Annotated in this window: 82 protein-coding genes, 1 pseudogene and 1 riboswitch (1 of these 84 only partly in view); of the genes and pseudogenes, 14 read left to right on the top strand and 69 right to left on the bottom strand. The window is 42.0% G+C overall.

The features are described from left to right. Positions 1-92: 92 nt before the first annotated feature. The 9 genes from acpP to EHS13_RS15580 form a co-directional block, all read right to left on the bottom strand. Positions 93-326 carry an acyl carrier protein gene (gene acpP / locus EHS13_RS15620; RefSeq protein WP_155701229.1) on the bottom strand — a complete coding sequence of 78 codons (234 nt, stop codon included), beginning with the start codon at positions 324-326 and terminating at the stop codon, positions 93-95. Positions 327-410: 84 nt separating this feature from the next. Beyond that, positions 411-1,151, bottom strand: a complete 741-nt coding sequence (gene fabG, locus EHS13_RS15615; protein WP_155701228.1) for a 3-oxoacyl-[acyl-carrier-protein] reductase — start codon at positions 1,149-1,151, stop codon at positions 411-413. Between the two features lie 52 nt (positions 1,152-1,203). Continuing rightward, a complete protein-coding gene (gene fabD, locus EHS13_RS15610; RefSeq protein WP_155701227.1) occupies positions 1,204-2,130 on the bottom strand; it encodes an ACP S-malonyltransferase in 927 nt (308 codons plus the stop codon). Between the two features lie 30 nt (positions 2,131-2,160). After that, positions 2,161-3,150, bottom strand: a complete 990-nt coding sequence (locus EHS13_RS15605) for a beta-ketoacyl-ACP synthase III (RefSeq protein ID WP_155701226.1) — start codon at positions 3,148-3,150, stop codon at positions 2,161-2,163. A 10-nt stretch (positions 3,151-3,160) separates the two neighbouring features. After that, a complete protein-coding gene (gene plsX, locus EHS13_RS15600) occupies positions 3,161-4,156 on the bottom strand; it encodes a phosphate acyltransferase PlsX (protein ID WP_155701225.1) in 996 nt (331 codons plus the stop codon). Next, the gene (gene fapR / locus EHS13_RS15595) at positions 4,140-4,751 is read right to left on the bottom strand and encodes a transcription factor FapR (RefSeq protein WP_155701224.1); all 612 of its coding nucleotides are present in this window, start codon (positions 4,749-4,751) and stop codon (positions 4,140-4,142) included. The genes plsX and fapR overlap by 17 nt, the downstream gene beginning before the upstream one ends. A gap of 126 nt (positions 4,752-4,877) precedes the next feature. Further along, positions 4,878-5,051, bottom strand: a complete 174-nt coding sequence (rpmF, locus tag EHS13_RS15590) for a 50S ribosomal protein L32 (protein ID WP_155701223.1) — start codon at positions 5,049-5,051, stop codon at positions 4,878-4,880. A 50-nt stretch (positions 5,052-5,101) separates the two neighbouring features. Continuing rightward, positions 5,102-5,611, bottom strand: coding sequence for a YceD family protein (locus tag EHS13_RS15585; RefSeq protein WP_227013952.1), 510 nt, complete (start codon positions 5,609-5,611; stop codon positions 5,102-5,104). Positions 5,612-5,687: 76 nt separating this feature from the next. Continuing rightward, positions 5,688-6,812 (bottom strand): YlbL family protein, encoded by a 1,125-nt coding sequence (locus EHS13_RS15580; protein WP_155701222.1) that lies wholly within the window; start codon positions 6,810-6,812, stop codon positions 5,688-5,690. Positions 6,813-6,955: 143 nt separating this feature from the next. On the opposite strand from EHS13_RS15580, the gene EHS13_RS15575 reads away from it, so the two are divergent. Then, positions 6,956-8,194, top strand: coding sequence for a nucleoside recognition domain-containing protein (locus EHS13_RS15575; RefSeq protein ID WP_155701221.1), 1,239 nt, complete (start codon positions 6,956-6,958; stop codon positions 8,192-8,194). Positions 8,195-8,198: 4 nt separating this feature from the next. Here the strand turns inward: EHS13_RS15575 and coaD are convergent, their stop codons facing one another. Next, on the bottom strand, positions 8,199-8,702 hold the full coding sequence (gene coaD / locus EHS13_RS15570) for a pantetheine-phosphate adenylyltransferase (protein WP_155701220.1): 504 nt from the start codon (positions 8,700-8,702) through the stop codon (positions 8,199-8,201). After that, entirely contained in the window at positions 8,683-9,279 is a 597-nt protein-coding gene (rsmD, locus tag EHS13_RS15565; protein WP_155701219.1) for a 16S rRNA (guanine(966)-N(2))-methyltransferase RsmD, read from the bottom strand. Before rsmD ends, coaD begins: the two co-directional genes overlap by 20 nt. A 1,200-nt stretch (positions 9,280-10,479) precedes the next feature. Here rsmD and EHS13_RS37540 point away from each other — a divergent pair. Continuing rightward, a complete protein-coding gene (locus tag EHS13_RS37540; protein ID WP_405083583.1) occupies positions 10,480-10,677 on the top strand; it encodes an SOS response-associated peptidase family protein in 198 nt (65 codons plus the stop codon). A gap of 108 nt (positions 10,678-10,785) precedes the next feature. Here the strand turns inward: EHS13_RS37540 and EHS13_RS37215 are convergent, their stop codons facing one another. The 6 genes from EHS13_RS37215 to EHS13_RS15530 all read right to left on the bottom strand — a co-directional run bounded on the left by EHS13_RS37215 (position 10,786) and on the right by EHS13_RS15530 (position 16,233). After that, positions 10,786-12,489, bottom strand: coding sequence for an ATP-binding protein (locus tag EHS13_RS37215; protein ID WP_162463132.1), 1,704 nt, complete (start codon positions 12,487-12,489; stop codon positions 10,786-10,788). Next, positions 12,449-12,775, bottom strand: coding sequence for an N-acetylmuramoyl-L-alanine amidase (locus EHS13_RS37210; RefSeq protein WP_155701216.1), 327 nt, complete (start codon positions 12,773-12,775; stop codon positions 12,449-12,451). The genes EHS13_RS37215 and EHS13_RS37210 overlap by 41 nt, the downstream gene beginning before the upstream one ends. A 300-nt stretch (positions 12,776-13,075) precedes the next feature. Continuing rightward, positions 13,076-14,659, bottom strand: coding sequence for an IS66 family transposase (gene tnpC, locus EHS13_RS15545; protein WP_155701215.1), 1,584 nt, complete (start codon positions 14,657-14,659; stop codon positions 13,076-13,078). Positions 14,660-14,736: 77 nt separating this feature from the next. Next, complete coding sequence (gene tnpB, locus EHS13_RS15540) at positions 14,737-15,090, bottom strand: IS66 family insertion sequence element accessory protein TnpB (protein WP_155698875.1); 354 nt, start codon at positions 15,088-15,090, stop codon at positions 14,737-14,739. Then, the gene (tnpA, locus tag EHS13_RS15535) at positions 15,084-15,410 is read right to left on the bottom strand and encodes an IS66 family insertion sequence element accessory protein TnpA (protein WP_155698876.1); all 327 of its coding nucleotides are present in this window, start codon (positions 15,408-15,410) and stop codon (positions 15,084-15,086) included. Before tnpA ends, tnpB begins: the two co-directional genes overlap by 7 nt. A 229-nt stretch (positions 15,411-15,639) precedes the next feature. Beyond that, complete coding sequence (locus tag EHS13_RS15530) at positions 15,640-16,233, bottom strand: TetR/AcrR family transcriptional regulator (RefSeq protein WP_155701214.1); 594 nt, start codon at positions 16,231-16,233, stop codon at positions 15,640-15,642. A 208-nt stretch (positions 16,234-16,441) separates the two neighbouring features. On the opposite strand from EHS13_RS15530, the gene EHS13_RS15525 reads away from it, so the two are divergent. Together EHS13_RS15525 and EHS13_RS37205 are read left to right on the top strand one after the other, a co-directional pair. Then, entirely contained in the window at positions 16,442-17,332 is an 891-nt protein-coding gene (locus EHS13_RS15525; RefSeq protein WP_319633426.1) for an SDR family oxidoreductase, read from the top strand. Between the two features lie 137 nt (positions 17,333-17,469). Beyond that, complete coding sequence (locus EHS13_RS37205) at positions 17,470-17,595, top strand: hypothetical protein (protein WP_264373588.1); 126 nt, start codon at positions 17,470-17,472, stop codon at positions 17,593-17,595. A gap of 534 nt (positions 17,596-18,129) precedes the next feature. Here EHS13_RS37205 and EHS13_RS15520 read toward each other — a convergent pair. From EHS13_RS15520 to EHS13_RS15500, 5 genes are all read right to left on the bottom strand, one after another. After that, the gene (locus EHS13_RS15520) at positions 18,130-18,405 is read right to left on the bottom strand and encodes a hypothetical protein (RefSeq protein WP_155701212.1); all 276 of its coding nucleotides are present in this window, start codon (positions 18,403-18,405) and stop codon (positions 18,130-18,132) included. Between the two features lie 163 nt (positions 18,406-18,568). Next, positions 18,569-19,828 (bottom strand): ATP-binding protein, encoded by a 1,260-nt coding sequence (locus EHS13_RS15515; RefSeq protein WP_155701211.1) that lies wholly within the window; start codon positions 19,826-19,828, stop codon positions 18,569-18,571. Positions 19,829-19,949: 121 nt separating this feature from the next. After that, positions 19,950-20,327: a YolD-like family protein gene (locus tag EHS13_RS15510; protein ID WP_155701210.1), complete on the bottom strand. Its 378-nt coding sequence runs from the start codon at positions 20,325-20,327 to the stop codon at positions 19,950-19,952. After that, positions 20,324-21,571, bottom strand: coding sequence for a DNA polymerase IV (locus tag EHS13_RS15505; protein WP_155701209.1), 1,248 nt, complete (start codon positions 21,569-21,571; stop codon positions 20,324-20,326). Before EHS13_RS15505 ends, EHS13_RS15510 begins: the two co-directional genes overlap by 4 nt. After that, on the bottom strand, positions 21,568-21,960 hold the full coding sequence (locus EHS13_RS15500) for a YhjD family protein (RefSeq protein ID WP_155701208.1): 393 nt from the start codon (positions 21,958-21,960) through the stop codon (positions 21,568-21,570). The genes EHS13_RS15505 and EHS13_RS15500 overlap by 4 nt, the downstream gene beginning before the upstream one ends. A gap of 245 nt (positions 21,961-22,205) precedes the next feature. Between EHS13_RS15500 and EHS13_RS37535 the strand changes: the two are divergent. Together EHS13_RS37535 and EHS13_RS36770 are read left to right on the top strand one after the other, a co-directional pair. Then, positions 22,206-22,784, top strand: a pseudogene (locus EHS13_RS37535) (stalk domain-containing protein); the annotation flags it as partial. Continuing rightward, positions 22,776-22,973 carry an excalibur calcium-binding domain-containing protein gene (locus tag EHS13_RS36770; protein WP_227014031.1) on the top strand — a complete coding sequence of 66 codons (198 nt, stop codon included), beginning with the start codon at positions 22,776-22,778 and terminating at the stop codon, positions 22,971-22,973. The pseudogene EHS13_RS37535 and the gene EHS13_RS36770, both read left to right, overlap by 9 nt. Before the next feature lie 90 nt (positions 22,974-23,063). On the opposite strand, the gene EHS13_RS15490 is transcribed toward EHS13_RS36770, so the two are convergent. Continuing rightward, entirely contained in the window at positions 23,064-23,156 is a 93-nt protein-coding gene (locus EHS13_RS15490; RefSeq protein ID WP_155701206.1) for a YjcZ family sporulation protein, read from the bottom strand. A 193-nt stretch (positions 23,157-23,349) separates the two neighbouring features. Between EHS13_RS15490 and EHS13_RS15485 the strand changes: the two genes are divergently transcribed. Next, positions 23,350-23,817 carry a hypothetical protein gene (locus tag EHS13_RS15485; protein ID WP_155701205.1) on the top strand — a complete coding sequence of 156 codons (468 nt, stop codon included), beginning with the start codon at positions 23,350-23,352 and terminating at the stop codon, positions 23,815-23,817. A gap of 128 nt (positions 23,818-23,945) precedes the next feature. Here the strand turns inward: EHS13_RS15485 and EHS13_RS15480 are convergent, their stop codons facing one another. The 5 genes from EHS13_RS15480 to EHS13_RS15460 all read right to left on the bottom strand — a co-directional run bounded on the left by EHS13_RS15480 (position 23,946) and on the right by EHS13_RS15460 (position 26,579). After that, positions 23,946-24,266 carry a DUF4183 domain-containing protein gene (locus EHS13_RS15480; protein WP_155701204.1) on the bottom strand — a complete coding sequence of 107 codons (321 nt, stop codon included), beginning with the start codon at positions 24,264-24,266 and terminating at the stop codon, positions 23,946-23,948. Between the two features lie 95 nt (positions 24,267-24,361). After that, the gene (locus EHS13_RS15475; RefSeq protein WP_155701203.1) at positions 24,362-24,805 is read right to left on the bottom strand and encodes a DUF4183 domain-containing protein; all 444 of its coding nucleotides are present in this window, start codon (positions 24,803-24,805) and stop codon (positions 24,362-24,364) included. A 129-nt stretch (positions 24,806-24,934) separates the two neighbouring features. Beyond that, a complete protein-coding gene (locus EHS13_RS15470; RefSeq protein WP_155701202.1) occupies positions 24,935-25,369 on the bottom strand; it encodes a J domain-containing protein in 435 nt (144 codons plus the stop codon). Positions 25,370-25,828: 459 nt separating this feature from the next. After that, positions 25,829-26,269, bottom strand: a complete 441-nt coding sequence (locus tag EHS13_RS15465; RefSeq protein ID WP_155701201.1) for a cupredoxin domain-containing protein — start codon at positions 26,267-26,269, stop codon at positions 25,829-25,831. A gap of 85 nt (positions 26,270-26,354) precedes the next feature. Continuing rightward, positions 26,355-26,579, bottom strand: a complete 225-nt coding sequence (locus EHS13_RS15460; RefSeq protein ID WP_155701200.1) for a hypothetical protein — start codon at positions 26,577-26,579, stop codon at positions 26,355-26,357. A 148-nt stretch (positions 26,580-26,727) separates the two neighbouring features. Here EHS13_RS15460 and EHS13_RS15455 point away from each other — a divergent pair, with 148 nt between their 5' ends. Next, positions 26,728-26,973, top strand: coding sequence for a hypothetical protein (locus EHS13_RS15455; protein WP_155701199.1), 246 nt, complete (start codon positions 26,728-26,730; stop codon positions 26,971-26,973). A gap of 11 nt (positions 26,974-26,984) precedes the next feature. On the opposite strand, the gene EHS13_RS15450 is transcribed toward EHS13_RS15455, so the two are convergent. Further along, on the bottom strand, positions 26,985-27,845 hold the full coding sequence (locus EHS13_RS15450; protein ID WP_155701198.1) for a prohibitin family protein: 861 nt from the start codon (positions 27,843-27,845) through the stop codon (positions 26,985-26,987). 127 nt (positions 27,846-27,972) lie between these two features. Here EHS13_RS15450 and EHS13_RS15445 point away from each other — a divergent pair, with 127 nt between their 5' ends. The 3 genes from EHS13_RS15445 to EHS13_RS15435 all read left to right on the top strand — a co-directional run bounded on the left by EHS13_RS15445 (position 27,973) and on the right by EHS13_RS15435 (position 30,592). Beyond that, entirely contained in the window at positions 27,973-28,167 is a 195-nt protein-coding gene (locus EHS13_RS15445; RefSeq protein ID WP_155701197.1) for a hypothetical protein, read from the top strand. Positions 28,168-28,241: 74 nt separating this feature from the next. Further along, a complete protein-coding gene (locus EHS13_RS15440; protein WP_155701196.1) occupies positions 28,242-28,799 on the top strand; it encodes a pyridoxamine 5'-phosphate oxidase family protein in 558 nt (185 codons plus the stop codon). A gap of 119 nt (positions 28,800-28,918) precedes the next feature. After that, positions 28,919-30,592 carry a ribonuclease J gene (locus EHS13_RS15435; RefSeq protein ID WP_155701195.1) on the top strand — a complete coding sequence of 558 codons (1,674 nt, stop codon included), beginning with the start codon at positions 28,919-28,921 and terminating at the stop codon, positions 30,590-30,592. A gap of 17 nt (positions 30,593-30,609) precedes the next feature. Here EHS13_RS15435 and ligD read toward each other — a convergent pair whose 3' ends face one another. Both ligD and ku read right to left on the bottom strand, forming a co-directional pair. Continuing rightward, on the bottom strand, positions 30,610-31,494 hold the full coding sequence (gene ligD, locus EHS13_RS15430; RefSeq protein ID WP_155701194.1) for a non-homologous end-joining DNA ligase: 885 nt from the start codon (positions 31,492-31,494) through the stop codon (positions 30,610-30,612). 41 nt (positions 31,495-31,535) lie between these two features. Beyond that, entirely contained in the window at positions 31,536-32,378 is an 843-nt protein-coding gene (gene ku / locus EHS13_RS15425) for a non-homologous end joining protein Ku (RefSeq protein WP_155701193.1), read from the bottom strand. Between the two features lie 106 nt (positions 32,379-32,484). Here ku and EHS13_RS15420 point away from each other — a divergent pair, with 106 nt between their 5' ends. Beyond that, positions 32,485-33,048, top strand: a complete 564-nt coding sequence (locus EHS13_RS15420) for a D-glycero-alpha-D-manno-heptose-1,7-bisphosphate 7-phosphatase (protein ID WP_155701192.1) — start codon at positions 32,485-32,487, stop codon at positions 33,046-33,048. A gap of 32 nt (positions 33,049-33,080) precedes the next feature. Here EHS13_RS15420 and EHS13_RS15415 read toward each other — a convergent pair whose 3' ends face one another. The 5 genes from EHS13_RS15415 to EHS13_RS15395 form a co-directional block, all read right to left on the bottom strand. Further along, positions 33,081-33,506 carry a DUF2935 domain-containing protein gene (locus EHS13_RS15415; protein WP_155701191.1) on the bottom strand — a complete coding sequence of 142 codons (426 nt, stop codon included), beginning with the start codon at positions 33,504-33,506 and terminating at the stop codon, positions 33,081-33,083. A gap of 124 nt (positions 33,507-33,630) precedes the next feature. Further along, a complete protein-coding gene (locus EHS13_RS15410) occupies positions 33,631-33,873 on the bottom strand; it encodes a DUF3892 domain-containing protein (protein WP_155701190.1) in 243 nt (80 codons plus the stop codon). A 58-nt stretch (positions 33,874-33,931) separates the two neighbouring features. Then, positions 33,932-34,864, bottom strand: a complete 933-nt coding sequence (locus tag EHS13_RS15405) for an aminoglycoside phosphotransferase family protein (protein WP_155705377.1) — start codon at positions 34,862-34,864, stop codon at positions 33,932-33,934. A gap of 255 nt (positions 34,865-35,119) precedes the next feature. Then, positions 35,120-35,983 carry an alpha/beta fold hydrolase gene (locus tag EHS13_RS15400; protein ID WP_155701189.1) on the bottom strand — a complete coding sequence of 288 codons (864 nt, stop codon included), beginning with the start codon at positions 35,981-35,983 and terminating at the stop codon, positions 35,120-35,122. A 93-nt stretch (positions 35,984-36,076) separates the two neighbouring features. Further along, positions 36,077-36,628, bottom strand: a complete 552-nt coding sequence (locus EHS13_RS15395; protein WP_155701188.1) for a TetR/AcrR family transcriptional regulator — start codon at positions 36,626-36,628, stop codon at positions 36,077-36,079. Positions 36,629-36,804: 176 nt separating this feature from the next. Between EHS13_RS15395 and EHS13_RS15390 the strand changes: the two genes are divergently transcribed. Then, on the top strand, positions 36,805-37,758 hold the full coding sequence (locus EHS13_RS15390; RefSeq protein ID WP_155701187.1) for an oxidoreductase: 954 nt from the start codon (positions 36,805-36,807) through the stop codon (positions 37,756-37,758). Between the two features lie 39 nt (positions 37,759-37,797). On the opposite strand, the gene EHS13_RS15385 is transcribed toward EHS13_RS15390, so the two are convergent. From EHS13_RS15385 to EHS13_RS15350, 8 genes are all read right to left on the bottom strand, one after another. Then, positions 37,798-38,928, bottom strand: a complete 1,131-nt coding sequence (locus tag EHS13_RS15385) for a GerAB/ArcD/ProY family transporter (protein WP_155701186.1) — start codon at positions 38,926-38,928, stop codon at positions 37,798-37,800. Positions 38,929-38,976: 48 nt separating this feature from the next. Continuing rightward, positions 38,977-40,056: a Ger(x)C family spore germination protein gene (locus EHS13_RS15380; RefSeq protein ID WP_162463131.1), complete on the bottom strand. Its 1,080-nt coding sequence runs from the start codon at positions 40,054-40,056 to the stop codon at positions 38,977-38,979. A gap of 25 nt (positions 40,057-40,081) precedes the next feature. Next, on the bottom strand, positions 40,082-41,605 hold the full coding sequence (locus EHS13_RS15375; protein ID WP_155701184.1) for a spore germination protein: 1,524 nt from the start codon (positions 41,603-41,605) through the stop codon (positions 40,082-40,084). Positions 41,606-41,736: 131 nt separating this feature from the next. Further along, on the bottom strand, positions 41,737-42,609 hold the full coding sequence (locus tag EHS13_RS15370) for a leucine-rich repeat domain-containing protein (RefSeq protein WP_155701183.1): 873 nt from the start codon (positions 42,607-42,609) through the stop codon (positions 41,737-41,739). 391 nt (positions 42,610-43,000) lie between these two features. After that, the gene (locus tag EHS13_RS15365; protein WP_155701182.1) at positions 43,001-43,288 is read right to left on the bottom strand and encodes a hypothetical protein; all 288 of its coding nucleotides are present in this window, start codon (positions 43,286-43,288) and stop codon (positions 43,001-43,003) included. A 194-nt stretch (positions 43,289-43,482) separates the two neighbouring features. After that, positions 43,483-43,812, bottom strand: a complete 330-nt coding sequence (locus EHS13_RS15360; protein ID WP_155701181.1) for a YolD-like family protein — start codon at positions 43,810-43,812, stop codon at positions 43,483-43,485. After that, positions 43,809-45,074 carry a DNA polymerase IV gene (locus EHS13_RS15355; RefSeq protein WP_227013951.1) on the bottom strand — a complete coding sequence of 422 codons (1,266 nt, stop codon included), beginning with the start codon at positions 45,072-45,074 and terminating at the stop codon, positions 43,809-43,811. Before EHS13_RS15355 ends, EHS13_RS15360 begins: the two co-directional genes overlap by 4 nt. Beyond that, positions 45,067-45,459, bottom strand: coding sequence for a YhjD family protein (locus EHS13_RS15350; protein WP_155701180.1), 393 nt, complete (start codon positions 45,457-45,459; stop codon positions 45,067-45,069). Before EHS13_RS15350 ends, EHS13_RS15355 begins: the two co-directional genes overlap by 8 nt. A gap of 161 nt (positions 45,460-45,620) precedes the next feature. Here EHS13_RS15350 and EHS13_RS15345 point away from each other — a divergent pair, with 161 nt between their 5' ends. Then, positions 45,621-46,292 carry an SOS response-associated peptidase gene (locus EHS13_RS15345; protein ID WP_155701179.1) on the top strand — a complete coding sequence of 224 codons (672 nt, stop codon included), beginning with the start codon at positions 45,621-45,623 and terminating at the stop codon, positions 46,290-46,292. Position 46,293: 1 nt separating this feature from the next. Here EHS13_RS15345 and EHS13_RS15340 read toward each other — a convergent pair whose 3' ends face one another. From EHS13_RS15340 to EHS13_RS15225, 25 genes are all read right to left on the bottom strand, one after another. Next, positions 46,294-46,494, bottom strand: a complete 201-nt coding sequence (locus EHS13_RS15340) for a hypothetical protein (RefSeq protein WP_155701178.1) — start codon at positions 46,492-46,494, stop codon at positions 46,294-46,296. Positions 46,495-46,626: 132 nt separating this feature from the next. Beyond that, the gene (locus tag EHS13_RS15335) at positions 46,627-47,592 is read right to left on the bottom strand and encodes a GNAT family N-acetyltransferase (RefSeq protein ID WP_155701177.1); all 966 of its coding nucleotides are present in this window, start codon (positions 47,590-47,592) and stop codon (positions 46,627-46,629) included. Next, on the bottom strand, positions 47,589-49,547 hold the full coding sequence (locus EHS13_RS15330) for an endonuclease MutS2 (protein ID WP_155701176.1): 1,959 nt from the start codon (positions 49,545-49,547) through the stop codon (positions 47,589-47,591). Before EHS13_RS15330 ends, EHS13_RS15335 begins: the two co-directional genes overlap by 4 nt. A gap of 441 nt (positions 49,548-49,988) precedes the next feature. After that, complete coding sequence (locus EHS13_RS15325) at positions 49,989-50,699, bottom strand: hypothetical protein (RefSeq protein WP_155701175.1); 711 nt, start codon at positions 50,697-50,699, stop codon at positions 49,989-49,991. Positions 50,700-50,902: 203 nt separating this feature from the next. After that, positions 50,903-51,589: a DUF2953 domain-containing protein gene (locus EHS13_RS15320; protein ID WP_162463130.1), complete on the bottom strand. Its 687-nt coding sequence runs from the start codon at positions 51,587-51,589 to the stop codon at positions 50,903-50,905. A 166-nt stretch (positions 51,590-51,755) separates the two neighbouring features. Next, positions 51,756-52,388, bottom strand: a complete 633-nt coding sequence (gene scpB / locus EHS13_RS15315) for an SMC-Scp complex subunit ScpB (RefSeq protein ID WP_405083564.1) — start codon at positions 52,386-52,388, stop codon at positions 51,756-51,758. After that, positions 52,372-53,154 (bottom strand): segregation and condensation protein A, encoded by a 783-nt coding sequence (locus tag EHS13_RS15310; protein WP_155701172.1) that lies wholly within the window; start codon positions 53,152-53,154, stop codon positions 52,372-52,374. Before EHS13_RS15310 ends, scpB begins: the two co-directional genes overlap by 17 nt. A 64-nt stretch (positions 53,155-53,218) precedes the next feature. Further along, positions 53,219-53,689 carry a 6,7-dimethyl-8-ribityllumazine synthase gene (gene ribH, locus EHS13_RS15305; protein ID WP_155701171.1) on the bottom strand — a complete coding sequence of 157 codons (471 nt, stop codon included), beginning with the start codon at positions 53,687-53,689 and terminating at the stop codon, positions 53,219-53,221. Beyond that, positions 53,686-54,921 carry a bifunctional 3,4-dihydroxy-2-butanone-4-phosphate synthase/GTP cyclohydrolase II gene (locus EHS13_RS15300; RefSeq protein WP_155701170.1) on the bottom strand — a complete coding sequence of 412 codons (1,236 nt, stop codon included), beginning with the start codon at positions 54,919-54,921 and terminating at the stop codon, positions 53,686-53,688. The genes ribH and EHS13_RS15300 overlap by 4 nt, the downstream gene beginning before the upstream one ends. A gap of 36 nt (positions 54,922-54,957) precedes the next feature. Beyond that, the gene (gene ribE / locus EHS13_RS15295; protein WP_155701169.1) at positions 54,958-55,623 is read right to left on the bottom strand and encodes a riboflavin synthase; all 666 of its coding nucleotides are present in this window, start codon (positions 55,621-55,623) and stop codon (positions 54,958-54,960) included. Next, positions 55,623-56,732, bottom strand: coding sequence for a bifunctional diaminohydroxyphosphoribosylaminopyrimidine deaminase/5-amino-6-(5-phosphoribosylamino)uracil reductase RibD (ribD, locus tag EHS13_RS15290; RefSeq protein WP_193571504.1), 1,110 nt, complete (start codon positions 56,730-56,732; stop codon positions 55,623-55,625). The genes ribE and ribD overlap by 1 nt, the downstream gene beginning before the upstream one ends. A 250-nt stretch (positions 56,733-56,982) precedes the next feature. Next, positions 56,983-57,163, bottom strand: a riboswitch (FMN riboswitch). A gap of 611 nt (positions 57,164-57,774) precedes the next feature. Beyond that, entirely contained in the window at positions 57,775-58,527 is a 753-nt protein-coding gene (locus tag EHS13_RS15285; protein WP_155701168.1) for a 4'-phosphopantetheinyl transferase family protein, read from the bottom strand. Between the two features lie 68 nt (positions 58,528-58,595). Then, complete coding sequence (locus EHS13_RS15280; RefSeq protein WP_155701167.1) at positions 58,596-59,633, bottom strand: hypothetical protein; 1,038 nt, start codon at positions 59,631-59,633, stop codon at positions 58,596-58,598. Positions 59,634-59,663: 30 nt separating this feature from the next. After that, positions 59,664-64,190, bottom strand: a complete 4,527-nt coding sequence (locus EHS13_RS15275) for a non-ribosomal peptide synthetase (RefSeq protein ID WP_155701166.1) — start codon at positions 64,188-64,190, stop codon at positions 59,664-59,666. A gap of 1 nt (position 64,191) precedes the next feature. After that, on the bottom strand, positions 64,192-64,437 hold the full coding sequence (locus EHS13_RS15270; protein ID WP_162463129.1) for an acyl carrier protein: 246 nt from the start codon (positions 64,435-64,437) through the stop codon (positions 64,192-64,194). After that, complete coding sequence (locus EHS13_RS15265) at positions 64,434-67,484, bottom strand: carbamoyltransferase C-terminal domain-containing protein (RefSeq protein ID WP_162463128.1); 3,051 nt, start codon at positions 67,482-67,484, stop codon at positions 64,434-64,436. The genes EHS13_RS15270 and EHS13_RS15265 overlap by 4 nt, the downstream gene beginning before the upstream one ends. A gap of 17 nt (positions 67,485-67,501) precedes the next feature. Further along, positions 67,502-85,846 (bottom strand): non-ribosomal peptide synthase/polyketide synthase, encoded by an 18,345-nt coding sequence (locus EHS13_RS15260; RefSeq protein ID WP_155701163.1) that lies wholly within the window; start codon positions 85,844-85,846, stop codon positions 67,502-67,504. Between the two features lie 29 nt (positions 85,847-85,875). Beyond that, positions 85,876-103,569, bottom strand: coding sequence for a non-ribosomal peptide synthetase (locus EHS13_RS15255; protein WP_227013950.1), 17,694 nt, complete (start codon positions 103,567-103,569; stop codon positions 85,876-85,878). Between the two features lie 290 nt (positions 103,570-103,859). Continuing rightward, complete coding sequence (locus EHS13_RS15250; RefSeq protein WP_155701161.1) at positions 103,860-105,209, bottom strand: ABC transporter substrate-binding protein; 1,350 nt, start codon at positions 105,207-105,209, stop codon at positions 103,860-103,862. Positions 105,210-105,257: 48 nt separating this feature from the next. Further along, positions 105,258-107,162, bottom strand: a complete 1,905-nt coding sequence (locus tag EHS13_RS15245) for a type I polyketide synthase (RefSeq protein WP_155701160.1) — start codon at positions 107,160-107,162, stop codon at positions 105,258-105,260. 152 nt (positions 107,163-107,314) lie between these two features. After that, positions 107,315-108,631: an ABC transporter substrate-binding protein gene (locus EHS13_RS15240; protein ID WP_155701159.1), complete on the bottom strand. Its 1,317-nt coding sequence runs from the start codon at positions 108,629-108,631 to the stop codon at positions 107,315-107,317. Between the two features lie 90 nt (positions 108,632-108,721). Next, on the bottom strand, positions 108,722-108,856 hold the full coding sequence (locus tag EHS13_RS37190; protein WP_264373587.1) for a hypothetical protein: 135 nt from the start codon (positions 108,854-108,856) through the stop codon (positions 108,722-108,724). A 16-nt stretch (positions 108,857-108,872) separates the two neighbouring features. Continuing rightward, positions 108,873-113,681 (bottom strand): type I polyketide synthase, encoded by a 4,809-nt coding sequence (locus EHS13_RS15235; RefSeq protein WP_155701158.1) that lies wholly within the window; start codon positions 113,679-113,681, stop codon positions 108,873-108,875. Positions 113,682-113,687: 6 nt separating this feature from the next. Continuing rightward, positions 113,688-114,974, bottom strand: a complete 1,287-nt coding sequence (gene fabD, locus EHS13_RS15230) for an ACP S-malonyltransferase (RefSeq protein WP_155701157.1) — start codon at positions 114,972-114,974, stop codon at positions 113,688-113,690. Between the two features lie 18 nt (positions 114,975-114,992). Continuing rightward, on the bottom strand, positions 114,993-115,343 hold the final stretch of the coding sequence (locus EHS13_RS15225; protein ID WP_155701156.1) for a non-ribosomal peptide synthetase. Its footprint extends 3,468 nt past the window's final position; only the last 351 of its 3,819 coding nucleotides appear in the window; its start codon lies off the right edge, out of view; the stop codon is at positions 114,993-114,995.

Genomic DNA, 115,343 nt, shown 5'->3' with positions numbered 1-115,343 from the left:
TATATTTAACAGCATTATTTTCAAAAAAGAACCCCATTTTCGCTAAAGAAAATGAGGATAAGTCCCGTTTATGAGAACGGGACTTAGTTGACCTACGTATGAGATTTTATATACTCATAAACTTCGCCTACAGTTGTTATCTTCTCAGCATCTTCATCTGAGATTTCCATATCAAACTCATCTTCCAATTCCATAACCAATTCAACTACATCTAAAGAATCAGCGCCTAAATCATCTTTAAAAGATGCTTCGAGGGTGACTTCAGACTCTTCAACCCCTAGACGATCGATGACAATACGTTTTACACGTTCCAATTTGTCGGACATCCGGTTCACCTCCTCCATGGTATTATACGAGAATTAATTTCAAATTACCATCCCGATATTACAAATTCAAAATACTTGTGAACATTACATGTACATTCCACCATCAATATGCAGGGTTTGTCCCGTCATATAGGAGGCTTCATTTGATGCTAAGAAAATAACAGTTTTGGCAATATCATCGGGCTGTCCGAAGCGTGCTAGAGGGATTTGCAGCAAAAGCTGCTCCTTCATTTCGTCGGACAGCTTATCCGTCATATCTGTCGTTATAAACCCTGGAGCAATGGCATTCACTGTAATTCCACGTGAAGCAAGCTCACGTGCAGCGGATTTAGTCAGCCCAATCACTCCAGCTTTGGCTGCTACGTAATTAGCCTGGCCTGGATTCCCCATAGTACCTACAACAGAGGATATATTAATAATCCGACCCGAACGCTGTTTCATCATCGTCCTGGTAACGGAACGTACACAATTAAAAACGCCTTTAAGGTTGGTATTGATGACTTCATCAAACTCGTCATCCTTCATTCGCATAATTAGATTATCCCTTGTTATTCCAGCATTATTCACGAGAATATCCAATTGACCAAACGTTTCCAGCGTTTGTTTAACCATGGCATCGACTTCAGCAGAATTACCAACATTGGCTTTAATGATCAGCGCTTTGCGCCCCAGTGACTCAATGTGTGCAGCCACTTCCGCAGCCGCAGCCGCATTGCCGGCAAAATTAACAACGACATCGGCACCTGCTTCGGCTAAGCTAATGGCAATAGCTCGACCAATCCCGCGTGAGCCGCCTGTAACCAGTGCTACTTTTCCTTCTAGCATAATGGACCCTCCTTAGAGTTTTCGTTAGAAAACTTTCTTCGTAAGCATAACTTTAAACCTGAAAGCTTTCTATTGCTTCCTTGCTGTTAATTGCGACTACTCGTACGGTTTTATCAATCTTTTTGACAAGTCCAGTTAAGACGCTTCCTGAGCCTATTTCAATAAAAGTATCAACACCTTGTGAGATCAACCAAAGTACCGTGTCCTCCCAAAGCACAGGAGAATAAACTTGCTCAACCAATAGCTCACGGATCTGTTCCGGTGCTTCAACAGGCAATGCTGTAACATTCGCTACAACAGGAATATTCGGGGTAAGGATCGTAATTTTCTGTAGCTCGCCTGCCAATTGACCAGCCGCTGGCTTCATTAAAGAAGAATGAAAGGGACCACTTACTTCAAGCGGAATTACTCGCTTAGCCCCAATTTCCTTGCCTTGCTCGACAACGGCTTGTACACCTTCTTTGGTACCGGAGACTACAATTTGGCCTGGGCTATTGATGTTAGCCATTTCCACAGAACCGACTTCCTGAGTGATCCGCGCACAAAGCTGAGCCAATGCCTCTTTCTCGGCACCTAGAACAGCTGCCATTGCCCCTAGTCCATTGGGAACTGCCTTTTCCATGAATTGGCCACGTAACCTAACAATTCGCACAGCATCCTCGAAGCTTAAAGCTCCTGCAGCAACTAAAGCTGAATATTCACCTAAGCTGTGACCTGCAACATAATCTGCTTGTACGCCTTTGGCTTTAAAAGCTTCAAATAAGGCTATACTGGTAGTCAATAATGCTGGTTGGGTATGATAGGTTATTTTTAATTCTTCCTCAGGTCCTTGAAAGATTAATTCGGATAATGAGAATCCAAGAGCTTCATCTGCGGATTGAAATACTTGCTTCGACTCTGCGTTTGAATGATATACATCCTGTCCCATTCCCACAGCCTGAGAGCCTTGGCCGGGAAATATAAATGCAATTTTACCCAAGCTGGTTCAGTCCCTTCATTTCAAAAATAATCATTGCCAGATTAGTACAGTTGCGCCCCAAGTCAAGCCACCGCCAAAACCAACTAAAACGATACAGTCGCCTGACTTAATTCGATCTTCTTCGACAGCTTCTGCCAATGCAATTGGTATCGACGCTGCGGACACATTTCCATATTTATGAAGGTTAATTACACATTTATCTTCAGATAAGTCCAAACGATTGAGTGCTGATTGAATAATCCGAATGTTAGCTTGATGTGGTACCAGAAGGTCAATATCCTGTTTGGTTAAGCCTGCTTTACGCAAAGCTTCCTCTGCAGCATTTCCCATGATTCTCACAGCAAATTTATAAACTTCGGCTCCAGCCATATAGATATAATGACTCTTGTTCTCGATACTAACCAAACTAGAAGGATTACGTGATCCACCAGCACTAACTTTCAGCAATTCTCCACCCGTACCATCGGCACCTAGCTCAAAGGAGCGAAAGCCATTTCCTTCGGCTACTGCACCAAGAACAACCGCGCCTGCCCCATCACCAAACAAAATACAGGTATTGCGATCCGTGTAATCTGTAATTTTGGAAAGACATTCCGCACCAACAACTAATGCATATTTATAAGTACCCATTGCTATGAAATTTGAAGCGTTGGCTAAGCCATAAATAAAGCCTGAGCAAGCGGCTGATAAATCGAATGCAGCTGCATTCTTGGCACCTAAGCGACCTTGCAGTACACATGCTGTTGAAGGAAAAGACATATCGGGTGTAACCGTAGCAACAATTATGAGTCCTATTTCTTCTGCAGTAATACCTGCATTGCGTAAGGCAATTTCAGCTGCATGAAAAGCCAAATCGGAGGAAGCTTGGTCTTCGCTAGCAATTCTGCGCTCTTTCATTCCAGTTCGGGTAACAATCCATTCATCATTGGTGTCAACCATTTTCTCTAAATCCTGATTCGTGAGAATACGATCAGGAACATACTTGCCTGTTCCAAGAATGCCAACAGGGATTAAATTCATTGTACTCCACTCACTTCCCGTTGCTAATTTCAGTTGATATCGCTTGAACCAAATTATTCTTCAATGCATGTCTAGCAAGTCGAACGCTGCTTCTAACTGCAGTAGCATTAGAAGCACCGTGACACTTAATGACCAATCCATCTACTCCGAGCATCCCTGCTCCGCCATATTCACTTGAATCCGCTTTGCGTTTCAATCTGCGCAAGCCTGGCTTTAGAATCAAGCCTGCCATCTTGGCAAGAAAGGAACTTGTCATCTCTGTACGAAGCTCTGCAAAAATAACGGATATAGCACCTTCCAGCGACTTCAACATAATATTTCCGACGAATCCGTCACATACTAGAATATCACATTTACCATTCAGTACATCGAGTGCTTCTACATTACCAATAAAATTGATGGGTGCCTCCGATAGTAAAGGAAAAGCAGCTCTCACTAATTCATTACCTTTTATCGTCTCCACACCTACATTAAGTAATCCAACACGCGGATTAGCAATACCATCCACGGTTTTACGATAAACGCTGCCCATTATGGCATATTGCAGCAGGTTCTCCGCGCTTGCATCCATATTGGCTCCTAAATCTAAGCAAAGCACTCCATGACCAGTCCCCTGTATAGTAGGAATCATTGGTGCAAAAGCTGGACGTTCTATACCTGCAATGCGACCGACAATCAGTAAGCCTGTTGCCATTAACGCGCCTGAGTTCCCTGCGGATATCATCGCATCGGCTTGCTTCTCTTTGACCAGTCTGCCTGCTACAACCATAGAAGCATTCTTCTTGCGTCTTACTGCCTTGACTGGTTCGTCCTCAGCTTCTATGACATCATCCGTATGGTGAATCGTAATATTCGCAGGTTTCACTGGCATAAAGGCTTCAATCTGTACCTTATCGCCTACTAAAATAATCTCAATATCCTGCCATTCCTTAGCAGCCATTACGGCTCCTTCTACAATAGCCTTTGGAGCAAAATCGCCGCCCATCGCATCAATCGCTATCCGCATGGTTGTATCCCCCTTCGCTGCGTATTTCTTTTTTGGAATGATAGATTACGAAGTTTCCTTGAAACACTAATTCGTCGTTCACATATGTAAAAACCTCAACCTTTGCTTTCCCTTTAGAGATGGATTGAACAAAGGCTTTAGCCACGCATTTTTCAGCTAATTTAATCGACCGAATGAAGCGGATATCCGCAGAAGCGGTAAGAGCAACCTCGTCATTAATCACAGCAACAGCTAGTGAATTGGCCTGAGAGAAAATATGGTGCCCTCGAGCTATCTTAGTACGGGAAAAAACATGCTCCGGCCGAATCTCAAAAATAGATATACCACTCTTATCCAGCTGCAAATCTATCACATCGCCGATTACTTCATGCAAAGGTAAAGAACGCACTTGATCATAGGATTTCTCAGCCATGAGCTTGATGCGCTCTCTCAGCTCGGGAATGCCCATTTCCAAGCGATCCAAACGTATTGTTTGAATACTGACCTGCAGCCGTTTCATCAGCTCGTCATCCGTTATAAAAGGGTTATCCTCGATCACTTTGGTTAACTGCTGCTGCCGCTGACGTTTAGGTAGACGTTCGATGGCAGACACCACCTTTCCAGTTTAGGATCGTATCTTATTACCAGGTCCTAAAAAACAGTATATATAATTCTAAGCAAAATGTGAAGGAAATATCACAAAAAAATAGCACCCCACCTAAATGAAGTACTACCATTGGAACTATTGTTTGATAATTTCTCTACCTTTGTACGATCCACACACTTTACATACACGATGAGCTAACTTCAATTCGCCGCATTGATCACACTTAACCATGCCCGGCACAACTAACTTAAAGTGAGTACGACGCTTGTCGCGACGAGTCTTCGATGTTCTTCTTTGAGGTACTGCCACATTCCCCACCCCCTTAACAAATTCAATTACAACTTCAATTCAAACGTTGGTTACTCTTTGAAGAAGTCAGCTAACCCGGCTAAACGCGGATCCAGCTTATCCTGTTTACAATCACAGGACGTTTCATTGCGGTTCTGACCGCACTCGGGACAGAGTCCTTTGCACGTAGTACTACACAATGGGATGTACGGGAGAGCAAGCGATACAGTCTCTTCCACATAGGGGTTCAACTCTATTTTATCTTCCGAAACCAAATGTGTATTGTCTGATTCATCCAAAGGCATTAGCTCAGACTTCTGAGTGAATACTTCATGAAACGGGATGAATAGCGTCTGCTCGGTTGTATTAAGACAACGTGAACAGATTAACTCGACAGGCAATGTGAATTGCCCTTTTACTTCAGTCATCCCATAAGCTGACTGAGCGTCCACTTCCATAGAAAGCGTACCATGACCAACTAATCCTTCACGCCCTTGCAATAGTTCGGTTACATCATGCTTTTCCGAATAATGCACGGGTTTGGCCTTTGAAGCTAAATCTCGAATACTGATCAACATCATTATCACTCCAAACAAACAAGGTTTATTATAGCTATATTTAGTAGTGTTTGTCAATAAAAGATCTACATATCTTCAATCAAGAGACTTTTTTCGGTAAATCCTTGAGAAATTTTAGCGCATCATCTAGGGTTGCAATCGAAATTAGCTTCATGTGGGCATGAATTTTGTCGGCTTTTGCTTGGGCATCCTTCATATTCGGTGCTGGTGCTAAGAAGTAGTCTACCCCTTCTCGTTCGGCCGCAACAATTTTATGTTCAATCCCGCCAATAGCACCAATGTCATCTAAATTTGCTTGTTCACCGATTGTCCCAGTGCCTGCAATACGATAGCCCTTGGTAATATCTCCATCAACCAATTGATTATAAATTTCCAATGAGAACATCATTCCCGCTGATGGACCGCCAATTTCTCCGGCCTTCACAGTAACCTGCTTATTCTTATCATCTGCTTGAATCGATTGCACATTAACAGCCGTAACACCTAAGCCTGGGTGCGCCTTAGAGTCTTTAATTCTAGGATCTGCTGGCAATAATACAAGCGTTAATTTCACATCTTTTTCGATATTATCTCGCGTCAACTTAAGAGTTACTGTATCTCCGACTTTTTTATCTTTTAAATAGTCCACTAAGTTTTGGGAATCGGCTATCTTCGTATCATCTACCTGTCTTAGTACGTCCCCAGGCACTAAAGCTTCGCTTGCTGGCGTACCTTGACTTGTGTTTAAGACTAGCACCCGATCGACTTGAATGTGAAAAGCTATTCCTGCTTGTTTATAAGCAGCTATAATTGCACTACTTTGTGAAGATTGCATGACAAATGTCTGCCGTTCATTATATTCACTATCCGTTTCAGTAGTGGGACGAACTAATTTTTTCTCAACAAGCTGCTCATTTGAGTTTACTTTGCTCGATAAATAGCTTAGTACATTAGCCTCTCGGACACTGACAGTGGTGAGCATAAATGTGCCTTTTTCGGGAAAGCCGCCTTGTTTGACTTCGACCATAGGCCGAATTTGCTCCGCACTGCCTGGTGCAAAAATATAATAAGGCAATTTAATAAAAATCAGTCCGTAAATAATCAACACCGCCAGAATAAATGGAACTACAAATGTCAGCGTTGATTTAGGCTGCAAGGGTTTAAGCGGACGATTGCCTGTCGTTATGTAGGGCTCACGAATAGTTGGATCTTTCTCTTCTGTCATAGGGTACCTCCTGCTTGGTCTAATTCCATATTATACTGCGTAGTTTTACTATATGGATAGTGGACAACATCTATACGGTTAACGGGCAGCATGTTGCCTGTCAGCCATTATCCCTAACCATTATATGGAAGGAGGCTTGTTTCATGCATCGCATTCAAATGGGCTCACAAAGCCGATTAACCAGCTTGCTGCTTGCATCTATGGCTGGTCTTCTTGTTGTCTGTATTATTATCTATCCAAACTCGGTTTTTCAGTCCTCTTTAAGCGGAATGTCCTTGTGGTGGGAATATGTGTTTCCTGCGTTATTGCCTTTTCTGATTCTTACCGAAATTATGCTGGGTTCTGGAGCTCTTCATGCCATAGGCACATTGCTTGATCCCTTCATGCGCTTTTTCTTTCGCACTTCCGGAAATGGTGGTTGGGCCTTGGCGATGGGCTTGTTCGCAGGTTATCCCGCCGGTGCAAGCACTACAGCTAAATTGCACGAACGCCAAGCGCTGCTCCCCCAAGAAGCCGAACGCGTGCTAATCGTTAGCCACTTATGTAATCCCGCTGTAATGATCACGGTTATTGGCGTTGGCTTTTTTCATCAAGCCACACTTGGCATGTTTATCGCAATTGTTCACTATGCTTCTGCACTGCTTATGGGACTGACGCTGCGACGCTCTGGGAATGAAAATCTGTTAGTCGCTACCCCCGCTAATTTAGAGCCTATTTGGACAAGAGCCATGCAAAGTGCTAAAGCAGCCCAACAAGAAGACGGCCGGAAATTCGGCAAGCTCCTCGGTGATGGCGTTTCTCATTCTATTCAAACCTTGATGTTAATCGGTGGTTGGATGATGTTCTTCTCTGTGCTGCAGCAGGTCATCCTTCACTTGTTGCAGCCATGGATTACCAATGAAGGATTCGTCGCACAACTAGTCGTCTGCCTCCTAGAGCCTCATCTTGGCGCTTACACCATAGCCCAAAGCAGCTCAGCCTCACTCGTGATCAAGGTAGCTATAGTTGGGGCCGTGCTCGGCTGGAGCGGACTCTCCATGCATGCTCAGGTGAAAAGCTTGCTGAAATCCACAGAGATGCGTTATCTGGCTTTCCTTAAAGCACGGCTGCTGCATGCTGCACTAGCATTTGGGCTGACTTTGCTGGCATGGAAACCACTGAACAACTTGTTGGATCGTTTACAGCCGAACGCATTACCTACTTATATAGAAGGAACTTTTAATTCACCGCATTTAAGCATCGGTAATTGGATCCCTAGCTTGTGGAATTTGGCAGGAGATAGAACCCTGATTTTCCTTACGCTGCTCTCCATTATGTTATTTTGTTGCATGGGCATTTCATGGAGCATCCATAAAGTTCAGCTTCTTAAGCTTAAAAAATAATATATTATTTTCGGCTATACTTTGCGCGTAAAGCTACCTCTACCTCAGGCGGCACTAAATCGCCAATCGGTCCATCAAACTGGGCAATTTGCTTGACAATACTGGAGCTTAGATAAGAATATTGCGTGCTAGACATCATGAAAAACGTTTCAATTTGATCGCTTAATTTGCGATTCAATGACGCCATCTGCAGCTCATATTCAAAATCCGATACCGCTCGCAAGCCTTTTATAATCACGTGAGCTTTCTTTTCATTCATATAATTGATCAGTAAATCATCAAAGCTGTCCACTTCGACATTAGGTAAATCCTTCGTTACTTCCTCCAGCATCCGTTTACGCTCTTCAATGCTGAATAATGGACTTTTGCTGGCATTTTTTAATACAGCTATAATTACCTTATCATAGACCACGGCAGCTCTATGTATGATGTCCAAATGCCCGTTCGTTACAGGATCAAAGCTACCTGGGCAGACGGCAATTGTAAATTTATGAGTGTTCGGTCCCATCGAGCTTACCTCCTATGCTGATATTATCGAAAAAACGGTAAATCGTAATCGCGGTTTCGCCATATGTCGTGCGCTTTCGCACCTGCAGTTGACCAATTTCATCGGCATAGGCATGTTTCGATTCATGTTCGACCAGAACCACGGCTTGATCATGAAGCATCCCCATCTGCTGCATTTCTAGCAGAATTTCATCAGCATTCTTCATTTTGTATGGCGGATCAAGAAAAATCAGATCAAACTTCAGCCCTCTTCTTCCCAGAACCTTTAAAGCCCGCTGCGCTTCATTTCGGTAGACCTCTGCTTGTTCCTTAAAGCCAAGTGCGCTCAGATTGTCTTCTACCACTTGAATGCTGGTTTTCTCCATATCAACGAAAATGACTCGATCCACTCCACGGCTTAGCGCTTCAATTCCCAAACCACCTGTCCCAGCGAACAAATCCAAACCCAAACCGCCGTCAAAATAAGGCCCGATCATACTAAAAATCGCTTCCTTTACTTTGTCGGTAGTCGGGCGTGTCCCTGTGCCTGGAACAGCTTTTAATAGTCTTCCTTTGGCCGTTCCTGCAATCACTCTCACCTTATGTCACCCTGCATGTCCAATTTATTGCTATCGTATCATATTCCAAGGTAAATTCACAAAAATTCAAAGTAATTTTACAAAATATCTGAACAAATTCAGAAAAAATTTGCAGGTTATGTATATTTTTCTGGAGTTGGGTAATCCTTATCTTATCGACATCAACCATGTCGTAGACAACCGCGGAGAGAGCTTACGTTTCCCCATAAGCTTTCATCCGGTTTCTCCTCTCCCATGTAGGGTCTCTGCAAAGAGGCCCGAATATAAATTGAAATAGGATGTCTTGTGAACCCTTTTATATAGAGGGTTTATTTTGTTTTTGGGGTTATTAATAGTTGTAGAATATACCCAGTTCTGTTAAGCTGATTTTTGACAAAGCTAGCAGCAAATACTTCAGCCGATGAAGAACGAATGGTAAAAATCATATGATACTAATAGTAGCACTACTTTTCTCTCTTCTTTTTACCTATCCAGTAAAGCGATTTGTTAAGTTTCTTTTTAGAAGAATGGGATTTAGCCAAAAACACTTATTTAATAGCACTTTCATAATTTCTGCAGTATTATGTTTGAGTTATTTTTGGATTATATCTAATACAACAATACCTGATAGGATTACCATTTCAATAACATCTTTGCTTACTCTTGGGTACTGGCTTGGCCTGGATTATCTTGCTCTAAACGACAAGTCGACATTTATTCGATTTCTTAACCACATAGCGTTTCGCATCGTATTTGGAATCTTTGTATTCTTATTAGTTTTTTTGTTAACCATTAATATGTTTAATGATAGTTTATATATTTCACCGTTGATCACATCAATAATCTATGTGTTAGTTGTTTACAATAAATTTGGTTCAAATAAAAAGAAACTTGCACCAGGAGAAAATCACATTAGCCCAGAAGGAAGACAATTATAGTTATTTAGAGCCCTTCGGGGGCTTTTTTTATTCCCCTCCAAACTCACCTCACTCCTCCTCTTCCTTGAGCTCAGCTTTAATGTCTTAATGGTATCCATTCACATTCATCCTGTTCGGCATATCGATTGTCTAGGATGTCTTAACCATCTTTATCATTGTATCTAAATTGAAAACCGTCACTAGCTGCCGAGAAGCCTTCTTTTAGAAGCGCTTTTAAGCAGCGTAGATGTTGATCCCTGCAGATGAAGAAGATAAGCACAGACAAGCAGCCCTATAAAATACTATTAGAGGATCAACTATATTTTCTATGGCTGACTTGTGGGAGAGTTGGACAATCCTGAAGGAAGAAGTGAAAAGTTGCACAATTATTACAACGGATCCGAATGAACTCATGCTTGATATTCAGGACCGGATGCCTGTGATCTTGAGTATAGAGGATGAACGAAAGGGTTGGACAAGAATAAATCAGTTGAGGAATTAAAGACAATGCTACAGTCGATTCCGATGGAGCGCATGATGGCCTATCCGGGGAGTAAAGAAGTGGAGAGTCTTAAAAATCAAGGATATAACTTATACTGGGTGATTAAGTTCAATCCGTTTTAAGTAATATTGTTAGTGGAAAAGATATCACGAATAAACTCCCTCTATTAATCTCACTCTCTACTTTGATAGTACCATTCATAGCCTTGATGATACTAAAAACTACCATCATGCCAAGACCAGTCCCTTTTTCTTTCGTAGAATAATAAGGAATGCCAAGTCTCTGAATCTGTTCATCAGCCATTCCTACGCCATTATCCTTGATTCGAATAAGAACATGCTCTCTATTTGATAGAACAGCAATATCCACTCTTCCATTTGGTGAAGCCTCTATGCAGTTTTTCACCAGATTGATTAGACATTGCCGAAACTGTTGGCTATCTCCAAGGATTGGTTGTGCTGTATCCACAACACACGCCAATGTAACTTGGAGCATATTTGCATAAGGTGTTAATACGCTGGTAACTTGTTGAAGTTCATCGGATATATTGAGAAATGTCATTTTCACAACCTGCGGTTTTGCAAATGTTAAATAATCAGAGATTATATTTATGGCTGTATCTAATTCATTCAATGCAACCTCGGTTAAATTCCACCTCTTTTCTAACGGTAATTCCCTCTCTCTAAAAACCTGTAGCAAACCTCTAACTGTTGTTAATGGATTTCTGATCTCGTGTGAAACGCTGGCTGCTAATTGACTGACAACTATCATTTTTTCGATTTCTTGAAGTTCCTTTTGCATTTTAAAGTGACCGATTAAAAACTCAACAAGATATACTGTCGCAGATATAGCAACGAACACAATTATCCTGTGTAGGATGATGATTTTTGTTTCTTGGTATTGAAACTCTAAAACCCAAATACCCAGCAAAATTATGAGAATCGGGATTATCGCGGTGGATATAATCAGCACTCTAATTAATTTTGAGCGTTTTCCCAAATGGTGCTTTCTTGTCATAGCCACTAGACTGACATATGTGCATAAAGAAATGATAAATCCATAGTAGAACCCTTCGTCTACGATTATGTATCGAGTTATTACCAAAACAACCAAAAGCGCCCCTCCCACTAATGGACCACCATATATAACCCCAATCACAAGAGGTACTTGTCTAAAATCGAGCATAAATTTGTCCTGATAATGAAATGGGAAGGATAAACATAAGATAATTGAGAAGGTCAAAAAAAAGAATAAAACGATTTTGGAAGGATAGCTGCTTCGTTTTCCGTATTTTATCCAAACTAGAAAATACACAATCGAAGGAGCGCATATGAACATAAAGTTAATAATGATACTTTCTAACATTAGCGACAATATGTTCTCCCCTAATAAAGCATTATTTACACTATATTTATTATCACAAGCAAGCAATTCGACAAAAGATAGCAATTTCCTCCATAAACAGAAAAACAGCCCTTCACCAGTAAAAATGTGAGGGGTCTTTGGATCCATCTTTGGTTTTACCTCCTCCACAATAAATGTAACGCCAAGATAATTACAAGCACCTCGCGCGATCTCTATTGCGCATTCGCTCCGATAAGCATCGGTTAATAAAAGCTTTGCCTCAGCTAGATTATCCATAAACCCACACTCGACTAGTACGGCTGCCATCTTCGTTTCCCTAAGAACATGAAAGTCAGCTGATTGCACACGCCTATCTGCCAAAGTTGTTCCTTGGATTAAGAAGCTGTGAATGATGTCTGCAGCTTTCTTACTCTCTGGGTGTGTTGGGTAGGAATGTATCCACTTCATGTGCGCTGCCCCAGATTCCAGTGTTAGCATTAGCATGGATGGATATATAAAAGTCTGCTTTCGCTTTATTGGCCAGATCAGTTCGAGTTTTTAACGGAGCATCGTTTTCTCTAGGTGTAGTCACTAATGTTTTAAATCCACATCGCTGCAGATGTTTTTCTAGCTTGTCGGCTACTGCTCTATTGAAAGTATTTTCGTGCATAAACGTTCCATCCGGAAAGAGCGGCGTACGTTTACCAGGAGTATCGGGTCCATGTCCTGGACAGATCGCGACTAGTTTACTCATTTTTTATTACCTTTCTCTCTGGGAGGATAGACCGCTAAGTTTTGAATCTTACCTGCTGTATCCATACCAACAATCCATTTAAAAAACATAAAAAGTAAACACACCAGTCCGATCCATCCGCACCTGTAGCTAATTGAGAGAGTAATATGATAAATGCCACAAAGGCAGCATATAAATCAGTAGGTAGCCATGTAGCTATTCTATCAACAATTGATTTTGTTATGTGCACTAATAGAAACGTGGCTAAAGAAGCGTAAGCGTAAAACAGCCCCCACCTTGCACAAGTACAAAGGACGGGGACTAAGTGGTTTTCTTATTGAATACACGACAGGTCAGAGGCAAAGTCTGTGACCAGGGCAATAGCATATCTAAAGATTTCGTGTCTTTTGGGTCTTCTAAATTGGGGAGTTTCTCAAATAGATAAGTCAGGTAGATCATTGGATTTAATCCATTTTCTTTAGCCGTTTCGATCATACTATAGATCATGGCACTTGCCTTTGCACCGCGAGGCGTATTGCTGAACATCCAGTTTTTTCGACCGATGACAAAGGGCTTAATCGAGCGTTCGCTTCGGTTGTTATCGATCTCTAAGCGACCGTCTTTCATGAAAGCCTCGAGCTTCTCCCATTGGTTTTGGCAATAAATAATTGCCTCCCCGAGTTTACTCTTGGGTAAAACGCGAGATCGCTGTGTACGAAGCCATGCTGAAAAAGCATCCAGAATCTGGCGACTACGCGCCATTCGAATGGTTGTACGCTCTTCAGGTTTAAAATCCTTAATCTCTCGCTCAATAGCGAAGAGACGGTTGCAGAAATCTAAACCTTCACTGGCAGTTACAGGAGTGGATCGTTTAGGATCCGGTAATGCCTGCAGGGCCTCATCAAATTTGCGACGGGCGTGAGCCCAGCAACCGACTAAGGTCACATTCATTATCTTGTGGTATCCCGAGTAACCGTCAACATGCAGGTAACCTTTGAAACCCGTTAAAAACTTGCGCGGGTGTTCCCCTGCTCGTGTTGGCTGGTACTCATAGATAATGATAGGCGGACCTTCGCGCCCGGTACGATAAAGCCAAAGATAAGACTGGCTCTCTGCAGATCGACCTGGTTCTCGCAGCACCTGCAAGGTCGTCTCATCTGCATGTAGAATGTCCTTTTGAAGCAGATGCTCGTGCATGCGTTCAACCAGCAATCGCAACCAAGTATCTGCACCATGGATCATCCAATTGGCTAACGTCTGACGGGACAAGGCTACGCCAAGTCGTGCAAACTGCTGCTCCTGACGGTAAAGGGGCATGCTTTCTACATATTTTTGGCTCATGATGTAAGCCATCATCGAGGAAGAGACTAGGCTTCCCGGATAAACCGGACGTGGCATCGGTGCTGTAACCACAGGTGTCGTGGTCGCCTCGACCTCACAGCGACGGCAAGCATAAACGAAACGCACATGCTTCACGAGCTTAATTTCAGCAGGAATAAGCTTCAGTTCTTGGCGCGTTTCAGTGCTCATTTCATGCAAGTTTCCACCGCAGCATGAACAAGTTTGTTCTTCTTCGGACAAGCGGTACTCGATCGTCTCTACAGGTAAATTCTCAACCATGGCCTCTCGTTGTCCGCTTTGTTTCTTGCGGCTGTAGGTAACGGATTCCAACGTTGGTTCTTCTGCAGCGGGATTGGCATCCGACTCGGCTTCGTTAAAGAGATCCAATTGATCCGGATGCGTTCGTTCACTTGATGCACCGAATTGTTTCTTCTGGCTGAGACGGAATTGCTCCTCGAACCAAGCCAGCTTCGCAGACAGTTCGGCGTTTTGTTTGGCCAGTTTTATATTTTGTTGTTGTAACTCTTCTATTGTAGGGTGGGACGTATCCGTTGTGGTTTCCATATCTAACTTTTTCGACCTAGCTCACCGTTTTCCTTTCAACAATTTTGTCAAAATCTCGAACTTCCTGTTCCTTGAAGTTAGATCACGGTGCGTTCGGTAACGGAAGGATGCGCTTGCTGTTGCTCAAGTGAAAGTCCATCCAAAAGCCAGCGCAATTCACGGTAACCGACGACTAAAGGAGTTGTATTCGAAGAAGGCCAACGAAATGTACCGCGTTCCAGCCGACGGTAATAGAGCCAAAAGCCATTGTGATCCCAATGCAAAATTTTGAGTTTGTCTCGATTGCGATTACAGAATACGAAGAGGCTGGATGAGAAGGGATCCAACTCAAAGCCTTCTTTAACCAGCACGGTGAGTCCATCAATCGATTTGCGCAGATCTGTATTGCCGCAAGCGAGGTAAACACGTTCGATGCTCGAAGCATTTAGCATGAAGTTAATGTGCGTACAAGGTCACGAAGTAGATTGGCGTTAAAGTCTGCTGGAACCTCAATACTTGCAGAGCCAACTCGAACAACGAGGTTGCCCGTTATATCTACTTTTTGTTTGTTGCTAGCGAGAGTAACCGGCAGCCATTGCGTGGAAGAAGATGAGGAGCTTGGACGTACGGAAATATTCATTTTCTTGAGCCAGTACTTCAATTGATGCATACTTTGCGTATGCGTTTTGCACCATGCTGACATTGTAAGTCCACTGGATTTAAAGTCTGCTATTCTTGTTATCCAATCCTGAGTTCGTTGATTGCTATCCATAAGAGAACCTCCTTCATTAAATCTGAGGAAGATTATCTCATAGAAAAATTCATATTTTTAGGTGGGGAGTATTTTACGCTTACTTTTATACTTCATTCATATGAATTCAAATGTTGCTTAAATATATGATATCTATCTGGTCCCTCCATTGCGTACCCTCTAATAATAACCATACATTATGTTTTATAAAACATGTCATTCTATAGATGTTTGACTTCCCACACTGTCCTTATTTCGTTCTTGGTTCCAAAACAGGTACCAAACTAGCCGCTATAACCCCCATAACTTCTTTTACCATCGTTTCCACCGTGCGACCTTGAGTATTGCGGCTCCACTGCAATGCCGACCCGAATATGCCCCAACTTATGACAAGAGCTGTAGCTTCCAATCTCTCTTGCGAAACGCTGGTAACGGCCTCTTCTCTTAACCATTTGAGCAGAAGCTGATGAACTTCTTTTTGCATTGCGATTTCAAACATGGGTTCAATCTGCTTATCTCCTGGAGCTATATACTTTCTAAATCCTTTTAGAAACTCGAATACGGTTTGGATGAGTGTAGGCAAACAGTCGAAAGTAAATAATGATTCCTCGGGTAATCTTTTTTTCAAGATCATCTTGGACTTTTCCAACATCCAGTTCTCAAGAAAAGCAAATTTATCTTCGAAATGAGCATAAAAGGTAGCACGATTAACTGTCGCTCTAGTCGTAATATCTATCACAGAAATAGAGTAGATATTCTTCTTTTGATCGAGCAGTTCCGTAAAGGCTTGCATTAATAATTGACGTGTTCGTTTTACTCGAGGATCGTTAGCGTTCACAGGCATACTTTATCTCCCTTATTCATGAACTTAAAACCAACAAAATGACATAAATGTTGCTAACGCAACGAAAACAGCTTTCTGCTGGTTGTTCAAAATACTCAATCTTCTTATACTTTATCTATACAGTGTATTTTACACAACAATGTTTGCCTAAACAACACTGTATTGTTATCGACTGTTTGATGGACCAATTCGTGTAGGTAAGGAAGGGATGATTGTTGTTATGATTATTGTTACAGGAGCTAATGGAAAATTGGGTAGGGCGGTGGTAGAGCAGCTGCTTAAGCGTGTTCCGGCCGAGCAGATTGCTGTGAGCGTCCGCGACCAGAATAAGGCACAGGATCTTAAGGATCTTGGAGTTCGTGTCCGTCCGGGCGATTTCGACGATGCCGCTAGTCTTCTCCACGCCTTTGAAGGAGCGAGCCAGGTTCTCATCGTATCATCCGGCATCTTGGGAGAGGCTGGTATTCGTCAACATCAAACAGCGATTGACACTGCAAAGAAGGCAGGTGCTGGTCGGGTGCTATACACAAGTCATATGGGTTCTTCCCCGTCGTCGCACTTCCCTCCTATGCTCAACCATGCTGCAACAGAAGAATTGCTGAAAGCTTCAGGTATTGCCTACACGGCGATACGTAACGGCTTTTACGCCGCATCAGCGGTTATGTTGATCGGAAGAGCGATCAAAACAGGGGAATTGATCGCTCCTGAGGACGGTCCGGTCGCCTGGACATCTCACTCCGATTTGGCCGAAGCCACAGCGGCTATCATAGCGGCTATCATAAGCGAGCAAAAATTCGACAGCCTGACTCCTAATCTTACAGCCTCTGAGGCAATTGATATGGACGGCATTACGGCAATTGCCTCGGAGATCATCGGTAAACCAATACGTCGAATTGTCGTGTCGGACGAAGAATATCGGGACCATTTAAAATCTCAAGGTCTTCCTGAGGATAGGGCTAAAATGCTCATGGGTATGTTTATTGCGAGCCGAAATGGAGATTTCGCGCAAGCGAGTTCCGCTCTAGCTACTCTAATCGGTCGAACACCAATGAGTATTAGTGAGGTCTTGAAAGAGTCCCTTTCTCATCAACTCGGTTGAAGTCTAAACCTTGAAAGTTTTGATGTCTTGTTTTCGTAAACTTATAAAGTTATTAAATGTAATATAAATGTAATCTTGCGTTCATCTTACGTTAATAGTTTAGGCGCATAATTAAAGAATACCCACTATATTATAGAATGGGTATATACCAATCATACATAAAAGGAGGAGGTAACAATATGAGCGAAGAAGAAGTAGTTCAAGCAATTGAAGAAGAATCGTCAGAAGAATCAGCTGAAGAAGTTGAAAGCGAGGAAGCATAATAGTCAATGTACAAATAATTAATTCATAATAAAATCGAATTCTAGTATAACACTATTAAATATATCCTCCCCCTCAATATTATTTGAGGGGGTTTATTGCGTTTATATCAGTGTCAAATTTAACAATCAAAAGGGTGGGGGAATTTGAAAGAGTTCTTACAGTGCACTCCAGCTACAATTCCATTACCTTACTGCTTTACTCATAATTTTTGCTCCATTCTTTAAAGGACGAGTAACTATCCCTATCATACAACTGTCTTACCTAATACTAACTATTAGGAGTGATCTCATGACAATTGGTTTCAAATTAAAGACAGATGCAGACTTTTACAACGCTCTTTTATTTAAATGTTTAATTTCTATTACTCAAAATGGCGAAGAAGTGGGAAGTGGGTATTTGCTATCACAAAACGAATATGCCATAGAGACCAATGACTCTTTCTATTTCAAGAATGCATGCGAATTTACGGTTATGTCAATGTTCATTGAGGGAGTGCACTGAATAAGCTGCGTTTACCTCTGACGGATCGGAATTTACTTGCTTATAATAGGCATATCAATTTGTGTTAAATGATAGCCATCCTGATCATGAGTTATCACCTTCAAAAGAGTGCTATTTGGATCTATAATCCATACAGTATCTTTATCTATTTGGACTGTGGTAGTTTGAACTGGGTATGCTGGTGCTGGGATACCTTGAAGTGATAAAACATTATTATTAGGTGGCACTTTTAAGTTGGTTACTACCCACACCGTTAATAACGTAACCCATAACATAATAATTAGTGCAAATTTATTATTAGTAGTCATATTAATCATTCCTTCCATTTTTTCATTTATGTTACATCAAATGAAATATATTGGCAATGAATGTTAGCAGTTGGGACATTCCCGGGCTCATTCTTTCAAACATTACCATTTGCTCCTTTACCTTGGGCTAAAACGCGAACTTTTACAATTCTGGTTGACATTTTTAATCATTTAAATTTAGCTGCAACGGGAAAGAAATCACAAATAAACTTCCCATATTGATCTCACTCTCTACTTTGATTGTACCATTCATAGCCTTGATGATACTAAAAGCAACCATCATACCGAGTCCTGTGCCTTTTTCTTTCGTAGAATAATAAGGGATGCCCAGCCTTTGAATCTGTTCGCTCGTCATACCTGTACCATTATCTTGTATTCGAATAACAATATGCTCCCTAATTGTTAGAACAGCAATATCTACTCTTCCATTTGGTGAAGCTTCTATGCAGTTTTTCACCAAATTGATTAGACATTGTCTAAGCTGCTGGCTATCTCCTAGGATTGGTTGTGCTGTATCCACGACATACGTCAATGTAACTTGCTGCATATTCGCGTAAGGTGTTAATACGCTGATAACTTGTTGAAGTTCTTCAGAAAGATTGAGAAATATCATTTTTTCAACCTGTGGTTTTGCAAATGTTAAATAATCCGAGATTATATTTATGGCTGTATCTAATTCATGTAAGGCAACTTCAGTTAAATTTTGTCTCTTTTCAAACGGCAGCTCCCTCTCTTTAAAAACCTGCAGCAAACCTTTTACTGTAGTTAATGGATTTCTGATTTCATGTGATACGCTGGCTGCGATTTGACTAACAACTATCATTTTTTCGATTTCCTGAAGTTCTTTTTGCATTTTAAAATGGCCAATTAAAAAATCAATAAGATATACTGTCAAATATATCGCAAAGAACACAGTAATTCTGTGTAGGATAAAGCTTACTGTCACTTGATAACTTAATCCAAAAAACCAAAAACATAGAAAGATAAAAAGAATCGGAATTATTGCAATCGATACAATCAGTTTAATAAATTTTGAATGCTTGCTGAGATAATGCTTTCTTGTCATAATTATCAGACTTATATATGTCCAAAACATAAGAATTAAACTAAGGTTTGTCCCATGACCGATGATCATATAACGATAAGCAATCAGAATTACAAAAAGAGTCCCTCCTACCATTGGTCCACCATATAAAACACCAATAGCAAGAGGAACTAGTCTAAAATCGAACATGTATTTGCCTTGATATTGATACGGGAAGGACAAACACAAGATAATTGAGATGCTCAAAAATAGGAATAAAACAAATTTGGAAGAATAACCGCTTTGTTTTCCGTATTTTATCCAAACTAGAAAATAAACAATCGATGGAGCACATATGAACATAAAGTTAATAATGATGCTTTCTAACATTAGAGGCATACGTTCCCCACCCTATTTAAACATTACGTATTCCTATATATTATCATCAAGTAATTACATATGTCATTAAAGCCCAAGATAAATATAGTATATATTACCCATTTCTGTTACTCTGATTTTTTTATTCCCATCCTACATCATCCCACTCCTCAACTTCCCTCATCTCAGCTTTAAGAATATCTCTTAAAGGTACCCATATACATTCATTATCTTCAGCAGAAGGATCCTCAAGTTTTATTTTAACCATCTTTATTATCGCGTCTAATTTGAATACCGTCCCTGTGACTCTCTTCAACTCATACTTGTCAAATACGGTTAGTATTATGGTTCCCTTTGTTTGAATGGCACTATGGATAGCCTGATCTATTGCAGCTACCTCTTGTTCGTCAAGATCAGGTTTAATTAACCGTTTTAAGCTCCTATCATCTGCTACAAGAGCCTCGCGATGCTCTGGCAACACCCACTTAGAAGTCCACATATCGTCTAGTTGTTTGGTCATTTGTAGTGTCCTCCGATCATTTTGGCACGTTCCCGTGCTTGCCCGGCTTCTGTAAGTGAACTGGCGCGCATGATTGCGTCGTCTCCATATCGATCCTTTATATTGTCCATTACCTTGAGCATGTTTATCTTCTTGTCACGGTCATCAAAGAGATCAAGTTGGATTGTACCCTCTTCTACCAAACCCGACAAATCTACACTCAATCTGCCAACGGGCTGCTTATTCCAATTTTTATCGAAAATATGTTTAGCGTTTTCGAATATTTCATCATCTATGTTGGTTGGCTGAGAGATCGTCATTTGTCGGCTGAACCCTCCTGAATCCGTTGAACAGCTGAGAGATACAACATACCCGATTACACCATTCTGCCTTGCTCTCCTGCCAACGATACAACAGAGTTCAAAAAGCATGACTAACACTTGCCAAGCTTGCGTATATTTGTGTGTTTGAAGAGCTCTCCCAGCTCCAATTGTCTTTTGTTCTCCATACACACCTGGGCGGACCAGACCGTCATCGATTCCGTTTGCAATTCTCCAGTAATATTCTGCTTTTATGTCGGAATTCTTCCCGAACTTTGCACGCATCTGCTGCTTGAGCTTCCCAAGATCCCTTCTTGCTAAATCACCAATTGTTTGGATGCCCATCATCATCAAGTGTTGTGTCATCTTTGAAGCCACCATATACATTTGATGAATGGGTAACGGCCATAGATGCTCTGCAATTTCTTCTATCGGAAGTACAAATATACCTTCCGGATGTTTCTTTGCGAAATTATCACAAGCGGTTTTAGCTAAAATTTTTGTGGAGCTAATACCAGCCCTGACATAGACCCCAGTCTGCATCATAACCTTCTCTTGGATTTGTTTGGCTATTTCAACTGGAGGTCCAAATAAATTACTTGATCCTGTGAGATCAAGGAACTGCTCGTCTATGGAAAATGGCTCCACCAAATCGGTAAAGGTACGATAGATGCCGGTAATGTCTAGGGAAACGCGGAGATACTCCTCCATTCGAGGACGAATGATGATTAATTCAGGACACTTTCCAAGTGCCTCGCCAATTCGTTCGGCAGTTGTAACCCCCTTCTTTTTGGCAAGTGGGCATGCAGCGAGAATAATCCCCGACCTACGCTCAGGGTCACCAATAGCTACCGGCATATCTTTGTATTCTGGATGCGCAGCTTTCTCAACAGAGGCATAGAAGCTTTGACAATCGAATAGCGCAATAGTCCTCAAGGGTTTCATAGAATCCCCCCGCTTTTAATACTGTTCAAGTCCAGGTTAAGCAACACGCAAACTTTAACAACTACACAAGCTTTAATCATGCTTGGTAAAAACTTAACTTCATGCTTGTAGCCCCGACATAAATATTTAGCTGTTATCCCTCTCTGTGAAGTTTCTTGATCAAATATTTTAATCCCTCGATTCCGCAACTCGCGGTTTAAATCGGTCAACTCAACAGTTACGATTTTCTGAATGTTTTTTATGCTTCCTATGTAAACCAAGGGAATTTTAAAATCGGCATTCTTCATTTTGCCAATATCACGCTCCAAAACATCTAGGATAACAGGATAAATAATACAGTTCTTGACCATTACTAGTTCATCTAACGTCATCTCTTGAGGTTTTTTCATGGTCGAGTTCCTTTCTTATCATCTACAATATACGCACGTATGTTCTATCTAGTATATGCATTATATACGAACATTTATTCGCATTTCAAGAAGAATATTTTTACAAACAAAAAAATCCTCATGTTATAGAGTGCGGCGCTAGTTGATGGACTCCACTGTTTATTAAAGCGGGGTTTATTGGTGTTCTTTCTAAAAGGAAAAATCATAACATAGTTGGAGTAGCAAATAACTTATTGGAGGTATACATGAAAAAAAAGTTATTCCTTGCATTGGGTTTAGCGAGTATCATAGCTCTTTCAGTTTCAATCGGGGTTTATGCAGCAAGTGATATTAAATTGTTTATTAACGGCAAAGCAATAGTCACAGATATTCAAATTATTAAGGGTTCTTCGTATGTTCCATTAAAGGTTGTCAGCGAATCATTGGGTGCTGAGGTTAAGTGGGACGGGGTAAAGCGAACAATAACTATTACATCTAGTACTCAGGTTGCTACTCCAGCACCAGCGGATTATACTCTTGAATTCCCGATTGAGCGATATCCTTTAACCGCTAAACATATTCTACTTGCAATAGCAAAAGGCGAATCCGATACATGCACCATTGATCGTGAAGGAGCAGACGAAAACAGAGACGAATCACTGAAGGGAATCCTTACAAAAAATGACTATGATCGTGACGAGTGGCCAATGGCGATGTGTGCAGAGGGTGGTTCTGGAGCTGATGTTGAGTACGTATTATCAAGTGACAATCGCGGTTCTGGATCGTGGGTTGGAAATCAACTAGAAAAATATCCAAATGGAACGAAGGTCTTATTTATTTTTAAAGCCAGCAGTTCTACAGCTGCAAGTACGCCTACACCTACACCTACACCATCGAATGTAATTGATATAGATAAATATAAATCATGCGCGGAAGTAAAAGCAGCTGGAAAAGCTCCGATCCGCACAGGTGAACCCGGTTACAGTTCCAGTTTAGATCGTGATGGTGATGGAATCGCTTGTGAAATTAATTAAAGAAGTAAAACAAACCCACATCTCCTTCGAGTGTGGGTTTGTTATATTAATGGATTAGAGCTCCTTATTCGTTGCGGGAGGATAAGAAGTTTAGATTACAAATGCACTACTAATAATAACTAAAAGGATAAAAAGAACTAAGATTGAAGCCGAACTTGTGAATCCACCTACACCTACGCCCATATCTCTCAACTCCCCTCATGGGAAAAATTCAATACATAACGTAGTATATGAAGTTGAGCATGAATTGATTGGGTTATTGTTTATTAGCCATAAATGGGTTTTGAAATCCCTGATTAAATTCCCTTTAATATACAATCCGTGCTATAATTCCAATGATTTACATCGAAATCATAACAGAATCGAGTGATCATCAATGGCGGTAAAGGTTTGCAGTTCATGCGGCGAGGATAATAAGGAAAATGCTGTTATTTGTGCTTCCTGCAATAAGACTTTACATGATGCAACCATTAGAGGAACATTAGATTCTGATAAAAACCAGAACTCTTCAACAAAAAGCTCAATAAAATTTTGTTCTAAATGTAACGAGAGATTAGAAGTAGGCGCTTTAAAATGTAAATATTGCCAAACTCCAACTATTAAAGCTAAGAAGGCTCCCACTACTTACAATTCTCAACAAACATACGGAAGCGGAAAATCATACTTTTTGCTTTATCTTGTAACTTTTCTCATCCCTTTTATCGGGTTGATTGTAGGAGGAATTATTTCATTTGATGATGACCCCGAAAAAAGTGAAGCTGGCAAAGGAATTTTAATATTTGGGATCATTATGATTGTAGTTAGTGCTATTTTCTGGACGATAGTCATCTCTTCAGCAACTTGATAAATACCAACAATAATTTACTTTTAATAGATTATTTGACATAATTATGCTTACAATTACATTAATTCGATGTATATTGTAAAAAATTGTCATAAAATCTAGAAGGAAAGTAAATGAAAAAGTTAGGATTAGATAATTGTAGTCAATTCCACTGCTTCTACAATTAATGGAGTACCCGCAGATAAAGTGCCAGTGACCGTATTAAAGGTCAATTCGGTTGCAGTAATAGAATAAGATCCACCCTCTTGAAGTACACCATTTATATAGAAATTATAGTAGCCATTAGTTACAACCGGAAAAGCGGTAGCAGGAACGCCTGTATCTGTTAGAAAAGCTGTTGCTAGGATTTCTGTTCCATCTGCAACGACTAATGGTGCTGCCAAAACATTAAAAAATCTAGTAGAATCACCAGTGACATTGACATGAATATTTATTAGAGAAAGTGCCATTTGATTCACCTCCCTTCCACTCTATAGTAAATGCAACTCTACTAAGAAATGGAATGGCAAATAATAGGGTAGATATGATTCAACTTTTACGGGAGCTATTTAGTAGAGAATCCTACTGATTCTACAATTATGGGTGTGCCTGCAGTGATGATTTCACCTACGGGATTAAAAGTTAATGAGCTCGCACTAACCTTATATAAATTCCCTTCTTGCATAACACCGTTAAGATATAAATTAAAATACCCATTTGGTACGAACACCATAAATTCGGTAGTACGGTTTCCCGCATCATTTAAAAATAATTGGGCTGGGATCACCGTCGTATCTGTGAAATGAATATCCGAGCTTGGAATATAAAAATATCTTTTAATGATTGGTATGGTGCTAAGCTCTGATTTGTTACCTAAAGGGAAGCATCCTATTATAATAGGATTGACTACAATATGTGGCTTACATTCTACTACTATATTTTTGATCATTTTTTGTTCTTTCATAAGTTTTTCTATATCTTTTAACATGCGCATCCAGCGCTTTTTCATATCATCACCCCTTGTGATTATTAATATATGAATATAGTTGGTTGTCTGCTTGTTATATGGCACATAAAATAAAAAACAGATCTGAGGAAGATTATATTCCTAGATCTGTTTTCGCTTAGCTTATCAAGCTTACCTTAAAGCTCGTTGCGGAGCATTACAATCCAGATTCGGGAGCGGGCTGGCCTGGATCGATGTAATACTGGAGCTTGTGGGCTGATCTTGCAAGGATTTATTAATATCGTGAATGACAAAGCCCATCCCTACGACAGCCAGTACAAATATCACACTTAGACTAATTTGCATCATGTAATATTCGCGAATATGCTGAAGCTTTTCCTTCCAATCCAGTTGCTTAAACTGAATTTTTTGCATGGGCGAGTATCCGATTAAAAGGTGATAGGCTTCGTTAATGACGGCAAAAATCGGTTCTCCTAAAGAGGGCTGCTCATCCTGTGCGAGGTACTTGTATTTTTTGACTAAATGAAAATAACGGCTCTCGATCTCCTGACGCTGGGCTTCCTCCGGTAAACCAAGAATCTTGAACGCTTCTAAGCGATCCTGCATGGCGTTCCCTCCTTTTTATTAAAAGGGTTCGCAAAAGGATGGAAGAATATGCACGAGAAACAATAAATAGCCTTATCTCACCTATCTTCTACCCAAACCTAAGTAGCTTGGATGAATAAACTACTTCTGTGGAGGTGAAACCGATTATGAATTGTCAAATTGATGTTGTAACTATTAGATTTGGTTGCCAAGACTGCCATTTTATTATCAAAAAAGTGAATATCGTTGGTAGCGCTGCGCCCTGTAAGTCTTTCTTAGTCGTAGGAAAACGAGTTGCTGCTGCTAGAAAATGCTTATTGAGGAACGGTTTTGTACTTGTCAGCTGCATTAATCACGTTTTTATATTTGAACGCAGACGGTTTTTCTAAAGCCTTTTAATTATTCAGAGATGACAAATTAGACGCACAGCCACAAGGTGGTGTGCGTCTAATTTAAAATTCGTTCTGCAAAGCTCCAACCCTATTCCACGATTAAATTTGCTGTCATATTCATGTGTCCATCTCCACAAGGCACGGAGCATTTGATTAAGAAAGTTCCTGCTTTGTCAGGTGTAAAGGTTGCTGTTGGAGTCTCCGAGTTTAAGTTAACATCAAAATCTACTAGCCTTGCTCCGTGTTTACCATCTTTCATTTCCAAGGACAAATTAACAGGTACACCTTTTTTAACATGATACTCAGGCTTGTCAAACTTGAAGGTTGCTGCGCTGGCAATTAACTTCACTTCTTGTGCGGCTTCTGTGCTTACTGGCGCTGTGGTGGCAGCGGCATCCGTAGCGGCAGGAGCTACAGTCGCTGACGGCGTTTTCTCCGCCATAGTAGCCTCCTCTTTTTTTGCACCGCAGGCGCTTAAGGCAACAATGAGAACAAGTACCGACATAAAGAATAACAAATGCTTTCTCATAAAGACCCTCCTTCTATACCCTTATTTTATGGAGCTATATAAGTTAACGAAGATTGGGCTAGTCCGGTTTGATTTTTATGATCATTCATAAATTTCGCTTCGTCATTTGATAGACACCTGCTGCTCCAAGCCCAATAGTCGAAATTAACACTAGCTTCTCATAAACCACATTCGGGACCAGAACAAACACGGCTGCAATCATAAGCGCGACCAAAGGCAGAAATTTAGTATCTACTAGATTAAAAGATTTAAAGACCGTTACATAAGAGGCAACGATCGCGGATATCGTAATAATCATCTCATTATTCATAGGATCAGCTCCATGCTGCGATTTTACTCTATCATACGAATCTCTTAATCAAACGGTTTGTATGCTTTGTAAAATTTTCGGCATATTTGATTGATTCCGCGCATAAACTATAAATTGTGTGAATAAATCCTAAGGAGTCGATTCTATTTTGAAATACCGTATTGTGCTTGACAATCATAACTTAATCGCATTTGAAGAATGGCCCGCTGCAATTGTTTACTTCTATAATAAAATCTCCACATGCTTCAGTGATGTAATCGAGTTTTATGAGCATGATATCATCATTTTCACATGGGTTAAAGGAAAAGGCTTGATTCATAAAAAAACCAAACCGACACTTTCCCATGAACCATTTGGACGCAAAAAAGGAGCCGTCGAAACGACCCCTTCCTAACTTTTATTAAATTACTTGTTTGCTGATTGAGCACCGTCTACATTGATGAATGGAATCGTACCCCCAGTTACGTTCGGTAATTTACCGTCCCATTTATCAACTGCTTTTTCTTGAACCTCGATTTGTTTAAGTAAAACTAGATCCGGCGTGATCTCCAGCTTCTTCAACCTCAGCGACTCGGCTTCTGCCCCCGCTTCGGCTATCTTCTGCTTGGCTTCAATTTCAATCCGACGCAGATCGTTTTCAGCTTTAATCGCTTGCTGAGCCGCAACTTGCTTGGCTTCGATTGATTCATTAAATGCTTTTTCGAATTCGAAGTTAGTAATGCTAATATCCGTTACGATTAAATCATACTTAACCAGCTTCTTTTCCAAGCCTTCTTTAATACCTACAGCAACGGTTTCACGTTTCGTAACAAGCTCTTCAGCCGAATACATCGAAGTCGTTGCTTTCAATACCTCTTGAATCGCAGGTGCGATAATCACATTGGCATAACCAGCACCTACAGTGGATAACAATCGGGAAGCTCTGGTTTCATCTACTCGATAGTTGACCACTATGCTTGTATGCGTAGTCTGCATATCCTTCGATGAAGCCGCTGCTTGCGTTTCTGATTTCAATACTTGCGTATTCACAATAATAATTTCCTGCATGAACGGAATTTTGAAATGTAGACCCGCGCTTAGATAGCCGGAGTCCAATTTACCCAGTGTTTTTTTGACACCGACATATCCCGATTGCACCGTTGTAAAACCATTAAACACAATAATTAAACCCAGTACTACAGCTAATCCGATCGTCACATAATTGCGAATATTCTTGTTGTTTTCTGCATTTACTTTCTTGACTTGGTCTGTCCCTTGAAATTCCATATTCATCCCCCACTCCGAATCTGATCAAATTTACTCTATACCATACGTAAGACTATAACAAAGGTCTCATTTTTCTTGTCTATAGCTGTATAGGAGTAAAAATAACTTAGCGAAAGGAAAGATAATCATGTATAGAAGTGGATATCGACTGAAAACGGATGTTGATTTTGATAATGCGATTATTTTTCGATTAATTATTTCCATTACTCAACAAGACATGCACGTAGGCAGCGGATTTATTAAATCACATAACAACGAGGTTGTTTACATCAGTAATTTTGCTGTTTCCAAAGAGCACTGTGAATTTAAAATTTGTTTATAGCATATTAGCTTTTACATAACAACTGAATAGCCATATGGTATAATTCGGATAGGATAATCTAGGAGGAATCTACCATGGGAAAAATTTTTGATGCTTTATTGCCTGAACACGAAGACTTCATCCGCAAGCAACGTCTATTCTTTGTAGGATCAGCCCCTTTAAGCGACGAGGGTCATGTTAATTTATCCCCTAAAGGACACGATGTTCTGCGCATTATCTCCCCCACAGAAATAGCTTACTTGGATTTAACGGGGAGTGGCAATGAAACTAGTGCTCATATAGCTGAAAACGGCCGGATTACGCTCATGTTTTGTGCATTCGAAGGCCCACCGCTGATACTTAGAGGATATGGCACTGGACGTGTCATCTTGCCTGAGACGACTGAATGGGATGACTTGATTCCACAATTTGAACTACTTCCCGGAGCGCGCCAAATTATCTATATAACCATGCATAAGGTTCAAACCTCATGCGGGTATGCCGTCCCCAACTTCAGCTACACCAGTGAACGCGAAACACTCAAACGCTGGGCTGTTCAAAAGGGCGAGGAAGGTCTCGAGCAATATCATCGTGACAGGAATAGCATCAGCCTGGACGGTTTGCCTACTCCGATTGGAGAATCTTTGGTATAAAAAAATGGACAAAAGAGCTGCAGCATATGCGGCTCTTTTTTATGTCGTGTAAGCAAACATAAAAGGTTTTAATAAGGGAATACTTTAACAATTAAGTTTCGATTAGGAGGACTTTAATTGTGAGTAATGCAGAAAGTACGTTATCGATATTTTCTTTAGGCGGGATTAATGAAATCGGCAAGAATATGTATGTTGTTCAATATTCAAACGATATTATTGTCATCGACTGCGGTTCCAAGTTTCCAGATGAAAGCTTATTAGGTATTGATTTAATCATTCCAGATATGAGTTATCTCCAAGAGAATAAGCAAAAAATTCGTGCTTTAGTTGTCACTCATGGTCACGAAGATCATATTGGCGGCATCCCCTATCTCTTAAAAAAATTGAATTTGCCCATCTATGCAACGCGCTTAACTCTAGGCTTAATTGAGGTTAAGTTAAAAGAGCATGGTCTGCTTGGGGAATCCCAAAGAGTTATTATTGACTCCGATTCAAATATCAATTTTGGAATGATGCAGCTAAGCTTTTTCAAAACGAACCACAGTATCCCAGATTGCTTAGGCGTGGTATTCCATACACCTGAAGGTACTGTCGTACATACAGGTGATTTTAAATTCGATTTAACTCCTGTAAATGATCAATATCCAGACATCCATAAAATGGCGGAAATCGGTCAAAAAGGTGTCTTGGTTCTCTTATCAGAAAGCACGAATGCCGAACGACCGGGATTTACTGCCTCAGAGCGGATAGTAGGTCAGAATATTGAGGAAGCATTCAGTAAAGCCACCCGCAAGGTTTTTATCTCTACGTTTGCTTCTAATGTCCATCGTGTGCAGCAGGTCGTAGATGCAGCTATAAAAACAAACCGCAAGCTTGTTCTACTTGGTCGAAGTATGGTAAATGTAGTAACGGTTGCCCAAGAGCTTGGTTATTTAAGTATCCCTGAAGGGATGTTAGTTGAAGCAAGTGAAATTAATCGTTTGCCGGCTGATAGGGTGGCGATTCTCTGCACGGGAAGCCAGGGAGAACCTATGGCTGCCTTGTCTCGTCTATCCAGATCAAACTATCGTTCAGCAGAAATCCTCGCAGATGATACGGTCATTATGGCCTCAAGCCCTATACCAGGAAATGAACGAAATGTTGCCCATATCGTTGATAATTTATTTCTGCTCGGTGCCCATGTTATCTATGGGTCAGGGAATGTTACCGGGATGCATGTATCTGGACATGCTAGCCAAGAGGAGCTGAAGCTGATGCTTACCTTAATGAAGCCCAAATATTTTATTCCCATACACGGTGAATATCGAATGCTCCATCAGCATCGTCAGCTGGCCGTATCGGTTGGCGTGCAGAAAGAGAATGTTTATATTATTAACAATGGCGATGTTGTTGATATTAACGACTCGGTTGCTCGTCAGACTCGTAAGGTACATGCAGGGAATATCCTCATCGATGGATTGGGTATTGGCGATGTGGGAAATATTGTGCTGCGTGATCGCAAACAGCTTTCTGAGGACGGCATGCTTGTCATCGTCATTACGCTTAGTAAATCAGAAGGTATAATTATTTCCGGACCTGATACTATTTCCAGAGGATTCGTATATGTTCGTGACTCGGAAGATCTCATGAAAGACGTTAATCGACTAGTCGTAACGACCATCAACAGCTTGCAAGAGGCGAATGTAAACCGCTGGAATGTGCTTAAGCAAAGCATCAAAGAAGCAGTTAGCCAATACTTGTATGCAAAGACAAAAAGAAGACCGATGATTCTGCCAATCATTATTGAAGTGTAAATTTATTGAAAAAAAAATTATTTTATCCCCCTTAGAATGGCGCTTAGATCTTGTTTTGCAACCTTAGTAATTAAATCTCCATGTTTTTTCAAGCGATCTTCTATGGTAAACAAATTAAACGTGCGAAGATCTACATTCTGCTTAACTTCTGTCCATAAAAGCGGTGTAGATACGGTCGCAAGCTTTCTAGCGCGAGGCGTATAAGGGGCAGAAAGGCTTTTCCCTGCAGAATGCTGTACATAATCAATATAAATTTTGCTGCCCCGATTCTTAATCAATCTTTCGATTGTGAATAGATCGGGGTATTTTTCAGTCAAAAATCGGCCTAAAAAATGACCAATTCTGCGTAATTGCTCAAAAGTATGCCCCCTCTTTATCGGGATGATAATTTGAACCCCTGTTGCGCCCGAGGTTTTTGGTATTGAATTAATCCCCAATGAATTAAGCGTATCGCCAATAATAGCGATGGCCTCCATCAGTCTCGGCTCGTCTTCCTCACTTGGGTCAATGTCCAGAATCCACTCTGCTGGTTCTTCTCCGCCCACATATTCGAATGACGTATGGAACTCAAGCGCAGCTAAATTCCCTAACCATAGAAGAGTCGATAAGGAATCTAGAATAACATAATGTATGCTGTCTTTTTGGGCTGAGTTTACGAAAGCAGGTGCTGTGGGTGGGATGTTCTTCTGATAAAATGATTTGCCGTCAATCCCATTCGGATAACGAATCGTCGTTAAATAGCGATTTTGACAGTAAGGCAGTAGATAAGGAGCTAGGATAATCAGCTTTTGCATATATTGCAGCTTAGTAATGCCTAACTCCGGCCAGAGCAGCTTGTTTGGATTGGATAGAGTTATATCTTGTCCTTCTATGGTTATGGTTTCTTTGATTGCAACGGCCATATGGATCGCTCCCTTCACATGATGTGGAATTAGCTGTCTAATTAAGAGGGAACTTTTTCTTTGCGCTTCGTTTTCGCTGCTGGTTTCGCTTTAACCTCACCCGTTGCTTTGGGCGTAAGCTTTGCTGCTTCCAGACTAGCCTGTAAAGCTGACATTAGGTCGATTACATTAGTCTTTTTAACTTGAGGCGAGACTTGAACCTCTTCCCCAGCAATTTTGTGTTCAATGGCTTCCATAAATGCCGCCCGATAATCATCCTTATACTTGGCTGCTTCGAATGGTGTAGAAAGCTGATCTATCAGCATTTTGGCCATAGACAATTCTTTATCATTCACATTAATTTGCTCTGGCAGGTTAGGAACCTGAGTGATAGACCTCACTTCATCTGGATAAAACATGGTTTCCATAGCAAGACAGTTGTCAATAACACGGATACAGCATAAGCTGCTTTTCGAACGAATCGATACTTTAGCGATCCCGATTTTACCTGTTTGTTTAAGCGACTCCAGAAGCAAGCTATAAGCATTGGCACCCGTATCTCCCGGAGAAAGGTAATACGTTTTCTGAAAATAGATCGGGTCAATTTCTACCAAATCGACAAAATCCAATATTTTAATTTCTTTATTAACCTCGCCGTTCAAACGCTCGATCTCCTCTTTCTCAAATACAACAAAACGGCCTGGCTCATATTCATAACCTCGTGCAATATCCTCCCACTCCACCTCTTTATCGCAGGTTGGGCATTTGCGCACCATATTTAGCGGCGTCGAACAGCTTCTGTGAATATAACGTGTTGAGATATCTTTATCCTCGGTTGCCGAAAACATCTTCACTGGAACATGAACCAAACCAAAGCTAATTGCGCCTTTCCAAAGTGTATGCATCTTAATTTCCTCCCTAATGAATGGTTTTAGGCCAATAATGGCATCGTAAACATTATTATGCGTAAGTTGCTCAAATTCCATGAGTCCGCTAGGAGGAAATATAAAAATGAATAAAGCTGTTTTTTTAGATAGAGATGGAGTTATTAATGAAGTGCTCAGCAGTCGAGTTAAGTTTGTTAATAAGCCCAGTGATCTTTACTTATTACCTTGGGTTGCCGAATCCATAAAAATCCTCAATGACCTCAACTACAAGGTGTTTATTATTACCAATCAAGGAGGGATCGGACTTGGTTATATGAGTGACAAGGCATTAATCGATATTCATGTGAAGCTAGTCGAACAGCTTCTTGAGGAAGCTGATGCTCAAATCGATGATATTGCTTATTGTCCACATAAGCCTCATGCTGATTGTGCTTGTCGAAAGCCAAAGCCAACTATGATTCTCGAATTAGCCCAAAAACATAATATTGACCTGCAACGCAGCTTTACCGTTGGTGATCGGGGAGTGGACATCGTTGCTGGCAGATTGGCAGGAACCCGTACCATTCTAATTATTGAGGAAGAAGAAATTATCCCTGTGGTTGATGTAGATAATGTTGTCTATTCCTTGAAGGAAGCCGTTGCTTGGATTGTGGAATTAAGTCAAGTACCTGAGTTAAGCTTGCGTTAAAAAGAAAAGACTCCGCGGAGGGAGTCTCAAGCTTATTGCTGGTATAAAAGTGCATTAGAAATCCCAATAAAATATTCTGATTCTCGCCGTATATGATTCAGTACGACAACGGCTGTGGCATTCTGTTTAAGTGCTTGGCTTTCCGTTCCTAGCTGGTTCAACAGCTTAATAAATTGTTTACTTTGTTCAGCTGCGAACTGTACTAGCTGCATAACCTGAGTATAAAATTGCTGATTTAGCTCTTTGCCTCCTCGCACTACTGTTTCTATATATTGAACGAAAGTAGCCTGTGTGCGTGAAAGCGCCTGTTCCCAAGCTTTTAATGCTTGAACAAATTGTGGCTCTAGATTAGGTACAAGTGCTTGAATAACCTCTGTATGTTCTGCTTCCTGAAGCTTCCAAAACTCTCCTTCATCTAATATACGCAGCGGCATTTTATCTCCATAATAAAATTGCAAGGTTTTCTTCCTCCCTGAATAGTAAAGTAACTACACTTTAGCCTATGCAGGATCAGCAGGTGCGTGCTTCAACTTACAAGATAGAAAAGGCCCCTCGGGAATAGAACCCCAAGGAACCTTAGTATTAAAAAGTGGGCAGCGAATCTAAATTGTTGCTTTTATCTCCATCTGCATTCGATCTTATATGCATTTCGTCATCTCGGCCTTTAAATAGGTTTAAGTTGGCTATCTGATCATTTTTAACCATTTCTTGAGCTGACTTATAATCTACAACTTTACCAGATGACAGTTTAAATTCAATTATATCACCATCACCATTTTTTCTTACAGCTTCGACCTGCTCTTGCGTTTGCACCTGTTTCTCCATTGTAATCACCTCCTCGTACTTCTAGCATGTGCTTAATTGCACATTTTTATGAATTCGCCTAATTAACCCCAATGAATTGCAAGGCACGTTTGGAATGTTGTGCGGCAAGTCCCATAGCAAAGGCTTGATCATAGAACCCTCGATGTTCAAGCTTCAGCCCCCCGGCAGTTAAGGAAATATGATGATAATAGCGATAAAACAACATCCTATTGGGATCCAACTTATCATTCTTTAAGTAGCGATAATAATTCCCGAAACGCAGCTCTAAAAATGTGTGCTCATATTCAATATCATAAAACTCCGCCCCTTCAATATCGATTAAATAGGGCTCCAAATCATGATTAACCAGTATATGATCAGGACCTAGCTCTCCATGGATATATCCATAACGACTTCTAGATTCAATTTTCGCTTCAAGCTCATACAATCTATCCAACAGCTTGCTTTGATGGCTGCCTATGTTGTCTATATGCAGGGATGCATAAGCTAGATCGGATATGGCCTTCTCTACTTGTCCTTGATGACAATTCCCTGTTAGGATTTCACTAGTATTAAACGGCCCAAAAGTGTTTCTTATATTACTATGCATCCCAGCCACCATATCTCCCACCCGCTGAAATACTTTATCTTGAACACGTGGGTCGGAATGGTCAAAATAAACCTCTGCCTTGAGCCCATCTATATATTCCACAAGCCCATAATCAAAAGGATAACGAGCTCTTTCCTGATTCAAATCATATAAAGCGGGGGTTTTAATGCCTTGTTGAGTTAAATACTTGTTGTTCATTTCAAATAAATCAGCACCATAAGAGCGCCTATTTAAATCTTGCTGTTCTATTTCCTCTTGAAAATAATTCATCGTAAGATCCCATACGTACATCACACAGGTGAAGCCATTGCTGCAGTCGATTTTATAGACCACCTTTTGCGCTCCGCCCTGCATTTTTCTTACATCTGCAACTACATAACCGGTACCGAACACCTTTCCCATATACGCTTGTAAATCAGCTTGATTAAGGTGACAAGTATTTTCCATTTGAACAACACTCCGTTTCGTTGGCTTTGCCGGCAACCCAACTATATATAAAATCGAGCGAAAAGTATAGACTGTTTCTTTACGTTCTGTTATGATGTTGAATAAGTTCTCGATCGAAATAGCCATAAAAAAAGAGGCTGTTCCTCTAGTAGATTTTCTACTTTAGGAACAGCCTTTTTTTGTTTTTCTCCACCGATTTCTACAATGGATCTAATGTTTCGAAAACATGTAACCATAAAAGCGCTTGATAAGCTCCGAGACATGATAGCTTTGTTCCTCCAGCACAAAATGCCCACCGCATAGAAAACAAATCTCGACATGGGTTAATTCTCTGCTAAAGGCATATGCCCCTTCCAACGTAAAGATAAAATCATTTTTACCCCAGGCTACTAATACAGGCGGTTGATAAATCCGCATATATTGTTGCCAGCGTGGGTATTCTTCGACGTTTTTTCGGTAATCGTAACCTAGCTCCAGCTGAATTTGGCTATTTCCCGGTCGATCCAAAAAAAACTGGTCCATCGAATATCCATCGGGGCTAATCAAGTAAGGTTGGCACACACCTGTCAAATATTGTTTTTTTGTAAAATCAAAACTCGTAAGCTCTGCAAACGCCTTTTCGGTTGTCGGGTTTCTCTCCGTCCAAAGAGCTTTAAACAGATCGAACGGTTTTCCTAACCCCTTTTCATCGGCTACCGCATTCTGAATAACAAACCCAAGAATACGGTGCGGGTTGCGAATGGCCAACCTAAATCCGATAGGCCCTCCATAATCATGGACATATAATATATAGTGAGAAATACAGAGCGTATCGATTAGCTTTTCAATAACAAGAGATAGGTTCTCAAAGGTGTACCTATACTCGTCTGTTGTAGGCATACTGCTATTTCCAAATCCTGGATAATCAGGAGCGATCACATGAAATCGATCAGCCAGATAAGGAATTAACCCCCTGAACATATGGGAGGAGCTTGGAAATCCATGAAGAAGAATAATCGTTGGATTATTCGGATTACCAGCTTCTCGGAAAAATATGTTCAACCCATCTATATTTATTTTCTTATAAAGCACCATCTTCTCAACTCCCTTTTCAGAGACGCCATATCCTTGTTATAACAAAAATATGTGGAGAGAATGCCTTTAAGTACTTTATTCATTCTTTGAATGCTAGAGAATGATTCCGAGCAAGTCATGAACCAATTTGCGAAGCTCGGTTGAGCTCTTAGCGACGATTTTGAACCCACGTAAGGCGCTCGTTAAAATATAAGCCAACTCTTGTGGAGAAAGACTGATTTGGCTGCCGGTAGATTTAAAATGCGCTTCTAAAAGCGAGGTCAGTATAACTTCAAACTTCCTGTAGCCTGAGTTGAGTGCCTCCAAAGCAAATAAGTGGGAGCTATCCGTAATTTCTTTTACTTCTAGTGAGGTTAAAGAATCCTCAAATTTGTTTATAGACCACACTTCAAACGCATAATGAATCTTATCCTCTATCGTATTCTGAGACGAAAGTCCATCTGATATTTCCTCGATAAGACTGTCGCCATATTGAAGAATCGAGGCGCTAAAAATCTCCTTTTTACTCTTAAAGTATAAGTAGAGACCTGGACGCGAAATCCCAGCGGCCTCAGCGATCTCATTCATAGACACACGATTATAGCCATACTTGAAGAACACATCCAATGCAGTCGAAAGAATATGTAATTTTTTTTTATCAATCATTCTCCACCTCATTCTGTAGCATATGTAGTTTCTTTTTATCAATTATTAATTTATTATTATACACTTTACAAACTTTGTCTAGTAGTATACTATATGCAAATAGACAAAAAGTGTATTATGTCTAAATAGTTGATTAAGGAGTTCTGAAACACAAATACATCTAAAAGGAGTCATTTATGATAACTGAACAAAAACCATTAAATTCAGGATTTGGACCCAAAACAACCGCTCAAGAGGCGCTTGCAGGACGCGACCTTCGAGGAAAAATTGCGATAGTAACAGGTGGTCACGGAGGCATTGGACTTGAAACAACACGAGTTCTTTCAAATGCAGGAGCCACAGTCATCGTTGGCGCCCGCGATGTTAAGAAGGCTCAAGACAATCTCTCCAATATAAAAAACATCGAGGTCATCCAACTTGACCTCGCTGATCCAAAATCAATTGATCAGTTTGCCGCCGAATTTCTAAAGTCAGACCGTGCACTTGATATTCTGATCAATAATGCAGGTGTTTCTAGCCCTCCGGTGATTAAAGACGAACGTGGATATGATACGCAATTTGCGACTAATCATCTGGGGCATTTTCAACTGACACTTAAGCTTTGGGATGCGCTAAAAAAATCGGGCAACGCGCGCGTGGTCGCTCTTTCTTCAATCGGTCATATGACAGGTCCAATTGATTTCAGTGATCTGAATTTTACCAAGAGACCGTACAACAAGGACATTTCTTACGGAGAATCAAAGACTGCGTGCTCGCTCTTTGCAGTCAAGCTTGATAAACTAGGTAAAGAGTACGGTATTCGTGCGTTTTCTGTTCATCCTGGTGGTATTCTCACTGGTTTAGCTCGGCACATGGGTGACGAGGAACTAGCAGCCTGGGGAGTTCGTCGAGGAGAAGACGGTGCCTTCATTTCTCCCGAAGGCTTTAAAACGGTTGAGCAAGGTGCTGCCACATCAATATGGTGTGCGGTGAGTCCGCTACTGGATGGAAAAGGTGGAGTATATTGCGAAGACTGCGACATAGCAGCGGTAGTTCCTGCAGATAGCAAGCTTCACAGTGGAGTACGTCCATGGGCCATTGATAAAGCGGCTGCCGAAAAGCTTTGGACCATTAGTGAGGAGCTTATTTAAGACTTATCTTATTTGCCTGATTGAATTGCCTAGCAAGCCCTAAAATGCATTTTCGGGCTTGCTTTGACTTTTTAAACGTTTCCGCCATTTTTTTCTTATCTGCATAATGACAAATATTAAAGGGATGTAGACATATATAAAATAAAATCCAACGGTCGTATAATAGGCTGTAAGCTGTTTTATAGTGTTGTAATCTTTTATTAAAGCTTCTAAAATTAGAAATCCGATTAGAAAAGCAATTAGACTGAGCGGTTGTTTAATATGCAAGCTGTTTTTTGCTCCGCGGCATGCCACCCATAACCCTAAAGAAATGCTTGCTAGCATAGTTATAAACAATACTGAAACAATAAAAAGCTCCAGTCTTTGAAATAAGGGAACGGCAAGGATCATAATAATATGCATGGTTGGCCAAATATTGAGCAATAATTGATCTTCACTATAATACATAAAAGTAGCAAGGCCAAACGATAAATATAAAAAGGTAGCTGAAAACACAGCTAGGTGCGCCCATTTTTGCGACTTTGCTGGAGCTTGAATGAATGGATGAAACATCAAAAGCGCTTCAATCCCTAAATACTGAAATACCATGCTTTTAGAAGATAACAATAGATCAGCTAAGGAATGGTTTACAAGTGGCAATAAATTTTGCGGATGAAGATATCTAAGGATTAAGAAAGGAAGCGGTAAAATACAAATAATGGAGGCAATAGTTCCCCAAAAGCTTATGCCCGTAATGGAGCGAAACCCACCGGAAATCGTATAGTAAATAAGTACAGCAATAATAAGACTTATCGGCAAGATGGGCATAGCCGGAAACAACCAAACCTGAATAACCGCTACGTGGCCTCTAAAAGTAATAAATGCACCAAAAAAGAAATATAGAATTATCGCAATATTGAGAATTTTTCCAGTAAAAGCTCCAAAACATATCGAATTAATCGCCACAAGGTCTATGCTAGCTTCATTCGATGAAATAATTTTATAAATCATCCATACAATCAAATGGATACTAATTCCTGTGATTACAATAGAAATCCAAGCATTATAGCCAGCATGGTTAACTAAAATCCTTTGATAATTTAATACCCCAACTTCGACCATGCTCGCATATAAAAGGAAAAAAACCATAAAAGGAGAAATATTATATTTATCGCTAATTTTATTCTCCACGGTTCTCAAACACTCCTTCCCCTTATTGTGCAGGATTAATAATTCTCATCAATGAATATAAGCCGATTGGATAACTTTAAACTCAACATCAACATGTGTTTCCAATTTAGAATATTTTTCTTGAAAATCTGAAGATGACCATTTTTCCGACTTACTCCTCACGAAATCACCTAAACCTATTGGATCCACATTGTTATTTTTCGCAAAAGATATTAACCTTTGTATTTCTTGTTCAAAATAAGCAGCCATCCGCTTCTCAAAAATAGAAATTTCCTCATTAGATTGTAAACTCATCTTGTTTGGTACATATTTTATCTGTGTATCCATCTTTAAATGAAGGCTTATGGAAGGGGTTGGTTCCCGTTTTTCCAGTTTGAATTTTACATTAGTATCCAAAAATTTCAATAAAATAAAATCATTTTGAGGATCTTTTGATTCCCCTAGAGGCACCAAAAAACTCCCATTTTTTGCATTTTCGATCAGCAGCTTCAATAATAAAGCATCCCTTATGTTGATCTTAGTTATGTACTTGTCTTTTCTAAATAATGCAAGGCCATCTATTTTGACATTTCCACGTTCCTGTGATAAATGCGGCAAATACATATCACGTCCTTTCCCATAAAAATTAAACAATGAGATTTGCAGATTATTCCTTGGCAAATTCCCCTTTTTTACATTCTGTTCGATTAAATCGGACAAAAAATAAGAGTTCTTGGATTGCCTCGTTATTTCCAATAGCTCTGTGGCATCCATATCGGCTACAGCAAGGTGCATTCGTGAGGAAATATTAGGATCGCCGCAAAGATTTTTCATAATAAGTGCTACTCCTCTTTTCGAGAATTTTTTTCCAAACAACACAACTCCTAATTGTCCATATTCAATGGGATCCTCTGTTTTTGTATTTAATCTTGGCATAAGATCAAATTCGGAGTTGGATACCGTATCCAAGAGTAGAATATCATCTTCCCCTTGCTTCTTATAATCTCCCATAAGTACAGTTCCCTTTATGTTCGCTCCAGCCATGTCATAACCAATGGTATGAACAAGTCTAATGTTATTGACTATTTTCTGTTCGCCACAAGCCGTCAAACAAACACAGAGAACTAAACTAAGGAATATTTTAGCCAAAATACTCGCTCCCCTCTCTAAAAACCTAGTCCTCATCCCAATCATATTTACGTTTTAATGACTTAGGGACATATCTTAATAATGATTTTGCTCTTGAATAACCGGGTCTCCTATTTATTAATTGAAAGGAAGAGCGGATGAAGCTATCTTTCAAATCCTTTACTCTTAAAGGATAAATGGGTACTGTGTAAGGATGTCCCAGTGATTTTAAGCGTGTGAGATGTACTATTAGGAAGCCTATCCCAATAAAAATACCCAATATGCCCCAAACAGCTGCCAAAATAAGGAGCGGAAAACGCAAGAATCGGATGGCATTTGCCATTTTGTAAATTGGTGTGGTAAATGAAGCTAATGCGGATAAAGAAACTATGATGATTAGAATATTACTTGTAAAAGCGGCTTGAACTGCGGCTTGACCGACAATTATTCCTCCAACAACTCCTAAGGTTTGACCAATTTTTGTCGGTAATCTTGCGCCTGCCTCACGTAAAAATTCAATTGTAATTTCTAAGAATAGTGCCTCCATGATAGGAGGGAATGGGACATTAAGTCTAGAATAAACGAGGGGACCCAACATATTGTGCGGAATAACTTCATAATGGAAAGTCATAATGGCCACATACAGGGCAGTAGAAAACAAAGAAAAAATGACACCCGAAATCCGAATCAGCCGAAAAAAGGAGCCTAGAATCCAAGGCAAATAGTAGTCCTCAGGAGAAATAAAAAAATCAAACAAGGTAGACGGTCCCGTAATAAAATAAGGTGATCCATCCATTATGAAAGCCACTTGCCCACTGATAAGCGCAAATACTACCCGATCTCTCCGCTCTGTGCTTAAAAACAAAGGAAAAGGCGTCAATGAGCTGTCTGAAATGATCTGATCCAACATGGAAGAATCGAATAAAACATCGAAATCTATATCGCTTAGCCTTTGTTCAACGGTTTGGATGATCTGTTCATTCGTTACCCCTTCAATATACACAATGGCAATCCTTGACCTTGATATGCTCCCAATTGTAAATTCTTTAACAATTAAATTAGGAATATTGAGTTTAACTCGCAATAAATGGATATTGGTTTCTAGATCTTCAACAAATCCAACCTTCGGACCGACAACACTAAATTCATTTTCGGTATCATTGTTTAACCTTAATCCTAGTTTATTGGCTAAAGGTATCAGAGCACATTTTTGATCGTTTTCATTCAATCGAACTATGACATGGCCTTTCATCAGCTTCGTCTGAATAACGTCGATCTTATCGGTAAATTCAATTTCTTCAATCGGAATCCATTTGCGGATTTCTTCAATATCTTTAATTTCTTCATCTACCACACTATCTTGCAAAGCAAGAATTAAATGCCGTTGAAACACCTTATCATCAATTAAAGTTCCAAAGTAGGAAAGATATAATTTTTGCTCGGAAAAGAAGATCGTGCTCCTAATAAAATCACTTGATTTCTGGGATAGCTTTATTAAATGAGCGATGTCCGGCAGATCCGTTTTCAATATGTCATTGTAGACTTCACTCTTAGCTTGTTTTTTTCGCATTATCAGGTCTCCAAATTTTGAGGTGTTATATGAAAAAAGAGGTACATTCCATATTTAGTATCATCGAAGCTGCAATTAACTATGCAACAAAAAAAGCATGCAATAAATCGCATGCTTGATCGTTCGAGATATTATTTGGAGAGTTTTTCAATTTTCATTTGATCAAGTATTGTATAATCTATAATTTGGTTGTTTTCTATTCTGAGAGAGTTTAAATGTGTTAGCTTTTTTAAGGGTTCAATATTCCTAATCTCATTATCAAATATATACAAAACGGTAAGGGTTGGAAGATTCTCCACCCAATCAACTTTTGTTATTCCCATGTCTTGTACCGAGAGAAGTTCTAGATTTTTTAACGAATACATAGGTGTTAAATCCGTAATCGGGTTCATCCCTACACCCAAAACAATTAGTTTATTAAGACTCTTCAAAGCTTCAATATTATTAACATTGTTATCATCACATGTTAATGTATCAAGCTCAGGCAGATGCTGCAATGCATCTATTTCAGTTACATTATTATGAATAAGGTCTATTGTAGTAAGGTTTTTAAGATAGGCGATGGAGTCTATATTTTCAATTTGATTAGAAGCAATATTTAAATATGTCAGTTTGACGAGGTTTTTCAGCTCAGTTATGTCTTTAATAGTATTATTGGCAAAGCTTACTTGCTCAAGATTTATTAATTTTTTAATACCGGATATGGAAGTGATTTTATTCTCAGATAAATCTAATTCTTTAAGGTTGACTAATTTAGAGACATCCTTCAAATTAGTCAGAGAAATCCCACTTAATGAGAGCTTAGTTACTTTTAATAGATCTGCTTTTTCAAGTGGGGTTTTGCCGGCGATATTAAGACTCTCTCTTACTTTTTCTTCAACTTTTTTATTATTAATAACAAGCTTGTTATCTTTATTTTTATTCATATGGTTTAAATTAAAAAGGATCAAACCAGCAAACACTGCTGCTATAATCAATGGAATACCAATCCCATTTCTTTTCATAGATTCACCTTTCTATTTATGAATTATGCTACAAAATACCATTGGTAGAATATAGCACAATTATGAGTTTACAACAAAATCCTCGTTATTACAATTTTATCCAGTTAAATGCCCCCTACAATATCAATGTTCAAGCCAAATTCCCAAGCCTTTTTGAATAGCTACAGTAAGGAGCTATCCACTGTGGCCAAAATTTTACTCTGAACTATACTTCTTGTTGGTTACTATAAATGGAAATCAACTCTCTTTTTAAGTCTTCATAAATAATTAACGATTGTTCTAGGATTTCTCTCAATTCTGCATAATTCCGGAATTTAGGCAATTTTAATTTTTCATCGTCGTACTTTCCGTACATTTGATCTATAATGGTTGCCCATTTTCCACCAACTACTTATTTCTCCACCCATATAGCCCAAATTAAATTTACTATGCTGTATTTTAAATCAAACGAAAATTGAAATTTTAATAAAGTGTCTTTTTCCACTATCAAGAAACCATCTTCGATATTATCGTATTCTGCGCTGTAACCCAAATCATTGAATATTCGGATTACTTCTAGGTTATCATATCTTCTCATTGTCTTTTTTAAATCAAAATCATATTTCTTGGCTAATGCTCTATTTCTTTCATAAAAATTAATGTTTTCCAAGGCAATTCTAACTTCCGATTTTAACTCCATTGTTATTCCTCCTGAAAAATGAATTCGATGTCTGCTTATGTGACCGTTCTGAACTAGTTATTTCAAATATATTGCAATTATTAGATTATCAAGAAAATTATTTATTTAATATTCTATTCCTACTATGTATACAAAAAAACGGAGTTATGCAAGGATCATCTCCGTTTTTCTATATTGATTCGTTATATCAAAAATCAATGAACCCCCACAATATCAACAAACTTAATCCAGCTTTCATCCGCAGCCTCTCTTACCTTAACCATCCGATTGGATGTATCTATCTTAACGGCAATGCCCGTTAGCTCATAGTCTGCTATCTCATCATATAAGACGAAGGTCATTGGTAGGTTCAGCCACATCGACACACCAATCGCTCGGAGGATTTCTTCTTGCACCTGCTCATCCATCTCTGGCTTTACCTTCTTCTTCAGCGAGCGGTTCTGTTCGAGAATCGCCTCGCGGTGCTCTGGCAGCATCATGCGCGAGGATTCCCACTGCCCGTTTTTCTCCAGCTTTTTGCTCATTTGTAGTGGCCTCCAATTTTGTTGCTGCGGTCTTTGGCTTGACCTGCTTTGGATACAGAGACGGCTTTCATGATCGACGCATCCCCATACCTTTCTTTGATTCTATCCATCGTATGGGCTAAGCCCATTTTCTTCTCGCGATCGCCGAATAGCACATATTGGTACTCCTGATCGCTTGTTAAGTCACTCAAGGTTATTCCAACCTTGCGCACAGGCTGCTTATCCCAATGCTTATCAATTAGAATCTTTGCTATCTCGTATACGTCCTCCGCCAGATTCGTTGGATCGGGCATTTTCATCTGGCGGAAGAATCCGCTAGGTCTACCGTAGTCCGCTCCCATACAGCCAACGCTAACCACCCAGCCCATATATCCCTTGGCGCGAGTATGCTGGCAAACCAGCTCGGCTAGCTCGAGGATCACAACCAGAATTTCTTCAAGTGAGCGGTAATCGCGCGGCAGCGTCATTTGGTGGCCGATCGACTTTTGCGTATCATGAGTATCCAGCGTTACCGGCGAATCATCTATCCCGTTAGCAATTCGCCAATACTGCTCTGCTTGGATGTCACTTTGCTTGCCAAAACGCGTGCGCAGCATGGTTTTTAATCTCGGCAACGGTACCTTGGCCAAATCACCAATGGTATGAATCCCCATGATCATAAAATGGTTCATCATCCGCGAGCCAACCATGAACATTTTGTTCACGGGCAGCTGCCACAAATCTTTAGCTATATCTTTCTGAGGCAGTTCGAAAATGCCTTCTGAATTCTTCTTAGCGAAATTATCGCAGGCCATCTTGGCTAGGATCTTATTCTCGGAAATGCCTGCCCTAACCCAGACACCCGTTGCTTCTTTAACCTGCTGCTGGATGGATCTAGCTATATCCTTTGCAGATCCGAAAAGCTTGCTTGATCCGGACACGTCAATGAATTGCTCATCGATACTATAAGGCTCCACCAGATCGGTAAAGGTACGATAAATATCGGAGATTTGCAGGGAAACGCGAATATATTCTTGCATCCGTGGCTTCACGACGATAATATCTGGGCATTTGCCAATGGCATCGCCAATTCTCTCGGCTGTAGTTACTCCAGCTTTTTTGGCAAGCGGGCATGCAGCAAGCACAATCCCCGAGCGGCGCAAGGGGTCCCCGCAAACGGCAAGCGGCTTATCTGCGTATTCGGGATTTGCAGCTTTCTCCACAGAGGCATAGAAGCTCTGGCAGTCCAAAAGCATCACTGTTCTTAAAGGTTTATTATTCATGTATGACTCCCTGATGTGTGTCGAAATAAACACTTAGCTTTTTTTGAACCTCTGCCTTAACAAACCCCCATAACATTGAAAAATGATAGGGGTACCCTCTGCATAAATATTCTGCCTCAATACTCAAATTGGTTCTTTTTTCTTGCAAAATCTTGATACCACATAGCCTCATTTCCCGTTTTACAGCATTCAGTTCCTGCGTTATATCGTTTATCGCTTGCTGCTGTTTACCTTTTAGAAGGAGGTTATAAATAATCGGGATTTTAACACCCGTGATTTCCATATGCTTGGAATCGTACGTTAACACATCGAGAATGACTGGAAAAAGCAAGGATTTCTTGACCATAACTAGCTCAGCTTCCGTAACCTTCTGGGGTCTTTTCATCCCGCTCCCTTCCCTTCATAATCTCACAAAACAAACATGCATTCGATATTAGTATATGTAGTATACCGAACAAAAGTTCGTATTTCAACTCCATGTTTTTGGGAAATATTTCTCTATAAAATACATTGCCATTTGTTTATACTAGACTGGAGGTGATTAGAATGTGTGGACGTTATACGATCGTGATTACAATGGATGAGCTCATGAGGTACTATATGATGGAGATTCCCCTAGACCGCTACCATACACCTAGGTACAATGTGGCGCCGGGTCAGCTGGTCATGGCAGTCATAAGCGATGGAGAGAAAAATCGGCTCGGAGAGCTGAAGTGGGGATTAATTCCTAACTGGGCTCCGGATGAAAAAATGAGCTATAAGATGATCAATGCCCGCGCAGATACCGTTGCGGAGAAACCGGCATTCCGCACTTCTTTCCAACGAAAACGTTGCTTGATTCCCGCCGATAGCTTCTATGAATGGAAGAAAATTGGTACAGATAAACAGCCTATGCGAATTATGTTTAAAGACGAAGGCATTTTTTCTATGGCTGGCTTATATGATACTTGGACCGCACCCGATGGGAACAAGATAAGCACCTGCACGATTATTACAACAACCCCGAATGAATTGATGGCCGACATCCATGATCGAATGCCGGTTATATTGAGGCGCGAGGATGAACAGATATGGTTGGACAAGCAACAAAAGACGGAGGATTTGCAGGCTTTGTTACGCCCCTTTCCTACAGAAAAAATGATCGCTTATCCCGTTTCCAAGATCGTAGGCAACGTAAAGAATGATCGCATAGAATGTATTGAAGCTTTGCCGGTATAACTCATCCGGATTTGGCCCTAGAGATGGGCCACACAGCAAGAATACTTGCCAGCTTAAAAACTCTTGGCGCCTTTTGCTTCAGGCAATAGGCCTTTACCATATCCCCTTCGATAAACCTAACCTCGATTAGGCGTTGGGTAATCTTCTTATGCTTATCCACATAAATGATCTCCACAATTCGTCCGACATATTTCTCAAGCATGCCGCCCACCTCCGAATGATACTGATAACCGATAGTAAGGATCCAATTCCCGTCAGCAGAATAGAACTAGTGTTCTCTTTTGTTATATCCATAATACCGAACATACATTCCTATTACAAGAGGAATTTTTTACTACAATATTTCAAACTCTACCGACCAGAGAATAGATCCAATGGAGTCCTCTTTATGCCGCACTCGTTCCATATACTTGCGAATAATGTCACAGCTTTCGTCCAGCACACACAGCATTGCCGCATCCCAAGGAACAATCTCAGCGCCACTGGCGTAAGGAATCCATTGCTTAGTCCGCATACTTTGTGGATGAACAGGAAGCTGCATCAGACTGGAGCTGCTCCCGGCTTGTAAGCTTAGCGCACGAATATGCCCCAATAGATCACTTGTCCCCACTTGCGAAGCCGCTAGAAAATAGCGCGGCTGCAACGGCTCATTCTTTTTATAGCGTAAATATCCAATGGTCTCCCCGCCCTTTATTACGATCACCGATCTGATCTCTATATTCGGACTAATCCAATCGAGCAGCGAATTCTCTGGAACAATAGCCAAACTATTGTCCTCAAACCAAAGCTGCCACATTTCACGCAAAAGCGTAATATCCTCTAGTTGAACCTGTCTTTCCTCCAAAAGAACATCCGATACATCCACAAGATCAACCTTAGTCAGACAAGTGCCATACATATGAGTTTGATACCCAAAACGCGGATAATACGTCGGATGCCCGAGCAGAATGGAGAAAGCATACCCCTTTTCCAACGCACGTTTATGCCCTTCGGCAATCAACTGACCGCCTATCCCTTCACGCTGCAGCTCTGGACTAACCCCGAGCGGAGATAAGACCACCCCTTTCAACAGTTCCCCAGCTACATAAAAATCATGCGGATAAAATAATACATGTCCCACCACCTGACCCTCGAACTCAGCAACTAATGATAGCTCTGGATCATAAAGCAGATTCTGGCGATGCAAGGCAACCATGGCTGTAATCGCCCTGTTGTTAATCTCGTTAAAAGCCCGAATGTGCAGCTCAGCAACCTGAGGGTAGTCCTTAATTAATTCCGTGCGTATGGTTATCTGTTTCATCTTAATCTCCCCTTATCTTCATTTGCGTTCGATGTGTGGATTACATTCTTAGGATCGTGCCGTTTTCCCATTTGCTTGCGTTGCTTACGGACTTCCTTGGACTCAAAAACAATATCCATATCGTAATCTCCCTCAGGATAGAGCTGTTTTCTATCGATATACGGGGTCAAGCGTTTGTGGTTGATTCTGACTTTTTCCTTCTGAATGAGCAGCAGCATATCTCCACGCACATCAGCCAGCTCGCAGACAATTCCCGTGCGCTTAAGTGAACGAATCCAGACGCAGTCACCAATGCTGAAGCTTATAGCGGGAGCGACCTTTGCAGTAACAGGCTGCTCTTCTGCTGCTTTCATCGGTTGCGGCTGTTTAGTTAATGCATGCGACTGCAAGGCCGTTTCCATCGAGATCAAAGAATTGCCTTCCACCCCACCCTTGGAGTAAGTAATCGCCTTAGAACGCTCAATAATCTCAGGTGCAATCCCCAGCTGCAGCGCAATGTAGAAGGCGTAGCTGTTGCCAGCTTTCCCGATGGTCAGCTGATATAAAGGTCTTAGCGTCTCCAGATCAAACTCCATACTTGCATTCTCAAACCCTGGCGCGGCATCAGCAAATTTCTTAATCTCGTTAAAATGTGTTGTAGCCACAATTGTCGCTCCTCTACGATGCAGCTCTTCCAAAACTGCGATAGATAAGCCAATCCCTTCCCCAGGATCAGTCCCTGTAGCCAGCTCATCCAGCAAAATCAACGTAGACGGTCCAGCACATTTTAGAATGCGAATCACGTTCTTAATATGCGAGGAAAACGTGCTAAGCGACTGCTCCAAGCTCTGGCCATCGCCAATATCGACCTCGACACGGGAATATACGGCAAAGCTGCAGCCTTTACCAACCGGAACAAGCAATCCAGACTGCACCATAAGTGTCAATAAACCTACGGTTTTCAGCGCAGCCGTCTTCCCTCCCGTATTCGGTCCAGTAATAATTAAAGCGCTATAGGCCTCCCCAATGGCAAAATCCAGCGGAATCGTATGTTTGCCGAGATGAGGATGTCTCGCACCATGAATTCGAATCACTCCATGCTTATTCAGCTCCACAGATCGCCCGTCCATGGACAAGGCATATTTAGCCTTAGCAAATAAAAAATCATAATGCCCGATTGTCTCCAGATTAATCCCCAGTTCATAAGAATAACCCTCCAGTAGATCAGCTAGAGCGCCGAGCACCCTCATTTCTTCCTGCGCTTCCTCAGCTCGATATTCACTGAGCTCATACGTCAGCATTGAGATATCGGCAGGCTCGACGAACACCGTCTGTCCGCTAGCAGACTCATCCAACACAGCTCCATTTATGAGCTTGCGGTATTCTTTTTTCACGGAAAGCACATAGCGGTTTCCCCGCATACTGACGACAAACTCCTGAAGATACGGCTTATACTTCTGCATCGTGCTCTCGAGCTTCTTCTTAATCCGCTCCTCCGTAATAATGATCTTCTTCCGCACCTTGCCCAGCTCCACGCTTGCTTGGTCCGTAATCTGTCCGTGACGAATACAGCGCTCAATTTCACTCTTAAGCTCCTTCAACTCGTAGAGTGATGAGGCATACGAAGTGACGATGGGCGCTACGGTCTCCCTTTTAAACATAAATCGTTTAAGCTGATCGGTGCTTTCCAGCAGCCTGCCCACCAAGCTAAGCTCCTCTCCTGTAAAAAGCATCCCTTTGCCGATTCCACTCATAATGTGCTCTATGCCTTCTAATGCGGGGATCGGTACGCTAATGCCGTGCTGAATCAGCGTTTTCCCTTCCTCCACCTCACTAAGCAGCGCAGCAATGACCTTGATATCTGTTAATGGCTGCATCCGCTCAATATGTTGTTGACCTAGATAAGAGGCAGCGAAGTCGCTTAGTCTTAGCTTAATTTTGTCGTATTCCAAGCGTTGCATTGTTTCGATTTCCATGATTGATAAAGCCTCCTGAGTGAGTAATGTTTATAAAAATGCACAAAAAAAGACAGACCCTGAACATACCTGTTCATTCCCTGCCTGCGTTTAGACGCAAAAAACCATGCTCCAAGAGCACGGTTTCGTCGCGAATAGCTGTTTAGGCACATCATGATCCCGGTGTTCTTAACTATAATTTCCAATAACAACGAAACGCGCGTCAGCTCCATCCACAGCTTCATAAGTACCGATGATTATTACCCTCCGATAATTAGCCATGCATGTAGACAGAAAAATTGCGTGTTCCAAAATGCTGTTATTAATATGAAATTAAACTAGTTAAAAACAACCTCAGACATCAAAACGTCCCCCTGATACACATTATAGCTATATACTATGTAAATCTTAGCTTGATGTCAACGGGAAAGCTTGGTTATAACGGATCTTTACCGCAGACACTTAGTTGAATATTCTAAATAGTATGTAGAAAAGAATTAAATAGGTCGAAGTGAGGAGTGTAATGAATAAAAACCTATGATCTTTCTCAACCTCGTAAAGCTCGTTTCCACCCAAAACAGTAATAATAAGATTAGTAAAGGCTACAATAGCGATAGCCAGAAAGGATAGATATAAGCTGAATAGACCTAGAATACCCGTAATCAGAAACCCTGCGCCAAAGCTAAGCTGCATACTTCCTATTCTAGTTATGATTTCCGCCCAGTTTATTTTACGATTGCCCCGCCAATTCCCAATACCCCAAACGGATACCATCAAAGAAATTATCGACAGGATTCCGATCAGAATAAGCTTACCAATTAGCTGTGAACCCAATGAGCTTTCACCCATTAACATACTGAACCCACCGAATAATCCATTCACTATATTGCCAATTTTATGACTAATCAAGACGGCCCAAATTATAAAACCAATGATCGAAGCCGCTAAGCCAATGATCCCGTATTTAATATCCTTAACCGGGTCTAATCTTAAACCAACTAACGGATTTTTCAGCAGCTCCAAGACCAGGTTTTTGTCAATTTGACTGGCAAGCGCTGAGATATCCTTTCCCAGCGAGCTCCCCCCGCGTTTGGTCGCTGAACCTGAATTATTGGCACAGATGTGGACCTCATCCGCTTTAAGCTCTTGCCCGCACATAGTACAGAACACCATCGTTATAAACCTCCACATTTGTATTTGTTTAATTGTAGCAGAAGGTTTATTCGGTTTGTGTCGGTTTATGTCGAAAAAGCAATTATTTATAAGTCGGTTCTCTTTATTAAATTCGGAAAAACAAAAAACTCCGTGTAAACGGAGTTTAAAATCAGCTAAAGAAACAGCTAAGCAGACTTTATCTAAATGAGACTTAACTTTAACTAACCCTGTGCACGAAATATAACGCTACCCCAGGTCTTTAACCCGCCTTTTGACTTCATAATCCGCCACAGTAAGACCAGCATGGAGTAGAAAAGATAGCCGATACGTATGCTCGCATGGCATGAAAATTCCGTAGAAAACTCGGGATGATTGTATTGCGGCTGTATCGATAGCTTCGGCTTAGCTTCTAAATGGACATATTGAAAAATATAACCAAACAGCGTAGACTTCACTGCCCATAACATGCCTGTGGCCAAAGCCGTTTCCGCAGCGTCCCCAATGCCAAGCCGTGTATTCCAACGAAACTCCGTGCATTTTACGTGGGTAAGCATATGGTGAAGCCAACTGGTAAATTCCCTAACATGGGCTAATAAAACCCGCCCCCAGCGATATATATCTGATATGCGCTCTGGAGTAAACTGTTCTTTTTGCTTCTTCGGCTGCATTTCTTTTTTTGTTATCCGCAGGATCGACTTCATTTTAATAGCAAATCCGCCAAATAACCCGCGGTACTCGAGAATCGGTACGTCCATTTTATAGGAAATCAAGCCACCGAGGAGCTTAAGATGAACGAAAAAATGATCATTATCCTTCACGCGAGAGAAAAAAATATGTACTCGCAAGCGACTTAAGCCGAGCCCTACCATGACAACCACAAGGAATATAACCAACCATAGCCATATCATAGCCCACATATCTCCCCTTTGAGTAAATAAACACAATAAAAAACTTCGCCAGCAGCAACGAAAAGCTCGTCAGCGCTATGCGAAGTTAGTATGCACCACTTGTTGGGAATGAATGCGTGAATCTGCCAAGCTTACCAGAGTTTGAATGAAACGTGTTGCGGATAGGCTAAGAAGCTTCTATTTCGTCACTTCCAGCTTCAGCTAACTCCTCTTCGTCGTCCATATCATCAAAGGTCATTTGTTTACCGTCGAGCTTAGCAAAGAGCATCCGTGTTTCCTCTTCCAGATTAACATCGTTCTCAAACGAGGATGCCTCCGGCAGCTCGTTCAAGCCGCTCAAGCCAAAGTACTCCATAAACTGCTTCGTAGTTCCATATAGAATCGGTCTACCAGGTTGATCCGCTCGACCTACCTCTTCAATTAATTCTTTGGCAACCAGATTATGCAGCGCTCGATCCGCACGTACCCCACGAATTTCTTCAATTTCTACACGGGTAATGGGCTGTCGATATGCTACAATCGCCAGAGTTTCTAAAGCCGATTGAGAAAGTGAAGATCGTGACGGGGAATAAGCCAGACGTTCAAAATAAACGGCGTGAATCGGCAAAGATGTCATTTGGAAAAAACCAGCCAATTCAACAATCTGCACCCCTCTACCCGCTTTCTGAAGATCCTTGCGAAGCTGCCTAACCGTGTCCAGCACGGTCGGTACATCTTCCTCCAGTATCTCAGCCAATTGCTTGGCGTCAATGCCTTCGTCTCCCGATACGAACAACAAACCTTCAATAATTGACTTCATCTGCTTCAAATTCACTGACGATTTCATCCTCTCTTGCCTGTATAACAATATCATCAAACAACCGATGCTGGTAGCATACGATCACTTTCATTTTCATCAATTCAAGCATCGCCAGAAAAGTCACAACGACGTCCTCACGGGTAACCTCACCCGTAAACAATTTAGAGAACAGCAGCTTGCCATCTTTTAATTGTAACAAATGAATCAATTCTTTAATACGGTCTTTGACAGAAATTTCGTCACGCTTAATCCTGGTAATCACATTTCGTGAAACAACACGGCGTAAAACCTTCTGAAAAGCGATCATCAGATCATGAGGAAAAAGCCCTTTGACCGGATTTTCTTTAATAATACGTTGATAGGGCGTTAGATCCAAGGGCTCACGTGTGTAGATCAAGCTGCGCTCCAGCTCTTTTTCTCGCAAATGATCGGCAATGCCTTTAAATTTACGGTACTCCAGTAATTGGCGTACAAGCTCTGCACGCGGATCCTCGCCATCCTCGTAATAATCGCCATCCATATCCATGATTGGCATCGGCTTAGGCAGCAGCATCTTGCTTTTGATATACAGAAGCGTTGCGGCCATCACCAAAAATTCACTGGTAACGTCCAGCTCCATTTCCTGCATTTCACCCAGATAGGCCATATATTGATCCGTAATCGCTTTGATCGGGATATTGTAGATATCCACTTCTGTCTTATCAATTAGATGAAGCAATAAATCCAAGGGGCCTTCAAAAGACTCCAGCTTATAGGTTACTTTCAAAGGTCATCCCCCTAGCTTTTTATAAGTAGAACTCCAGTGCGCAATGAATGTGCCTTCCAGCCAGTTACGCCTTCAATTGTTTAACTAGATTAGCCATTTCGATCGCGGTTGTTGCGGCTTCCCAGCCTTTGTTGCCGGCTTTAGTGCCTGCACGTTCAATCGCTTGCTCAATGGAATCTACAGTCAGAACACCGAAGATGACTGGGACGCCGGTTTTTAGGCTAATTGAGGAAACGCCTTTAGTTACTTCGTTGGATACATATTCAAAATGTGGCGTTGATCCACGTATTACCGCACCTAAGGTGATGACGGCATCGTACTTGCCGCTTTCTGCCATTTTTTGCGCGATTAAAGCTATTTCGAATGCGCCTGGAACCCAAGCCACTTCAACATCGTCTTCGCCTGCTCCATGACGCTTCAAAGCATCCAAAGCTCCAGATAATAATTTACCAGTAATAAATTCGTTAAAACGTCCTACTACAATACCATACTTCGCTTGTTCGGATATCAAATGGCCTTCATAAACTTTTGTCATATTGTAAAATCCCCTTCCACATCTCCAGCAAATTTGAGCAAATGGCCCATTTTATTTTTCTTCGTTTTCATATATCCCAGGTTATCCTCATTAGCAAGAATTTGGATTGCCACTCTCTCCACTACTTCCAGACCGTAGCCTTCAATCCCTTTGATCTTCTTAGGATTATTAGTCAGAAGCCTCATTTGGCTAATGCCAAGATCCTTCAAAATTTGCGCTCCAATGCCATAATCGCGCAAATCTGCAGCAAAGCCAAGTTTATTATTCGCCTCGACCGTATCAAATCCCTGCTCTTGCAGCGCATAAGCCTTTAATTTGTTGACGAGACCAATGCCGCGACCTTCCTGCCGCATATAAAGTAACACGCCAGAGCCTGCTTCGTCAATTTGCTTTAACGCCGATTCCAGCTGAGGACCGCAATCACATTTGCGGGAATGAAACACATCGCCTGTCAGACATTCCGAATGAACACGTACCAAAACGGGCTTTGTTGTATCCAGCTTGCCTTTGACTAAAGCAACATGCTCTTTTTGATCAACTTCATTAGAGTAGACAATGGCATTAAAAATCCCATATTCCGTAGGAAGCTTTGTTTCCACTTCCCGTTTCACAAGCTTTTCTTTTTCATTGCGGTAGTGAATGAGATTCTCGATGGTAATGATTTTTAAATTATGCAGTTCAGCTAGCTCGATTAAATCGGGTACTCGGGCCATCGTTCCATCTTCCTTAACCACTTCGCAAATGACCCCAGCCGGATACGAGCCGCACATCCTGGCCAAATCAACTGCAGCCTCCGTATGACCTGCGCGTCGCAAAACGCCGCCTTTTTTGGCAACTAACGGAAAGATATGACCTGGGCGACGGAACTCATGCGCCCTAGCTTTGGGATCAATCAGCGCTTGTATAGTGCGAGAACGCTCATGTGCTGAAATTCCTGTTGTTGTCGCCATATGATCGACCGAAATCGTAAACGCTGTTCCATGATAGTCGGTATTCTGCGCAACCATTGGAGGTAAATCCAGCTGCAGCGCACGCTCCTCGGTAATTGGCACACATACCAAGCCGCGGCCAATTGTGATCATAAAGTTGATCACTTCCGGTGTTGCTTTATCTGCCAAAGCAATTAAGTCACCTTCGTTCTCCCGATCCTCGTCATCCACGACAATAATCACCTTGCCCAGCATTAGATCAACGATTGCTTCCTCAATTAAATTAAATTTCTGATCTCCCATGACGTTCACTCCAATCCAATGTCTCTATGTTCTGCTTCAATTAAAACCATTTTCTACTAAATAGGCATGTGTTAAGCCGGTTTTTTTGCTTGCTGTTCCTTCTGTGGAGCCTTGAAATTGCAGCAATCTTTCGACGTATTTGCCAAGCAGGTCACATTCAATGTTGATCGAAGCACCTGCATGCTTATCTATAAGAATAGTTTGCGCAAGCGTATGAGGAATAATCGAAACTGTAAATGTTCCTTCCACCACACGAACAACGGTCAAGCTAATGCCATCCAAAGTGATCGAGCCACGAGGAATGATATATTTAAGAATAGCGGAATCTTCCGGTTCAATCGTAAAAGCTACTGCATTCTCCTCCACGGTTCTGGAGACAATCCGTCCTGGAGCATCGACATGTCCCTGAACGATATGACCGCCAAATCTGCCTTGCGCCGACATCGCTCTTTCCAAATTCACGCGATCGCCATGCTGCAGCTTGCGCAAATTCGTATGTCGGAACGTCTCTGGCATCACATCAACAGTGAATGAAGTCGTATCAAAAGCAATGACCGTCAAGCAAACCCCATTAACCGAAATACTGTCCCCCAGATGAATATCCGTGAGGATCAGTTTAGCTTGCACGCCGAGAATCATCGCTTGTCCCTGTCTGCTTATAGAACGCATCGTGCCAATTTCTTCAATAATTCCTGTAAACATTAGCTTCCACCACCTTGATATTGCGGATAACCGATGACACACCAGTCATAGCCGAATTGCTCTAGTTTTAAGCGATCCAGCCAGACCGCCTCACTCATTTTCTCGAAGCCGCCAAATGAAAAGTTAGAGGGTGCATTGTCTCCTCCAATGATCTTTCCAGCGTAGAAAAGATAGCATTTATCAATGAGCTTCTGCTCGAGCATCGCCCCATTTAATCGCCCTCCGCCTTCAAGCAAAATCGAGCCAATCTCTTGCGCCGCAAGCTGCTTCATGGCATCTCGCAAATCCACTCTCGGTCCAGCACCTGCTTTGAGAATTTCTGCCCCAGCTTCGAGCAGTTTCTCTAGCTTATCTTCAGGCGCTTCATCTGTCGTGACCACAATTGTGCGTCCAGCCTGCTCTAATGCACTAGCCGTTGGCGGCGTACGCAGCTTGGAGTCGATAATAATCCGAATCGGATCTAAGGCAGCTACGGAAAGTCTGGTTGTCAATTTAGGATTATCCACTACCACGGTATCTACACCAACCATAATCGCTTGATGCTGATGGCGCAGCGTATGCACAAAAGCCCGAGACTGATCATTCGTAATCCAGCGGCTGTCACCGGTTTTACTAGCGATTTTCCCATCTAAGGTACTTGCCGTTTTCAAAGTTACAAAAGGCATACGCGTTGAAATGAATTTATTGAACTTCTCATTCAGATCAATTGCTTCACGCTCGAGAATACCAAGCTGGACTTCAATGCCATGCTCCCGAAGTCGTGTTATCCCTGTGCCTGCGACACGTGGGTTGGGGTCGGTGCATGCGACAACCACTCGCTTCACATTCTCGGCAATAAGCCTATCGCAGCATGGCGGCGTGAGCCCGTGATGGCTGCATGGCTCCAAAGTGACGTACACCGTGCTGCCTTCTACATTAGCTCCAGCCATATTCAGCGCCTGTACTTCGGCATGCCCTGTTCCCATCTTAAGATGGGCTCCCATCCCGATCACAGCGCCATCCTTAACAATGACACAGCCTACCATCGGGTTAACTCCGGTTTGTCCAGTTGCTCCACGAGCTAGCTGAAGCGCAATCCGCATGTAAAATTCATCATTGATTAAATCCAAGCAAACTCACCCCATTTGAGTAAAAGCTTCCGTATTACTGCGAACTGGCAATAATTACAAGTTTCCCGTTAACGTATAAAACAAAAAACACCCCAACAGTTTTTGTCAGGGCGGCAAAATTACATATTCAAATCAAAGTAAAATAGACTGGCTTCCGATGCGTTTTTTTCACCAAAGGCGCGTAATTAGAGCACTCGCGTCTAGTGTATGTGAAAAAAAGAACAAAGGTCGTCAAACACATTATTTTGAAATGCTCCTTCTCTCATCCAGACTATACTGTCGGTCTTGGATTTACACCAAGTCCACCGGTTATTTGGAAAGATCCGTGCGAACGGTCTCCATAACAAACGGGTCGCGGACTTACTTGCAGGTTAATAACCACCTGTAAGATCACCGCCGGTAGGGAATTGCGCCCTGCCCTGAAGGAATACAACATATTTAGTTGGGAATGATTTAGTGATTTATGATTAGCTACTGACTTTTTAATACCGAGCAACTCACTCAGCTTTCATTGAGAATTTTACACCTACAAAATAAAAAAAGCAAGGATTTTTCTCCCTCGCTCGGCATCTAATTCGACATTTATTTGTGTAAGCGTTTCAATTAAGACAGAGTCAGGCTATACAACTATATTAGCGATAATATGAAACATAACGAAAATACTTCTTATTATTCTTTATTCCATCTGGATATAATATCATTAAACCTTTCAATTACATCAATCTCATTATAATAAAACAAACCCATATTCGTAATTTTACCTTTATTGTATCTAATACGATTTCTATAGCAGTCTTTTGATCTCCACACTTCATAATATCCCCAGACTTCTTTATTATTGTAATTTATTAGCTTTGAACACCTCACTAATAAATAACCCATCTTTATGCAAATTATTTCTTCTAGTATTAGGTTCTCTGCAGTAAAACCTCGCTGCAATAAGTCGAAAAATTTTTCCAATCTTTTTTGAAGTGTTGTTTTGAATATAAGCATACTTCCCCTCTTTCCGAATTTGAATCGAATTCATGTAATAATTAATTTTTCATCTGTGCTGTGAGTATTCTATAAATTCCTTCACCAAATCTTTAGCATTCTTAATTAGGACAGTTTCGGGAAGTTTCGCATTATGTGCACATGCAGAGCATTCATAACCTTCCTCGAAATTGTATTGTTTTAATTCATAATCAATCTCTACTGTCGATGATGAGCTTAAGGAATATGATAGCTTGCTGCCAACAACGTTAAAAGTGTCCAATGGAATCGAGAGTCCCTTCCCGACCGCCTTGATATAACTTTCCTTCAGGGTCCAAATTTTATAGAAGTCAGAAAGGCAATCCTCTGAAACTACCGAATTAAGATACTCTCTTTCCAATGCCGAAAAAAACCGCTCAGCTATCTGGATTGCATCGATCGGTTCAATTTTTTCAATGTCAACTCCTACTGGTGTAGAACCAAAGATACATAAAACCCAAGCTCCAGAATGAGAAATATTATAATGGAAATCATCTATACCCTGAATAGAAGGCTTACCATATGAATTGTGAGAAATAGTTATATCCTGAGATGTGATTCCGAGCACTTTGCTAACTTCCGTTCGCATCAGAATTTCACCAAAAAGAGATCGAAAACGATCTTCTACCTTTTGAAACTTTTTTAGCTTATTTCCAACATGTTCCGGTAGACAAGCTATAATCTGAGTTTCCTGAAATATATCCAACATTTTTGGGATTTGAACAGCGTAAATCCTTATATCTATTTTGTGCCTAGAAGTAGGCTGATAAGGCTCTAATTGCAATGGATACACCTCCTTCCGGATATGATTTTTAAAGCGCTAATATAGGATTCTCTATTGCTAATCGTTTCTTAATTGGTTCCATCTGTAATGGCAGAAATAAAATTTTTTATTAAGATAAGTTCTTTATCTCTCACCTCTTCCAGTAAAACGATTATCTTATTTGTTAATACTAAGTTTCTAGTAAAGCCCATTTTCAATATTAAACCCAAAAGTACGGAAGTATCCCTTTCAATCTCAATAAATAAACTCAAAATAGCCTTTCCATTTTCAATTTTGAAGTTAGTGTCAACATAATCACATAACCTAATTAAGATCTTTTTATGATTATTCAAAAGATGGAATTGCCTGTAGTCTACTGTTAGACTTTTATTCTCACCTGCATATTGAATATATTTAATTAATTCATTGTAAATATCTATTCCCCAAATCATATTTGCAAGTGGGGTATACATCAAAGCCATTCTTTCAGAAGTATTTCGCGAGTATAAATAGTCTTCCAAAAGATCTACTACATCTCTTAATATAAGAATATTGTTTTCTCTTTGAAACGGCATACTTGGAACTACTGGAATAAGCTGCACAAATCCGGTACCGTTTGCAGAGTCAAATCCATTCTCAAAGTCCGAGAATTTTATAGTTTTGAATGCGAATTTACCATTTACAAAGTGCCCTCCCATTTCAAATACACCTTCATTTGAGTTATATCCATAAACGAGAAAACCATGGAGTGAATCTTTGTCTTTTTGAAAAGCTATAGTATCTGGAATATAATAATCGCTTAAACCACTAAAAAAGATATAGTATCCTTTTTTAATGAAATTAATTAGAAACTTGCTAATGCCAGAATCTCTCGCTAATTCTTTTGTGGTATTAACATCAAGTTTAAAGGTTTTATCTTTAAGCCAAGGATTGTTTCCAAAAACGTCGTAGTCAAATAAATAAAAATCGACAAAAATGGAACCTACCTCCGCGTGTGTCTTTAATTGAATGTAATTCATAAATATCCATGGAGCGCAATAATCATATTGTGAAATAATCGACATCAAGCAGGAATGATACGGCCAAGTATTAACTAAAGGATAAGTCACTGGTAATCTTTTTTCCATTTTAATCCCACCTCTTAATGATATTTAGCGCTAACTGAATAGTTCGTCCAACTCAAACTGTGACAGATCCGCCCCGTCAAAATCAGCTGGAGTATACTCTACCTCCTCCTTTTGCAAGCAGTGAGTTATTATTTCCGTAATTCTTTTTTCAAAGTTTAACAGGAATAGTATCGCACTGTTTCCGGGAAATAAAGAGATTGAATAGGATGTGCGGATCTCTAGCTGTCCGTTTACAATAAGGACATTCAGCTCCATTCCACAGCTTAATGGATTGGATGGAGCGCTTTCTGGCCCAACATCTTCAGTAGTATCTATGTCAAAAAAATTATAATTCATTCCTAGGCCAACGTTTCCAATATAATTTAACCGAAATGCTGGAGGAGCCTGATAGTCTAGCTTCTGTTCTAATCCAGTCAAATATTTTAAAACTCCAAATCCAATTCCCCTGTTAGGAATTCTTCTAATTAGTTCTTTAACCGTCTTAATATGATGATTTAAAGAGGTACCTATAATGTTTGCTCCTACCTTCACCGGGTAGATGCTTGTAAACCAACCAATCGTTCTTGTCATATCCATCTGGGACGATATTTCTTCACGACCGTGACCTTCCAGTTCTACAATTTCTTCTTCATTATTCGACCATTCTCTAATAACCATTACTAAAGCTGCAAGGAGTAAATCTTGAAAATCCGTGCCATATGCTTTATTCGCTTGTTCCATAGTTAGAGCGATCAATGATTGCGTTGAATGTAAAGTATAGACTTCTTTATTAGTGTAGACCTCTTGATTTCTATCGCTCTTGGAATAATCCAGTAATTTCCAATATGCTGCTTCTTCAATTGAAACTTGCTTGGCATAAGCTTGCAACCCAGATGCCCAAGCCTGCAAGGATGTTGTTTTGGCTGGAAGGTGATGTTCAATCCCCGATTTCCAAGCAGACAAAGAATTATCCAGATCCTCGAGAAGAATTCTCCAGGAAATTGCATCCATTACCAAATGATGAGCGCTCAACAGAAGTCTTACACCAGCTTCTTCACCTAAATCAAACAAACAAGCTTTAATTAACAGATCTGAGGTTATATTGAAACTCGCTTTAAGCAAGCAGCTATAATGAAGAATCGTTGAGTTAACCTTAGCGGGTTCTGGGGTTAAATGTATAATATCCATTTCAAACGGCTTATTTAAATGCTGATTATTATAAAAAAGTAAATCTTTGGATGGATCATAATTTATTCGCAAAGAATCATGGTGACAAATGATCTTTTCCATAACCAGTTTCAAACCTTTTTGAGTAATAGGATGTTTAATTTTCAGCAATATGGTTTGGTGATAATAATTCGGTTCAGGCAAGTTTTGCGAGAAGAACCATTTTGTGATTGGTGTTAACTCAATCGGCCCCGCAGAAATCTCCTGAGGTATCAGGGGCTGCTTACTCTCCTCTACTAAAGCTGCTGCCATTTCCTTCAGAACAGGGTAATTAAGTATATCTTTGACTTTTATTGAATAGCCTTTATTTTTTATCTTGGTAGCTATCTGGATAGCAGTTATTGAATCACCACCGAGGTGGTATAAATTGCTGTTCATTCCAATTTCGCTATCAAGCAGTATTTCCTGAACTACCATTAGCAGAATTCTCTCCTGCTCATTCTCAGGCAAGGTTTGAAGCAAAAGCTGCTTCTCTGTCCACAAATTAGAAAGCTTGTCTCGATTGATTTTTCCATTGACGGTTAAAGGAAATCGCTCGATAAAAATAATATAAGAAGGTACCATATAAGCTGGCAATTTATTCATCAGCTTCGTTCGAATGCTTTGTTCCGTCAATAAGGTCTTGTTTTCTTTAAGAATCAAATAGGCATAGAGAGATTTATTTCCCAGTTCGTGGGTACGATCTATTACAATGGCTTCACTAATCCCTTCTTCATTTAGAATTTGATTCTCTATTTCCCCGAGTTCAATCCGATAACCCCGAATTTTCACTTGATTGTCGCTTCTCCCGAGATATTCCACACAGCCACCCTCCCGCCTTCTGGCAAGATCTCCGGATTTATACAGGATTGATCCTGGGTTAAATGGGTTCTGGATGAATTTTTCCTTGTTCAAAGCGGGTTGATTTAAATATCCCCGTGCTACTCCGTCACCCGCAATATACAGCTCCCCGGCAATTCCAATTGGCGAAAGGTGTAAATTTGAATCTAGAATATAAATTTGCATATTATCAATAGGAACTCCAATAGGAACCGAACCAGATAAGTCACGATCCATGTCATACTTATAAATCATGCATCCAACAACCGTTTCTGTAGGGCCATATTCGTTAAATAGAGATACGCCTTGTGGGAATAACTTCCCAATCTCCCTTGCTACTGTTACTTTTAAATCATCTCCCCCGATAATAAACGTACGAATGTTGGATGCTTCAAAGATCGATAAATCCAAATCCTTTACTAAGGAAAGATGCGCAGGAGTTAATTTGACGATGGTAACCCTGGAATCCCTCAGAATATTATGAAGAAAATTATCGGTTCCTCCATCGTGATAGACTATGATTCTAATGCCGTACAGTAACGGGGTAAAAATAGAAGTAACCGTTAAATCAAAGGCAAGGGAAGAATATAAAGCGAATGTATCTTGCTCATCCTGAATATATGTTTTTCCTGCCCACCAAATGTAATTAATCAATCCGCGCTGCTCAACCATTACTCCTTTTGGTTTACCTGTTGATCCGGATGTATACATAATATAAACCAAATCATTGGAGCAAGGATAAACTCCAATATTGGATGCTGCAGCACTTGCATATAAGGAGTTATCAGATATAAGGATAATCATTCCCAGGTAAAAATCTTTGCAGCGCTCGGGATTATCAGTAAGCAGAAATGAAGCCTGTGAGTCCTTAAGAATAAACTTAACTCGTTCGTCCGGATAATCCGGGTCAATGGGGATATAAACACCTCCAGCTTTCAATATTGCAAGAATCGCAATAATCACATCCATTGAATGCGTGGCTTCGATTACAGCAAAATCATTTATTTTAAATCCCATACTTTGCAAATATCTGGCTAATTGATTGGCTTTTTCATTAAGCTGTATGTAAGTTAGCTGTTCATTTTCAAAAATTACCGCTGTATTCAAGGGACTTCGTTTTACTTGAGCTTCAAATAACTCAATTATGGTTGTATTCTTTGGATACTCATTTGCTGTTTGATTAAAGTCATAAATAAGTTTCTGCCTATCTATCCCACTGAGCAATTGCAGTTGAGACAAAAGTACATCAGGGTCTTTTATTATCTGGTCTAGAAGATAACAAAGTCGATCGAACATTACATGGATCTCATTCTCATTATATTGACTTATCTTGTAGTCGAAATCCAATTGAATCCTTCCGGAATCTTCCCATTCCTTGACAACCAACTGCAAGGCATACAATTGGCTGCCACTGTGAAATTCAACATTCTCAATTTCACCTCCACTCCATTCAGTGGGCAGCTTCGTATTATAATAATTCACACAAATTTGAAAGAGTCCATTAATAGGTATTAGATTATTGCTTAGATCCTTTATCAATAAATTATACGGGTATTTTTGATTAAACATACATTCTTTAATCAGCTTCACCATCGTTATTAATACATCTGAAATCGTATTTGCTGCCGCTAATGATATTCTAAGCGGCATCGTACTCGTAAACATGCCAAATATCTCACGCTCTCTCCTGCCACTGCGATTTAACACAGGGTTTCCTATTACCAAATCGTTCTGACCTGTCATTTTTTGTTGATAGACTGCCATTAATGCAACGAAAAAAGTATTGAGCGAGACTCCTTTTTTAAATATAAATTTTTGAAGTCGTTCGGTTAACTCCTGTTCCATTAGAAATGACTTTCTCTTAGCTGAACAATCTTCAGAGCTAACGGCTAAGAGACCCTCCGGCATTCCCCTAAACTTCTCCATCCAAAAAGTCTTGTTTTTCTCAAAACGGCTTGAATGCAAATACCCTCTCTCTTTTTCTATATATTCTATATAAGATGGAGCTTTCTCGTAATGAATGGAATGGCCTGAAATTAGCTGTTCATAACATTTCCTCAATTGTTCTGTCATGATCTGGATGGACCAACCGTCTGAGATTAGATGATGAAGCTTCACATAATAACCATTCTTATTATCCTGTAATTTAAACAAGATAAATTCAAATAACCACTTATTTTCAAGTACAAACGGGATCCTTGATTCCTCGTTTAACCATGCTTCATAAGCTGTCTGTGGATCAAGCGCCGCTGAAAAATCCACCTTCTTCAAAATCTGTGGTTCATAAGTGCCCACATATTGCTGCACTTCTCCAGACACCACCTCCAGCTTTAAACGTAAAGCATCATGACGATGAATTAAAGCATGAATAGCTTGCTCCAATAAATCAAGTTGAATTTTGTCATGGATAATTACAGCACCGCCCAAATGATGCAAAGCTTGTCCAGGGTAAATTTGCTCTGTAAACCAAACCCGTTTCTGGGCATGAGTCAAAGAATGAAACACTTTATGTATTGGAGCCGGGATAGTCATTTTAAACCTCCTCTAACCTTTTTTCTATATAACGAATTATGGAATTAGCATCGGAAAAATTAGTATTGAGTAATTGAATGTTCTCAAATTCGATGTCAAAATGCGACTCTATAGCAACAACCAATTGAACAAAGACCAATGAATTAACACCAAGGTCATCCAAGTTCATTTTGAAGTGAGTTTGATCGATTACAACATTTAATTCTGCATTTATCAAATCTATAAATTGTTGTTCCACTGAATTCATTTTGAATTTCCTCCATTCCATTCCGATAAATTGTGCAGCTTTTGATAATATTCTATTTCACTTATATAAATCCGCTTTAAGCTACCCTGTAAACCTTGAAACAACTCGGGGTTATATTTGTTGGAATAATAATACTTGGCAATAACTGCGCGTATAGCAACCCAATCCCCTAAAATTTGCTTAAGTAAAGATTTAAGGTTTTCGTGATTATGAAATAGAAGTGAAAACTTATATAGCTCAACCTGTTTTGCTGATATCAATGAGTTTAGCTTTTCAAGCAGTTGAGTTGTGTAGGGTATAGATGGGGTTCGCTTCTCGATAATTTGCTGTGAAAACCACTCCAGAAACAGCTTGAGCTTCTCCAATCCACTCTGTATGTTGGGAAGCTTCCTTAATAACAATTCCAGATAAAGACTCGATTCACTTTGTGTTGTAAGTTCCTGACCTGCTGAAGCTCCTGCTTTTAGATAAAACTCATAATAAGTTTCCATTATGGGATTATGTCTATGAAAGTGCTCATGAAATCCATCATAGGCTTTCTGAATATCTGCCATTGGAATAGTACGTCTAGCGTAAGATAGATTTTCACTTTGTTTGTGTTCAATGATATGCAATATTTGGGTTTCTTCATCGTACCCATAAACTAGGATTGTATGGGGCAAATGCTTCTTATGAAAAGTATCAGCCCGGATGGAAATATCAAAGCAATCCACCCAGAAGAGGACTGGCCTTCCCTGATTTATGGCAGATATTACTTTTTTCAACAAGTTATCTGCATAACGATCCCCTTTATAAGATATACCGACATCCTCAAGCATTTCCTCCAACGATTTGTTAGGCAAATACTCAATTAAACATTGGGGTCCCTCGACGCTTTCTGTTATATCATAGACAATAACATCGTTGATCAAAAACGGGGCAATGCTTTTGTTAAAATGAAAAACAGCTGGAAATAAAGAATTGTACAAGCAGCTTTTGTAGTAGATATCGTTAAAGGGAGCAATGTTCTCAATGATTATTCTCTTCACAATGACCTTCACAGCCGGGGTAATAGTTATCATTCGCTCAGACCATAGATTTATAAGCTCGACCATAATCGATTCTCGATTCTCTGAAGAAAGGGTTCCTATCCTCTGAATGATATTATTTAGGCTGGTCGCTCCATCCATCTCCAATAGATAGGGATATAAACCAGATGAGATCTTTCTATTGAATTCCTTGGAATAGTTGTGTCCAATTTGAAAGGTAGGAATAAAGGGACCCAAACCTGCCGATTGATCCGTTTTATAGATTCGAACATGAGGAGGTATAGATGGGATAATTTCACCATTATTCAACGCTTCCATTAGATCCGTTTGTTTTCTTCGAATGAGATAATTTCCTATCACCAGATAATGTAGACCTGTCGTCAAATAACATACGATTGCATCCTGCACTGAATCTATAATGGGCTCTGCATGATTATTAAATGAAGTATTTAAGACAAGCGGAATTCCGGTTTTTTCCTGAAATGAACGAATTAGCTTCCAGTACCTTGGATTTGTTCTTTGGGAAACCGTCTGTACCCTTGCTGTACCATCCATATGTGTAATAGCACCGAGCTGCTGACGATGGATTTCTTTAACCTTTAAGACATGTATCATATATAGCAATTCTATATTTCCCGGAGGCAATTCGAAGTATTCTCCTGCCTCTTCTTCCAGAACGGAAGGTGCAAACGGACGATATCCTTCTCTTTTCTTCACCATTGCGTTGATAATTTCTTTATTCTCCGCAGGTCTGGGATCAGCAATAATACTGCGATTTCCCAGTGCCCTTGGACCGAACTCAGAGCGTCCCTGTACCCAGCCTAATACCATGCCTTCTGAAATCAATTGTGAAGCGACATCCTCAATATCATCTTTCTTTTCAAACTCGATAAATGAGCTCCATTGCTGTAAAACCTTCACCACACTATCATCTGTTCCAATATCCTTACCCCAATAAACATGTTCCAATTTGTTCTTCTGTGCTTCCGGGCATTCTGTATGATAGACTTGCAAAGCTGCACCAAGGACAGAACCCGCATCATGGGCTGCAGGCTGGATGAATACTTCTTCAAACATAGCTGAATAAGCTATTTTCCCATTCAATGTACAGTTATGGGCAACTCCACCAGCCAAGCATAACCGGGAGAGACCTGTTTTTTCCTTGTAATGGCTTAAGCAATGAAAGACAATTTCCTCTAAGGATGCTTGCAGCGAAGCTGCAATGTCTTTGTGGACTTGAGTAAAAGGCTCCCCCTTCTTTCGTGGACTTCCCATAGCAAAAAGTAAATGAATTTGCTCTGTATGAATCTTATAACTGCCTTCAGGCAATAAGCTATAAAACCTCTTAAATAAGCTCTTGTATTTCCGAGGTTGTCCATAGGGTGCAAGACCCATTACCTTGTATTCATCAAACATGCTGTAACCGATAAATTTAATCACGTTTAAATAAAAGAAACCAAGCGAATCAGATTGATAGACTGTAGCTAAAGGCTCCATCGAATTGTTATTTCCATGGAAAAGCATACTGGACACACCATCGCCTTGGCCATCAATGGTCATAATCAAGCTTTCTTCAAAGCCCGACATGAAAAAAGAGCTTGCTGCATGAGCAACATGATGAGGGACAAATACAATTTGACTGGGATCTACATCATATTCGAATTCGTTTCGAATCATGGCACGGACAAGAGTACGCACATCTTCATAGGCTAATTTCCCGCCGGAATGTTCCAGATAGTTTTGCTGCAATGTAAAGTTCATAAATTTTTCACTGCCATATACAGCAAATTTATTAATTTCACGGATGTTTATTTGTCCCTGTTCCAGGCAGAATCTCATCGATTTCACAGGGGATTTATTCGTATGCTTAATTCTATTTAGCCGCTCCTCTTCAATTCCCGCCACAATTTTTCCATCAACAAGCAGTACGGCTGCGCTATCATGAGCCATTCCAATGGGGAATTCATAATTGTACTCATGAATTCGATCCAATCCTCCACCAATCCCCAAAATTTTCATAATTTTGTCCCCCCAGATCATAATCTTTCGATAAACGATGCCATTGCCTTAATCGTACTATGCTCATAGATACTTGTTCCATCTATAGAAATACCATATTCCTCCATGGCTACCTCCAATTTAATTGCAAGTAAAGAATGTCCGCCTAATTCGAAGAAATCGTCATTAATGCCTACCTGATCGGCTTTCAATACTTCCTTCCATATTTGTACCAATAGCTCTTCCATTGAATTGCGGGGAGCCATATATTCCGTTCCGGTTTGCATGCTTCCCTGAGGCTCCGGCAAAGCTTTGCGGTCTATCTTCCCATTTGCATTGAGCGGCATTTCCTCTACTTGCATGAAAAATGTCGGGATCATGTAAACAGGCAGCACTTGAGTCAGCGCTCCTCTCAGTTCACCTACTGCAAGTGGTGTATCTGCCATAAAGTAAGCGCACAAATACAGATTACGGTTTTCGTCTTCACGCGCTATAACTGCCGCTGCTTGTACGAACTCCACCTTCAAGAGTTTCGCTTCCACTTCCCCAAGCTCAATTCGGTAACCGCGGATTTTCACCTGCTGATCCATTCGTCCCAGATATTCGATATTTCCATCGGGTAGCCTGCGAGCCAAGTCCCCTGTTCTGTACATTCGCTCCCCTGCTATAAATGGGTTTTCCACAAACTTCTCCGCGGTCAGCTCCATACGGTTTAAATACCCTCTTGCCAGTCCTGCCCCGGCAATATACAGCTCCCCGGCAATGCCAATCGGCTGCAATTGCGTGTGTTTGTTCATAATGTACAATTGCGTATTTGCAATAGGTTTGCCAATGCGTACTTCGTGAGTGTTTGTTTCCTCCTCTACGGATGACCACACCGTTGTTTCCGTAGGTCCATATACATTGTATAAACGAGCTTTCGTGCTCCTTTGCAAGCTTTCCAGCAGAGTGGCAGGAAATGCTTCTCCTCCAATCAAGATCTCGCTTAAAGGCTTTAAACAGGAGGCATAACCAGAATCAAGCAATAACTGCACTCGCGATGGTGTCATCTGAATCATATCTACCTGTTGACTTAGGATTAATTGGCTTATCGCTTGGGGATCAGCCTGCTGCTCGGCTCCCGCAAGGACCACACGTATGCCCTTGCTGAAAGACAATAATGTTTCAAGGACAAAGATATCAAACGCTATCGTCGTGAGGGACAACATCGTTTTTCCTGTTGTAAAGTCGATTCTCTCGGACATCCCTTGGATAAGATTTACGATCGAACGATGCTCAATCATGACTCCTTTTGGTTCACCCGTTGATCCTGATGTATAAATTACATAGGCCAAATGGTTGGGTCCGCTTGTCGGCTCTACTTTTGAGACGTCTGCATGGTAGGATTGTTCATCTTCCACCACAACCACATTACCGGCAAAGGATACGCGCTGCAGCAAATGGCGATTCAACAGAAGCAGCTTTGCTCCTGAGTCCTCCAACATATAGCGGATGCGTGCTTGCGGATGGTCCGGATCGAGTGGCAGATAGGCGCCGCCTGCCTTGAGAATTCCCAGTATGCCTACTAGCATCTCCAACGAACGCTCCACCATAATGCCCACGATGCTATCCGCTATGACCCCTTTGCTAACCAATAACCTCGCCAACTGATTCGATCTATCATTGAGCTCTCCGTAGGTTAATTGCTGTTCTCCGAATACAACCGCTATATTTTCCGGAGTCCTTGCCACCTGTTCCTCAAACAATTGGTGAATGGTCTTCTCCTCTGGAAATGACGTTTTAGTTGCGTTGAATTCTTGCAGAAGCTGATCTTTCTCCGCCTGCGACAATATTTCAATGGCGCCTAACTGCAGTTGTGGGTTTTCTACTACCGCTCGAACAATCTGGCAAAAATGAAGAGCTAACCGTTCCATGGTTTCTTTCTTGAATAACCGCACACAGTACTCCAAATTACAGTGAATGCCTTCCGACCACTCCGTCGCTTCCAATGTTAAATCGAATTTAGCCACACCTGGGGCAAATTCGTAAGGAGTAAAGGTTAATCCTTGGATTTCCAAAGCGGATCGGTCTACATTCTGCAGATTAAACATCGTATCAAATAGCGGATTCCGGCTCCTGTCCTTCGGCAGATTCAGCTTCTCTACCAGCTGTTCAAAGGGATAGTCCTGATTGGCAAACGCCTGAAGGGAATGACTTTTCACTTCCTGCAATAGCTGCATAAACGTTTTGTCCTGCGATGGGAAATTGCGCATCGCCAATGTGTTTACAAACAAGCCAACCATGGATTCAATATCGGCATGATTTCTTCCGGCAATGGGGGATCCAACCACTATGTCTTCCTGTCCGGTATACTTGTACAGCAGCACATTGTATGCGGCTAATAGAACCATATATAGCGTGCTCCCTGTTTGAGCGGCCAGACGTTTTAAGCCTTCTAGCAGCGGTTTGTCCAACAGGAAGGGGAGCCGTTCTCCTGCATAGCTTTGCAACACTGGCCTTGCATAGTCGAGCGGTAAATTCAAAACCGGAATTTCATCAGTAAATTTGCTTAGCCAATGGTTTTCTTGCTGCTGCATCTTCTCCTGTTGTAGAAAATTCTGCTGCCATACCGCATAATCCTTATACTGGATCCGCAGTTCAGGCAGAGTTTGTCCTTCATACAACGCGACGAATTCACGGATCAAAGCAGCCGTTGAGGAGCCGTCGGTTATGATATGATGCATATCTATAAGCAGAACATGATAATTAGCCGTTATTCGGACCACTTCAGCTCGAAACAGAGGTGCCTTTAATAGATCAAAAGGACGGACAAAATCTTTAATGATGCTTTTCAATTCATATTCGGATGCCTTCCACTGATTTAAAGTGATGAGAGCTTCAGCGTGGATCTCCTGGGCGGGTACCCCTTCAACAAGGATAATTGAAGTACGTAGAATCTCATGTCGTTCAACTAATCCTTGAAAAGCTGTCGCCAAACGCTCCGTATTTAAATAGCCTTCAATTGTAAGCACAACTGGTGTATTGTATTGCAGCCCCTCTTTTTCAAATTGATGCAGAATAAACATCCGTTGTTGGGCAGAGGAAACTGGATAGTGGCGACGTTCTTCGACACATTCTATCTCCGAATAACTGGCTTGTTCGGCTTTCTGAATAAATTGGCTAAGTTCACGAATTGTGGGCGAATTAAAAATCACCTGCATAGGCATGTCTATAAGAAATAGCTGATTTATTTTCAAAGCCATACTTGTCACTAAGAGCGAATGTCCGCCTAATTCGAAGAAATCGTCATTAATGCCTACCTGATCGGCTTTCAATACTTCCTTCCATATTTGTACCAATAACTCTTCCATTGAATTGCGGGGAGCCATATATTCCGTTCCGGTTTGCATGCTTCCCTGAGGCTCCGGCAAAGCTTTGCGGTCTATCTTCCCATTTGCATTGAGCGGCATTTCCTCTATCTGCATGAAAAATGTCGGGATCATATAAACAGGCAGCACTTGAGTCAGCGCTCCTCTCAGTTCACCTACTGCAAGTGGTGTATCTGCCATAAAGTAAGCGCACAAATACAAATTACGGTTCTCGTCTTCACGGGCTATAACTGCCGCTGCTTGTACGAACTCCACCTTCAAGAGCTTCGCTTCCACTTCCCCAAGCTCAATTCGGTAACCGCGGATTTTCACCTGCTGATCTATTCGTCCCAGATATTCGATATTTCCATCGGGTAGCCTGCGAGCCAAGTCCCCTGTTCTGTACATTCGCTCCCCTGCTATAAATGGGTTTTCCACAAACTTCTCCGCGGTCAGCTCCATACGGTTTAAATACCCTCTTGCCAGTCCTGCCCCGGCAATATACAGCTCCCCGGCAATGCCAATCGGCTGCAATTGCGTGTGTTTGTTCATAATGTACAATTGCGTATTTGCAATAGGTTTGCCAATGCGTACTTCGAGAGCGTTTGTTTCCTCCTCTACGGACGACCATACCGTTGTTTCCGTAGGTCCATATACATTGTATAAACGAGCTTTCGTGCTCCTTTGCAAGCTTTCCAGCAGAGTGGCAGGAAATGCTTCTCCTCCAATCAAGATCTCGCTTAAAGGCTTTAAACAGGAGGCATAAACAGAATCAAGCAATAACTGCACTCGCGATGGTGTCATCTGAATCATATCTACCTGTTGACTTAGGATTAATTGGCTTATCGCTTGGGGATCAGCCTGCTGCTCGGCTCCCGCAAGGACCACTCGTATGCCCTTGCTGAAAGACAATAATGTTTCAAGGACAAAGATATCAAACGCTATCGTCGTGAGGGACAACATCGTTTTTCCTGTTGTAAAATCGATTCTCTCGGCCATCCCTTGGATAAGATTTACGATCGAACGATGCTCAATCATGACTCCTTTTGGTTCGCCCGTTGATCCTGATGTATAAATTACATAGGCCAAATGGTTGGGTCCGCTTGTCGACTCTACTTTTGAAACGTCTGCATGGTAGGATTGTTCATCTTCTACCACAACCACATTACCGGCAAAGGATACGCGCTGCAGCAAATGGCGATTCAACAGAAGCAGCTTTGCTCCGGAGTCCTCCAACATATAGCGGATGCGTGCTTGCGGATGGTCCGGATCGAGTGGCAGATAGGCGCCGCCTGCCTTGAGAATTCCCAGTATGCCCACTAGCATCTCCAACGAACGCTCCACCATAATGCCCACGATGCTATCCGCTATGACCCCTTTGCTAACCAATAGCCTCGCCAACTGATTCGATCTCTCATTGAGCTCTCCGTAGGTTAATTGCTGTTCTCCGAATACAACCGCTATATGGTCCGGTGTCCTTTCCGCCTGCTCCTCAAACAATTGGTGAATGGTCTTCTCCTCTGGAAATGACGTTTTAGTTGCGTTGAATTCTTGCAGAAGCTGATCTTTCTCCGCCTGCGACAATATTTCAATGGCGCCTAACTGCAGTTGTGGGTTTTCTGCCACCGCTCGAACAATCTGGCAAAAATGAAGAGCTAACCGTTCCATGGTTTCTTTCTTGAATAACCGCACACAGTACTCCAAATTACAGTGAATGCCCTCCGACCACTCCGTCGCTTCCAATGTTAAATCGAATTTAGCCACACCTGGGGCAAATTCGTAAGGAGTAAAGGTTAATCCTTGGATTTCCAAAGCGGATCGATCTACATTCTGCAGATTAAACATTGTATCAAATAGCGGATTCCGGCTCCTGTCCTTCGGCAGATTCAGCTTCTCTACCAGCTGTTCAAAGGGATAGTCCTGATTGGCAAACGCCTGAAGGGAATGACTTTTCACTTCCTGCAATAGCTGCATAAACGTTTTGTCCTGCGATGGGAAATTGCGCATCGCCAATGTGTTTACAAACAAGCCAACCATGGATTCAATATCGGCATGATTTCTTCCGGCAATGGGGGATCCAACCACTATGTCTTCCTGTCCGGTATACTTGTACAGCAGCACATTGTATGCAGCTAATAGCACCATATATAGCGTGCTCCCTGTTTGAGCAGCCAGACGGTTTAAGCCTTCGAGCAGCGGTTTGTCCAACAGGAAGGGGAGCCGTTCTCCTGCATAGCTTTGCAACACTGGCCTTGCATAGTCGAGCGGTAAATTCAAAACCGGAATTTCATCAGAAAATTTGCTTAGCCAATGGTTTTCTTGCTGCTGCATCTTCTCCTGTTGTAGAAAATTCTGCTGCCATACCGCATAATCCTTATACTGGATCCGCAGTTCAGGCAGAGTTTGTCCTTCATACAATGCGACGAATTCACGGATCAAAGCAGCCGTTGAGGAGCCGTCGGTTATGATATGATGCATATCTATAAGCAGAACATGTCGATTCGCCGTTATTCGGACCACTTCAGCTCGAAACAGAGGTGCCTTTAATAGATCAAAAGGACGCACAAAGGCTGTAATAATGCTTTTCAGCTCATGATCTTCCGCACTAGACTGCTTTAAATAGACAGTTGCATTCGCTTCAATCTGCTGAATAGGCACATTATCCTTCACAGTAACCGAAGTACGTAGAATCTCATGTCGTTCAACTAATCCTTGAAAAGCTGTCGCCAAACGCTCCGTATTTAAATAGCCTTCAATTGTAAGCACAGCTGGTGTATTGTATTGCAGCCCCTCTTTTTCAAATTGATGCAGAATAAACATCCGTTGTTGGGCAGAGGAAACCGGATAGTATGTGCGTTCTTCAGTCAGTTCGATTTGCGAATAACCGGATCTCTCGGCTTGCTGAATGAATAAGCTAAGTTCACGGATTGTGGGTGAATTAAAAATCACCTGCAGCGGCACATCCACTTGAAAAACCTGATTTATTTTCAAAGCCATACTCGTCACTAAGAGCGAATGTCCGCCTAATTCAAAGAAATGATCGTTTACGCCAATTTGTACTATGCTCAACACAAATTGCCAAATCTCCAGTAATTTTTCTTCGATCGGATTAGACGGCTCCTCGTAGACGTTATCCAGCCGAATATTATTCTCAGGCTCCGGCAGTGCTTTACGATCTATCTTTCCATTGGAGGTAAGCGGTAAGTCATCTATCGGCACAAATACGGAAGGCACCATATATCCGGGCAGCTTATCCATTAAATACTCCCGCAGCTCCTGAGATGTCACCGATGGATCAAAAACAACATACGCGCATAAATAAGGAGTACCCTCAATATCTTGCCTTTGTACGACAACTGCTTCTTGTACTTGTTCATGCTTGAACAAGTGGCTTTCAATTTCTCCAAGCTCCACCCGAAATCCGCGAATTTTTACTTGATGATCTTTTCGACCCAAAAACTCCATGACACCAGAAGGCAGCATGCGTCCCAAATCCCCTGTTTTATAGATCATTTCAGCAGAATCATTGAAAAACGGATTCTGTAAGAAAGCCTCCTTAGTCTTCATAGTGTCGTTCATATATCCCCGTGCAACACCGACTCCACCAATATACAATTCTCCAGCCACACCGAAAGGCACTGCGTTTAAATGCTCATCCAGAATATAAAAATAGCTGTTATCCAATGGATTTCCATACGGAATGCTGCTGGACATTTCATCCATTTTCTCGACCAGATAATAGTTCGACCAGACAGTTGCTTCTGTAGCACCACCTAAGCTGATTACTTGGGCATTCGGAAATAAATGCGTTATTTTCTCTGGCAAGGTAACCGGAATCCAATCCCCGCTTAAGAAAACAAGACGGAGATCTAGCGATTTAAAGCTTGAATCCTCCTTTCCGATCGTATTTACCAGATGGTTCATTGTTGAAGGAACGGAATTCCAGAAGGTCACTTTTTCTTTATATAATAGTTGCATCAATTCCAGATGATTTTGTACTTGTTCCTTTCGTGCAACAACGATTTTACCTCCACAGGATAATGTTCCAAAGATATCGTACACGGACAAATCGAAGCACATCGAAGTAATAAACAACAGAGTGTCTTGTCCACCAACTTCGAATCGTTTATTAACCCATGTTACAAGATTAACTGCTGAGTGATGTTTAATCATGACACCTTTGGGCACCCCCGTCGAACCCGATGTATAAATAATATAAGCCAGCTCTTGAGCACTTACAGGGATATTAAGATTACCTTCAGCATAACCAGCATATTGGTCTTCATTTAACTTAAGATTAGTCTCGAACTGCAATCCATATTCCCGATCCGTCAGCAGAGCAGTAATTTCAGCATTCTTCAAAATATAAGTTTGGCGCTCTAGCGGATATTCCGGATCAATGGGTACATAGGCTGCTCCCACCTTTAGGATCGCGAACATCCCGATAATCATTTCGAATCCACGCTCAGCAATTAAACCGATAGAGTTACCCTTTTTCACACCGCTTGCACACAGCATTCTCGCAACCTGGTTTGCTTTTTTATTCAGTGCTCCGTAGGACAGTGACTCCCCATCCATTGTCAATGCAGTTTGATTCGGCGTTCTTTCAGTCTGGGCTTCAAAAAGCTGATGCAGCGTTTGCGTTGAAGCATATTTCACTTGCGTTTTATTAAAACCATACAAAATACGATCGCTCTCAGCCTCTAGCAATAATGGCATTTCCTGCAGCAATTTCGCTGGACTTTCGGCCAAATGCTGGAGGACACGTAGATATAAGCCATAGGCTGTTGCTATTTCTTCATCATAAAAATAATTTTTTGCATATTTGATTTGAATAGACAAATGATTCTGTGCACGGGATACTTCCAAATCAAACAACGTGTTGGTCATTTCGCTTGATTCAAGCTGAATCTTACGATTAGAGCTGCGGATTGTCGTTTGTATATCTATACCCTCCAAAACATGGAAGTCCGTAAAGTTGAATATGGCGTCAAACAATGGATTTATTCCATGGTGCTTGCTTTCGCCAATCTGATTGGATATGTCGACCAGCTGCATATTATGGATAAATACATCCTGAAGCTGTTTTTGGACCTGTTCAAGAAATTCCAAGCCTGATAATTGTCGATCGATGGCAATTCGAAAGGGCAATGTATTCAAAAAACACCCCAAAATTTTCTCTCCATCTTCCATAGCAGGGCGATCGTGTGTTACAAGTCCAGTTACCAAATCATTCTCTGTAGTGAGTATATGCATCATAAAAAGATAAGCGGAAAAACAAATCTCCTTAAGTGTACAGCCATATTGGCGCGTTAATTCATCCAGTGATTGCAATAAGCTTGGCTCCAATTGACTCTGATATATAAAGACTGCTTTATCTTTTCGAACCTGCTTTCCGGCTGCGTTAAATGGAAGCTTGTTCCGTGTATATCCTGCCAAATATTTAGTCCAAAAGTGCTTGGTTTCTGCAGAAGACTTATGGAATTGCTGAATGGCTACATAGTCTTTATAGCTCGCTTTATGAGGTACGATTTCAAAGGTTTCCTCTCGTAGCAAACAACCATATATTTCAACCAATTCTTTATTAAAGGTAGCGACACTCCATCCATCCAAAATCGCATGATGAAAAGATAACACGAAACAAACCTCGCGATCAGTCAGCTGGAATATACCAAGTCGCCATAGCAAATCACCGTTAAATTTGAATTTATCATTTATATCCTTGTACATATACTGCCGAATGAACCATTCTTGTTCCTCTTGAGAAGAAGCCGATATATCCTCCAATTCCAAAACAGGAAGAAGAAGGCGATGTATCATCTGCAGCGGTTCACTAAAGGACTGCAAATGCATTGTTGTGCGCAATATAGAATTCTTTCTTGATAAAATAGAAATAGCTTGCTGTAGGACAGACCAATCAAACCTTGAAAATTCCAACAAATAATAGAATTGATCATGATAGATCGGTTCGTCCGGTTTTAACATTGAATAGAACACCATGCTCTGTTGAATGCCGCTAAGCGGATAATAATCTTCCACGTCCTCCGGCAGGGGGCTGTCTATAGACTCATCCAATATCCGCAGTTTCATAGCTTCAATCAGGGCCATCCCGTCTCTACGATCATCTCCGGCTTGTGGATGATGATGTTCCAACCAGTGTGACAATTCATCAATAGTTGGATACTTGAAAAATTCCATGACTGCTATTGTCGTATTAAATCTTGCGTTTAATTGGCTAATCAGACGAATAACTTTAATGGAATCCCCTCCCATTGCAAAGAAATTGTCATGGATTCCCACCCGTTCACGGCGTAGAACCTCCATCCATACAGCAGTCATGATTTGCTGCGATTCTGTGTTTGGAGCTGAGTATCCATTATCTGATTCACTCGTTCTTCCAGGCTGCGGTAAGGTTTTTCTATCGATCTTGCCATTTCCCGTTAACGGCATATTTTCAAGCTGAACAAAGAAAGCTGGAATCATGTATTCTGGGAGCTCCAGAAGCAGTTGCTGCTTTAGTCTCCCGATAGGTATCTTTTGATTTGCTGAGAAATAAGCTATTAAATCCGTGCTCCCGCTATCATCCTTACAATCTATTACTATACATTCACGGATCTGTTCGACTTGTAAAAGTCTGTTCTCAATTTCTCCAAGCTCAATACGATGCCCTCGCACCTTAACCTGATGATCTATACGTCCGAAATATTCAATATCCCCATTCCCAGTCCATTTGGCTAAGTCACCGGATCGGTATAACCTTTCAGAAGGCTCGTAAGGATTCTGCAGGAATCTTTCACTCGTTAGCCGCTCATTATTGAGATATCCTCTTGCCACGCCCTCCCCGGCAATAAACAATTCCCCTACAACACCTATAGGAACAAGCATTAGCTGCTGATCAAGAATATAACAATGCAAGGTCGGTATTGGTTTTCCAATGTTGCTTGCATTGGACTCTATTTCAGTATCGGTAATTTCTTTATAGGTAACATGAACGGTTGTTTCTGTAATACCATACATATTGATGAGCTTTGTGCGGGTATATTTTTCTTTCCATTGTTTAAGCATTGCAGGCCTCAGTGCTTCACCACCGAAAATTACATACCTTAGCAAGAGCTCGGCTTCGTTTTTTTTGAGCTCCAAATAAATTAAATTATTAAAAGAAGATGGGGTTTGATTAAGTACCGTTACTTTTTCTTTTTTCAGAACTTGTAAAAGTTGCTGTGTATCTTGTGCAACCTGCCTCGAAATCACTATCAACCTGCCGCCAAACAATAAGGCGCCGTACATTTCCCAGACGGAAAAGTCAAAACAATAGGAATGAAATAAGGTCCAAACATCAGATTCGTTAAAATCAAACAATGAACGATCATTCAAAAGCAACCTGACTACGTTATGGTGCTCGATCATGACGCCTTTCGGTCTTCCGGTCGTACCTGAAGTATAGAGAACATAAGCCAGCTCATTAGATTTAGCTGCTATACCCAGATTTGCACATTCACCCTTAAATAGATTTTCATCATCAATAAAAAGAATTTCACCTGCTATGGATGCTTTCCCGCTAAATTTTTGTTGAGTTGCTAATAGGTAAGCTCCACTATCTTTGAGTATAAAATCAATCCGGTCTTGCGGATGCTCGGGGTCAATTGGTAAGTAAGCACCACCTGCCTTGAGAATTCCCAGCATACCGACTATCATTTCCAACGAACGTTCCACCATAATTCCCACAATACTTTCGGCTTTAACCCCTTTAGCTACCAGCACTCTCGCCAATTGGTTCGCTCGCTCATTGAGCTCGCTGTAGCTAATTTTTTTATCTAAAAACACTACTGCAATATTATCAGGAGTCTTGCTTGTCTGTTCTTCAAATAATTCATGAATCAACTTTTCCTGCGGATAATTTGCACCCGTATCGTTGAACTCTTTTAATATTTTCTCGCTCTCTTGTAGAGTAAGCAGCGCTAATTGCGATAGCGGCTGGGTTCGATTTTCGGACACTTCCTCAAGCATATGCCTAAAATGCCCGGTCAACCGCTCTATCGTATCCATTTTGAACAAACGGCTGCTGTATTCCAGCTGGCAGTGGATTTCTTCCGCTTCTTCCGCCACACTCAGCGTCAGATCAAATTTCGTGACCTTGTTTTCAAATTCATATGGATTTAATGTGATATTTTCCATTTGGATGTCTGACCGATCTGTATTCTGCAACACAAACAGGGTATCAAACAAGGGATTTCGGCTCATATCCCGGCGCAGCGCCAGCTTCTCCACCATTTCTTCAAATGGGTAGTCTTGGTTTGCATACGCCTGCAAAGCATTCTCCTTCACCTCTTGCAGAAACGCCTCAAATGTTTTATGCCCCTCCGCCTGGTTTCGCATCGGTAGCGTATTGACGAACATGCCTATCATCGGCTCCAAGTCCGCATGCGATCGACCTGCGATAGGCGATCCCACTATGATGTCTTCTTGACCGGAATACTTCGATAGAAGCACCGAATAGACGGCCAGCAATACCATATACAGCGTTGTTCCCGTTTCTGCCATAAGGCGGTACAAGCGCTCCTTCTCTTCTTTTCCGATCGTAAAGTCGACGCGGTTCCCCTCAAAGCTTTGGATAGGCGGTCTTGGATAATCCGTGGGCAGGTTCAGTATGGGAAGCTCTCCCGCAAATGTTGTGAGCCAATACGCTTCCTGCTGCTTCATCCCTTCACCCAAGAATAAAGCATGCTGCCAGGCCGCATAATCCTTGTACTGTATGCGCAATGCCGGCAGCTCTTCCCCTGCATAAAGCGCTGCGAATTCTCGGATGATGACACTCATGGACATCCCATCGGAAATAATATGATGCATGTCGTAGAGCAGGATATGACGCTCGGCATCCAATTGCAGCAGCCCTACCCGCAATAATGGCGCTTGGCTGAGATCAAAGGAGCGGATGAACTCTTTCACAATCGCTTCTATTTGTCCTTCTTCTGCTTCCCTGACGTCCATGCGAAATTCCACATGCGGATGGACACGCTGAATCGGTTCCCCTTCCTTCCATTCAAACGAGGTACGCAGCGATTCGTGCCTTTGAATCAACGCTTCAAACGCCGCTATCAATCGCGCCCGATCCAAGTGGCCCTCCATCGCCAGGACCCCTGGCATATTGTAGCTCGTCTGTGTCCCTTCAATTTGATCCAGGATAAACAGCCGCTTCTGCGCCGAGGAAACCGGATAAAACGCTTGCGCGGGTATCGGTTCAATTGCGGCATATGCGCTGGTTTTCAACCCCAGGATATAGGCTCCCATCGCTTTCACGGTCGGCCGTAGGAACACTTCCTTTAACGGTACCTCTACGTTCATTTCCTTATGGATGCGCGAGATGAGGGTTGTGGCTTTTAAGGAATGTCCGCCCTGTTCAAAAAAGTCATCTGCAATCCCCATTCGTTGGACACCCAATACCCCCTGCCAAATGTTTACCAAGGCGGCTTCCAGTGTGTTTCTAGGTGACTCGTAAACTGTGTTTATATTGATATATCCTTCGGGAGCCGGTAATTTCTTGCGATTCAACTTTCCATTAGGGGTTAGCGGCATTTGCTCCATTTGCACAAAGAATAATGGAATCATGTATTTCGGTAAAACACCTGATAAGTAACTTTTTAGTTCATTTATATTCAATTGCTCGCTGGCAGTAAAGTAAGCACATACATATTTGGAATTGTCCTCCTCTTCGCGAGCGATAACCGCCGTTTCCTGTATAGATTCATAAGCATTCAAAGCAGCCTCGACTTCACCTAATTCAACCCGGAAACCACGGATCTTTACTTGATGGTCTATACGACCCAAGTACTCGATATTACCGTCAGGCAACCATCTTGCCAAATCACCTGTTCGATACATCCGCTGTTCATGTTCAAATGGGTTATCGATAAATTTTTCTGCAGTTAACTCCGGTCTGTTCAGATAGCCTCTGGCTAGACCCTTACCCGCAATGCAAAGTTCCCCACCAACTCCAACCGGCAGTAATTTGAAATTAAGATCAACGATATATAAGCGTGTATTGTAGATTGGTTTTCCAATAGGGACAATTTCCAAGCTTATGCTTGTCGAACAATCATAATGTGAAACATCCACTGTCGCTTCCGTTGGGCCATACAAATTGAATAGTTTGGTGCCATTCCATTGCTGAATCAGCCGATTAAAGGTTCTTACCGCTAATGGACTTAATGCTTCCCCGCTTGCGAATACTTGTCTTAAAGAGATAATATTTGCTGTTTGTTTGGTTTGTTCAATATGATTCAAAAAAGCGTTCAACATGGAAGGAACAAAATGAAGGACAGTGATATTATGTTTTTCTATTGCACGAATGATTAACTGGGGATCTTTTTCTTCGTCTGATCCTAAGAAATATACGCTAGCCCCGGTCCATGACCACCAAAATAGCTCCCATACGGATACATCAAATGTAATTGGCGTTTTTTGCATAATCACATCGTTTGCTTGCAATGGATATTGTTCTTGCATCCAATGTAAACGATTAGCAACAGAGTGATGCTCAATCATAACGCCTTTCGGTTTCCCCGTCGTTCCTGAAGTATAAAGAACATAAGCCAAATGATTAGATTTGGTTACTGCTTCCAGATTTGCGCTTTCGCCCCTATATAGATTCTCATTATCAATGAAGAGTGTTTCTTGCTTAAAGGAAATTTTCAAATTAAATTTATGTTGGGTTAATAAGATGTCGCTGCCACTGTCTTCCAGCATAAAGGCAATCCGCTCTTGTGGATATTCCGGATCAATCGGCAAATACGCCCCGCCAGCTTTAAGAATGCCCAGGATGCCTACAATCATTTCAATGGAACGATCCACCATAATGCCCACGATGCTGTCTGCTTGAACCCCTTTTGCTCTTATCACTCGGGCGAGCTGGTTTGCACGTTCATTGAGCTCTTGGTACGTCAGCTGCTGCTCTCTGAATACCACCGCTACATGATGGGGTGAACGCTCTACCTGTTCCTCAAACACCTGGTGAATCGTTTTCTCCTGAGGATAGGTGGCTTCCGTTGTATTGAAATCCACGAGCAATTGTTTGCTTTCCTCACTTGAAAGAATACTTGTTTTATTAATGGGCTGGGTAATCGTTCCACTAACAAATATCTGTAAAATACGGGTATAGTACTGCATTAATTGATTGGCCATTTTTTCTTCCATGACCGTTTTTAAGACAATACTGCCTTGGTTTAGCGTGGTAGATACGGTGAAATCCAGCAGCGTATTCGTTTTCTCGTAACCGTCTACAACCAACAAATTCTCGGCAATCTCTTTTCTTTCAACCTGATTGTATATATGGAAATCCACATAGTTAAACAAAGTATCCAATATGGGATTCCCGTCATGGGCACTCTCTCCAATGCCCTTTACAATTTCAAATAAAGAGAGACGGCCAAATAACTTGAGCTCCACCTGTTTGGCTTGTACTTTTTTTATTAAATCATGCCACGACATTTCCGCTCCGATTACCATTCGAAATGGAACCGTATTTAGATGGCAGCCTAATATTTTCTCCCCGTCTTCGCAGACCGGTCTACTGTTCTCTACCGATCCTACAACCAAATCATTTCCATATGAAATCATATGTATCGTGTACAAATACGCTGTAAAACAGAGGGTTTTTAGTGATGTATCGCACTGCTGTGCCACTTTCCTCAATGCCTTAATAAAATCAAGCTCCAGGGGAAAGGTAACCATACTTCCTTTATTATTTTCCTTTGCGTACACGGGCAGTTCTAAGCGTTTATAGTCCTTCAGTTCCTCTTTCCAATATTGAATCATCTCCGGTTTATTTTTTATCGCCATTTGTTCGGCAATAAATTCTCTGTAGCTGCTCTTTAAGGGGACGACCTCCACGCTTTCCCCGGCTTTCATTCTGAAATATACATTGACCAGTTCTGTCATGAAGGAGGCCACGCTCCAGCCATCCAATATGGCATGATGAAAAATCCAGCATATGCACACATGGTCCGCGTTTAGTGGAATTAGCTTCATTCTCCATAGAGGGGCAGCATGCAGCCTAAAAGGCTGTTTCCGATCCTCCGACAAAAACACGGTAATTTCGCTTTCTTGTTCATCCGGTTTTAAATGGGAAAGATTTAGTTCATCGATCACGGCTTTTCCCGCATAGTGAACGATTTGAATGGGCTGGCCATATTCTTCCACATGAAAGCTTGTCCTTAATATGGGGTGTTTGGCTACCATAAAGGACAATGCTTGGTTAAGCGTTTCGGCTGAAAAGCTCAGATCCTTGACCTGATAAACAAATTGATCATGGTACATCGCTTCTTCTGGAAACCGTAAGCTATGAAAAATCATTCCTTGTGCAATATCGCTCATCGGATACAGATCCTCCATATCCAACGGCAATTTTGACTTGTATGACGGGTTCTCCAGTATATCTTGCTTTAACCTGATTAATTCTATTTCTACGGCATGCTGCTGTTCATGATCAACTGCCTGCTCCGTACGCTGCTGCATGAACGCTGCCAAGAACCTAATCGTCGGATACTGATATAACTCTCTGATTTGGATATTCCATTCAAACCTTTTATTGATAGCGCTCACAAGCCGGATGCTTTTTATAGAATCGCCGCCTAAATCAAAAAAAGGATCGAGCACACCTATTGGGTCAACGCCCAACACGTCTTGCCAAATTTCAGCCAATTGTCGTTCAAATTCGTTCTGCGGCTCTTCGAATAAAGTCCCTGTGACCCTATACCCACTCGGTTCAGGTAGCGATTGCTTATCGAGTTTGCCGTTAGCGGTTACTGGCATTTTCTCCAGCTGTACAAAGTGCGTTGGAATCATATAATCCGGCAGCTCCTGTGACAGATAGTTCCTCAGGGCAGCTACAGTCAGCGCCTGATCTCCCACTAGGTAGGCGCACAGATACAGCTGACCGTCTTCGTCTTCCTTCGCCAGGACCACACTCTCTCGAATAAGCGCGTGAAGCTCCAGCCGGTATTCAATTTCTCCCAGCTCGATGCGATGTCCGCGTATCTTAACCTGATGATCGATGCGTCCCACATATTCGAGGTTGCCATCCGGCAGCCACTTCGCCAAATCGCCTGTCCGGTACATCCGCTTCCCCGGTTCGAATGGATTCGCTACAAATTTCTCCGCCGTCAGCTCCGGACGGTTCAGATAGCCTCGGGCTACGCCTTCTCCGCCTACAAACAGTTCCCCTGCCACCCCAATGGGCATGAGGTTGCCCGTATGATTCAGAATGTACGTCGTTAATGTGGGAATGGCTTTCCCGATATCCTTCAAGTTAGCTTCCATTTCACGGTCGGTTATTTCCTTATACGTGACATGTACGGTCGTTTCCGTGATGCCGTACATATTAATCAGCTTGGTTTCCGGGTATCTCTCTCTCCAGCCCCTTAGTTTCGCCACACTCAGTGCTTCGCCGCCGAATATGAGGTTGCGGACGTTGAGCTCCTTGTTAGCCGTGGCTAACGCCTCCTGCATTAAACTGTAGAAGGCCGTTGGCGTTTGATTCAAGATTGTAACCTGTTCCTTTTTGAGCAGCTGCACAAATTGCTTCGGATCCTGGGCAACTTCCTTAGCCACTATAATTAAAGTCCCCCCGTACAACAAAGCCCCGTACATTTCCCAAACTGAAAAATCGAAACAGAAGGAATGGAAGAGTGTCCATACATCATTCGCCTTGAAGTCAAATGGCATTTGGTCATTGAATAACAGACGAATGACGTTGCGATGCTCAATCATCACTCCCTTGGGTTTACCTGTTGTTCCCGAGGTGTAGATAATATACGCCAGATCATCGGGACAGGTAAGTGAAGGAAGGTTATCGCTTCTTCCCTTCCATACGGTTGGATCAGCTACATCGATCCACTCTCCGGCATAAGCAATCCGCTTCATCAAGGGCTGAGGGGCGACTACAACCTTCGCTCCGCTGTCCGCCAGCATAAACGCAATCCGTTCTTGTGGATAGTCCGGGTCAATCGGCAAATACGCCCCGCCTGCTTTCAAAATCCCCAGGATCCCGACAATCATCTCGAGCGAACGTTCAACCACTAGGCCCACGATACTGTCCGTTTCGATGCCTTTTGCTCTTAACAGGTAGGCGAGTTGGTTCGCACGCTCATTGAGCTCTTGGTAGGTCAACTGCTGCTCTTTATATACAATCGCAATACTATCCGGAGTTTTGTTTACTTGATTTTCGAAAGCCTGATGAATGGTCATATTTCTTGGAAAACTCGTTTGGGAAGTATTAAAAAAATCATATATCCTCTTTTTTTCCTCTATAGATACTATATCAATTTGCAACAAATCAGTATTGGGTTGTGTCATAACAGCATTGAGATAATTATTAAAATGTAAAATAATCCGGTTTATAGTTTCTTTTTTATACAATCCACTATTATATTTTAAATTAAGTGTTATTTCCTGATCTGTTCTAGAAAACATAAAAACTAGATCTGCCCACGTATTCTCGATACATTCTGTTTCATGGATATTATCAAGTGTAACCCATATTTTTGTATTCAAATGAATATTCAATATTTCTGCAATTTTTGATAGTAAAATATTTTGATTATCGTTGGCTTCTATTATTATCAGATTTATGTGAGTTAATAAGTCTATAAACGATTTGCAGGTGTCAAGTTGGACTCTTAACGGTAGAATATGATCTTTAAGCAATAAATTTTCATCAGCTTGCTGTTTAAACACAGGCATTCCAAATACAACATCCTGATTTCCGGTATATCTATCTACTATGCCAGCTACACAAGCCAGCAAAATTATAAATAAACCCTGATTTGAATGATTGCTTATAGATAACATTTTTTCTGATACTTTGGATGGAAGAATACAATTTATGCTCTCTAAATTATAATTTACGTTTGAAGGGTAGCTAAAATCGGCAGGTAGACTGGCAAAAGTATAGGTCCCGTTTAATTTATTTAACCAATACTCTTTTTCTTTCTCAAACCTTCCACTAGACATCATTAGATTTTGCGTATATTTATCAATCATTCAATAATCCCCCTTTTTTTAATCATTCATCAAAAATTAAAGGCAATATGCTCTACATGTACTTTATTAAGGGATTTAAGTTCATTTTCCAGTTCAATATTATTTAATTTTATAGTTTTATTAAAGATTACTATGTTTAATAATGTAGCAAAGCTACTTATTAATCGCTCAATTGTTTGTATTTCAAACATTTTATTGCTGTATTCCAACTGGCAGTGGATTTCTTCCGCTTCTTCCGCCACACTCAGCGTCAGATCAAATTTCGTGGCCTTGTTTTCGAATTCATATGGACTTAATGTGATGTTTTCCATTTGGATGTCTGACCGATCTGTATTCTGCAATACAAATAGGGTATCAAACAAAGGATTTCGGCTCATGTCCCGGCGCAGTGCCAGCTTCTCCACCAATTCTTCAAATGGGTAGTCTTGGTTTGCATACGCCTGCAAGGCATTCTCCTTCACCTCTTGCAGAAACGCCTCAAATGTTTTGTGCCCCTCCGCCTGGTTTCGCATCGGAAGCGTATTGACGAACATGCCTATCATCGGCTCCAAGTCGGCATGCGATCGACCTGCAATAGGCGATCCCACTATGATGTCTTCTTGACCGGAATACTTCGATAAAAGCACCGAATAGACGGCCAGCAATACCATATACAGCGTTGTTCCCGTTTCTGCCATAAGGCGGTACAAGCGTTCCTTCTCTTCTTTTCCGATCGTAAAGTCGACGCGGTTCCCCTCAAAGCTTTGGATAGGCGGTCTTGGATAATCCGTGGGCAGGTTCAGTATGGGAAGCTCTCCCGCAAATGTTGTGAGCCAATACGCTTCCTGCTGCTTCATCCCTTCACCCAAGAATAAAGCATGCTGCCAGGCCGCATAATCCTTGTACTGTATGCGCAATGCCGGCAGCTCTTTCCCTGCATAAAGCGCTGCGAATTCTCGGATGATGACACTCATGGACATCCCATCGGAAATAATATGATGCATGTCGTAGAGCAGGATATGACGCTCGGCATCCAATTGCAGCAGCCCTACCCGCAATAATGGCGCTTGGCTGAGGTCAAAGGAGCGGATGAAAGCTTTCACAATCGCTTCCGTTTGCCCCTCTTCTGCTTCCCTGACGTCCATGCGAAATTCCACATGCGGATGGACACGCTGAATCGGTTCCCCTTCCCTCCATTCAAACGAGGTACGCAGCGATTCGTGCCTTTGAATCAACGCTTCAAACGCAGCTATCAATCGCGCCCGATCCAAGTGACCCTCCATCGCCAGGACCCCTGGCATATTGTAGCTCGTCTGTGTCCCTTCAATTTGATCCAGGATAAACAGCCGCTTCTGCGCCGAGGAAACCGGATAAAACGCTTGCGCGGGTATCGGTTCAATTGCGGCATATGCGCTGGTTTTCAACCCCAGGATATAGGCTCCCATCGCTTTCACGGTCGGCCGTAGGAACACTTCCTTTAACGGTACCTCCACGTTAAACTCTTTATGTATTCTGGATACTAAAGTAACCGCTTTGATCGAATGACCACCCAGATCAAAAAAACTGTCCCGAACGCCTATTTGTACGACCCCAAGCAGGTTCTGCCAGAGAGCTGCCAGCCGCTGCTCCACTTCATTTTGGGGTGCTTCATAAAAAAGATTGTCTGTATCAGGCATCGGTTCAGGTAGCGATTGCTTATCGAGTTTGCCGTTAGCGGTTACTGGCATTTTCTCCAGCTGTACAAAGTGCGTTGGAATCATATAGTCCGGCAGCTCCTGTGACAGATAGTTCCTCAGGGCAGCTACAGTCAGCGCCTGATCTCCCACTAGATAGGCGCACAGATACAGCTGTCCGTCTTCGTCTTCCTTCGCCAGGACCACACTCTCTCGAATAAGCACGTGAAGCTCCAGCCGGTATTCAATTTCTCCCAGCTCAATGCGATGTCCGCGTATCTTAACCTGATGATCGATGCGTCCCACATATTCGAGGTTGCCATCCGGCAGCCACTTCGCCAAATCGCCTGTCCGGTACATCCGTTTCCCCGGTTCGAATGGATTCGCTACAAATTTCTCCGCCGTCAGCTCCGGACGGTTCAGATAGCCTCGGGCTACGCCTTCTCCGCCTACAAACAGTTCCCCGGCCACCCCAATGGGCATGAGGTTGCCCGTATGATTCAGAATGTACGTCGTTAATGTGGGAATGGCTTTCCCGATATCCTTCAAGTTAGCTTCCATTTCACGGTCGGTTATTTCCTTATACGTGACATGTACGGTCGTTTCCGTGATGCCGTACATATTAATCAGCTTGGTTTCCGGGTATCTCTCTCTCCAGCCCCTTAGTTTCGCCACACTCAGTGCTTCACCGCCGAATATGAGGTTGCGGACGTTGAGCTCCTTGTTAGCCGTGGCTAACGCCTCCTGCATTAAACTGTAGAAGGCCGTTGGCGTTTGATTCAAGATTGTAACCTGTTCCTTTTTGAGCAGCTGCACAAATTGCTTCGGATCCTGGGCAACTTCCTTAGCCACTACAATTAAAGTCCCCCCGTACAACAAAGCCCCGTACATTTCCCAAACCGAAAAATCGAAACAGAAGGAATGGAAGAGTGTCCATACATCATTCGCCTTGAAGTCAAATGGCATTTGGTCATTGAATAACAGACGAATGACGTTGCGATGCTCAATCATCACTCCCTTGGGTTTACCTGTTGTTCCCGAGGTGTAGATAATATACGCCAGATCATCGGGACAGGTAAGTGAAGGAAGGTTATCGCTTCTTGCCTTCCATATGGTTGGGTCCGCAACATCGATACACTCTCCAGTATAAGCAATCCGATTCATCAAGGGCTGAGGGGCGACTACAACCTTCGCTCCGCTGTCCGCCAACATAAACGCAATCCGTTCTTGTGGATAGTCCGGGTCAATCGGCAAATACGCCCCGCCTGCTTTCAAGATTCCCAGGATCCCGACAATCATCTCGAGCGAACGTTCAACCACTAGGCCTACGATACTGTCCGCTTGGACGCCTTTTGCTCTTAACAGGTAGGCGAGTTGGTTCGCACGCTCATTGAGCTCTTGGTATGTCAACTGCTGCTCCCCGAATACCACCGCTACATGATTTGGCGAACGCTCTGCCTGCTCCTCAAACACCTGCTGAATCGTCTTCTCCTGCGGGTAGCCTGCCTCGGCAGCATTGAACTCTGTTAAAATTTGCTCTCTCTCTTGCTGGGTAAGCAGCGCTAATTGCGATAGCGGCTGAATTCGATTTTCGGACACTTCCTCAAGCATATGCCTAAAATGCCCGGTCAACCGCTCTATCGTATCCATTTTGAACAAACGGCTGCTATATTCCAGCTGGAAGTGGATTACTTCCGCTTCTTCCGCCACACTCAGCGTCAGATCAAATTTCGTGGCCTTGTTTTCGAATTCATATGGACTTAATGTGATGTTTTCCATTTGGATGTCTGTCCGATCTGTATTCTGCAACACAAACAGGGTATCAAACAAGGGATTTCGGCTCATATCCCGGCGCAGCGCCAGCTTCTCCACCAATTCTTCAAATGGGTAATCTTGGTTTGCATACGCCTGCAAGGCATTCTCCTTCACCTCTTGCAGAAACGCCTCAAATGTTTTGTGCCCCTCCGCCTGGTTTCGCATCGGAAGCGTATTGACGAACATGCCTATCATCGGCTCCAAGTCGGCATGCGATCGACCTGCAATAGGCGATCCCACTATGATGTCTTCTTGACCGGAATACTTCGATAGAAGCACCGAATAGACGGCCAGCAATACCATATACAGCGTTGTTCCCGTTTCTGCCATAAGACGGTACAAGCGTTCCTTCTCTTCTTTTCCGATCGTAAAGTCGACGCGGTTCCCCTCAAAGCTTTGGATAGGCGGTCTTGGATAATCCGTGGGCAGGTTCAGTATGGGAAGCTCTCCCGCAAATGTTGTGAGCCAATACGCTTCCTGCTGCTTCATCCCTTCACCCAAGAATAAAGCATGCTGCCAGGCTGCATAGTCCTTGTACTGTATGCGCAATGCCGGCAGCTCTTTCCCTGCATAAAGCGCTGCAAATTCTCGGATGATGACACTCATGGACATCCCGTCGGAAATAATATGATGCATGTCGTAGAGCAGGATATGACGCTCGGCATCCAATTGCAGCAGCCCTACCCGCAATAATGGCGCTTGGCTGAGATCAAAGGAGCGGATGAACTCTTTCACAATCGCTTCTATTTGTCCTTCTTCTGCTTCCCTGACGTCCATGCGAAATTCCACATGCGGATGGACACGCTGAATCGGTTCCCCTTCCTTCCATTCAAACGAGGTACGCAGCGATTCGTGCCTTTGAATCAACGCTTCAAACGCTGCTATCAATCGCGCCCGATCCAAGTGGCCCTCCATCGCCAGGACCCCTGGCATATTGTAGCTCGTCTGTGTCCCTTCAATTTGATCCAGGATAAACAACCGCTTCTGCGCCGAGGAAACCGGATAAAACGCTTGCGCGGGTATCGGTTCTATTGCGGCATATGCGCTGGTTTTCAACCCCAGGATATAGGCTCCCATCGCTTTCACGGTCGGTCGTAGGAACACTTCCTTTAACGGTACCTCTACGTTCATTTCCTTATGGATGCGCGAGATGAGGGTTGTGGCTTTTAAGGAATGTCCGCCCTGTTCAAAAAAGTCATCTGCAATCCCCATTCGTTGGACACCCAATACCCCCTGCCAAATGTTTACCAAGGCGGCTTCCAGTGAATTTCTCGGGGGTTCATAGCCAATTCCGGAATCCATAACGGCTTCCGGTGCCGGTAATGCCTTAACATCCCGTTTCCCATTCGTCGTCAAAGGCATCCGCTCGATTTGAATAAAGTAGGAGGGGATCATATAGTTGGGTAAGGCTGCAGATAGATGACTCCTCAATTCTTTCGTATGCAATGGTTTGTTCGCAACGAAATAAGCACATACAAACTTATTGCCTTCATCCTCTTCCCGAATGGTAACGAATGTTTCCACGATAGATGCGTATGTATTCAACGCCGCTTCCACTTCACCCAATTCAATCCGATACCCACGAATCTTCACTTGCTGGTCGATCCGCCCCAAATAGGCTATATTTCCATCCGGCAGCCATCTCGCCAAATCGCCTGTTTTATATAACCGCTCACCTGGTATAAAGGGATTCGGAATAAATTTCTCTGCTGTCAATTCTGGGCGGTTGAGGTAGCCTCTGGCCAAGCCTGCACCGGCTACACAGAGTTCTCCGACTATTCCAATGGGTTGCAGTTCCATCATTGCATTCACAATATACACCTTGCTATTGCTAATGGGACGACCAATTGGAATGTTCTCATACGCATCTTGATCGATGGGGAAATAGGTTGAAAAGGTCGTATTTTCAGTGGGGCCATATCCGTTAATTATCTGTAAGGCCGGACACTCTTTCCTAACAGACCCGATATGATGGGGGGACAAGGCTTCCCCGCCTACAATTAAATGGGTTAAGCCATGGAATATAGCTGGATTCGTCTGAGAAAGTTGATTGAACAAGGAGGATGTCAACCACATCATGGAGATTTCGTAATCCGTTATGAGTTTTTGCAGTTTAAGCGGATGAAGTAAACTCTCTTTCGAAGCCAAAACTAACTGCAGCCCATTTAATAAGGCTCCCCATATTTCGAATGTGGACGCATCAAAAACCATTGCACCCGTTTGCAAGATGCGGTGTCCCTCGCTAAAGGTCATATAATTTGTATTTTGGACTAATCGCAGTACGCTTCGGTTTTCAACCATGACTCCCTTTGGTTTTCCGCTTGAACCAGAGGTATACATAACATAGGCCAAATCTCCCGACTGGTTGTTAGGTTCTAGATTGGCTCGATCTTCCTGATATAGCTGTGGGTCATCGATATCCAAAATTTCACCTGGAAAATGGCTTAAGCTTGCTCTTATCCAACCTGCGGTTAATAAGATGTCGCTGCCACTGTCTTCCAGCATAAAGGCAATCCGCTCTTGTGGATATTCCGGATCAATCGGCAAATACGCCCCGCCAGCTTTAAGAATGCCCAGGATGCCTACAATCATTTCAATGGAACGATCCACCATAATGCCCACGATGCTGTCTGCTTGAACCCCTTTTGCTCTTATCACTCTGGCGAGCTGGTTTGCACGTTCATTGAGCTCTTGGTACGTCAGCTGCTGCTCTCCGAATACCACCGCTACATGATGGGGTGAACGCTCTACCTGTTCCTCAAACACCTGGTGAATCGTTTTCTCCTGAGGATAGGTGGCTTCCGTTGTATTGAAATCCACGAGCAATTGTTTGCTTTCCTCACTTGAAAGAATACTTGTTTTATTAATGGGCTGGGTAATCGTTCCACTAACAAATATCTGTAAAATACGGGTATAGTACTGCATTAATTGATTGGCCATTTTTTCTTCCATGACCGTTTTTAAGACAATACTGCCTTGGTTTAGCGTGGTAGATACGGTGAAATCCAGCAGCGTATTCGTTTTCTCGTAACCGTCTACAACCAACAAATTCTCGGCAATCTCTTTTCTTTCAACCTGATTGTATATATGGAAATCCACATAGTTAAACAAAGTATCCAATATGGGATTCCCGTCATGGGCACTCTCTCCAATGCCCTTTACAATTTCAAATAAAGAGAGACGGCCAAATAACTTGAGCTCCACCTGTTTGGCTTGTACTTTTTTTATTAAATCATGCCACGACATTTCTGCTCCGATTACCATTCGAAATGGAACCGTATTTAGATGGCAGCCTAATATTTTCTCCCCGTCTTCGCAGACCGGTCTACTGTTCTCTACCGATCCTACAACCAAATCATTTCCATATGAAATCATATGTATCGTGTACAAATACGCTGTAAAACAGAGGGTTTTTAGCGATGTATCGCACTGCTGTGCCACTTTCCTCAATGCCTTAATAAAATCAAGCTCCAGGGGAAAGGTAACCATACTTCCTTTATTATTTTCCTTTGCGTACACGGGCAGTTCTAAGCGTTTATAGTCCTTCAGTTCCTCTTTCCAATATTGAATCATCTCCGGTTTATTTTTTATCACCATTTGTTCGGCAATAAATTCTCTGTAGCTGCTCTTTAAGGGGACGACCTCCACCCTTTCCCCCGCTTTCATTCTGAAATATACATTGACCAGTTCTGTCATGAAGGAGGCCACGCTCCAGCCATCCAATATGGCATGATGAAAAATCCAGCATATGCACACATGGTCCGCGTTTAGTGGAATTAGCTTCATTCTCCATAGAGGGGCAGCATGCAGCCTAAAAGGCTGTTTCCGATCCTCCGACAAAAACATGGTAATTTCGCTTTCTTGTTCATCCGGTTTTAAATGGGAAAGATTTAGTTCATCGATCACGGCTTTTCCCGCATAGTGAACGATTTGAATGGGCTGGCCATATTCTTCCACATGAAAGCTTGTCCTTAATATGGGGTGTTTGGCTACCATAAAGGACAATGCTTGGTTAAGCGTTTCGGTTGAAAAGGTCGGATCCTTGACCTGATAAACAAATTGATCATGGTACATCGCTTCTTCTGGGAACCGTAAGCTATGAAAAATCATTCCTTGTGCAATATCGCTCATCGGATACAGATCCTCCATATCCAACGGCAATTTTGACTTGTATGACGGGTTCTCCAGTATATCTTGCTTTAACCTGATTAATTCTATTTCTACGGCATGCTGCTGTTCATGATCAACCGCCTGCTCCGTACGCTGCTGCATGAACGCCGCCAAGAACCTAATCGTCGGATACTGATATAACTCTCTGATTTGGATATTCCATTCAAACCTTTTATTGATAGCGCTCACAAGCCGGATGCTTTTTATAGAATCGCCGCCTAAATCAAAAAAAGGATCGAGCACACCTATTGGGTCAACGCCCAACACGTCTTGCCAAATTTCAGCCAATTGTCGTTCAAATTCGTTCTGCGGCTCTTCGAATAAAGTCCCTGTGACCCTATACCCACTCGGTTCAGGTAGCGATTGCTTATCGAGTTTGCCGTTAGCGGTTACTGGCATTTTCTCGAGCTGTACAAAGTGCGTTGGAATCATATAATCCGGCAGCTCCTGTGACAGATAGTTCCTCAGGGCAGCTACAGTCAGCGCCTGATCTCCCACTAGGTAGGCGCACAGATACAGCTGTCCGTCTTCGTCTTCCTTCGCCAGGACCACACTCTCTCGAATAAGCGCGTGAAGCTCCAGCCGGTATTCAATTTCTCCCAGCTCGATGCGATGTCCGCGTATCTTGACCTGATGATCGATGCGTCCCACATATTCGAGGTTGCCATCCGGCAGCCACTTCGCCAGATCGCCTGTCCGGTACATCCGTTTCCCCGGTTCGAATGGATTCGCTACAAATTTCTCCGCCGTCAGCTCCGGACGGTTCAGATAGCCTCGGGCTACGCCTTCTCCGCCTACAAACAGTTCCCCGGCCACCCCAATGGGCATAAGGTTGCCCGTATGATTCAGAATGTACGTCGTTAATGTGGGAATGGCTTTCCCGATATCCTTCAAGTTAGCTTCCATTTCACGGTCGGTTATTTCCTTATACGTGACATGGACGGTCGTTTCCGTGATGCCGTACATATTAATCAGCTTGGTTTCCGGGTATCTCTCTCTCCAGCCCCTTAGTTTCGCCACACTCAGTGCTTCGCCGCCGAATATGAGGTTGCGGACGTTGAGCTCCTTGTTAGCCGTGGCTAACGCCTCCTGCATTAAACTGTAGAAGGCCGTTGGCGTTTGATTCAAGATTGTAACCTGTTCCTTTTTGAGCAGCTGCACAAATTGCTTCGGATCCTGGGCAACTTCCTTAGCCACTATAATTAAAGTCCCCCCGTACAACAAAGCCCCGTACATTTCCCAAACTGAAAAATCGAAACAGAAGGAATGGAAGAGTGTCCATACATCATTCGCCTTGAAGTCAAATGGCATTTGGTCATTGAATAACAGACGAATGACGTTGCGATGCTCAATCATCACTCCCTTGGGTTTACCTGTTGTTCCCGAGGTGTAGATAATATACGCCAGATCATCGGGACAGGTAAGTGAAGGAAGGTTATCGCTTCTTCCCTTCCATATGGTTGGGTCCGCAACATCGATACACTCTCCAGTATAAGCAATCCGATTCATCAAGGGCTGAGGGGCGACTACAACCTTCGCTCCGCTGTCCGCCAACATAAACGCAATCCGTTCTTGTGGATAGTCCGGGTCAATCGGCAAATACGCCCCGCCTGCTTTCAAGATTCCCAGGATCCCGACAATCATCTCGAGCGAACGTTCAACCACTAGGCCTACGATACTGTCCGCTTGGACGCCTTTTGCTCTTAACAGGTAGGCGAGTTGGTTCGCACGCTCATTGAGCTCTTGGTATGTCAACTGCTGCTCCCCGAATACCACCGCTACATGATTTGGCGAACGCTCTGCCTGCTCCTCAAACACCTGCTGAATCGTCTTCTCCTGCGGGTAGCCTGCCTCGGCAGCATTGAACTCTGTTAAAATTTGCTCTCTCTCTTGCTGGGTAAGCAGCGCTAATTGCGATAGCGGCTGAATTCGATTTTCGGACACTTCCTCAAGCATATGCCTAAAATGCCCGGTCAACCGCTCTATCGTATCCATTTTGAACAAACGGCTGCTATATTCCAGCTGGAAGTGGATTACTTCCGCTTCTTCCGCCACACTCAGCGTCAGATCAAATTTCGTGGCCTTGTTTTCGAATTCATATGGACTTAATGTGATGTTTTCCATTTGGATGTCTGTCCGATCTGTATTCTGCAACACAAACAGGGTATCAAACAAGGGATTTCGGCTCATATCCCGGCGCAGCGCCAGCTTCTCCACCAATTCTTCAAATGGGTAGTCTTGGTTTGCATACGCCTGCAAGGCATTCTCCTTCACCTCTTGCAGAAACGCCTCAAATGTTTTGTGCCCCTCCGCCTGGTTTCGCATCGGAAGCGTATTGACGAACATGCCTATCATCGGCTCCAAGTCGGCATGCGATCGACCTGCAATAGGCGATCCCACTATGATGTCTTCTTGACCGGAATACTTCGATAAAAGCACCGAATAGACGGCCAGCAATACCATATACAGCGTTGTTCCCGTTTCTGCCATAAGGCGGTACAAGCGTTCCTTCTCTTCTTTTCCGATCGTAAAGTCGACGCGGTTCCCCTCAAAGCTTTGGATAGGCGGTCTTGGATAATCCGTGGGCAGGTTCAGTATGGGAAGCTCTCCCGCAAATGTTGTGAGCCAATACGCTTCCTGCTGCTTCATCCCTTCACCCAAGAATAAAGCATGCTGCCAGGCCGCATAATCCTTGTACTGTATGCGCAATGCCGGCAGCTCTTTCCCTGCATAAAGCGCTGCGAATTCTCGGATGATGACACTCATGGACATCCCATCGGAAATAATATGATGCATGTCGTAGAGCAGGATATGACGCTCGGCATCCAATTGCAGCAGCCCTACCCGCAATAATGGCGCTTGGCTGAGGTCAAAGGAGCGGATGAAGTCTTTCACCATCCCTTCCGTTTGCCCCTCTTCTGCTTCCCTGACATCCATGTGAAATTCCACATGCGGATGGACACGCTGAATCGGTTCCCCTTCCTTCCATTCAAACGAGGTACGCAGCGATTCGTGCCTTTGAATCAACGCTTCAAACGCCGCTATCAATCGCGCCCGATCCAAGTGACCCTCCATCGCCAGGACCCCTGGCATATTGTAGCTCGTCTGTGTCCCTTCAATTTGATCCAGGATAAACAGTCGCTTCTGCGCCGAGGAAACCGGATAAAACGCTTGCGCGGGTATCGGTTCTATTGCGGCATATGCGCTGGTTTTCAACCCCAGGATATAGGCTCCCATCGCTTTCACAGTCGGCCGTAGGAACACTTCCTTTAACGGTACCTCCACGTTAAACTCTTTATGTATTCTGGATACTAAAGTAACCGCTTTGATCGAATGACCGCCCAGATCAAAAAAACTGTCCCGAACGCCTATTTGTACGACCCCAAGCAGGTTCTGCCAGAGAGCCGCCAGCCGCTGCTCCACTTCATTTTGGGGTGCTTCATAAAAAAGATTGTCTGTATCAGGCGTCGGTTCAGGTAGCGATTGCTTATCGAGTTTGCCGTTAGCGGTTACTGGCATTTTCTCCAGCTGTACAAAGTGCGTTGGAATCATATAGTCCGGCAGCTCCTGTGACAGATAGTTCCTCAGGGCAGCTACAGTCAGCGCCTGATCTCCCACTAGATAGGCGCACAGATACAGCTGTCCGTCTTCGTCTTCCTTCGCCAGGACCACACTCTCTCGAATAAGCACGTGAAGCTCCAGCCGGTATTCAATTTCTCCCAGCTCAATGCGATGTCCGCGTATCTTAACCTGATGATCGATGCGTCCCACATATTCGAGGTTGCCATCCGGCAGCCACTTCGCCAAATCGCCTGTCCGGTACATCCGCTTCCCCGGTTCGAATGGATTCGCTACAAATTTCTCCGCCGTCAGCTCCGTACGGTTCAGATAGCCTCGAGCTACGCCTTCTCCGCCCACAAACAGTTCCCCGGCCACCCCAATGGGCATGAGATTGCCCGTATGATTCAGAATGTACGTCGTTAATGTGGGAATAGCTTTCCCGATATCCTTCAAGTTGGCTTCCATTTCACGGTCGGTTATTTCCTTATACGTGACATGTACGGTCGTTTCCGTGATGCCGTACATATTAATCAGCTTGGTTTCCGGGTACCTCTCTCTCCAGCCCCTTAGCTTCGCCACACTCAGTGCTTCGCCGCCGAATATGAGGTTGCGGACGTTGAGCTCCTTGTTAGCCGTGGCTAACGCCTCCTGCATTAAACTGTAGAAGGCCGTTGGCGTTTGATTCAAGATCGTAACCTGTTCCTTTTTCAGCAGCTGCACAAATTGCTTCGGATCCTGGGCAACTTCCTTAGCCACTACAATTAAAGTCCCCCCGTACAACAAAGCCCCGTACATTTCCCAAACCGAAAAATCGAAACAGAAGGAATGGAAGAGTGTCCATACATCATTCGCCTTGAAGTCAAATGGCATTTGGTCATTGTATAGCAGACGAATGACGTTGCGATGCTCAATCATCACTCCCTTGGGTTTACCTGTTGTTCCCGAGGTGTAGATAATATACGCCAGATCATCGGGACGGGTAAGTGAAGGAAGGTTATCGCTTCTTCCCTTCCATACAGTTGGGTCAGCTATATCGATACACGCTCCGGCATAAGCAATCCGATTCATCAAGGGCTGCGGGGCGACTACAACCTTCGCTCCACTGTCTGCCAGCATAAACGCAATCCGTTCTTGTGGATAGTCCGGGTCAATCGGCAAATACGCCCCGCCTGCTTTCAAGATTCCCAGGATCCCGACAATCATCTCGAGCGAACGTTCAACCACTAGGCCCACGATACTGTCCGCTTGGACGCCTTTTGCTCTTAACAGGTAGGCGAGTTGGTTCGCACGCTCATTGAGCTCTTGGTAGGTCAACTGCTGTTCTTTATATACTATCGCAATACTATCCGGAGTTTTGTTTACTTGATTTTCGAAAGCCTGATGAATAGTCATATTTCTTGGAAAACTCGTTTGGGCAGCATTGAACTCTGTTAAAATTTGCTCTCTCTCTTGCTGGGTGAGCAGCGCTAATTGCGATAGCGGCTGAATTCGATTTTCGGACACTTCCTCAAGCATATGCCTAAAATGCCCGGTCAACCGCTCTATCGTATCCTTTTTGAACAAACGGCTGCTATATTCCAGCTGGCAGTGGATTTCTTCCGCTTCTTCCGCCACACTCAGCGTCAGATCGAATTTCGTGGCCTTGTTTTCGAATTCATATGGACTTAATGTAATGTTTTCTATTTGGATGTCTGCCCGATCTGTATTCTGCAACACAAACAGAGTATCAAACACGGGATTTCGGCTCATATCCCGGCGCAGCGCCAGCTTCTCCACCATTTCTTCAAATGGGTAGTCTTGGTTTGCATACGCCTGCAAGGCATTCTCCTTCACCTCTTGCAGAAACGCCTCAAATGTTTTGTGCCCCTCCGCCTGGTTTCGCATCGGAAGCGTATTGACGAACATGCCTATCATCGGCTCCAAGTCGGCATGCGATCGACCTGCAATAGGCGATCCCACTATGATGTCTTCTTGACCGGAATACTTCGATAGAAGCACCGAATAGACGGCCAGCAATACCATATACAGCGTTGTTCCCGTTTCTGCCATAAGGCGGTACAAGCGTTCCTTCTCTTCTTTTCCGATCGTAAAGTCGACGCGGTTCCCCTCAAAGCTTTGGATAGGCGGTCTTGGATAATCCGTGGGCAGGTTCAGTATGGGAAGCTCTCCCGCAAATGTTGTGAGCCAATACGCTTCCTGCTGCTTCATCCCTTCACCCAAGAATAAAGCATGCTGCCAGGCCGCATAGTCCTTGTACTGTATGCGCAATGCCGGCAGCTCTTTCCCTGCATAAAGCGCTGCGAATTCTCGGATGATGACACTCATGGACATCCCATCGGAAATAATATGATGCATGTCGTAGAGCAGGATATGACGCTCGGCATCCAATTGCAGCAGCCCTACCCGCAATAATGGCGCTTGGCTGAGGTCAAAGGAGCGGATGAAAGCTTTCACAATCGCTTCCATTTGCCCTTCTTCTGCTTCCCTGACGTCCATGCGAAATTCCACATGCGGATGGACACGCTGAATCGGTTCCCCTTCCCTCCATTCAAACGAGGTACGCAGCGATTCGTGCCTTTGAATCAACGCTTCAAACGCTGCTATCAATCGCGCCCGATCCAAGTGACCCTCCATCGCCAGGACCCCTGGCATATTGTAGCTCGTCTGTGTCCCTTCAATTTGATCCAGGATAAACAACCGCTTCTGCGCCGAGGAAACCGGATAAAACGCTTGCGCGGGTATCGGTTCAATTGCGGCATATGCGCTGGTTTTCAACCCCAGGATATAGGCTCCCATCGCTTTCACGGTCGGCCGTAGGAACACTTCCTTTAACGGTACCTCCACGTTCATTTCCTTATGGATGCGCGAGATGAGGGTTGTGGCTTTTAAGGAATGTCCGCCCTGTTCAAAAAAGTCATCTGCAATCCCCATTCGTTGGACACCCAATACCCCCTGCCAAATGTTTACCAAGGCGGCTTCCAGTGAATTTCTCGGGGGTTCATAGCCAATTCCGGAATCCATAACGGCTTCCGGTGCCGGTAATGCCTTAACATCCCGTTTCCCATTCGTCGTCAAAGGCATCCGCTCGATTTGAATAAAGTAGGAGGGGATCATATAGTTGGGTAAGGCTGCAGATAGATGACTCCTCAATTCTTTCGTATGCAATGGTTTGTTCGCAACGAAATAAGCACATACAAACTTATTGCCTTCATCCTCTTCCCGAATGGTAACGAAAGTTTCCACGATAGATGCGTATGTATTCAACGCCGCTTCCACTTCACCCAATTCAATCCGATACCCACGAATCTTCACTTGCTGGTCGATCCGCCCCAAATAGGCTATATTTCCATCCGGCAGCCATCTCGCCAAATCGCCTGTTTTATATAACCGCTCACCTGGTATAAAGGGATTCGGAATAAATTTCTCTGCTGTCAATTCTGGGCGGTTGAGGTAGCCTCTGGCCAAGCCTGCACCGGCTACACAGAGTTCTCCGGCTATTCCAATGGGTTGCAGTTCCATCATTGCATTCACAATATACACCTTGCTATTGCTGATGGGACGACCAATTGGAATGTTCTCATACGCATCTTGATCGATGGGGAAATAGGTTGAAAAGGTCGTATTTTCAGTGGGGCCATATCCGTTAATTATCTGTAAGGCCGGACACTCTTTCCTAACAGACCCGATATGACGGGGGGACAAGGCTTCCCCGCCTACAATTAAATGGGTTAAGCCATGGAATATAGCTGGATTCGTCTGAGAAAGTTGATTGAACAAGGAGGATGTCAACCACATCATGGAGATTTCGTAATCCGTTATGAGTTTTTGCAGTTTAAGCGGATGAAGTAAACTCTCTTTCGAAGCCAAAACTAACTGCAGCCCATTTAATAAGGCTCCCCATATTTCGAATGTGGACGCATCAAAAACCATTGCACCCGTTTGCAAGATGCGGTGTCCCTCGCTAAAGGTCATATAATTTGTATTTTGGACTAATCGCAGTACGCTTCGGTTTTCAACCATGACTCCCTTTGGTTTTCCGCTTGAACCAGAGGTATACATAACATAGGCCAAATCTCCCGACTGGTTGTTAGGTTCTAGATTGGCTCGATCTTCCTGATATAGCTGTGGGTCATCGATATCCAAAATTTCACCTGGAAAATGGTTTAAGCTTGCTCTTATCCAACCTGCGGTTAATAAGATGTCGCTGCCACTGTCTTCCAGCATAAAGGCAATCCGCTCTTGTGGATATTCCGGATCAATCGGCAAATACGCCCCGCCAGCTTTAAGAATGCCCAGGATGCCTACAATCATTTCAATGGAACGATCCACCATAATGCCCACGATGCTGTCTGCTTGAACCCCTTTTGCTCTTATCACTCGGGCGAGCTGGTTTGCACGTTCATTGAGCTCTTGGTACGTCAGCTGCTGCTCTCCGAATACCACCGCTACATAATGGGGCGATCGCTCTACCTGTTCCTCAAACACCTGGTGAATCGTTTTCTCCTGAGGATAGCTCGACTTGGCTGAATTAAATTCCGTTAAAATTTGTTTTTTCTCTTGTTCTGTCAGCAATGTTAATTGAGACAGCAACAGGTTCTGGTTATTCACTACTTGCTCAAGAATATGTAAGAAGTGTCCAGTAAATCGTTCGATTGTTTTATTTTCGAACAATTTACTGCTGAATTCCAGCTGGCAACGGATTCCTTCCACTTCCTCCACTGCTCTCAACGTTAGATCAAATTTCGTGACATCGTTTTCAAATTCATAAGTATTTAATGTGATATTTTCTAATTGGATGTCTGCCCGATCTGTATTCTGCAACACAAACAGGGTATCAAACAAGGGATTTCGGCTCATATCCCGGCGCAGCGCCAGCTTCTCCACCATTTCTTCAAATGGGTAGTCTTGGTTTGCATACGCCTGCAAGGCATTCTCCTTCACCTCTTGCAGAAACGCCTCAAATGTTTTGTGCCCCTCCGCCTGGTTTCGCATCGGAAGCGTATTGACGAACATGCCTATCATCGGCTCCAAGTCGGCATGCGATCGACCTGCAATAGGCGATCCCACTATGATGTCTTCTTGACCGGAATACTTCGATAGAAGCACCGAATAGACGGCCAGCAATACCATATACAGCGTTGTTCCCGTTTCTGCCATAAGGCGGTACAAGCGCTCCTTCTCTTCTTTTCCGATCGTAAAGTCGACGCGGTTCCCCTCAAAGCTTTGGATAGGCGGTCTTGGGTAATCCGTGGGCAGGTTCAGTATGGGAAGCTCTCCCGCAAATGTTGTGAGCCAATATGCTTCCTGCTGCTTCATCCCTTCGCCCAAGAATAAGGCATGCTGCCAGGCCGCGTAGTCCTTGTACTGTATACGCAATGCCGGCAGCTCTTCCCCTGCATAAAGCGCTGCAAATTCTCGGATGATGACACTCATGGACATCCCATCGGAAATAATATGATGCATGTCGTAGAGCAGGATATGACGCTCGGCATCCAATTGCAGCAGCTCTACCCGCAATAATGGCGCTTGGCTGAGGTCAAAGGAGCGGATGAAAGCTTTCACAATCGCTTCTATTTGTCCTTCTTCTGCTTCCCTGACGTCCATGCGAAATTCCACATGCGGATGGACACGCTGAATCGGTTCCCCTTCCCTCCATTCAAACGAGGTACGCAACGATTCGTGCCTTTGTATCAACGCTTCAAACGCCGCTATCAATCGCGCCCGATCCAAGTGGCCTTTCATCGCCAGGACCCCTGGCATATTGTAGCTCGTCTGGGTCCCTTCAATTTGATCCAGAATAAACAACCGCTTCTGCGCCGAGGAAACCGGATAAAACGCTTGCTCGGGTATAGGTTCGATTGAGGTAAACAGGCTTATTTCTGATCCTTGAATATATCCCCACAATCCATTAATTGTAGGATTTCTAAACATATCTAAAAGTAAAATTTCCACATTAAATATCTTTTGTATCTTTGATAACAAAGTTATAGCTAAGAGAGAATGTCCACCCAAATTAAAAAAACTATCTTCACTAGAAATCGAATTTAACCCTAATACTTCCTCCCACAATTCAATAAGTATTTCTTTATTTTGATTATTTTCAGAAATATGAAACTCAATATCGAAAAGCATGGATAGGTTACTTTGTTGTTCTTCAATTAATGAGTTTATTTCTACTAAACTAGTATCAGGAGCATTTAATACCCTATTTAAAAAATTAAAAAGCTCTAAAATAATTGTTTTCATTTCAGGTATACTAAATAAAATAGAGTCGCAATGAAAATGCAAGTCTACTTTCTCTTCAACAATATTAAATATAAAAATTGAATTTATCTGTAAATCTACTAAACACTCTTTATTATGAATGTTTTTCAATACAACAACCGTGTTGAATATTTCTTTTGACAAAAATAAATCTTTTTGACTTTTATGATTTTTATCAAGCTCCATAACGTTCTCTTTAATTATATTTAACCATTCTTTGAATGAAATCTCGGGAATATATTGCGCTTGTATAGTAAGCATCTTATTTATAAGGGAGGGATTATGAACATTTTGTTTAAATTCTGGTATTCCAACAAGGAGATCTTGATTTCCTGAAAATTTATATAAAAGATACTTTACACTCGATAACAAGATCAAAAAGACTCCATATTCGGAGCCTTTACTGACAGAAATCAATTTTTCACAAATTTCATTTGGAAGATTACAAATAATGGTATTTGTAAGCGGCTTTCTGTTTAACATAATAGTTTCATATCCCTTTCAATTTCAAATTAGATACATAATTAATAAAATTGTCTGGATGTTTTTTTCTATTCTTGCTCTGCTTTTGAAGCAATAGCTAAATCAACTTTTTTGGCAAGCGCTGTTAATTCTGTCTGAAGGTCTTTGTTATCGGATTCAAGCATACTAAACACATCTGTCCGTATAAAATTCTGTAATAATGCATTCCAGTCTTTATTGAGCATGTTTGCACTTTTCTTCACATAATTGTACTGATTATACATAACAGAGAAATAAGGATCTTTTATTGCATTTGCAGCTTCAATTACCTTACTTGATGTAACTACAGATTTAGTTAACAATTCTTCTGTAATATCACTATCATCTATTGCAAGCAACCTGATAAATTCCCAAGCCAGCTTAGGATTCTTTGATTTAGTGGAGATCCCGATATTACTAACATATCCAATATTTGCTTTAATACCATCTTTAAAGTGAGGAATACCAGCCATTCCAATCTTTGTTTTTAATTTTGAGTCCATATTTGTAAAAAAACTATAATATGACATAGCCATTCCTGTTTGATTAGAAAAGAGACTTGTAGTTGCAGAATTAAAATTATCCATTTTTGGGGATACGTTTCTATTCTTAATTATTTCATGAAGCCATTTAAATGCTTCTACGCTCTCCTTACTGTCCAGGTAACCAGTTGCTGTTAAACCATCAGGTGACAATAGAGATCCTCCTTTGCTTAATACAAGAGGTTCAATTAGATCCATTATGAAGGGGATGCTTGCTCCATATTTTCCAAGCTCTTCGCCGCTATTTGCAGACTGAAGTTTTATAGCGATTTCAACAAATTCCTCCCATGTCCAGTCATCTTTTGGATAGGGGATGTTTGCCTTGTCAAACCATTCCTTATTGTATCCAATAACAGAAGGCTCGAGATTTAAGGTTATTCCATATATACTGCCATCACTAGTCGAAAGACTTAATAGATTCCCTGTAAAAAATTCATTCAAATCTATATCTCCAGTTTTTGTAAAAACGTTAAGATCAGTTAAAATCCCCTTTTTAGCATAATCTTGCAATTCAGCTCCCAAAATTAAAATTACATCCATAGGGCCACCATTTTTATATAATGCTTCTACTGTCGACGCATATTGACTGAATGAAATATCTTTAATAATAACCGTAATATCCGGATGTGTTTCTTCAAACTTCTTCTTGGCTTTATCATAAATTGCTCGAAGTTTCGTACCATCCTCATTGGAAGGTGCAAAATTTAAAAAAGTTAACTCTTGTGAAACTGATTTCAGAATCGGTGTAAAAGTTTCCTCAGGTACTAGTGTTTCTACAGCTTTGTTTGCAGGTGAAGAACAACCAATTATGGATACTAATAATATTAAAACCGTTATCATTGAAATGATTTTTTTCATGTCTGACTCCTCCTTCGAATGTTAGAACAAAAGAAAAAAAGGTAAATATTAGAAATTAAAAGTAATTTCTTTCAGTATATCTTTTGGTTTCGTTACCTTAGAATTATTCAAGTCAGAATTTTGTATCCAACACCTCTGATTCTCAAAACAATATAAAGGTAATCTTACCTTCATCCGCTTCTTACCTTCGTATAACTTCTCCCAATCTACTTCTGCACCTTTAGTGTACAACTTACACATTTCGTCCAAAATCCCCATTCCTGGCTCATTTATTTGTTGAAAAGGCACTCTGGCTGCCAAATCTAATTTCTGCATAAAATCATTTCTATCTTCAAAAATAATGGCAAGTCTATGTTGATAATGGCCCCGGCCTGTATTAGCCGTGTAACAAACGTCCGCTAGGTCAAGATCAATATTATTCGTTATAAATTCTGTATACCGTTCAATTAGTCTAAGCAACGAGCCCTCGCTTTTTGCCGACAAGGTAAAGATTTGAGGCTCAACTGCAGCTCTCTCCTGTACAAAAGCTGCTTCCGGTGCTTCCTCCAAAACAACGTGGCAGTTAGTTCCGCTAAAACCAAATGAACTCACCCCACACCTTCTCGGCGAATCTTCACTTACCCACTTCTGCAATTTATCGTTAATATATACAGGAGACTGATCAAAATTGATGTTGCGGTTAGGCCTTTCAAAATGGACCATAGGCGGAATTTCTTTGTGCTTTAAAGCTAGGGCTGCCTTAATTATCGCAACGATTCCTGCAGCACTATCGGTATGTCCAATACTGGTTTTTAAAGATCCTATTGCGCAAAATTGCTTCTTATCCGTATATCTTCGAAATGCTTTTTGAATCGCATCAATTTCTATAGGATCGCCAATTTTTGTCGCTGTACCCATGGCTTCAATGTAAGAAATGGTTTGTGGATCGATCTCGGCATCCTTCCAGGCACGTAGAATCACATCTTCCTGCGCTGCAACATTAGGCGTTGTGATGCCAATAGATTTTCCATCTTGATTAATAGCGCTGCCCTTTATAACTGCGTAAATATGATCCCCCTCTTTAATAGCCTTACTTAAAGGTTTAATGAGGATCGCTGCGATACCTTCGCTTAAAACGGTCCCATCTGCACTTTCATCAAAAGCTTTGGCCTTGGACTGTTTCTGTGATTCAATACCGTAGGAAATAATTCGATCCACTGGCATAAGAAGGATTCGAATTCCGCCAACAAGAGCCTGGTCACATTCACCGGTTCTTATGCTTTGAGTCGCGAGATGCAGCGCTACAAGAGAAGAGGAACAAGCAGTGTCAATAAGCATACTGGGCCCTCTGAAATTCAGGAGCTGGGGAAGCCTCTTACTAATAATCGCCGAAATATTACCCATGACTGATATCTCAAATGAAGCAGGCTCAACATGAGAAACAAATTGACCATACATCGGCCATCCGCTGTAACCTACATACAACCCTGTTCTGCTCCCAGTCAGCTTTTCCCCTCCATATCCGGCATCTTCAAGGGTATTCCACGCTGTTTGCAGAAACAATCTTTGAACCGGATCCATCAGGCTTGCTTCTTTTGGAGAAATATTAAAAAATTTATAATCAAATTTATCAATTTCATCCAGGTATCCGCCAGCGCTATACGTGATCTCCTTATCCTTCATGTAGGTATACTGTATGAGCCGTTCAACATCCATTTGCCTAGTCTCCGGAAAGTCTGATATACAATCAACACCATGTCTCAAATTATCCCAAAACTCATCCAAACTGTTTGCCTTTGGTAATTTAGCAGACATTCCAACAATGGCCATGTTCTCATATGAATTCGAACGGACCTCATTCTCGTTAAGTGATACGCTTTCATTCTTTAATGTTTCGAGCAGCTTTGCCCCAAGATTCCTTTCTATTTGTCCAGAGACAATATTCTCAAAAATAATTTTTGCTATCTTTTCCATATTGGCTCCTTTGTTAAATTATCCCTAAAATCCAATCACTTACTCTTATAATACGTTTCATTTATAGTCATGTCAACGAATTAATGTTTATATTATAAACAATAATTTATAAAGATAATGGTCTCCTATGATTTACTCAGGAAAAAATTCTCTTACTCTCCTTTCAAATTGTCCAGCATTTTATCTAATTTCAAAGCCAACTCATCCAGAAATAATTGAAGACTAGATTCATCACTGTTAATAAAGTTTGTCATCTCACTTTTGTTTATTTGATAATGAATGTTATACCATTCTTTGATTTTGTTATTAACATTTGGAACTATATAGTCTAATTCATTCACGTAATTCACCTTATTTGGATTCGTCTTCAGTACATCCTGATAGGCTGTCTTTGGTGTAATCCAGTTGCCACCTGCTAATTGTTGTGACATTTCATTATTATCAAGCAGGATACTTCTAAGGAATTTCCATGAAGCTTGTGCATTTTTTGATTTTGACGAGATTCCAATACCAGTTGCAGAGCTCGAGGTCACCCGAATTCCTTCCTTAAAATGAGGCAAAGCTACATAACTATACCTTTCATCTGAGATACCTGAAGTTATATCTGGAATAATATTATTAGTCGAATAGGCTGACCAACCTATTGCCATACCAACTTCATTAGTAGTTAACATTTGAAGTGGTGTTCTCCAGTTCCCACTAGACTCAACAGGAGATAACTTTTGCAGCTTAATTAAATCATACACCCATTTAAAAGCTTTCAAGGATTGTTTATTGTTGAGATATCCGCTTGCTTTTGAAAAGTCAGGAGATAAGATGCTTCCACCTAGACTTATAATTAATGGTTCAATAAATTCTAAGCCAAAGGGAAATACAACCCCATATTCACTCTGATTAAAGGCTTTTAGCTCTTTTGCTGTTTCCATGAATTCTTCCCAAGTCCATTCATCCGATGGATAGCCAATATTGGCGTTATCAAACCACTTTTTGTTATAGAAAACTCCAATTGAATTATATTGATTTGGAATAGCTAATAACTCTCCTTCTATGACAAATAAATCGTTGAATTTATCGTAAAAGTAATCTTCATCATTTAATTGATCTAGTTTAATAAACTTTTTCAAGTCGGTTAGATAACCCTGTTCGTTATAATCTGCAACATCTTGAGCCCACATAGTAATTATATCGGGTGGGTTGTTGTCAGTTACTCTTTTATTCAATTCAGTAGTGTAATTATCATAACTGGCTGTTTCTAATTTTATTGTTATAGTAGGATTCTCATCTTGAAATTTTTCGATGGACTTTTCTATTGACTTCTTTTTCGTTAAATCATAAGCACTATAACCAAACTCCATTAAATAAGATAATGTCGTCTCCTCCTTAACAGTTGTATTAACGGTATTGTAATCACAACCAATAGCTCCAAGAATAATAAGCACTATTGGAAAAAATTTAAGTGTTTTCCTCATCCAATACCCCCGCTATAACAATTAATGTCAGCAATCTTATTGAGCTCTTGTTATCCCATACGTTTAAATTGTTTAAATAAGCTACTTCTATTACTTTTGAAGTTCTTTGATGCGGGCAACTTCAATTAATAGCTGCTTAACTCTTTGAGGTGTTATGGTCTGATGAGTCTCTTCATTTAACTTTTGGATCAAAGAAAACAAGTCAATTTCGATTATTTTCTTCATAAATCACTTCACCTTCTTACTTTGGAATATAGTGCATTTCTATCGAATTGTACTTGGCCAATGCTTGATTTACATCCATATTTCCTACTACCAGTTGGTCGAGGATAGCCTGAATACTATCCTTCACTGAATTTGACTCTTGGTCTTTGTGCGGATGTTTAATTTGTTTTTCAATATGCGCAGCAATTTGTGATATCGTCGTGAAGGTGAATAAATCCGCTACAGTAATGACTCCAGGATGCTGCTGATCCAATAGTCTGTGAATTTTAGTGACCATGATGGAATCTCCGCCAATTTCAAAAAAAGAATCGTATGCATGAATGACTGCTAACCCCAATATTTCATTCCAGATGTCGGCAATTTGATATTCCAGCGCGGAATAGTTTTCGCTGTTTCTGCCTATTAGTGAGCTCTTCCCGTTTGTCCTTAAAGTGCTGAGAGCTGTTAGCTTGGTTTGATTCCTTCTATTTTTTTCAATTTCATTTAGGATACCTGGTTCTAATTTAATTAGGGCATCCATAATGGTTTTCCCATGAATGGAACCCTCGTAGAGAATTTCACCGACAATGTAACGATTCGTAACCTGCCCTAACAGCTGAAAAAAGTGGCGTATACCGTCTACTGTCCGTAAGGATCGGAAAAGTGTATCCTCCAACACATTCTGATCAAATGCCATGCCGGTTTCTTTCCATGCCGGCCAATTGATGGTCAAAGCCGACCTTCCTTGTAATTGCTGATAAGACGAATAAGCATCCTGAAATGCGTTTCCAGCTGTGTAATCTCCCTGTCCCGGAATTCCCATCAAGGTGGTATTGGAAGAGAAACAGATGAAAAAATCAAGCTCATCTGCTAGTGACAGCTGATCCAGAAAAACGGTTCCCAGTATTTTAGGTGCCCATATCTGATTTAACTCTTCATAGCTTTTATGGATTAGAAATCCCTTTCCTGCAATTCCAGCACTATGAATAATACCGTTGATTTTTCCAAATTTACTCCGGGCAGAAGCAAAAATGAATTCCAGCTGATTGTAGTCCGCAACGTCCCCGCTATAAATCTCTACAAGAGAACCGTTTGCCTCTATATCATAGATGCCTTGAATTCGTTTTATTAGCTCCATTTCATTTCCTGCTGCTATAATCTGGGACCATTTTCCTCTGGGGGGAAGTGCTCTTCGTCCAATTAGCACAAGATTCACTTTATGTTCAGCTGCAAGGGCTTTACCGATCTCAAGGCCAATTCCGCTTAAGCCGCCTGTAATAAAATAAGTTCCACCTTGCCTTATTTTCCTATTAATCTTTTCGACACTTTTAATACTGAATTGCTCGGTATACCTGACACCCTTTCGGAATGCAACGCTATACATTTCTGATGGATCAAGGATTTCAGCTGAAATTACATGTAAGGCTGTCTCCTTATCCCTATCGATGCCTCTGCATACAAGATTGGGGTATTCCTCTCGTACAACCTTACCTAGACCAAAAGTGGCAGCATGCTGCGGGCGAAGTATCTTCTCAAGCCCGTCAACCGCATTTACTTCCGATGATACGATTGCTATTTGGATCACCTGATTTAGTCCTGATGCTAGGAGAGCTTTAATGAGCTGAAAAAAAGCCTCGGTTCCCTTTAATAGTTGATCTCTTATTTCAAAAAGGTCTGAATTAGGTGGCGTTTCTTCTCCCAGATAAACAATGATTTGCACTTCGGCAGGGATTTCTATGTACGTCTCCCTGATCTTCAGCTTATCTATTCTTGTAACAGTAATTGAGTGCCCGCTTGATTCCATTAGAAACCTTAATTCTTCAGCAACCTCACTCTCTCCACCAACAATCCATATCTGCTTGTAATCCTGTCCAGTGTTTCTTGAATTTGATATCCGGGGATACTCAACCCACTTTATGCCATAATAAGTTGCCTCTTTATTTTCCCAAAAGGTATTTGACACTTTTTTTAGTGAATACTGATCTATCTCCGCTATTACTTCGCCTGTCGAAGCCATAATAGTTACATCAAAGCTGAGCAGCTCAGACTTCTCTGTAATCTCACCATTTAATCGCACATGACTATAGAATAATCCTGGTAAAGGATGAAAAATCCTTATTCCTTTGTAAGAGAATGGCAGGAATATACGATTGCTGTCAGAGCCAAGTGCTTTTTCAATAAGCGGAATTGTAGCCAAGGCATTGTCCAGAAGCGGAGGATACAGCATATAGCTGGAAACCTCATTTACAAAAGCTTGCGGTATTTCGATCTTGGCTATTATCTCAAGATCACCTACGTGCATTTCACTAATATTCCTCCATCGCGGCCCAAATTCAAAGACAGTATTGTCATTATATTTTTCGAAATCCGGTATGATAACAGTTGCTTCAATGTCTGATAATAAATCAGATACCCTAATTTTTTTGTCCTTGTTAACCTTTGTTATTACAACTTTCCCTTCAACATGTTTAATCCATTCATTAACTGGTTCAATCGGGAGTATCTCTTTGTTGACTTTTAATCGACTTGCAGTAAAAAATTGTAACGTTTCAGCCGTTGCTGTTTTTATAAGAATGGTCTGTATTTCCCGGGTTTCTTCTTCAACCATAATCATCGGTGTCAGAAAAACAATATCCTGAAATTCCAATACATCTAAGATATGAGATATTCCCAGCTTGATTCTTAAAGCTTCAGACACTATTTCCAAGTAAGCCGTTCCTACCAGAAAAGCCTTCCCTCCAATTCGGTGTTCGTCCAACAGCCATTTACTCTGCACATTCATTTCTGTATGAAAAATATCCGAATCGATGGTAGAGGTAATATACGAATCAAGCAATGGAAAAGGATTGAGATTGACATTTCTTAAGTGAACCGCAGAATAAAGATCCGACTTTTCAATCCAGCATCGGGTACGCTCAAATGGATACACAGGCAGAGGCCTTCTATTCCGTTGTTCGTGAATATAAAGGCTATTCCATTCAATACTGGCTCCTTCCATATATATCTGGCAAATTTGGTCCAGAACCTCCGACTGGTTGGATCCATTATGCAGGAGATGAATCCATTTTAACGCGTTGCTGCCTAATTGAGAGGCTTTGCGTTCGGTCAATTCTCCTTCAGCAAGAGCTTCCCTATCTTCCGGAACAACTCGATGTTCACTGTAATAAACATTACCCGGTGCTTGCAGTTTATGGGTTGGATCATTCAATAGATTATAGAGAGTATCGCTTAATTTAGCTGCTAATTCCATGGGATTTTCAGCAATAACAGCCAGCCTGAAAGCGAGGTGCCCCCTGCCGGTATTTATTGAATAACACAAATCTGCAAAGGCACTTTCGGAATTTTCCAGATCTTCTGCTTTCAAAAAATCGATGAAGGATTTGATGTATGCGATTAAAGATTTTTGACTCTTAGCCGAAAGAGTAAAAATACGTGGAATATGCTTACTCGCTGCTGCTGCACTATTGACAGTCTTTGCCGCGGGAGCTTCCTCCAGAATGAGATGGCAATTCGTTCCACTGATTCCGAAGGAACTGATGCCGCATCTGCGCGGAAGCTGGTCTGTCTCCCATGGAATTTCCTGATCGTTAATGTAGACTGGTGAATCCTCAAAGCTAATCTTACGGTTTGGCTTGCCGAAGTGTAGAGCTGGCGGAAGGGTTTTATGATGTAAGGCCAACACTCCCTTTATTAACCCGGCAATCCCCGCGCTATGGTCCAGATGGCCGATATTGCTCTTAACGGATCCAATCGCACAGAAGCCCTTTTTATCCGTGTATTTACTGAATGCACGTCTAATTCCGTCGATTTCTATTGGATCTCCTAGCTTGGTTCCTGTTCCGTGCGCTTCCCACAGAGTAATCGTTTCCGGATCAATCGCCGCATCCTTCCAAGCACGTAGAATAACATCCTCTTGTGCACGGGCGTTTGGTGCCGTTATGCCATTCGAATTGCCATCATGGTTTACAGCACTTCCCTTTATTACCGCATAAATATGATCCTTGTCTCTTATCGCGGCATTAAGCGGCTTGAGAATTACAGTTCCAAGTCCTTCTCCTGTACCTGTTCCATCACTATGATCATCGAAGCTTCTGGCTCTCCCATCGGATGCCTCGATCCCAATTTCCGCATGCCGGACTGGAGCTATATGCAGCTGTACACCTCCTGCAATAGCCATGTCACATTCACCGCCAAGCAAGCTTTTGCAAGCTAAATGAACAGCAACAAGGGATGAGGAACAAGTCGTATCCACAAGCATATTCGGCCCATGTAAGTCAAGAATATAAGCAAGCCTTCCGGCAATTATCGGTTTTACATTACCGGGAACAGCCTGTGCCAATGCAGAAGGCTCTAAAGCAGAAATCAATTGCTTATATTCCGACTCCGCACCGTGACCGATAAAGATACCCGTTCTGCTTCCATATAACTGCTTATTTCCGTATCCTGCATTTTCGACGGCATGCCAAGCATTTTGCAGAAAAAGACGCTGATTGGGGTCCATGAGCGCAGCTTCTCTAGGAGAAATCCGAAAAAAAGCATAATCGAATTTATCTATTTCATTTAAATAAGCGGCCTCCCCATCTTCAATGCCTTCAGCGGAATAATTCAGGATAGCCAAAGTCTTTTTTGTATCTTTTAAACGTTCACTAGACATTTTCGTTACAAAATCCGTTTTATTGCATATGCCATTCCAATATTGCTCAGGTGTCTCGGCTGATGAAAACTGCAAGGCAAGACCAATAATAGCAATATCCTTTTCATTGCTGATTTCAGCGTTTTCTTCGATAATTTGAATTTTATTCGGAGACGGTATTTGCGTCTTGGAGAACTTAGTAAATTCCAACAAACTGCATCACCCTCCCACACTCGCGCCGATAGGGTCAAAATCCGGAAATAAATCGCGGGTTCCCGTTTCATTAAAAACCTGCTGATAACGTTCTAATCTTTCTTCCAGTGGAACCTTCTTTGTCTCGAAAACGGAGCTCAGCATTTCTAAAGCTTCCTTCATCTGAGCTATCGTCGGTTCTCCCCCAGTACGGTCCAGCTCATCTTGTATTTTCTGAACCTTTCTGTACGGCTCCACGACTCCTTTCTGATATTCATCATTGTCCCAATTTCTATTCCTTGTACATACGGTTATAGCTATACATTTAGTTACAAGATTTGTCTTAGGCTTGATTATTGTGGCTTTATTCGAACTTGGTTTAGTCTCCAAACTTTTAACAATTGTCGATAACTCTTCTTTGTCCATAGCGAAAACACTTTGTTTTGCCATACTTTTCTTCATAAAATGCGTTAATACTCCCTGTGGGCCTGCTTCTATAACGACATCCACCCCAAACTCTTCCATCCGTTTCATACATTCCGTCCAGAGAACCGGTTCGGTTAGCTGTTTAGTCAGCATGGAAGCTATCTCCAGCTCGCTCTTATACAACTCTCCTGTTGCATTCGATAATACCGGGTAACGCAATTGCTTAAAGTGAATGCTCTTTAAATGCTCGAATAATTGATCAGATGCCGAACTCATGAGTGGACTATGGAAGGGAGCACTAACTTTTAATGGAATAACAATAGCTCCCATGCGGGTAAGCTGTACCTCTGCTTCAGAAACTGCATCACGTTCTCCCGAAATAACAATCTGATCTGCAGTATTATAATTTGAAGGCACTACGACACCACACTGCCTCGAAACGTTGAAACAAATTTCTTCCACTTGATCTTTCATCAGTCCATTAATGGCTGACATAGCTCCCATTCCCGGAAAAACAGCTTCCTGCATGTATTTGCCTCTATGATGAACCAAATATACTGCATCACTGAAGGATATTCCTCCCGCAGCCGTTAAGGCTGTAATTTCACCCAGACTATGTCCCGCCAAGACATATGGTACCGCACCTGTTTCTTCTAAAAGCAAGCGAAATGCGATCATACTTACAGTGAGAATAGCGGGCTGCGTATTTTCCGTCTTTGTTAGTTCCTCCAAATCCCCTTCCAAACAAAGCTTTCTCAAATCAAATCCCAATCGGGTACTTGCTTCTTCGAAGTATTGTTTGGCCGTAAGATTATTCTCATACCATTTACGTCCCATTCCCATATATTGTGATCCTTGACCTGGGAATACTACTGCTAATTTACTCATTATTCCGCCACCCCATCTTTATTTTGAGTAAGAAAGTATGCTTTCTATTAACTGAATGTAACGATTTGTCAGATCCCTAACAGCAGCATGACTTAATTTCTCTTCATTGTAGGTAAAAACAAAATCGTAGCCGGTTATAGAAGCTCCCATTTCAATACGCAGATCAAACCATTGCTTAATCGGTAAAAGAATGCTTGCTGCCTCACTTGTAAAAAAAAGCGGAACGAGTCGAAAATCTTTGGAAGCATCCCTTTTAAATTGAACAAAGTCACAATCCAAAGACTCTCCAGTTTTCTGAAACCTCGATATTAGCTCATACAACGACTCGAAATTCGTAATTCCAGTTAGGTCTACCGAATAGGATTGCAG

It is taken from the genome of Paenibacillus psychroresistens (genome assembly GCF_009728935.1).
GTDB classification, from domain to species: Bacteria; Bacillota; Bacilli; order Paenibacillales; family NBRC-103111; genus Paenibacillus_AC; species Paenibacillus_AC psychroresistens.
Note: the sequence above shows the minus strand (reverse complement) of the source record. Positions and strands in the feature narration are given on the sequence as shown.

Excerpts from the sequence above, each read along its gene's own strand:
- acpP (WP_155701229.1), bottom strand. The coding sequence starts at position 326 with ATGTCCGACAAATTGGAACGTGTAAAACGTATTGTCATCGATCGTCTA.
- fabG (WP_155701228.1), bottom strand. The coding sequence starts at position 1,151 with ATGCTAGAAGGAAAAGTAGCACTGGTTACAGGCGGCTCACGCGGGATT.
- EHS13_RS15605 (WP_155701226.1), bottom strand. The coding sequence starts at position 3,150 with ATGAATTTAATCCCTGTTGGCATTCTTGGAACAGGCAAGTATGTTCCT.
- plsX (WP_155701225.1), bottom strand. The coding sequence starts at position 4,156 with ATGCGGATAGCGATTGATGCGATGGGCGGCGATTTTGCTCCAAAGGCT.
- EHS13_RS15585 (WP_227013952.1), bottom strand. The coding sequence starts at position 5,611 with ATGATGTTGATCAGTATTCGAGATTTAGCTTCAAAGGCCAAACCCGTG.
- EHS13_RS15580 (WP_155701222.1), bottom strand. The coding sequence starts at position 6,812 with ATGACAGAAGAGAAAGATCCAACTATTCGTGAGCCCTACATAACGACA.
- EHS13_RS15575 (WP_155701221.1), top strand. The coding sequence starts at position 6,956 with ATGCATCGCATTCAAATGGGCTCACAAAGCCGATTAACCAGCTTGCTG.
- coaD (WP_155701220.1), bottom strand. The coding sequence starts at position 8,702 with ATGGGACCGAACACTCATAAATTTACAATTGCCGTCTGCCCAGGTAGC.
- EHS13_RS37215 (WP_162463132.1), bottom strand. The coding sequence starts at position 12,489 with ATGAAGTGGATACATTCCTACCCAACACACCCAGAGAGTAAGAAAGCT.
- EHS13_RS37210 (WP_155701216.1), bottom strand. The coding sequence starts at position 12,775 with ATGAGTAAACTAGTCGCGATCTGTCCAGGACATGGACCCGATACTCCT.
- tnpC (WP_155701215.1), bottom strand. The coding sequence starts at position 14,659 with ATGGAAACCACAACGGATACGTCCCACCCTACAATAGAAGAGTTACAA.
- tnpB (WP_155698875.1), bottom strand. The coding sequence starts at position 15,090 with ATGCTAAATGCTTCGAGCATCGAACGTGTTTACCTCGCTTGCGGCAAT.
- tnpA (WP_155698876.1), bottom strand. The coding sequence starts at position 15,410 with ATGGATAGCAATCAACGAACTCAGGATTGGATAACAAGAATAGCAGAC.
- EHS13_RS15530 (WP_155701214.1), bottom strand. The coding sequence starts at position 16,233 with ATGCCTGTGAACGCTAACGATCCTCGAGTAAAACGAACACGTCAATTA.
- EHS13_RS15525 (WP_319633426.1), top strand. The coding sequence starts at position 16,442 with ATGATTGTTGTTATGATTATTGTTACAGGAGCTAATGGAAAATTGGGT.
- EHS13_RS37205 (WP_264373588.1), top strand. The coding sequence starts at position 17,470 with ATGGGTATATACCAATCATACATAAAAGGAGGAGGTAACAATATGAGC.
- EHS13_RS15520 (WP_155701212.1), bottom strand. The coding sequence starts at position 18,405 with ATGACTACTAATAATAAATTTGCACTAATTATTATGTTATGGGTTACG.
- EHS13_RS15515 (WP_155701211.1), bottom strand. The coding sequence starts at position 19,828 with ATGCCTCTAATGTTAGAAAGCATCATTATTAACTTTATGTTCATATGT.
- EHS13_RS15510 (WP_155701210.1), bottom strand. The coding sequence starts at position 20,327 with ATGACCAAACAACTAGACGATATGTGGACTTCTAAGTGGGTGTTGCCA.
- EHS13_RS15505 (WP_155701209.1), bottom strand. The coding sequence starts at position 21,571 with ATGAAACCCTTGAGGACTATTGCGCTATTCGATTGTCAAAGCTTCTAT.
- EHS13_RS15500 (WP_155701208.1), bottom strand. The coding sequence starts at position 21,960 with ATGAAAAAACCTCAAGAGATGACGTTAGATGAACTAGTAATGGTCAAG.
- EHS13_RS15490 (WP_155701206.1), bottom strand. The coding sequence starts at position 23,156 with ATGGGCGTAGGTGTAGGTGGATTCACAAGTTCGGCTTCAATCTTAGTT.
- EHS13_RS15485 (WP_155701205.1), top strand. The coding sequence starts at position 23,350 with ATGGCGGTAAAGGTTTGCAGTTCATGCGGCGAGGATAATAAGGAAAAT.
- EHS13_RS15480 (WP_155701204.1), bottom strand. The coding sequence starts at position 24,266 with ATGGCACTTTCTCTAATAAATATTCATGTCAATGTCACTGGTGATTCT.
- EHS13_RS15475 (WP_155701203.1), bottom strand. The coding sequence starts at position 24,805 with ATGAAAAAGCGCTGGATGCGCATGTTAAAAGATATAGAAAAACTTATG.
- EHS13_RS15470 (WP_155701202.1), bottom strand. The coding sequence starts at position 25,369 with ATGCAGGATCGCTTAGAAGCGTTCAAGATTCTTGGTTTACCGGAGGAA.
- EHS13_RS15465 (WP_155701201.1), bottom strand. The coding sequence starts at position 26,269 with ATGAGAAAGCATTTGTTATTCTTTATGTCGGTACTTGTTCTCATTGTT.
- EHS13_RS15460 (WP_155701200.1), bottom strand. The coding sequence starts at position 26,579 with ATGAATAATGAGATGATTATTACGATATCCGCGATCGTTGCCTCTTAT.
- EHS13_RS15450 (WP_155701198.1), bottom strand. The coding sequence starts at position 27,845 with ATGGAATTTCAAGGGACAGACCAAGTCAAGAAAGTAAATGCAGAAAAC.
- EHS13_RS15445 (WP_155701197.1), top strand. The coding sequence starts at position 27,973 with ATGTATAGAAGTGGATATCGACTGAAAACGGATGTTGATTTTGATAAT.
- EHS13_RS15440 (WP_155701196.1), top strand. The coding sequence starts at position 28,242 with ATGGGAAAAATTTTTGATGCTTTATTGCCTGAACACGAAGACTTCATC.
- ligD (WP_155701194.1), bottom strand. The coding sequence starts at position 31,494 with ATGGCCGTTGCAATCAAAGAAACCATAACCATAGAAGGACAAGATATA.
- ku (WP_155701193.1), bottom strand. The coding sequence starts at position 32,378 with ATGCATACACTTTGGAAAGGCGCAATTAGCTTTGGTTTGGTTCATGTT.
- EHS13_RS15420 (WP_155701192.1), top strand. The coding sequence starts at position 32,485 with ATGAATAAAGCTGTTTTTTTAGATAGAGATGGAGTTATTAATGAAGTG.
- EHS13_RS15410 (WP_155701190.1), bottom strand. The coding sequence starts at position 33,873 with ATGGAGAAACAGGTGCAAACGCAAGAGCAGGTCGAAGCTGTAAGAAAA.
- EHS13_RS15405 (WP_155705377.1), bottom strand. The coding sequence starts at position 34,864 with ATGGGAAAGGTGTTCGGTACCGGTTATGTAGTTGCAGATGTAAGAAAA.
- EHS13_RS15400 (WP_155701189.1), bottom strand. The coding sequence starts at position 35,983 with ATGGTGCTTTATAAGAAAATAAATATAGATGGGTTGAACATATTTTTC.
- EHS13_RS15395 (WP_155701188.1), bottom strand. The coding sequence starts at position 36,628 with ATGATTGATAAAAAAAAATTACATATTCTTTCGACTGCATTGGATGTG.
- EHS13_RS15390 (WP_155701187.1), top strand. The coding sequence starts at position 36,805 with ATGATAACTGAACAAAAACCATTAAATTCAGGATTTGGACCCAAAACA.
- EHS13_RS15375 (WP_155701184.1), bottom strand. The coding sequence starts at position 41,605 with ATGCGAAAAAAACAAGCTAAGAGTGAAGTCTACAATGACATATTGAAA.
- EHS13_RS15370 (WP_155701183.1), bottom strand. The coding sequence starts at position 42,609 with ATGAAAAGAAATGGGATTGGTATTCCATTGATTATAGCAGCAGTGTTT.
- EHS13_RS15365 (WP_155701182.1), bottom strand. The coding sequence starts at position 43,288 with ATGGAGTTAAAATCGGAAGTTAGAATTGCCTTGGAAAACATTAATTTT.
- EHS13_RS15360 (WP_155701181.1), bottom strand. The coding sequence starts at position 43,812 with ATGAGCAAAAAGCTGGAGAAAAACGGGCAGTGGGAATCCTCGCGCATG.
- EHS13_RS15355 (WP_227013951.1), bottom strand. The coding sequence starts at position 45,074 with ATGAATAATAAACCTTTAAGAACAGTGATGCTTTTGGACTGCCAGAGC.
- EHS13_RS15350 (WP_155701180.1), bottom strand. The coding sequence starts at position 45,459 with ATGAAAAGACCCCAGAAGGTTACGGAAGCTGAGCTAGTTATGGTCAAG.
- EHS13_RS15345 (WP_155701179.1), top strand. The coding sequence starts at position 45,621 with ATGTGTGGACGTTATACGATCGTGATTACAATGGATGAGCTCATGAGG.
- EHS13_RS15340 (WP_155701178.1), bottom strand. The coding sequence starts at position 46,494 with ATGCTTGAGAAATATGTCGGACGAATTGTGGAGATCATTTATGTGGAT.
- EHS13_RS15335 (WP_155701177.1), bottom strand. The coding sequence starts at position 47,592 with ATGAAACAGATAACCATACGCACGGAATTAATTAAGGACTACCCTCAG.
- EHS13_RS15330 (WP_155701176.1), bottom strand. The coding sequence starts at position 49,547 with ATGGAAATCGAAACAATGCAACGCTTGGAATACGACAAAATTAAGCTA.
- EHS13_RS15325 (WP_155701175.1), bottom strand. The coding sequence starts at position 50,699 with ATGGTGTTCTGTACTATGTGCGGGCAAGAGCTTAAAGCGGATGAGGTC.
- EHS13_RS15320 (WP_162463130.1), bottom strand. The coding sequence starts at position 51,589 with ATGATATGGCTATGGTTGGTTATATTCCTTGTGGTTGTCATGGTAGGG.
- scpB (WP_405083564.1), bottom strand. The coding sequence starts at position 52,388 with ATGAAGTCAATTATTGAAGGTTTGTTGTTCGTATCGGGAGACGAAGGC.
- ribH (WP_155701171.1), bottom strand. The coding sequence starts at position 53,689 with ATGACAAAAGTTTATGAAGGCCATTTGATATCCGAACAAGCGAAGTAT.
- EHS13_RS15300 (WP_155701170.1), bottom strand. The coding sequence starts at position 54,921 with ATGGGAGATCAGAAATTTAATTTAATTGAGGAAGCAATCGTTGATCTA.
- ribE (WP_155701169.1), bottom strand. The coding sequence starts at position 55,623 with ATGTTTACAGGAATTATTGAAGAAATTGGCACGATGCGTTCTATAAGC.
- EHS13_RS15280 (WP_155701167.1), bottom strand. The coding sequence starts at position 59,633 with ATGGAAAAAAGATTACCAGTGACTTATCCTTTAGTTAATACTTGGCCG.
- EHS13_RS15275 (WP_155701166.1), bottom strand. The coding sequence starts at position 64,190 with ATGACTATCCCGGCTCCAATACATAAAGTGTTTCATTCTTTGACTCAT.
- EHS13_RS15270 (WP_162463129.1), bottom strand. The coding sequence starts at position 64,437 with ATGAATTCAGTGGAACAACAATTTATAGATTTGATAAATGCAGAATTA.
- EHS13_RS15265 (WP_162463128.1), bottom strand. The coding sequence starts at position 67,484 with ATGAAAATTTTGGGGATTGGTGGAGGATTGGATCGAATTCATGAGTAC.
- EHS13_RS15260 (WP_155701163.1), bottom strand. The coding sequence starts at position 85,846 with ATGATTGATAAATATACGCAAAATCTAATGATGTCTAGTGGAAGGTTT.
- EHS13_RS15255 (WP_227013950.1), bottom strand. The coding sequence starts at position 103,569 with ATGCTTACTATACAAGCGCAATATATTCCCGAGATTTCATTCAAAGAA.
- EHS13_RS15250 (WP_155701161.1), bottom strand. The coding sequence starts at position 105,209 with ATGAAAAAAATCATTTCAATGATAACGGTTTTAATATTATTAGTATCC.
- EHS13_RS15245 (WP_155701160.1), bottom strand. The coding sequence starts at position 107,162 with ATGGAAAAGATAGCAAAAATTATTTTTGAGAATATTGTCTCTGGACAA.
- EHS13_RS15240 (WP_155701159.1), bottom strand. The coding sequence starts at position 108,631 with ATGAGGAAAACACTTAAATTTTTTCCAATAGTGCTTATTATTCTTGGA.
- EHS13_RS37190 (WP_264373587.1), bottom strand. The coding sequence starts at position 108,856 with ATGAAGAAAATAATCGAAATTGACTTGTTTTCTTTGATCCAAAAGTTA.
- fabD (WP_155701157.1), bottom strand. The coding sequence starts at position 114,974 with ATGAGTAAATTAGCAGTAGTATTCCCAGGTCAAGGATCACAATATATG.